Annotated in this window: 111 protein-coding genes and 2 tRNA genes (1 of these 113 running past the window's edge); 41 read left to right on the top strand and 72 right to left on the bottom strand. The window is 54.8% G+C overall.

From position 1 onward, the window contains the following. The 4 genes from purB to AK59_RS0102840 all read left to right on the top strand — a co-directional run. Positions 1-1,263, top strand: partial view of an adenylosuccinate lyase gene (gene purB / locus AK59_RS0102855; RefSeq protein WP_029881974.1) — the 3' portion only. The gene continues 108 nt to the left of window position 1, outside the view; only the last 1,263 of its 1,371 coding nucleotides appear in the window; its start codon lies beyond the left edge, outside the window; it ends in the stop codon at positions 1,261-1,263. Positions 1,264-1,386: 123 nt separating this feature from the next. Next, positions 1,387-2,058, top strand: a complete 672-nt coding sequence (gene phoP, locus AK59_RS0102850; RefSeq protein ID WP_013097083.1) for a two-component system response regulator PhoP — start codon at positions 1,387-1,389, stop codon at positions 2,056-2,058. Then, the gene (gene phoQ / locus AK59_RS0102845) at positions 2,059-3,522 is read left to right on the top strand and encodes a two-component system sensor histidine kinase PhoQ (RefSeq protein ID WP_029881973.1); all 1,464 of its coding nucleotides are present in this window, start codon (positions 2,059-2,061) and stop codon (positions 3,520-3,522) included. It begins immediately after the preceding gene. 91 nt (positions 3,523-3,613) lie between these two features. Then, positions 3,614-4,735 (top strand): ribosomal protein uL16 3-hydroxylase, encoded by a 1,122-nt coding sequence (locus AK59_RS0102840; protein ID WP_029881972.1) that lies wholly within the window; start codon positions 3,614-3,616, stop codon positions 4,733-4,735. A gap of 43 nt (positions 4,736-4,778) precedes the next feature. Here the strand turns inward: AK59_RS0102840 and AK59_RS0102835 are convergent, their stop codons facing one another. Together AK59_RS0102835 and pepT are read right to left on the bottom strand one after the other, a co-directional pair. Further along, complete coding sequence (locus AK59_RS0102835; RefSeq protein WP_029881971.1) at positions 4,779-5,270, bottom strand: REP-associated tyrosine transposase; 492 nt, start codon at positions 5,268-5,270, stop codon at positions 4,779-4,781. Between the two features lie 99 nt (positions 5,271-5,369). Continuing rightward, positions 5,370-6,593, bottom strand: coding sequence for a peptidase T (gene pepT, locus AK59_RS0102830; RefSeq protein WP_013097087.1), 1,224 nt, complete (start codon positions 6,591-6,593; stop codon positions 5,370-5,372). Between the two features lie 266 nt (positions 6,594-6,859). Between pepT and potA the strand changes: the two genes are divergently transcribed. The 4 genes from potA to potD are packed head-to-tail and all read left to right on the top strand — an operon-like array spanning position 6,860 to position 10,638. Then, positions 6,860-7,978 (top strand): spermidine/putrescine ABC transporter ATP-binding protein PotA, encoded by a 1,119-nt coding sequence (gene potA, locus AK59_RS0102825; RefSeq protein ID WP_029881970.1) that lies wholly within the window; start codon positions 6,860-6,862, stop codon positions 7,976-7,978. Continuing rightward, complete coding sequence (potB, locus tag AK59_RS0102820; RefSeq protein ID WP_013097090.1) at positions 7,962-8,819, top strand: spermidine/putrescine ABC transporter permease PotB; 858 nt, start codon at positions 7,962-7,964, stop codon at positions 8,817-8,819. The genes potA and potB overlap by 17 nt, the downstream gene beginning before the upstream one ends. Further along, on the top strand, positions 8,816-9,607 hold the full coding sequence (gene potC / locus AK59_RS0102815) for a spermidine/putrescine ABC transporter permease PotC (RefSeq protein WP_029881969.1): 792 nt from the start codon (positions 8,816-8,818) through the stop codon (positions 9,605-9,607). Before potB ends, potC begins: the two co-directional genes overlap by 4 nt. Then, positions 9,604-10,638 (top strand): spermidine/putrescine ABC transporter substrate-binding protein PotD, encoded by a 1,035-nt coding sequence (potD, locus tag AK59_RS0102810; protein ID WP_013097092.1) that lies wholly within the window; start codon positions 9,604-9,606, stop codon positions 10,636-10,638. The genes potC and potD overlap by 4 nt, the downstream gene beginning before the upstream one ends. Before the next feature lie 43 nt (positions 10,639-10,681). On the opposite strand, the gene AK59_RS0102805 is transcribed toward potD, so the two are convergent. From AK59_RS0102805 to lolC, 6 genes are all read right to left on the bottom strand, one after another. Then, positions 10,682-11,911, bottom strand: a complete 1,230-nt coding sequence (locus AK59_RS0102805) for an EAL and HDOD domain-containing protein (RefSeq protein ID WP_029881968.1) — start codon at positions 11,909-11,911, stop codon at positions 10,682-10,684. Between the two features lie 224 nt (positions 11,912-12,135). Then, a complete protein-coding gene (gene cobB, locus AK59_RS0102800) occupies positions 12,136-12,957 on the bottom strand; it encodes a Sir2 family NAD+-dependent deacetylase (protein WP_029881967.1) in 822 nt (273 codons plus the stop codon). Positions 12,958-12,971: 14 nt separating this feature from the next. Continuing rightward, a complete protein-coding gene (gene nagK / locus AK59_RS0102795) occupies positions 12,972-13,883 on the bottom strand; it encodes an N-acetylglucosamine kinase (RefSeq protein ID WP_013097095.1) in 912 nt (303 codons plus the stop codon). Between the two features lie 53 nt (positions 13,884-13,936). Then, a complete protein-coding gene (lolE, locus tag AK59_RS0102790; protein ID WP_013097096.1) occupies positions 13,937-15,181 on the bottom strand; it encodes a lipoprotein-releasing ABC transporter permease subunit LolE in 1,245 nt (414 codons plus the stop codon). Then, positions 15,181-15,882, bottom strand: a complete 702-nt coding sequence (lolD, locus tag AK59_RS0102785; protein ID WP_013097097.1) for a lipoprotein-releasing ABC transporter ATP-binding protein LolD — start codon at positions 15,880-15,882, stop codon at positions 15,181-15,183. Before lolD ends, lolE begins: the two co-directional genes overlap by 1 nt. Further along, positions 15,875-17,074 carry a lipoprotein-releasing ABC transporter permease subunit LolC gene (lolC, locus tag AK59_RS0102780; protein WP_013097098.1) on the bottom strand — a complete coding sequence of 400 codons (1,200 nt, stop codon included), beginning with the start codon at positions 17,072-17,074 and terminating at the stop codon, positions 15,875-15,877. Before lolC ends, lolD begins: the two co-directional genes overlap by 8 nt. Before the next feature lie 256 nt (positions 17,075-17,330). Here lolC and AK59_RS0102775 point away from each other — a divergent pair, with 256 nt between their 5' ends. The 3 genes from AK59_RS0102775 to ldtC all read left to right on the top strand — a co-directional run bounded on the left by AK59_RS0102775 (position 17,331) and on the right by ldtC (position 23,114). Continuing rightward, a complete protein-coding gene (locus AK59_RS0102775) occupies positions 17,331-18,404 on the top strand; it encodes an acyltransferase family protein (protein WP_020689585.1) in 1,074 nt (357 codons plus the stop codon). Between the two features lie 148 nt (positions 18,405-18,552). Next, positions 18,553-21,999, top strand: a complete 3,447-nt coding sequence (gene mfd, locus AK59_RS0102770) for a transcription-repair coupling factor (RefSeq protein WP_020689586.1) — start codon at positions 18,553-18,555, stop codon at positions 21,997-21,999. Between the two features lie 149 nt (positions 22,000-22,148). Continuing rightward, on the top strand, positions 22,149-23,114 hold the full coding sequence (ldtC, locus tag AK59_RS0102765) for a L,D-transpeptidase LdtC (protein WP_020689587.1): 966 nt from the start codon (positions 22,149-22,151) through the stop codon (positions 23,112-23,114). 73 nt (positions 23,115-23,187) lie between these two features. Here the strand turns inward: ldtC and bhsA are convergent, their stop codons facing one another. Further along, positions 23,188-23,445: a multiple stress resistance protein BhsA gene (gene bhsA / locus AK59_RS0102760; RefSeq protein ID WP_013097102.1), complete on the bottom strand. Its 258-nt coding sequence runs from the start codon at positions 23,443-23,445 to the stop codon at positions 23,188-23,190. Positions 23,446-23,689: 244 nt separating this feature from the next. Here bhsA and AK59_RS0102755 point away from each other — a divergent pair, with 244 nt between their 5' ends. Then, on the top strand, positions 23,690-24,331 hold the full coding sequence (locus AK59_RS0102755) for a TetR/AcrR family transcriptional regulator (protein ID WP_013097103.1): 642 nt from the start codon (positions 23,690-23,692) through the stop codon (positions 24,329-24,331). A gap of 54 nt (positions 24,332-24,385) precedes the next feature. Here AK59_RS0102755 and AK59_RS0102750 read toward each other — a convergent pair whose 3' ends face one another. From AK59_RS0102750 to hinT, 8 genes are all read right to left on the bottom strand, one after another. Continuing rightward, positions 24,386-24,925, bottom strand: a complete 540-nt coding sequence (locus AK59_RS0102750; RefSeq protein ID WP_013097104.1) for a glycine zipper 2TM domain-containing protein — start codon at positions 24,923-24,925, stop codon at positions 24,386-24,388. A gap of 193 nt (positions 24,926-25,118) precedes the next feature. Further along, positions 25,119-26,423 (bottom strand): NAD(P)/FAD-dependent oxidoreductase, encoded by a 1,305-nt coding sequence (locus AK59_RS0102745; RefSeq protein WP_013097105.1) that lies wholly within the window; start codon positions 26,421-26,423, stop codon positions 25,119-25,121. A gap of 239 nt (positions 26,424-26,662) precedes the next feature. Next, positions 26,663-27,205 (bottom strand): alpha/beta hydrolase YcfP, encoded by a 543-nt coding sequence (gene ycfP / locus AK59_RS0102740; protein WP_013097106.1) that lies wholly within the window; start codon positions 27,203-27,205, stop codon positions 26,663-26,665. A 34-nt stretch (positions 27,206-27,239) separates the two neighbouring features. After that, complete coding sequence (gene nagZ, locus AK59_RS0102735) at positions 27,240-28,265, bottom strand: beta-N-acetylhexosaminidase (RefSeq protein ID WP_029881966.1); 1,026 nt, start codon at positions 28,263-28,265, stop codon at positions 27,240-27,242. 11 nt (positions 28,266-28,276) lie between these two features. Beyond that, the gene (thiK, locus tag AK59_RS0102730) at positions 28,277-29,101 is read right to left on the bottom strand and encodes a thiamine kinase (protein WP_029881965.1); all 825 of its coding nucleotides are present in this window, start codon (positions 29,099-29,101) and stop codon (positions 28,277-28,279) included. Beyond that, on the bottom strand, positions 29,082-29,726 hold the full coding sequence (gene lpoB, locus AK59_RS0102725) for a penicillin-binding protein activator LpoB (protein WP_104668931.1): 645 nt from the start codon (positions 29,724-29,726) through the stop codon (positions 29,082-29,084). Before lpoB ends, thiK begins: the two co-directional genes overlap by 20 nt. Positions 29,727-29,739: 13 nt before the next feature. Continuing rightward, a complete protein-coding gene (locus AK59_RS0102720; protein WP_029881964.1) occupies positions 29,740-30,114 on the bottom strand; it encodes a YcfL family protein in 375 nt (124 codons plus the stop codon). 1 nt (position 30,115) lies between these two features. Further along, the gene (gene hinT, locus AK59_RS0102715) at positions 30,116-30,475 is read right to left on the bottom strand and encodes a purine nucleoside phosphoramidase (RefSeq protein ID WP_013097111.1); all 360 of its coding nucleotides are present in this window, start codon (positions 30,473-30,475) and stop codon (positions 30,116-30,118) included. Between the two features lie 351 nt (positions 30,476-30,826). On the opposite strand from hinT, the gene fhuE reads away from it, so the two are divergent. Continuing rightward, positions 30,827-33,016 (top strand): ferric-rhodotorulic acid/ferric-coprogen receptor FhuE, encoded by a 2,190-nt coding sequence (gene fhuE, locus AK59_RS0102710; RefSeq protein ID WP_029881963.1) that lies wholly within the window; start codon positions 30,827-30,829, stop codon positions 33,014-33,016. Between the two features lie 84 nt (positions 33,017-33,100). Here fhuE and ptsG read toward each other — a convergent pair whose 3' ends face one another. From ptsG to yceD, 14 genes are all read right to left on the bottom strand, one after another. After that, positions 33,101-34,534: a PTS glucose transporter subunit IIBC gene (gene ptsG, locus AK59_RS0102705; protein WP_029881962.1), complete on the bottom strand. Its 1,434-nt coding sequence runs from the start codon at positions 34,532-34,534 to the stop codon at positions 33,101-33,103. Positions 34,535-34,831: 297 nt separating this feature from the next. After that, entirely contained in the window at positions 34,832-35,626 is a 795-nt protein-coding gene (locus AK59_RS0102700; RefSeq protein ID WP_029881961.1) for a metal-dependent hydrolase, read from the bottom strand. A gap of 10 nt (positions 35,627-35,636) precedes the next feature. Next, entirely contained in the window at positions 35,637-36,641 is a 1,005-nt protein-coding gene (gene holB / locus AK59_RS0102695; protein ID WP_023621897.1) for a DNA polymerase III subunit delta', read from the bottom strand. After that, on the bottom strand, positions 36,638-37,279 hold the full coding sequence (tmk, locus tag AK59_RS0102690) for a dTMP kinase (RefSeq protein ID WP_013097116.1): 642 nt from the start codon (positions 37,277-37,279) through the stop codon (positions 36,638-36,640). Before tmk ends, holB begins: the two co-directional genes overlap by 4 nt. Further along, positions 37,269-38,291, bottom strand: coding sequence for a cell division protein YceG (yceG, locus tag AK59_RS0102685; RefSeq protein ID WP_023621898.1), 1,023 nt, complete (start codon positions 38,289-38,291; stop codon positions 37,269-37,271). Before yceG ends, tmk begins: the two co-directional genes overlap by 11 nt. Positions 38,292-38,293: 2 nt before the next feature. Further along, the gene (gene pabC, locus AK59_RS0102680) at positions 38,294-39,103 is read right to left on the bottom strand and encodes an aminodeoxychorismate lyase (RefSeq protein ID WP_029881960.1); all 810 of its coding nucleotides are present in this window, start codon (positions 39,101-39,103) and stop codon (positions 38,294-38,296) included. A 121-nt stretch (positions 39,104-39,224) separates the two neighbouring features. Then, positions 39,225-40,466: a beta-ketoacyl-ACP synthase II gene (fabF, locus tag AK59_RS0102675; protein WP_028028098.1), complete on the bottom strand. Its 1,242-nt coding sequence runs from the start codon at positions 40,464-40,466 to the stop codon at positions 39,225-39,227. Between the two features lie 91 nt (positions 40,467-40,557). Next, positions 40,558-40,794 carry an acyl carrier protein gene (gene acpP / locus AK59_RS0102665; RefSeq protein ID WP_003857954.1) on the bottom strand — a complete coding sequence of 79 codons (237 nt, stop codon included), beginning with the start codon at positions 40,792-40,794 and terminating at the stop codon, positions 40,558-40,560. A gap of 154 nt (positions 40,795-40,948) precedes the next feature. Then, positions 40,949-41,683, bottom strand: a complete 735-nt coding sequence (gene fabG, locus AK59_RS0102660; RefSeq protein ID WP_013097120.1) for a 3-oxoacyl-ACP reductase FabG — start codon at positions 41,681-41,683, stop codon at positions 40,949-40,951. A gap of 12 nt (positions 41,684-41,695) precedes the next feature. Further along, positions 41,696-42,625, bottom strand: coding sequence for an ACP S-malonyltransferase (gene fabD / locus AK59_RS0102655; protein ID WP_014831447.1), 930 nt, complete (start codon positions 42,623-42,625; stop codon positions 41,696-41,698). A 15-nt stretch (positions 42,626-42,640) separates the two neighbouring features. Then, positions 42,641-43,594, bottom strand: coding sequence for a beta-ketoacyl-ACP synthase III (locus AK59_RS0102650; RefSeq protein WP_013097122.1), 954 nt, complete (start codon positions 43,592-43,594; stop codon positions 42,641-42,643). A 6-nt stretch (positions 43,595-43,600) separates the two neighbouring features. Continuing rightward, positions 43,601-44,635, bottom strand: coding sequence for a phosphate acyltransferase PlsX (gene plsX / locus AK59_RS0102645; RefSeq protein ID WP_072007019.1), 1,035 nt, complete (start codon positions 44,633-44,635; stop codon positions 43,601-43,603). 80 nt (positions 44,636-44,715) lie between these two features. Then, complete coding sequence (rpmF, locus tag AK59_RS0102640; RefSeq protein WP_003857964.1) at positions 44,716-44,889, bottom strand: 50S ribosomal protein L32; 174 nt, start codon at positions 44,887-44,889, stop codon at positions 44,716-44,718. A gap of 16 nt (positions 44,890-44,905) precedes the next feature. Beyond that, complete coding sequence (gene yceD / locus AK59_RS0102635; protein ID WP_013097124.1) at positions 44,906-45,427, bottom strand: 23S rRNA accumulation protein YceD; 522 nt, start codon at positions 45,425-45,427, stop codon at positions 44,906-44,908. 140 nt (positions 45,428-45,567) lie between these two features. Here yceD and AK59_RS0102630 point away from each other — a divergent pair, with 140 nt between their 5' ends. Continuing rightward, positions 45,568-46,152, top strand: a complete 585-nt coding sequence (locus AK59_RS0102630) for a Maf family protein (protein ID WP_028028074.1) — start codon at positions 45,568-45,570, stop codon at positions 46,150-46,152. 94 nt (positions 46,153-46,246) lie between these two features. On the opposite strand, the gene rluC is transcribed toward AK59_RS0102630, so the two are convergent. After that, positions 46,247-47,194: a 23S rRNA pseudouridine(955/2504/2580) synthase RluC gene (rluC, locus tag AK59_RS0102625; protein ID WP_028028073.1), complete on the bottom strand. Its 948-nt coding sequence runs from the start codon at positions 47,192-47,194 to the stop codon at positions 46,247-46,249. A 571-nt stretch (positions 47,195-47,765) separates the two neighbouring features. On the opposite strand from rluC, the gene rne reads away from it, so the two are divergent. Then, on the top strand, positions 47,766-50,870 hold the full coding sequence (gene rne, locus AK59_RS0102620; protein ID WP_029881958.1) for a ribonuclease E: 3,105 nt from the start codon (positions 47,766-47,768) through the stop codon (positions 50,868-50,870). A gap of 40 nt (positions 50,871-50,910) precedes the next feature. Here the strand turns inward: rne and AK59_RS0102615 are convergent, their stop codons facing one another. Then, positions 50,911-51,813, bottom strand: a complete 903-nt coding sequence (locus AK59_RS0102615; protein ID WP_050491965.1) for a LysR family transcriptional regulator — start codon at positions 51,811-51,813, stop codon at positions 50,911-50,913. Between the two features lie 145 nt (positions 51,814-51,958). On the opposite strand from AK59_RS0102615, the gene AK59_RS0102610 reads away from it, so the two are divergent. After that, positions 51,959-53,173 (top strand): MFS transporter, encoded by a 1,215-nt coding sequence (locus tag AK59_RS0102610; protein ID WP_029881956.1) that lies wholly within the window; start codon positions 51,959-51,961, stop codon positions 53,171-53,173. 75 nt (positions 53,174-53,248) lie between these two features. Here the strand turns inward: AK59_RS0102610 and flgL are convergent, their stop codons facing one another. The 11 genes from flgL to flgB all read right to left on the bottom strand — a co-directional run bounded on the left by flgL (position 53,249) and on the right by flgB (position 63,100). Then, complete coding sequence (flgL, locus tag AK59_RS0102605; RefSeq protein WP_013097131.1) at positions 53,249-54,202, bottom strand: flagellar hook-associated protein FlgL; 954 nt, start codon at positions 54,200-54,202, stop codon at positions 53,249-53,251. A 14-nt stretch (positions 54,203-54,216) separates the two neighbouring features. Beyond that, a complete protein-coding gene (gene flgK, locus AK59_RS0102600) occupies positions 54,217-55,854 on the bottom strand; it encodes a flagellar hook-associated protein FlgK (RefSeq protein WP_013097132.1) in 1,638 nt (545 codons plus the stop codon). Between the two features lie 75 nt (positions 55,855-55,929). Further along, the gene (flgJ, locus tag AK59_RS0102595; protein ID WP_020689612.1) at positions 55,930-56,883 is read right to left on the bottom strand and encodes a flagellar assembly peptidoglycan hydrolase FlgJ; all 954 of its coding nucleotides are present in this window, start codon (positions 56,881-56,883) and stop codon (positions 55,930-55,932) included. Then, entirely contained in the window at positions 56,883-57,980 is a 1,098-nt protein-coding gene (locus tag AK59_RS0102590; protein WP_013097134.1) for a flagellar basal body P-ring protein FlgI, read from the bottom strand. The genes flgJ and AK59_RS0102590 overlap by 1 nt, the downstream gene beginning before the upstream one ends. Positions 57,981-57,992: 12 nt before the next feature. Next, on the bottom strand, positions 57,993-58,691 hold the full coding sequence (flgH, locus tag AK59_RS0102585) for a flagellar basal body L-ring protein FlgH (RefSeq protein WP_003857987.1): 699 nt from the start codon (positions 58,689-58,691) through the stop codon (positions 57,993-57,995). 57 nt (positions 58,692-58,748) lie between these two features. Beyond that, a complete protein-coding gene (gene flgG, locus AK59_RS0102580) occupies positions 58,749-59,531 on the bottom strand; it encodes a flagellar basal-body rod protein FlgG (protein ID WP_008500810.1) in 783 nt (260 codons plus the stop codon). 11 nt (positions 59,532-59,542) lie between these two features. Further along, complete coding sequence (locus AK59_RS0102575) at positions 59,543-60,298, bottom strand: flagellar basal body rod protein FlgF (RefSeq protein WP_029881955.1); 756 nt, start codon at positions 60,296-60,298, stop codon at positions 59,543-59,545. A gap of 20 nt (positions 60,299-60,318) precedes the next feature. After that, entirely contained in the window at positions 60,319-61,527 is a 1,209-nt protein-coding gene (gene flgE, locus AK59_RS0102570; protein ID WP_013097136.1) for a flagellar hook protein FlgE, read from the bottom strand. Between the two features lie 26 nt (positions 61,528-61,553). Then, positions 61,554-62,264 (bottom strand): flagellar hook assembly protein FlgD, encoded by a 711-nt coding sequence (gene flgD, locus AK59_RS0102565; RefSeq protein WP_013097137.1) that lies wholly within the window; start codon positions 62,262-62,264, stop codon positions 61,554-61,556. Between the two features lie 11 nt (positions 62,265-62,275). Then, complete coding sequence (gene flgC, locus AK59_RS0102560; protein WP_013097138.1) at positions 62,276-62,680, bottom strand: flagellar basal body rod protein FlgC; 405 nt, start codon at positions 62,678-62,680, stop codon at positions 62,276-62,278. Next, complete coding sequence (gene flgB, locus AK59_RS0102555; RefSeq protein ID WP_013097139.1) at positions 62,681-63,100, bottom strand: flagellar basal body rod protein FlgB; 420 nt, start codon at positions 63,098-63,100, stop codon at positions 62,681-62,683. It abuts the gene before it with no gap. 157 nt (positions 63,101-63,257) lie between these two features. Here flgB and flgA point away from each other — a divergent pair, with 157 nt between their 5' ends. The 3 genes from flgA (at position 63,258) to flgN (ending at position 64,731) form a co-directional block, all read left to right on the top strand. After that, positions 63,258-63,914: a flagellar basal body P-ring formation chaperone FlgA gene (gene flgA, locus AK59_RS0102550; protein ID WP_013097140.1), complete on the top strand. Its 657-nt coding sequence runs from the start codon at positions 63,258-63,260 to the stop codon at positions 63,912-63,914. A gap of 93 nt (positions 63,915-64,007) precedes the next feature. Further along, positions 64,008-64,301, top strand: a complete 294-nt coding sequence (flgM, locus tag AK59_RS0102545) for a flagellar biosynthesis anti-sigma factor FlgM (protein WP_013097141.1) — start codon at positions 64,008-64,010, stop codon at positions 64,299-64,301. 4 nt (positions 64,302-64,305) lie between these two features. Next, entirely contained in the window at positions 64,306-64,731 is a 426-nt protein-coding gene (flgN, locus tag AK59_RS0102540) for a flagella biosynthesis chaperone FlgN (RefSeq protein ID WP_028027944.1), read from the top strand. Positions 64,732-64,790: 59 nt separating this feature from the next. Here the strand turns inward: flgN and murJ are convergent, their stop codons facing one another. The 4 genes from murJ to rimJ all read right to left on the bottom strand — a co-directional run bounded on the left by murJ (position 64,791) and on the right by rimJ (position 68,626). After that, the gene (murJ, locus tag AK59_RS0102535; protein WP_029881954.1) at positions 64,791-66,326 is read right to left on the bottom strand and encodes a murein biosynthesis integral membrane protein MurJ; all 1,536 of its coding nucleotides are present in this window, start codon (positions 66,324-66,326) and stop codon (positions 64,791-64,793) included. Positions 66,327-66,455: 129 nt separating this feature from the next. Next, positions 66,456-67,379, bottom strand: coding sequence for a Gfo/Idh/MocA family protein (locus AK59_RS0102530; protein ID WP_029881953.1), 924 nt, complete (start codon positions 67,377-67,379; stop codon positions 66,456-66,458). 2 nt (positions 67,380-67,381) lie between these two features. After that, positions 67,382-68,032 carry a YceH family protein gene (locus AK59_RS0102525; protein WP_013097145.1) on the bottom strand — a complete coding sequence of 217 codons (651 nt, stop codon included), beginning with the start codon at positions 68,030-68,032 and terminating at the stop codon, positions 67,382-67,384. 9 nt (positions 68,033-68,041) lie between these two features. Further along, the gene (gene rimJ, locus AK59_RS0102520; RefSeq protein ID WP_013097146.1) at positions 68,042-68,626 is read right to left on the bottom strand and encodes a ribosomal protein S5-alanine N-acetyltransferase; all 585 of its coding nucleotides are present in this window, start codon (positions 68,624-68,626) and stop codon (positions 68,042-68,044) included. A 236-nt stretch (positions 68,627-68,862) separates the two neighbouring features. On the opposite strand from rimJ, the gene mdtH reads away from it, so the two are divergent. The 9 genes from mdtH to AK59_RS0102475 all read left to right on the top strand — a co-directional run bounded on the left by mdtH (position 68,863) and on the right by AK59_RS0102475 (position 75,544). Beyond that, a complete protein-coding gene (mdtH, locus tag AK59_RS0102515) occupies positions 68,863-70,071 on the top strand; it encodes a multidrug efflux MFS transporter MdtH (RefSeq protein WP_029881952.1) in 1,209 nt (402 codons plus the stop codon). Between the two features lie 121 nt (positions 70,072-70,192). After that, entirely contained in the window at positions 70,193-70,753 is a 561-nt protein-coding gene (locus AK59_RS0102510; protein ID WP_013097149.1) for a lipoprotein, read from the top strand. Between the two features lie 127 nt (positions 70,754-70,880). Then, the gene (pyrC, locus tag AK59_RS0102505) at positions 70,881-71,927 is read left to right on the top strand and encodes a dihydroorotase (RefSeq protein WP_020689622.1); all 1,047 of its coding nucleotides are present in this window, start codon (positions 70,881-70,883) and stop codon (positions 71,925-71,927) included. 74 nt (positions 71,928-72,001) lie between these two features. Next, entirely contained in the window at positions 72,002-72,247 is a 246-nt protein-coding gene (dinI, locus tag AK59_RS0102500; RefSeq protein WP_013097151.1) for a DNA damage-inducible protein I, read from the top strand. Positions 72,248-72,519: 272 nt separating this feature from the next. Next, a complete protein-coding gene (bssS, locus tag AK59_RS0102495; RefSeq protein ID WP_008500827.1) occupies positions 72,520-72,774 on the top strand; it encodes a biofilm formation regulator BssS in 255 nt (84 codons plus the stop codon). A 116-nt stretch (positions 72,775-72,890) separates the two neighbouring features. Next, complete coding sequence (solA, locus tag AK59_RS0102490) at positions 72,891-74,009, top strand: N-methyl-L-tryptophan oxidase (RefSeq protein ID WP_029881951.1); 1,119 nt, start codon at positions 72,891-72,893, stop codon at positions 74,007-74,009. A 56-nt stretch (positions 74,010-74,065) separates the two neighbouring features. After that, a complete protein-coding gene (locus AK59_RS01000000123535; RefSeq protein ID WP_020689623.1) occupies positions 74,066-74,179 on the top strand; it encodes a YceO family protein in 114 nt (37 codons plus the stop codon). A 218-nt stretch (positions 74,180-74,397) separates the two neighbouring features. Continuing rightward, a complete protein-coding gene (locus tag AK59_RS0102480) occupies positions 74,398-74,964 on the top strand; it encodes a cytochrome b (protein ID WP_028027945.1) in 567 nt (188 codons plus the stop codon). Between the two features lies 1 nt (position 74,965). After that, entirely contained in the window at positions 74,966-75,544 is a 579-nt protein-coding gene (locus AK59_RS0102475; RefSeq protein WP_029881950.1) for a YceI family protein, read from the top strand. A 41-nt stretch (positions 75,545-75,585) separates the two neighbouring features. Here AK59_RS0102475 and trhO read toward each other — a convergent pair whose 3' ends face one another. Further along, positions 75,586-76,635, bottom strand: a complete 1,050-nt coding sequence (gene trhO, locus AK59_RS0102470; RefSeq protein ID WP_013097157.1) for an oxygen-dependent tRNA uridine(34) hydroxylase TrhO — start codon at positions 76,633-76,635, stop codon at positions 75,586-75,588. A 223-nt stretch (positions 76,636-76,858) separates the two neighbouring features. Between trhO and AK59_RS0102465 the strand changes: the two genes are divergently transcribed. The 3 genes from AK59_RS0102465 (at position 76,859) to AK59_RS0102455 (ending at position 79,617) form a co-directional block, all read left to right on the top strand. Further along, positions 76,859-77,785, top strand: a complete 927-nt coding sequence (locus tag AK59_RS0102465; RefSeq protein ID WP_029881949.1) for a Kdo(2)-lipid IV(A) acyltransferase — start codon at positions 76,859-76,861, stop codon at positions 77,783-77,785. A gap of 142 nt (positions 77,786-77,927) precedes the next feature. Then, on the top strand, positions 77,928-79,145 hold the full coding sequence (gene mdtG / locus AK59_RS0102460) for a multidrug efflux MFS transporter MdtG (protein WP_028027946.1): 1,218 nt from the start codon (positions 77,928-77,930) through the stop codon (positions 79,143-79,145). Between the two features lie 97 nt (positions 79,146-79,242). Further along, the gene (locus AK59_RS0102455; RefSeq protein ID WP_014831418.1) at positions 79,243-79,617 is read left to right on the top strand and encodes a MysB family protein; all 375 of its coding nucleotides are present in this window, start codon (positions 79,243-79,245) and stop codon (positions 79,615-79,617) included. 6 nt (positions 79,618-79,623) lie between these two features. On the opposite strand, the gene AK59_RS0102450 is transcribed toward AK59_RS0102455, so the two are convergent. The 3 genes from AK59_RS0102450 to mdoG all read right to left on the bottom strand — a co-directional run bounded on the left by AK59_RS0102450 (position 79,624) and on the right by mdoG (position 84,010). Next, the gene (locus tag AK59_RS0102450; RefSeq protein ID WP_013097162.1) at positions 79,624-79,851 is read right to left on the bottom strand and encodes a YceK/YidQ family lipoprotein; all 228 of its coding nucleotides are present in this window, start codon (positions 79,849-79,851) and stop codon (positions 79,624-79,626) included. An 84-nt stretch (positions 79,852-79,935) separates the two neighbouring features. Next, on the bottom strand, positions 79,936-82,464 hold the full coding sequence (gene mdoH, locus AK59_RS0102445; RefSeq protein WP_013097163.1) for a glucans biosynthesis glucosyltransferase MdoH: 2,529 nt from the start codon (positions 82,462-82,464) through the stop codon (positions 79,936-79,938). Continuing rightward, the gene (gene mdoG / locus AK59_RS0102440) at positions 82,457-84,010 is read right to left on the bottom strand and encodes a glucans biosynthesis protein MdoG (RefSeq protein WP_020689627.1); all 1,554 of its coding nucleotides are present in this window, start codon (positions 84,008-84,010) and stop codon (positions 82,457-82,459) included. Before mdoG ends, mdoH begins: the two co-directional genes overlap by 8 nt. Before the next feature lie 255 nt (positions 84,011-84,265). Between mdoG and mdoC the strand changes: the two genes are divergently transcribed. Further along, positions 84,266-85,405, top strand: coding sequence for a glucans biosynthesis protein MdoC (mdoC, locus tag AK59_RS0102435; RefSeq protein WP_029881948.1), 1,140 nt, complete (start codon positions 84,266-84,268; stop codon positions 85,403-85,405). 34 nt (positions 85,406-85,439) lie between these two features. On the opposite strand, the gene ymdB is transcribed toward mdoC, so the two are convergent. From ymdB to csgB, 5 genes are all read right to left on the bottom strand, one after another. Next, positions 85,440-85,982, bottom strand: a complete 543-nt coding sequence (gene ymdB, locus AK59_RS0102430; RefSeq protein WP_023620191.1) for an O-acetyl-ADP-ribose deacetylase — start codon at positions 85,980-85,982, stop codon at positions 85,440-85,442. Positions 85,983-86,087: 105 nt separating this feature from the next. Then, positions 86,088-86,408, bottom strand: a complete 321-nt coding sequence (locus AK59_RS0102425; RefSeq protein ID WP_029881947.1) for a type 1 fimbrial protein — start codon at positions 86,406-86,408, stop codon at positions 86,088-86,090. Between the two features lie 161 nt (positions 86,409-86,569). Further along, positions 86,570-86,902: a curli assembly chaperone CsgC gene (csgC, locus tag AK59_RS0102420; protein ID WP_023620193.1), complete on the bottom strand. Its 333-nt coding sequence runs from the start codon at positions 86,900-86,902 to the stop codon at positions 86,570-86,572. A 61-nt stretch (positions 86,903-86,963) separates the two neighbouring features. Beyond that, positions 86,964-87,425: a curli major subunit CsgA gene (csgA, locus tag AK59_RS0102415; protein ID WP_023620194.1), complete on the bottom strand. Its 462-nt coding sequence runs from the start codon at positions 87,423-87,425 to the stop codon at positions 86,964-86,966. 41 nt (positions 87,426-87,466) lie between these two features. Then, on the bottom strand, positions 87,467-87,922 hold the full coding sequence (csgB, locus tag AK59_RS0102410) for a curli minor subunit CsgB (RefSeq protein WP_013097170.1): 456 nt from the start codon (positions 87,920-87,922) through the stop codon (positions 87,467-87,469). Positions 87,923-88,665: 743 nt separating this feature from the next. Here csgB and csgD point away from each other — a divergent pair. From csgD to csgG, 4 genes are read left to right on the top strand one after another with little or no spacing between them, the layout of a single operon-like run. Next, on the top strand, positions 88,666-89,316 hold the full coding sequence (gene csgD / locus AK59_RS0102405) for a biofilm master transcriptional regulator CsgD (protein ID WP_023620195.1): 651 nt from the start codon (positions 88,666-88,668) through the stop codon (positions 89,314-89,316). Between the two features lie 4 nt (positions 89,317-89,320). Next, positions 89,321-89,710, top strand: coding sequence for a curli production assembly/transport protein CsgE (csgE, locus tag AK59_RS0102400; RefSeq protein WP_029881946.1), 390 nt, complete (start codon positions 89,321-89,323; stop codon positions 89,708-89,710). A 23-nt stretch (positions 89,711-89,733) separates the two neighbouring features. Next, positions 89,734-90,147 (top strand): curli production assembly/transport protein CsgF, encoded by a 414-nt coding sequence (gene csgF, locus AK59_RS0102395; protein WP_029881945.1) that lies wholly within the window; start codon positions 89,734-89,736, stop codon positions 90,145-90,147. 26 nt (positions 90,148-90,173) lie between these two features. Next, entirely contained in the window at positions 90,174-91,007 is an 834-nt protein-coding gene (csgG, locus tag AK59_RS0102390) for a curli production assembly/transport protein CsgG (protein WP_028027948.1), read from the top strand. A gap of 43 nt (positions 91,008-91,050) precedes the next feature. On the opposite strand, the gene AK59_RS0102385 is transcribed toward csgG, so the two are convergent. The 4 genes from AK59_RS0102385 to ghrA all read right to left on the bottom strand — a co-directional run bounded on the left by AK59_RS0102385 (position 91,051) and on the right by ghrA (position 93,965). Then, the gene (locus AK59_RS0102385; RefSeq protein ID WP_072200468.1) at positions 91,051-91,533 is read right to left on the bottom strand and encodes a DUF1097 domain-containing protein; all 483 of its coding nucleotides are present in this window, start codon (positions 91,531-91,533) and stop codon (positions 91,051-91,053) included. A 96-nt stretch (positions 91,534-91,629) separates the two neighbouring features. Next, positions 91,630-92,184, bottom strand: coding sequence for a TorD/DmsD family molecular chaperone (locus tag AK59_RS0102380; RefSeq protein ID WP_013097176.1), 555 nt, complete (start codon positions 92,182-92,184; stop codon positions 91,630-91,632). Between the two features lie 20 nt (positions 92,185-92,204). Further along, positions 92,205-92,942 (bottom strand): phosphatase, encoded by a 738-nt coding sequence (locus AK59_RS0102375; protein ID WP_023622347.1) that lies wholly within the window; start codon positions 92,940-92,942, stop codon positions 92,205-92,207. An 84-nt stretch (positions 92,943-93,026) separates the two neighbouring features. Beyond that, a complete protein-coding gene (gene ghrA / locus AK59_RS0102370) occupies positions 93,027-93,965 on the bottom strand; it encodes a glyoxylate/hydroxypyruvate reductase GhrA (RefSeq protein ID WP_029881943.1) in 939 nt (312 codons plus the stop codon). 231 nt (positions 93,966-94,196) lie between these two features. Here ghrA and AK59_RS0102365 point away from each other — a divergent pair. Continuing rightward, positions 94,197-94,284: transfer RNA gene (locus AK59_RS0102365), tRNA-Ser, on the top strand. Positions 94,285-94,416: 132 nt separating this feature from the next. On the opposite strand, the gene AK59_RS0102360 is transcribed toward AK59_RS0102365, so the two are convergent. Continuing rightward, the gene (locus AK59_RS0102360) at positions 94,417-95,322 is read right to left on the bottom strand and encodes a LysR family transcriptional regulator (RefSeq protein ID WP_029881942.1); all 906 of its coding nucleotides are present in this window, start codon (positions 95,320-95,322) and stop codon (positions 94,417-94,419) included. A 109-nt stretch (positions 95,323-95,431) separates the two neighbouring features. Between AK59_RS0102360 and AK59_RS0102355 the strand changes: the two genes are divergently transcribed. From AK59_RS0102355 to AK59_RS1000000124740, 4 genes are all read left to right on the top strand, one after another. Then, a complete protein-coding gene (locus AK59_RS0102355) occupies positions 95,432-96,292 on the top strand; it encodes a pirin family protein (protein ID WP_029881941.1) in 861 nt (286 codons plus the stop codon). Between the two features lie 20 nt (positions 96,293-96,312). Further along, entirely contained in the window at positions 96,313-96,990 is a 678-nt protein-coding gene (locus tag AK59_RS0102350; RefSeq protein ID WP_020689641.1) for an isochorismatase family protein, read from the top strand. Between the two features lie 137 nt (positions 96,991-97,127). Continuing rightward, positions 97,128-97,215 (top strand) — tRNA-Ser (locus AK59_RS0102345). A 196-nt stretch (positions 97,216-97,411) separates the two neighbouring features. Then, on the top strand, positions 97,412-98,125 hold the full coding sequence (locus tag AK59_RS1000000124740; protein ID WP_081852435.1) for a 4'-phosphopantetheinyl transferase family protein: 714 nt from the start codon (positions 97,412-97,414) through the stop codon (positions 98,123-98,125). A gap of 46 nt (positions 98,126-98,171) precedes the next feature. Here the strand turns inward: AK59_RS1000000124740 and AK59_RS0102335 are convergent, their stop codons facing one another. From AK59_RS0102335 to AK59_RS0102290, 10 genes are all read right to left on the bottom strand, one after another. Continuing rightward, entirely contained in the window at positions 98,172-100,457 is a 2,286-nt protein-coding gene (locus AK59_RS0102335) for a penicillin acylase family protein (protein ID WP_029881939.1), read from the bottom strand. 21 nt (positions 100,458-100,478) lie between these two features. Then, positions 100,479-101,102 carry a LysE family translocator gene (locus AK59_RS0102330; RefSeq protein WP_029881938.1) on the bottom strand — a complete coding sequence of 208 codons (624 nt, stop codon included), beginning with the start codon at positions 101,100-101,102 and terminating at the stop codon, positions 100,479-100,481. After that, the gene (locus AK59_RS01000000123525; protein WP_050491964.1) at positions 101,102-101,797 is read right to left on the bottom strand and encodes a thioesterase II family protein; all 696 of its coding nucleotides are present in this window, start codon (positions 101,795-101,797) and stop codon (positions 101,102-101,104) included. Before AK59_RS01000000123525 ends, AK59_RS0102330 begins: the two co-directional genes overlap by 1 nt. Then, positions 101,797-103,398 carry an AMP-binding protein gene (locus AK59_RS0102320; protein WP_029881936.1) on the bottom strand — a complete coding sequence of 534 codons (1,602 nt, stop codon included), beginning with the start codon at positions 103,396-103,398 and terminating at the stop codon, positions 101,797-101,799. The genes AK59_RS01000000123525 and AK59_RS0102320 overlap by 1 nt, the downstream gene beginning before the upstream one ends. Beyond that, positions 103,395-103,934, bottom strand: a complete 540-nt coding sequence (locus AK59_RS0102315) for a hypothetical protein (RefSeq protein ID WP_029881935.1) — start codon at positions 103,932-103,934, stop codon at positions 103,395-103,397. Before AK59_RS0102315 ends, AK59_RS0102320 begins: the two co-directional genes overlap by 4 nt. Continuing rightward, a complete protein-coding gene (locus tag AK59_RS0102310) occupies positions 103,931-105,157 on the bottom strand; it encodes an MFS transporter (protein ID WP_081852434.1) in 1,227 nt (408 codons plus the stop codon). The genes AK59_RS0102315 and AK59_RS0102310 overlap by 4 nt, the downstream gene beginning before the upstream one ends. Beyond that, positions 105,154-105,999, bottom strand: coding sequence for a hypothetical protein (locus AK59_RS0102305; protein ID WP_029881933.1), 846 nt, complete (start codon positions 105,997-105,999; stop codon positions 105,154-105,156). The genes AK59_RS0102310 and AK59_RS0102305 overlap by 4 nt, the downstream gene beginning before the upstream one ends. Then, on the bottom strand, positions 105,992-106,396 hold the full coding sequence (locus AK59_RS0102300) for a carboxymuconolactone decarboxylase family protein (protein ID WP_029881932.1): 405 nt from the start codon (positions 106,394-106,396) through the stop codon (positions 105,992-105,994). The genes AK59_RS0102305 and AK59_RS0102300 overlap by 8 nt, the downstream gene beginning before the upstream one ends. After that, positions 106,393-112,686: a non-ribosomal peptide synthetase gene (locus tag AK59_RS0102295; protein ID WP_029881931.1), complete on the bottom strand. Its 6,294-nt coding sequence runs from the start codon at positions 112,684-112,686 to the stop codon at positions 106,393-106,395. Before AK59_RS0102295 ends, AK59_RS0102300 begins: the two co-directional genes overlap by 4 nt. Continuing rightward, positions 112,683-114,323, bottom strand: a 1,641-nt coding sequence (locus tag AK59_RS0102290) for an amino acid adenylation domain-containing protein (protein ID WP_029881930.1), incomplete at its 5' end; no start/stop codon positions are given. The genes AK59_RS0102290 and AK59_RS0102295, both read right to left, overlap by 4 nt.

Here is a 114,323-nt window from a genome sequence, read left to right as displayed (position 1 = left end):
GTTCAGGTTGAAGTACGCTGGCTGCAAAAGCTGGCCGCCCAGGCAGCAATCAAGGAAGTTCCTGCTTTTGACGCCCAGGCAAACGATTACCTTGATAAAATCGTTGCTGACTTCAATGAAGAAGATGCTGCACGCATCAAGACCATTGAACGTACCACCAACCACGACGTAAAAGCGGTTGAGTACTTCCTGAAAGAGAAAGTGGCAAGCGTTCCGGCGCTGCACGCGGTGTCTGAATTCATTCACTTCGCCTGTACTTCTGAAGACATCAATAACCTGTCTCACGCATTGATGCTCTCTACCGCGCGCAAAGAGGTGGTTCTGCCTTACTGGCGTAAAATCATTGACGCGGTGAAAGCGTTGTCTGTGGAATACCGCGACATTCCCCTGCTCTCCCGTACCCACGGTCAGCCCGCTACGCCATCCACGATGGGTAAAGAGATGGCTAACGTGGCATACCGTATGGAGCGTCAGTATCGTCAACTGGAACAGGTTGAGATCCTCGGTAAAATCAATGGTGCGGTAGGTAACTACAACGCCCATATCGCCGCTTACCCGGAAGTGGACTGGCATCAGTTCAGTGAAGAGTTCGTGACCTCCCTGGGAATTCAGTGGAACCCGTACACCACTCAGATTGAGCCGCACGACTATATCGCCGAGCTGTTCGACTGTATCGCCCGCTTCAACACCATTCTGATCGACTTCGACCGCGACGTGTGGGGTTATATCGCGCTGAACCACTTCAAGCAGAAGACCATCGCCGGTGAAATCGGCTCTTCAACCATGCCGCACAAAGTGAACCCGATTGACTTCGAAAACTCCGAAGGCAACCTGGGTCTGGCCAACGCCGTGTTGCAGCATATGGCGAGCAAACTGCCGGTTTCCCGCTGGCAGCGCGACCTGACCGACTCCACCGTGCTGCGTAACCTGGGCGTGGGGATTGGCTATGCGCTGATCGCCTATCAGTCCACCCTGAAAGGGGTGAGCAAGCTGGAAGTGAACCGCGATCGTCTGCTGGACGAGCTGGACCACAACTGGGAAGTGCTGGCCGAACCGATCCAGACCGTAATGCGTCGTTACGGCATCGAAAAACCGTATGAAAAACTGAAAGAGCTGACCCGTGGTAAACGTGTCGATGCGGAAGGTATGAAACAGTTTATCGATAGCCTCGCATTGCCGGAAGCGGAAAAAAACCGCCTGAAAGAGATGACACCAGCGAATTACATTGGCCGCGCCATCACCATGGTCGACGAGCTGAAGTAATCTCCCCCGCCCTCTTTTCGCCCGAAAAGGGGGCTGCTTTTTCCCCGGTTTACTCAATGTTTATCCCCACAACAACATAATCAGCGTTAAACTATTCATACTATTAATTCTGGGAGAAAGATGATGCGCGTACTGGTTGTTGAGGATAACGCATTGCTACGTCATCACCTGAAGGTTCAGCTTCAGGAGATGGGACATCAGGTGGATGATGCGGAAGATGCAAAAGAAGCCGATTATTATCTCAATGAACACCTGCCGGATATCGCCATCGTTGACCTCGGGTTACCTGACGAAGACGGGCTGTCATTGATTCGCCGCTGGCGCAGCCATGATGTCTCCCTTCCTGTCCTGGTGCTGACCGCGCGTGAAGGCTGGCAGGACAAAGTGGAAGTGCTCAGTGCCGGTGCCGATGATTACGTCACCAAACCGTTTCATATTGAAGAAGTGGCGGCACGCATGCAGGCCCTGTTACGCCGCAACAGCGGGCTCGCCTCACAGGTGATTTCCCTTCCACCTTTCCAGGTGGATCTCTCCCGTCGGGAATTCTCAATCAACAATGAAGTCATCAAACTGACGGCCTTCGAATACACCATCATGGAAACGCTGATCCGTAACAACGGTAAAGTAGTGAGCAAAGACTCCTTAATGCTCCAGCTTTATCCGGATGCCGAACTGCGTGAGAGTCACACCATTGATGTGCTGATGGGCCGTTTGCGTAAGAAGATTCAGGCGCAGTATCCGCATGATGTGATCACAACCGTGCGCGGTCAGGGCTACCTGTTCGAATTACGCTAAATGAAACGACTTATGCGGCACATTATGCCCCTTTCACTGCGGGTTCGCTTTTTGCTGGCCACAGCCGCCGTTGTGCTGGTGCTGTCGCTTTCTTACGGCATGGTGGCGCTGGTTGGTTACAGCGTCAGTTTTGATAAAACGACCTTTCGTCTGCTGCGCGGTGAGAGCAACCTGTTTTATACCCTCGCAAAGTGGGAAAACAACCAGATCAGCGTCGAGATGCCGGAGAATCTTAACCAGCAGAGTCCCACGCTGGCGCTGATTTACAATGAAAAAGGGAAACTGCTGTGGGCACAGCGTGATGTTCCCTGGCTGGTGAAAAGCATCCGCCCGGAATGGCTGAAAACCAACGGATTCCATGAAATTGAAGCCGATCTGAATACCACCAGCAGCCTGCTGCGCGAAGATCGCTCTCTGCAAAAAAAGCTGAATGAGATCCGCGCCGATGACGCCGAAACAGAAATGACCCACTCCGTCGCCATCAATCTCTATCCCGCCACGCCTGACATGCCGCAGCTGACCATCGTAGTGGTGGATACCATCCCCGTCGAGCTTAAACGCTCTTATCGGGTCTGGGGCTGGTTCGTCTACGTGCTGGCTGCCAATCTGCTGCTGGTCATACCGCTGCTGTGGATTGCCGCCTGGTGGAGTTTGCGCCCGATTGAATCGCTGGCGAAAGAGGTTCGCGAGCTGGAGGAGCATCATCGCGAGAAGCTTAATCCTGAGACAACGCGTGAGCTAACAAGTCTGGTGCGTAACCTTAACCGCCTGCTGAAAAGTGAACGCGAGCGCTACGATAAATACCGCACCACGTTGACTGACCTCACTCACAGCCTGAAGACCCCGCTGGCCGTCATGCAAAGCACCCTGCGATCCATGCGCAGCTCCAGAATGAGCGTCGATGATGCCGAGCCGGTGATGCTGGAGCAGATCAGCCGTATTTCGCAGCAAATTGGCTACTATCTTCATCGCGCCAGCATGCGTTCCGGCAGCGCCCTGCTGAGCCGGGAGCTGCACCCCGTGGCACCACTGCTGGATAACCTGACCTCTGCGCTGAATAAGGTGTATCAGCGTAAAGGGGTGAACATCAGTCTCGATATCTCTCCTGAAATCAGTTTCGTCGGCGAAAAAAATGATTTCATGGAGGTGATGGGTAACCTGCTCGATAACGCCTGTAAATATTGTCTGGAGTTCGTGGAGGTTTCCGCCCGTCAGACGGACAACGAGCTGCACATCATTGTTGAGGACGATGGCCCGGGGATCCCGCGCAACAAACGTGACGTGGTATTTGATCGCGGTCAGCGTGCGGATACATTGCGTCCCGGCCAGGGGGTGGGGTTGTCCGTCGCACGCGAGATTGTCGACCAGTACGACGGCAAAATCGAAACCGGTGAAAGTTTACTTGGCGGTGCCAGAATGGAAGTGATTTTTGGCCGTCAGCAGCCCACATCGAACGATAGTTAGCCCGTTATGTGAAAAATGCGCGGATCTCGCACCCAGGCTTCTGCGCTTCCGTTATAATCCGACTCAGTAAGAGCCTGCGGAATAAAAAAATATGGATTATCACTTAGCACTGAACTGGCCCGAGTTTATTGAACGCTACTGGCAGAAACGCCCGGTAGTTCTTAAGCGCGGGTTCAGCAATTTTGTCGACCCTATCTCGCCTGACGAACTGGCTGGCCTGGCCATGGAAAACGAAGTCGACAGCCGCCTGGTGAGCCACCAGGATGGAAAATGGCAGGTCAGCCATGGTCCTTTCGAAAGCTACGATCACCTCGGTGAAAATAACTGGTCATTACTGGTGCAGGCGGTCAACCACTGGCACGAGCCGACGGCATCCTTAATGCGCCCGTTCCGCGCCCTGCCCGACTGGCGAATGGACGATCTGATGATCTCCTTCTCCGTGCCAGGGGGCGGCGTTGGCCCACATCTGGATCAGTACGATGTGTTTATCATTCAGGGGACCGGCCGCCGTCGCTGGCGCGTGGGTGAAAAAGTGCCGATGAAACAGCACTGCCCGCATCCTGACCTGCTTCAGGTAGATCCGTTTGACGGGATCATCGACGAAGAGCTGGAGCCGGGAGATATTCTTTATATTCCGCCGGGATTCCCACATGAAGGCTACTCGCTGGAAAACTCCCTCAATTATTCTGTCGGATTCCGCGCGCCAAGTGGTCGTGAGATGATCAGCGGTTTTGCCGATTACGTACTGCAACGCGAGCTTGGCAGCCATCGCTACAGCGATCCGGATGTGCCCTCCCGCGAGCATCCGGCAGACATTCTGCCAGCAGAACTGGATAAGCTGCGCGGCATGATGCTGGATCTGATCAACGAGCCGGAACATTTCAGACAGTGGTTTGGTGAATTTATCAGCCAGTCACGTCACGAGCTGGATGTGGCACCTCCGGAGCCGCCGTACCAAGCCCACGAGATTTATGATGCGCTGCAGCAGGGTGACAAGCTGGTTCGCCTGGGTGGGTTACGCGTGTTGCGCATCGGTGAAGATGTCTTCGTCAACGGCGAGAAGCTGGATTCTCCGCATCGCCCGGCGCTGGAAGCCATCGCCAGCCATCTGGTATTGACTGCCGATACCTTTGGCGACGCCCTGGAAGATCCCTCTTTCCTCGCCATGCTTGCCGCGCTGGTCAACAGCGGGTATTGGTTCTTTGAGGACTGAGTTGTAATGTATTGCCGGGTGGCGCTGCGCTTACCCGGCGTTTTTACTTCCACTCCCCCGCCGCAAAATCCACAATCTCCGCGGCCCAATCCGCCGGATACAACCCTTCCCGTACATCCCGATGAAACGTTGAAAACGGCCAGTCTACGACCTTACCAACGTACCCATGTTTCACCGGGTTGAGGTAGATGTAATCCATATGTCGGCGGTAATCATTGTCGTTGCGGATGGTATGTTCCCAGAAACGTGCCTGCCAGATATGGCGCATTTCAATATTTCGTGAGAACGTTTTTTTGATCTCACGCCAGCGCCCGGAAAAATCGCTGTCACCTTCCGGCAAGGTCCAGATACAGTGCATATGTTCAGGAAGGATCACCCAGCCATTAATCGTAAAGGGCTGTGATCGTTTCACCGATGAGGTGGCCTGGCGGAGGATATCAATATGGCGGGTAAGTAAATCGCTCTGTCGGTTTTGCAGGTTAACGGTAAAAAACCAGGTGCCGCCGGGGACGTAATGGCGACGGTAGTTTGACATGGGCACTCCTTGCCTTTATGCCCGGTGGCGCTGCGCTTACCGGGCCTACGATCCAAATGTAGGCCGGGTAAGGCGAAGCCGCCACCCGGCTTAATGTGGCTAACGCTTCGCGGTTAACTCCGCAATCCGCACAATCACCTTCACCGCTTTTTCCATTCCTTCCAGCGTCACAAACTCATGCTTACCGTGGTAGTTGTATCCCCCGGTAAAGAGATTCGGGCACGGCAATCCCATGAAGGACAGTTGCGAACCGTCGGTGCCGCCGCGAATCGGCTTCAGCACCGGTTCAATATCGCAGTCGCGCATGGCCTGCTGGGCGATATCCAGGATATGCGGATGCTCCATAACCTTCTCGCGCATATTGTAGTAGCTGTCTTCAATAATCAGCTCAATATAGCAGTCCGGGTGTAGCCCCTTACCCACCTTCTTCGCGATTTCCATCATCTTACGCTTGCGTGCTTCGAACGCTTTACGGTCAAAGTCACGCACGATGTAGTGCATCTGCGCGCTGTCCACCGTACCTTTGATGCTGGTCAGGTGATAAAAACCTTCATAACCTTCGGTCTGCTCCGGGCTCTCATTCGCCGGAACTTCCGCATGAATACGGGACGCCAGCGACAGCGCATTCACCATCACACCTTTGGCGGAGCCAGGATGCACATTATTACCCACAATTTTGATGGTCACGGACGCGGCATTGAAGTTTTCAAATTCCAGTTCGCCCACGCCACCGCCGTCCACGGTATAGGCCCACTGCGCGTTAAAGGCCTCGACATCAAAATGTTTCGCCCCCTTGCCCACCTCTTCATCCGGCGTAAAGGCCACACGGATATCACCGTGCGGAATATTTTTTCCTTTCAGCACCGCCAGTGCCGTCATGATCTCCGCGATACCCGCTTTGTCATCCGCCCCCAGCAGCGTTTTGCCATCCGTGGTGATCAGCGTCTGCCCGAGGAGCTGGTGCAGCACCGGGAACATTACCGGCGAAAGCACTTCGTCACCTATTCCCAGCGCAATGTCACCGCCACGGTAGTTTTCCACAATCTGCGGATTAACATGTTTACCGCTAAAATCCGGAGAGGTGTCGACATGGGAGATAAAGCCAATCGCCGGAATATCACCGGGGACGTTGGCAGGCAGCGTTCCCATCACAGTGCCTTTTTCGCTCAGGGTGACATTGACCAGCCCCATGGCCTCAAGCTGCTCTTTGAGCAGGTTTAATAACTTCCACTGGCCTTCGGTGCTTGGCACCTGGCGGACACCCGGTTTAGATTGGGTATCCAGCGAAACGTACTGTAAAAAACGCTCAAGTAATTTATCCATGCAGTCACCCTCACTTTTTGTGACAACATTATCAATAAGCATCAAAACGCAAATATTGCGTCAGGTCACTTTTATCCCGCAAACGAGAATATTTTCCGTTTATATCGTGTACGTCAGTAAATGTAGCTTATGAATCAGTGACAAGGATTGGCGATTACAGTGGTTTGCCGTAGAATGTCCGCCCTCATTACGAGTCACCAAGGTGGTTACACACAAACCCCGCTTCGGTCTGCTGCCCGGAGCGTCTATATGGGACAGCGCAAAAATTGAATACTCAATCCCGTTCACGTTCACCGCTGGTGCAACTGGAACGAATTCGTAAAAGTTTTGATGGTAAAGATGTCATTTCCGACCTCAATCTGACCATCAATGATGGTGAATTCCTCACGCTGCTTGGCCCTTCTGGCTGCGGCAAGACAACCGTACTGCGCCTTATCGCCGGGCTGGAAAGCGTCGATAGCGGCCATATCCACCTTGAAAAGCAGGACATTACCCAGGTCCCCGCTGAAGATCGTCACGTTAACACCGTCTTTCAAAGCTATGCTTTGTTCCCGCATATGACCGTGTTTGAAAACGTTGCGTTTGGTCTGCGGATGCAAAAAACACCGGCCAGCGAGATCCCGCCGCGCGTGACCGAGGCGCTACGGATGGTACAGCTGGAGGAGTTTGCTCAACGCAAACCGCATCAGCTGTCTGGTGGTCAACAGCAACGTGTGGCCATCGCCCGTGCGGTGGTCAACAAACCGCGTCTGCTTCTGCTGGATGAGTCCCTCTCCGCGCTGGACTACAAACTGCGCAAGCAGATGCAGAACGAGCTTAAGGCCCTGCAGCGTAAGCTCGGCATCACCTTCGTCTTTGTGACGCATGACCAGGAAGAAGCGCTCACCATGTCTGACCGTATCGTGGTGATGCGTGATGGTAAAATCGAGCAGGACGGCACGCCGCGTGAAATTTACGAAGAGCCGAAAAACCTGTTTGTGGCCAGCTTCATTGGCGAGATCAATATCTTCAACGCCACGGTTGTCGAGCGTCTGGATGAGCAGCGCGTTCGGGCGAATGTCGAAGGCCGCGAGTGCAATATCACCGTTAATTTTGCCGTTGAGAAGGGACAAAAGCTCAACGTGCTGTTACGCCCGGAAGATCTGCGCGTCGAGGAGATCCACGGCAATGCGCAAGCCGAAGGATTGATCGGCTATATCCGCGAGCGTAATTACAAGGGGATGACGCTGGAATCCGTTGTCGAACTGGAAAACGGTAAGATGGTGATGGTCAGCGAGTTCTTTAACGAGGACGACCCGGACTTTGATCACTCGCTCGATCAAAAAATGGTTATTAACTGGGTAGAAAGCTGGGAGGTTGTGCTGGCTGATGAAGAACACAAGTAAATTCCAGAATGTGGTGATTGCCACGATCGTCGGTTGGCTTGTGTTGTTTGTCTTTTTACCCAACCTGATGATCATCGCCACCAGCTTCCTGACCCGCGACGATGCCCACTTTGTGGCGCTGGTCTTTACGCTGGATAACTACTCACGTCTGCTCGATCCGCTCTACTTTGATGTGCTGCTGCACTCATTGAACATGGCGCTGATCGCCACCGTTGCCTGCCTGGTGCTGGGGTATCCCTTCGCGTGGTTCCTGGCGCGTCTGCCACAAAAAATCCGCCCGCTGCTGCTCTTTTTACTGATTGTGCCGTTCTGGACCAACTCCTTAATTCGCATCTACGGGCTGAAAATTTTCCTCAGCACCAAAGGCTATCTGAACGAGTTTCTGCTGTGGCTGGGAGTGATTGATACGCCAATACGCATTATGTTTACCCCGGGTGCGGTGATTATTGGTCTGGTCTATATCCTGCTGCCGTTTATGGTGATGCCGCTCTACTCCAGCATTGAGAAGCTGGATAAACCGCTGCTGGAAGCAGCCAAAGATCTGGGGGCGAATAAGCTGCAGACCTTTATCCGTATTATCATTCCGCTGACGATGCCCGGCATTATCGCGGGCTGTCTGCTGGTGATGCTTCCGGCGATGGGCTTGTTCTACGTCTCTGACCTGATGGGCGGTGCGAAAAACCTGCTGATCGGAAACGTGATTAAGAGCCAGTTCCTTAACATTCGCGACTGGCCGTTCGGCTCCGCCACCAGCATTACGCTGACGGTGGTGATGGGTCTGATGCTGCTGGTTTACTGGCGCGCGTCGCGGCTGCTGAATAAGAAGGTGGAACTCGAATGATCGGTCGACTGCTTCGCGGCGGTTTTATGACCGCCATTTACGCTTACCTGTATATTCCGATTATCATATTGATCGTGAACTCGTTTAACAGTTCACGCTTCGGGATCAACTGGCAGGGCTTTACCACCCACTGGTACAGCCTGCTGATGAACAACGACAGCCTGCTACAGGCCGCGCAGCACTCATTAACGATGGCGATTTTTTCAGCAACGTTCGCCACGCTGATTGGTTCGCTCACCGCCGTGGCACTTTATCGTTACCGCTTTCGCGGTAAACCGTTCGTCAGCGGCATGCTGTTTGTGGTGATGATGTCACCGGATATCGTCATGGCGATTTCTCTGCTGGTACTGTTTATGCTGCTGGGTGTCCAGCTCGGCTTCTGGTCGCTGCTATTTTCCCACATCACCTTCTGCCTGCCATTTGTGGTGGTGACGGTCTATGCACGCCTGAAAGGCTTTGATGTGCGTATGCTGGAGGCCGCAAAAGATCTCGGCGCCAGCGAGATGACCATTTTGCGCAAAATTATCCTGCCGCTGGCGATGCCCGCCGTCGCGGCCGGGTGGCTGCTCAGCTTCACCCTGTCGATGGATGACGTTGTGGTCTCCTCTTTTGTGACCGGGCCGAGCTATGAAATTCTGCCGTTGAAAATCTATTCGATGGTGAAAGTCGGCGTCTCGCCTGAGGTGAACGCGCTGGCGACCATACTGTTAGTGTTCTCTCTGGTACTGGTGATTGCCAGCCAGATTATTGCTCGTGATAAAACAAAATCTCAGGGGACAATGAAATGAAAAAAATGCTTGCCGCTGCGGCACTGGTGCTCGGAATGGGCGTCGCGCACGCTGATGACAGCAAAACGCTCTACTTCTATAACTGGACTGAGTATGTGCCGCCGGGTCTGCTGGAGCAGTTCACCAAAGAGACGGGCATTAAGGTCATCTACTCTACCTACGAGTCCAATGAAACCATGTACGCCAAGCTTAAAACGTACAAGGACGGCGCGTACGATCTGGTGGTGCCATCGACCTACTTCGTCGACAAGATGCGTAAAGAGGGCATGATCCAGAAGATCGACAAGTCGAAGCTGACCAACTTCAACAACCTCGATCCGCAGATGCTCAACAAACCGTTCGATCCGAACAACGACTACTCCATTCCGTACATCTGGGGTGCGACCGCCATCGGGGTTAACAGCGAAGCAATCGATCCTAAAACCGTCACCCAGTGGGCCGACCTGTGGAAGCCTGAATACAAAGGCAGCCTGCTGTTAACCGACGATGCCCGTGAAGTGTTCCAGGTGGCGCTGCGCAAGCTGGGTTACTCGGGCAACACAACGGACCCGAAAGAGATTGAAGCGGCCTATAACGAGCTGAAAAAACTGATGCCTAACGTGGCTGCGTTCAACTCCGATAACCCGGCGAATCCGTATATGGAAGGGGAAGTAAATCTCGGCATGGTGTGGAACGGCTCTGCATGGGTTGCGCGTCAGGCCGGTACGCCGCTGGAGGTCGTCTGGCCGAAAGAAGGCGGCATCTTCTGGATGGACAGCCTGGCTATTCCTGCGAATGCGAAAAACGTTGACGGTGCCCTGAAGCTCATTAACTTCCTGCTGCGCCCGGACGTGGCGAAGCAGGTTGCCGAGACTATTGGCTACCCAACGCCAAACCTGGCCGCCCGCAAGCTACTGAAGCCTGAAGTGGCGAATGATAAATCCCTCTACCCGGATGCCGACACCATCAGCAAAGGTGAATGGCAAAACGATGTCGGCGACGCGAGCCGTCTGTATGAAGAGTATTACCAGAAATTAAAAGCCGGCCGATAAGGGCCGCAGTCTGGCTCCTCACGTCGCCACGCCGTGAGGGGCCTTAACCCGCCGCATTTTCCCCCGCCCAGATCGTCGCCATTCTCATGGCATCGACAACGTCGTCATCCGACAGCCCAAGACCGTTCGCTATCCTGGCCGCCTCCTCCCACTCCTGCTGTTCATAGTGGCGGCACAGCGTCACCATATCGGCTAACACGCCTTCCTGATGACACAGGGCCTGGCTGACAGCCTGCGGCACCGCAATTTGCTTCATCAACTCCGCCATTGGCAATTCAAGCAAGGTATCAAGCAGAGAGAACAGGCCACACATAAACGCGTTTTCCGCGAGCCCCGGCGCAGGCATCTTCTCTGCAATCAGCTCACAGAATTTGCCCCGCATCATGCTCAGAGGATACAGCTCGTCGACGGTGTCGTTGCCGGCACTGGCCAGCACCACCACCGCAACAAAGCGTCGCAGCTGATTTTCCCCCAGATACCTGAGGACTTCGCTGAGCGTTAACTTGCTAAAATTGCAGGCACCGACGTGTTTAAACGCCGTGTGTTTCATATAACGCATGATTTTATAGGACAAGGTGAGATCGGTTTTTATTAACGACTCGATGATCCGAAAATCAGGTTTATTCCGCCCCACTTCCATCTGCAGGCGGAAAATCGCCAGTTGATTTTGTGATAAGCGTTTATATTTAATCACTTCAGGGCGACAGAAAAAGTAACCCTGAAAAAGCGAAAAACCGGCATCACGATAGCGTTTGAATTCCTCTTTAGTTTCAACTTTTTCAGCGAGATACTTTATATGGCGGGTCAGGTTTTTGCGTGTATGCAGGTAATCCTGAATTTGCGCTAAGGTATAATTTCTGACATCAAATTTAAGTACAGAAATATAGGGTAAAAAGCGATCCCATTCCGGCGCGAGGGTAAAATCATCAAGCGCAAAGCGATATCCGTGCGCATTCATCTCTTTCACGGCCTGCAATAACGCCTCGCCGGGAACCGCATCTTCAAGGATCTCAATGACCACGCTCTCCTTGTCCAGCGCTTCACCGCTACGGTCGATGACCATTCTGGATGGAAAGTTGATAAACAAGGTCTGTGTCCCGGCAATACGCTGAGACGGTACAGATAAAAAATGGTCGGATATCATTCTGGATGTTGCATATTCTGCCGATACATCCGGAAAACGGTTTGCCATCCCATCCCTGAAAAGCAGTTCATAAGCTACCGTATTCATATCCGGGTTAAAAATGGGTTGTCTCGCAATAAATCCGTACATATCCCATCCTCCTTATCGACGTTATATTTATTAGCATCCTCTTTCTACACCACGATAACGAGCATTATTAAGCACTATTTTGATTGAATGCACAAAATAATAGCATCCACACTAATTAACAGGGCTTATATTCTGGTTTAGTAAACATCATTAATGGTAATTTCAGCGGACGAGTTTATAAAAAAAAGCACCCACTGAATGGGTGCCTTTTCATACTGTCGCTATTACAGACCTTTGAGCAGCTTATCGACGAACTCGGGTACGACCTCGCTTGCCAGCCCATAGTGCTTCTCTTCAAATTCGCTTCCCACCTGGCTGGGTTCAAGGTTCAGCTCTACGGTATGCGCACCGTGCAGACGCGCTTCGTGAACAAACCCCGCCGCCGGATAGACATGCCCAGAGGTACCGATGGCGATAAACACATCCGCCATGGCCAGCGCGCTGTAAATCTCATCCATCCCCAGCGGCATTTCACCAAACCAGACCACATGCGGACGCAGACGCGAAGGGAACTGGCAGCAGTGGCATTTATCCTCAGGCAGCACGTCCTCTTTCCAGTCCAGCACCTGGCCGCTCCAGGCACAGCGCACCTTCAGTAGCTCGCCGTGCATGTGGATGATGTTTTTGTTGCCGGCTCGCTCGTGCAGGTTATCAATGTTCTGCGTAACCAGCAGAAAACGGTCACCCAGCGCCTCCTCCAGCTTCGCCAGCGCCAGGTGCGCCGGATTAGGCGCTATTTCTGGCTGCTGAAGCTGACGACGGCGGGCATTGTAAAATGCCTGCACAAGATCCGGGTCACGGGCGAAGCCTTCTGGTGTCGCCACATCCTCAACACGGTGCTCTTCCCACAACCCGTCCGCAGCACGGAAGGTTCGAATACCGGACTCGGCAGAGATCCCCGCCCCGGTCAGCACCACCACTCTGGGTTTATCCATCGCTTCTGGCATCATTCTGTCTCTGAAAAAGATCCGCTGGCGCAAGCGCTCACGTAAGCGGCGTTTATTTTTGCGAAAACGGCTGAGTCGACCCTGGCGACGCGACAGCATAGTAACCTCGTAAACTAGTCGGTGAGATGAAGGAATGCGGCTCCGCGCATGCCTCCTGCGTCCCCGTGTCGCGCACGTTCAATACGCGGCACGCGGGCGACTGGCAATAAATGTCGGGGCAGACGCCCGGACAGGTGCTCCGTTATCGCGGTAAAGTTTGATAACCCGCCCCCAATCACCAGCAGATCCGGATCGACGATGGTGAGGATATTCCCCAGACACACCGCCAGCAGATCGAGATAACGTTCAACGTGCTCTCGCGCCTGCGCATCGCCTTGCTCCCACAGGGTAATGATTTGAGGGGCTTCGAGTTTCTGATGATAGAAGTGTTCATAAAGCCATGCAAACCCACGACCTGACAGGTAGTTCTCAATACAGCCATGCTGACCACAGCCGCAGCGGGTAAGCGGGAAATCGCGTCCCACGACCTCAAGCGCATCTACCGGTAAACGGATATGACCAAACTCTCCCGTGATATAGCTGCGCCCGGTGATCGGTTTGCCATTAATAACAATTCCCCCGCCAACGCCGGTGCCAAGGATCAACCCCATCACCAGCGGATAGTGACGGAATTCATCATCCCAGGCTTCAGAGAGCGCAAAGCAGTTGGCATCGTTATCTAAACGCACGTCGCGTTCAAGGAGAGCAGTGAGATCGGCGCGCAGCGGTTTGCCGCTGGCAGCAGGGACGTTGGCGGCATACAGCGTGCCGTCGTCGGTTTCAGGCATGCCTGGAATACCGATGCCGACGCTGCCTTTTACGCCAAAGCGTTCATCCGCTTGCGCCACCAGCGCGGCAATGGCGGTTAAAAACTCATCGTAGCTTTCGCGCGGCGTGGGAACGCGGGTTTCCCACTGCAGTTTGAGATCGTTATCAAACGCGCCGAGCGCAATTTTGGTGCCGCCAATATCAAATCCGTAATACATAACGCATTCCTCTTTTAACCTGGCGGCCCGTAAGCCGCTAGATCATGACGTAATTACTGGCCACTTAATACCCTCGCCGGATCAATTCGGCTTGCGCGACGCGCCGGATACCAGCTTGCCAGCAGACTCAGTAAAAGTGCTGTAACCAGCACATAAATAACGTCCAGCCAGTGCAATTCAGACGGCAGGAAGTCAATAAAATAGATATCACCCGACAGGAACTGATGGCCGATCAGCTTCTCAATCCCGTTGATGATTGGCGTAAGCTGTAACGACACCACGACGCCAATCACCACCCCGCACAGGCTACCGAACAGCCCCGCCAGCAGACCATACCAGACAAAGATGGCGCGAATAAGACCGTCCTTTGCCCCAAGGGTACGCAGAACCGCGATGTCGCCACTCTTGTCTTTGACCGCCATAACCAGCGTCGAGACGATATTAAAGCACGCCACACCAATCACCAGCACCATCGCCAGATACATGATGGCGCGGATCATCTGGATATCACGATACATATACCCGTAAGTGCCGATCCAGCTTTTGATGTAGACATAGTTATTGGTCACGCTGCCCGCATCACGCACCAGTTTATTGGCATTGAAGACGTCGTTGACCTTAATGGCGATGCCCGTCACGCTGTCGCCCATGTCCAGATACTGACGTGCGTCTTCCAGCGGTACCATTGCAAAGCTGTGATCGAGTTGACCGCTCAGTTGCAGGATCCCGGTGACGTGCAGACGCACGCGCTTAGGCTGCTGCAATTTATGGTCAGCGCTGGCGTTTGGGATCATGATCGACACCCAGTCGCCCTGCTTCACTTTCAGCGCGTCGGCCACACCTTTGCCCATGATGATCTGTTGCTCACCGGCCTTAAAGTTTGCCCACGCGCCGTTCTGCACATACTTCGGCAGCGCGCTCAGACGCGCCTCCTGCGCCGGGTTCACCCCTTTCACCTGGATGGCGCGCAGGTTAACACCGCTTTCCACCAGCCCTGTAAAGTTGATGTAAGGTGCAGCGGCGGCAATGCCCGGCACGTTTTCCACTTTGCTGAGGGCGTCACGCCAGTTGTTCCACGGCTGATTAACCGGTTCAATTTCGCCGTGCGGCACAACGGCCAGAATACGGTTATTCAGCTCACGCTCAAAACCGTTCATGGCGCTTAATCCCACAATCAATACCGCCACGCCGAGCGCAATACCGATGGTGGAGATCACCGAGATAAGGGAGACCATCCCGCCGCGACGACGGCCGCGACTGAAGCGTAGCCCGATGAGTAACGATAACGGTGAGGCCATTACTCCGCTCCCATCAGAGTCAGTTCAGCGTTCAGATGACCGTCACGCATCTCAAGCTGGCGCCCCATCCGTTTTGCCAGCTGCAAATCGTGGGTCACCACCAGAAACGCCGTCCCCTGTGAGGCATTCAGCTCACCCAGAAGCTGGAAAATACTGTCAGCATTGCGCGCATCCAGGTTGCCGGTTGGTTCATCCGCCAGCACCAGACGCGGGTTGTTCACCAGCGCACGGGCAATAGCCACACGCTGACGCTCGCCACCGGACAGCTCAGACGGGCGGTGGTCACCGCGATGCCCCAGGCCTACGGCTTTCAGCATGTCGCTGGCACGGGCATTAATTTCTGCCGGTTTCTTTTTACCAATCAGCAAAGGCATCGCCACGTTTTCCAGCGCCGTGAAATCTGGCAACAGGTGGTGGAACTGGTAGATAAAGCCCAGCTCACGGTTACGCAGCTCCGCTTTTGCCGCAGAAGACATTTTGCTCATCGGCTGGCCTGAGAAAATTACGTCGCCACTGGTCGGCGTATCCAGCCCGCCCAGCAGGTGTAATAAGGTACTTTTGCCGGAACCGGAGCTGCCGACAATCGCCATCATCTCGCCTTCGCCCACGCTGAAGCTCACATTGTGCAGCACATCGGTCTGTACAGAGCCTTCCTGATAGCGTTTGGACAGGTTGTCGCATTGCAACAGGATCTTATTCATAACGTAAAGCCTCAGCGGGTTGAGTGGCGGCAGCGCGCCAGGAAGGATAGAGCGTAGAAAGCAGCGCAATGGCCATCGCGGCCAGCGCAATACCGACCACCTGCAACGGTTCGATAGCAACCGGCAGCGCCGCGCCATCAAGCAGCGCGCCGATGATCGGCATTAAGTTATTCAACTGACTGGCCAGCAGCGCCCCGAGAACGGCCCCGAGTAACGCGCCAATGATCCCGGCGCTGGCCCCCTGCACCATAAAGACGGCCATAATCTGGCGCGGCGTCAGCCCCTGGGTTTGCAGGATGGCAACTTCGCCCTGCTTTTCCATTACCATCAGACCAAGCGAGGTGATGATGTTAAACGCCGCGACCGCGACGATCAGGCTCAGCAGCAGGCCCATCATATTTTTTTCCATACGCACGGCCTGGAACAGTTCGCCTTTACGCTCGCGCCAGTCCTGCCATTTTGTGCCTTCCGGCAAGGTTTGCTGGCTGAGGGTATCGACCTTCAGCGGTGCGTCGAGCCACAGACGCCAGCCGGTAATGTTGCCCACCGGATAACGCATCAGACGCGAAGCATCCTGGATATTCATGAGCATCTGGTAGCCGTCAACTTCGCTGTTGGCGGCAAACGTGCCAATAACCGTGAAAAGACGCTGGCTGGGCAAACGTCCCATCGGCGTAAACTGGCTGGCAGACGGCACCATCACGCGCAGCTGGTCGCCACGGTTCACGCCAAGCTGCCCGGCAAGCTGCTCGCCGAGGATCACGTTGTATTTGCCCGCTTCCAGATCGCTTTGCTTCACGTTGACCAGATACGGCGTGAGCGGATCTTTTTGCGCCGGGTCAATCCCCAGCATGACGCCCACCGCCACGCTGCGGGCGCTTTGCAGGACGACATCGCCCGTTGTCACCGGCGCAACGCGCGTGACACCCTGTAACTTCGCCGCGCTTTCCGGCAGTTGTTGCGGGTTAACGGAACCGTTGGTAGAAGAGAGAATGGCCTGCGGCATCAGCCCCAGGATGTTGTTTTGCAGCTCGCGCTCAAAGCCGTTCATGACGGAAAGCACCGTCACCAGAGCCATCACGCCAAGCGTAATGCCAATAGTCGAAAGCCAGGAGACAAAGCGACCGAAACGGTCCGCGGCGCGCCCACGCATGTAGCGTAAGCCTATGAAGAGTGCGACAGGTTGATACATGAAGTCCGTCTGTTTGCTGATAGCAGACCCACGAGTATATAAGCGAATCCGTTAAGCGTAAATGACTGAAACCGTAAGCTTTGGTAATCATTTTTCTGAAAAATTCAGATAAATCAGAATGCTACTCTTCGAATTATGGCGCTACACCCTCCACCTTTTCCGAAAAACTTCCTGATACAGACTGTTTCCCGTTACATCCCGGCTGCGTTTACCAACAATTGTTCGTTCGTTTATGGCAATAAGGTAGTTGCGAACAATGAAGCAAAAAGCATTATGGATTAACCAGATAAAGGGGCTGTGTATCTGCCTGGTGGTGATCTATCATTCGGTTATCACATTTTATCCCCATCTGACGGGGCTACAACATCCGTTGTCCGGTCTTCTCGCCAAATGCTGGGTCTATTTTAACCTTTATCTCGCGCCCTTCCGTATGCCGGTATTTTTCTTCATATCCGGTTATCTCATCCGTCGCTATATTGACGAGGTGAACTGGCGCACCAGTTTTGACAAACGGATCTGGAGCATTGTCTGGGTCCTTGCGCTGTGGGGCGTATTGCAATGGCAGGCGCTGAGCCACCTCAATGCCTGGCTGGCACCTGAACGTGAGCTGGCCACCTCCTCGAACGCCGCGTATGCCGATTCACTTTCCGGGTTTGCGTGGGGGATGCTCACTGCCAGCACCAGCCTGTGGTATCTGTACGCCCTGGTGGTCTATTTCACGCTATGTAAACTGCTTAGCCGCTGGAAGCTGCCCGTACTGGGGCTGCTGGCACTGGCCAGCATCGCGATCAATTTCCTGCCGCTGCCGTGGTGGGGAATGAACAGCGTGGTACGCAATATGATCTACTACAGCCTTGGCGCGTGGTATGGCGCAGAGCTGATGGCCTGGATGAAGGGGCTGAACCTGCGTCGCACCTGGCTGGCGCTGGCCGCTTTTGCTGCGGTCTCCGTGGTACTGTGGTTTGCTAACGTTCCGCTGCTGCTTTCCCTGCTGTCGATCGTGCTGATCATGAAGCTTTTCTATAGCCTCGAGCAGCGTTATGCCGTTCACCCCAGCAACCTGCTTAACGTTATCGGCTCAAACACCATCGCTATCTACACCACGCACCGCATCCTGATAGAGGCCTTCAGCCTGTTCCTGATTGGTGAGATGAATGCTGCCTACTGGCCGGTCTGGGCCGAGCTTGCCTTAATCCTGGTCTACCCATTTGCCAGCCTGCTGATCTGCACCCTCGCCGGGCTTGGCGTACGCAAAATATCGACGGCACTGTTTGGCGATCTGTTCTTCTCTCCCCCTTCCGCGAGCGCACTGTCTCCGGCAACCCGATAATACCGCCCTCGCCCCCGTCCGGGGGCGAATCTTCCCGCGTTGCAGTTCAGATTTGCTTATGCAAAACGATCGAGGATAATAAAGACATTGCGTATCAGTGATATGCCCCAATACTGTTGGTATATCCACAAGAGACTCTGACATAGCCATGCCTGAACACTATCGTTATTCCCTGCCTGTCAAAGCGGGCGACCAGCGCCAGCTGGGCGAACTCACTGGCGCTGCGTGCGCCACGCTGGTGGCAGAAATCGCTGAGCGACATCCTGGTCCGGTGGTGCTGGTCGCCCCGGATATGCAAAATGCGCTGCGACTGCATGATGAAATTCGCCAGTTCACCGATAACCTGGTCTTCAGTCTGGCCGACTGGGAAACGCTGCCGTATGACAGCTTCTCCCCGCATCAGGAGATCATCTCCTCGCGCCTGTCGACCCTCTATCAGTTACCGACCATGCAGCGCGGCGTGCTGATCGTTCCGGTCAACACCCTGATGCAGCGCGTCTGTCCTCACAGCTATTTGCACGGCCATGCGCTGGTGATGAAAAAAGGTCAGCGCCTGTCCCGGGACGATCTGCGCGCGCAGCTGGACAGCGCCGGATACCGTCATGTCGATCAGGTTATGGAGCACGGGGAATACGCCACGCGCGGTGCGTTGCTCGACCTGTACCCGATGGGCAGCGACCAGCCGTATCGACTGGATTTCTTCGACGATGAGATCGACAGTCTGCGCGTATTCGACGCCGACACGCAGCGTACGCTGGAAGAAGTGGAAGCCATCAATTTATTACCCGCCCATGAATTCCCGACGGACAAAACCGCTATCGAGCTGTTCCGCAGCCAGTGGCGCGACAAGTTCGACGTTAAGCGCGACGCTGAGCATATCTATCAGCAGGTCAGCAAAGGTACGCTTCCTGCCGGGATCGAATACTGGCAGCCGCTGTTCTTTAACGAGCCATTGCCCGCCCTGTTCAGCTACTTCCCGGCGAACACGTTGATTGTGAACACTGGTGATATCGACGCCAGCGCCAGCCGCTTTGAGAGCGAAACCCGCGCACGCTTTGAAAACCGGGGCGTAGACCCAATGCGTCCGCTGCTGCCACCTGAAGCGCTGTGGCTGCGCACCGACGAGCTCAACGCCGAACTCAAGCGCTGGCCTCGCGTACAATTGAAAACCGATACGCTTGCCGATAAAGCTGCCAACACCAATCTTGCATTCCAGAAGCTGCCAGATTTAGCCGTTCAGGCACAGCAGAAATCCCCGCTGGAGAGTCTGCGCAAGTTCCTCGATGCCTTTACCGGCCCGGTTGTCTTCTCCGTTGAGAGTGAAGGCCGCCGTGAAGCGCTGGGCGAACTGCTGGGGCGGATTAAAGTTGCCCCGAAACGCATATTGCGCCTGAGCGAAGCCACGGGGACGGGGCGTTACCTGATGATCGGTGCCGCCGAGCACGGGTTTATCGATACCCTCAACAACGTGGCATTAATCTGTGAAAGCGACCTGCTGGGTGAACGTGTTGCGCGCCGCCGTCAGGACAGCCGTCGCACCATTAACCCGGATACGCTGATCCGCAACCTGGCGGAACTCCATCCGGGCCAGCCGATTGTGCACCTTGAACATGGCGTGGGTCGTTATCAGGGGATGACGACGCTGGAAGCCGGTGGCATCAAAGGCGAATACCTGATGCTGACCTACGCTAACGACGCCAAACTCTACGTGCCGGTCTCATCCCTGCATCTGATCAGCCGCTACGCCGGGGGTGCAGAAGAGAATGCACCATTGCATAAACTGGGCGGTGACGCCTGGGCACGCGCCCGGCAGAAAGCGGCGGAAAAAGTGCGTGATGTGGCGGCCGAGCTGCTGGATATCTATGCCCAGCGTGCGGCCAAAGAGGGCTTTGCCTTTAAGCATGATAAAGAGCAGTACCAGCTGTTCTGCGACAGCTTCCCGTTTGAAACCACGCCGGACCAGGCTCAGGCCATCAATGCCGTGTTAAGCGACATGTGTCAGCCGCTGGCAATGGACAGGCTGGTCTGTGGCGATGTCGGCTTCGGGAAAACCGAAGTAGCCATGCGCGCGGCGTTCCTCGCCGTTGAGAATAACAAGCAGGTGGCGGTGCTGGTACCCACCACCCTGCTCGCTCAGCAGCACTTCGATAACTTCCGCGACCGCTTTGCCAACTGGCCGGTACGCATCGAGATGCTGTCACGTTTTCGCAGTACCAAAGAGCAAACGCAAATCCTGGAGCAGGCCAGCGAGGGTAAGATCGATATTCTGATCGGCACCCACAAACTGCTGCAGAGCGACGTGAAGTGGAAAGATCTGGGGCTGTTGATTGTTGATGAAGAGCACCGTTTCGGGGTACGCCATAAAGAGCGTATTAAAGCGATGCGTGCCGACGTCGATATCCTGACCCTGACCGCAACGCCGATCCCGCGAACCCTGAACATGGCGATGAGCGGCATGCGCGATCTGTCAATTATCGCCACGCCGCCGGCGCGTCGTCTGGCCGTGAAAACCTTTGTGCGCGAATACGACAATCTGGTGGTGCGCGAGGCCATTCTGCGTGAGGTGCTGCGCGGTGGTCAGGTCTATTACCTCTACAACGACGTGGAAAATATCCAGAAAGCGGCAGACCGCCTGGCAGAGCTGGTGCCGGAAGCGCGTATTGCCATCGGTCACGGGCAAATGCGCGAACGCGAACTGGAACGGGTGATGAACGACTTCCACCACCAGCGCTTTAACGTGCTGGTGTGTACCACCATCATTGAGACCGGGATCGATATCCCGACGGCCAACACCATCATCATTGAACGCGCGGATCATTTCGGTCTGGCACAGCTTCATCAGCTGCGTGGCCGCGTCGGGCGTTCGCACCATCAGGCCTATGCCTGGCTGCTGACGCCGCATCCAAAAGCAATGACCACCGATGCGCAAAAACGTCTGGAAGCGATCGCCTCGCTGGAGGATCTGGGCGCTGGCTTTGCACTGGCGACGCACGACCTGGAGATCCGCGGTGCGGGTGAGCTGTTGGGTGAAGATCAAAGTGGCTCGATGGAAACCATCGGTTTCTCGCTCTACATGGAGTTGCTGGAAAACGCGGTCGATGCCCTCAAGGCCGGACGCGAACCGTCGCTGGAAGATCTCACCAGCCAGCAAACCGAAGTTGAGCTACGCATGCCGTCTCTGCTGCCGGACGATTTCATTCCGGATGTGAATACCCGCCTGTCGTTCTACAAACGTATCGCCAGTGCGAAAAATGAGAACGAGCTGGAAGAGATCAAAGTCGAGCTTATTGACCGCTTTGGCCTGCTCCCGGATGCCGCACGCAACTTGCTGGATATCGCGCGGCTGCGTCAGCAGGCGCAGAAGCTGGGCATCCGTAAGCTTGAGGGCAACGAGAAAGGCGGCGTGATTGAGTTTGCCGAGAAAAACCACGTTAACCCTACGTGGCTCATCGGTTTACTGCAAAAGCAGCCGCAGCATTTCCGCCTGGATGGGCCAACGCGTCTGAAATTTACGCAGGAGCTGACGGAGCGTAAAACCCGTATGGACTGGGTACGCAACTTTATGCGCCAGCTGGAAGAGAACGCGATCGCATAATCTGCTCTGCCCCCGGTTGCGCCATGCTACCGGGGGTAACAATTTACAAACTCTTTTCACTTCACCCGATCTTCCCGACAGACCCCTTCGCCATAATTATCACTAACCGTTATAAAACAATCACCCTGTCATTTATATGGATTATAGTGATGATGACCTCTTCGCGTTTCACTCGCTGGATAACCGTGTTAGCGCTGGCCGCAACGGTCGCGGTTGCACTTCCCGCTCGCGCAAACACCTGGCCACTCCCGCCTGCAGGCAGTAAGGTGGTTGGGGAAAACCGTTTTCATGTGGTTGAAAACAATGGTGGATCGCTTGAGGCGATTGCCAAAAAATATAACGTCGGCTTTCTGGCCTTACTGCAGGCCAACCCCGGCGTTGACCCTTATGTCCCGCGCGCTGGCAGCGTGTTAACCATCCCGCTGCAGACGATTTTGCCGGATGCGCCGCGCGAGGGGATCGTGATAAACCTTGCCGAACTGCGTCTTTACTATTACCCGCCCGGTAAAAATGAGGTGACCGTATACCCTATTGGTATTGGCCAGTTGGGCGGTGACACGCTGACCCCGACGATGGTCACCACCGTATCAGACAAGCGTGCAAACCCAACCTGGACGCCAACGGCCAATATTCGTGCCCGCTATAAAGCGCAGGGGATCGATCTACCCGCCGTTGTACCGGCCGGCCCGGATAACCCAATGGGCCACCATGCCATCCGCCTCGCGGCCTATGGCGGCGTGTACCTGTTACATGGAACGAACGCGGACTTTGGTATTGGCATGCGCGTCAGCTCCGGCTGTATTCGTCTGCGCGATGACGATATCAAAACGCTCTTCAACCTGGTTACGCCGGGCACCAAAGTGAACATCATTAATACCCCGATCAAGGTCTCTGAGGAGCCAGGCGGCGTGCGACTGGTTGAAATTCACCAGCCGTTATCGAAAAACATTGATGACGATCCGCAGACGCTGCCAATCAACCTGAATGCGGCGATGGTGAGTTTTAAAACCGATGCAAGGACGGATGGCATTGTGATGGAGCGGGCAATGGAAGCACGTTCGGGCATGCCGACTGACGTCACACGCCATCATGGTGTCGCCCAGCAGTCGATGTAAACCCAAACGCAAAAACGCCCTGCACATGCAGGGCGTTTTTTTAGCAGTGGCATAAATGAGGGTTTAGCCAGGCTTATTTGTAAATAACAGCGGTACCGTGCAGGGTGTTAGGACCGGTTACAGAGGTAATGCGGAACGATTTCGCACCCATCTCATCCGCTTTTTGCGCCAGCTGGTCTTCCAGTGAACCCAGGTTAGTCCCGGCGCTGGCAGAGATGGTCCCTACTTTATGCTGGTCAGCAGGCGTTGACTGGACTTCCACAGCAGCAAAGCTTGCGAAAGAGAGTGAGCTAAGAACAGCAGCGGCGATGAGGGTTTTTACGTTTTTCATAATTTTTACCTTTGGCAGATGAATTTTGAGGTCGTTAGCTATTTAGTTAACGATCGATAGGTAAATGATAGATGTGATCCAGCTCACACGTCAATATGTTTTTATAACGACCATTAAATTAATTTTAATTCCGTTATTTTTCATACCCATATGATTAATTTATTTTTCAGAAAACAGCACTGGTGGTGAAATGCGTTTATTTTTATAATGGTTATTCAACAAACCAACAGAGGACCAACGGCAAATGACAACCGATGTCACGAGTTGTGCGAAGAAAAGCCGTGGCCGACCAAAAGTGTTCGACAGGGATGCAGCGCTTGATAAGGCCATGACTCTCTTCTGGCAACATGGGTATGAAGCGACTTCGCTTTCCGATCTGGTAGAAGCCACCGGAGCCAAAGCGCCGACGCTGTATGCGGAATTCACGAATAAAGAGGGGTTGTTCAGGGCGGTACTGGACCGATACATCTCTCGCTTCGCATCGCGATACGAAGCACAGCTATTTTGTGAAGAGAAAACGGTTGAGCAGGCACTGCATGACTATTTCACCGCCATCGCCACCTGCTTCACCAGCAAAGAGACGCCCGCGGGCTGTTTTATGATTAACACCTCCGCGACGCTTGCGGCCTCCTCGAAAGAGATCGCCAACACGGTGAAATCGCGTCATGCCATGCAGGAGGAGACGCTCAGCACCTTCCTGGCCCAGCGCCAGCAGCGTGGTGAAATTCCGGCGCATTGCCGTCCTCAGGAATTAGCACAATACCTGAGCTGTATTTTACAGGGGATGTCGATTAGCGCCCGAGAAGGGGCGACGCTGGAAAAACTGCAGCATATCACCGAGACCACCCTGCGACTGTGGCCCGAACTGCTTAAAATCCAGGGCTAAAAAAAAGCTCCTCAGCCTGAGCGCTTGAGGAGCTAAGTTCAGAGAACATCTTTTTTACGCTTTGTTATTCAGTACCAGCTGGCCATTTCCATCCAGCGGAATTTGTGTGCCAGGGTCTCTGTCCATACGGATTTTGCCCTGCTGGTCACCAATTTTGTACGTCACGTCATAACCCAGCATTTTTTCCGACTTGTCATAGACGGTTTTACAGCGCTGCTGTGTCGTGGTGTACGTATCGTTATCCTGCATTGCGCCCTGCACCTGGTTACCGGCATAGCCGCCACCCAGCGCACCGACCACGGTCGCCACATCTTTACCACGGCCGCCACCAAACTGGTGACCAATCACCCCGCCTGCCACCGCGCCCAGCACCGAGCCGGCAATACGGTTTTCATCCTGAACCGGACGACGATGTGTGACAGAGACGTTACGGCACTCCTGACGAGGCGTTTTAACTGTTTCTTTAATCGGGGTTGCAGAAACCACCTGCGCATACTGTGGGCCGCGATTCAGTACGTTGAGACTGGCAACGGCAGCCACACCTAACGCAGCAGCGACGCCAATCCCTATACCCGCCAACATTGATTTATTCACGGGACTTCCTCCTTTGTTGCTATTGGTAACAATTTTGCAATGCAGGCTACGCTTCGCCAATAAGACAAAGGCTCAAAAAAGTGGCTTTCAGGAGAGTGACAGGGCGTTTAGGAGAACTCTTAAGCACTCAATCTGTGATGAGCAGCATGATATGCTAAAAAATCCCTCCGGAGGGCCCGGAGGGAGAGAAAAATTAGTGCAGCTTCAGACGTGGACGGATCACGCGGTTGATTCGCCCTACCAGCATCATCAGGCCGGTTTTGAAGTAGCCGTGCAGCGCAATCTGGTGCATACGGTACAGGGAGATATAGACAAAGCGTGCGATGCGCCCTTCTACCATCATCGAGCCGCGCATCAGGTTCCCCATCAGGCTGCCTACGGTTGAGAAGTTCGACAGCGAAACCAGAGAGCCGTGGTCTTTGTAGACGTAGGCCTTCATTGGCTTGCCTTTGCGCTGTGCCAGAATATTGTGCAGCACCAGGCTTGCCATCTGATGCGCTGCCTGGGCGCGAGGAGGCACGAAACCGCCTTCAGGACGCGCGCATGACGCACAGTCACCAATCGCGAAAATCTCCGGATCGCGCGTGGTTTGCAGCGTCGGCTCGGTCACCAGCTGATTGATACGGTTGGTTTCCAGCCCGCCAATGTCTTTCATGAAATCAGGTGCTTTGATACCCGCCGCCCAGACCATCAGATCCGCTTTGATGTATTCGCCATCTTTGGTGTGCAGGCCACCTTCGTCTGCGCTGGTCACCATCGTCTGGGTGAGAACACGTACGCCCAGTTTGGTCAGTTCGTTATGCGCCGCGCCAGAAATACGTGGAGGCAGCGCAGGCAGAATACGCTCACCTGCCTCAACCAGCGTTACGTTCAGCGCTTCATTGGTTAACCCTTTGTACCCGTAGCTGTGCAGCTGTTTTACCGCATTGTGCAGCTCAGCGGAGAGTTCAACGCCCGTTGCGCCACCGCCTACAATGGCGATATTCACCTTGCCATTCGCACCCATGTTATTGGTGTACTTCAGGAACAGGTTCAACATTTCCTGATGGAAACGACGCGCCTGGTGCGGGTTATCCAGGAAAATGCAGTGCTCTTTCACACCCGGGGTGTTGAAATCGTTGGAGGTACTGCCCAGCGCCATGACCAGTGTGTCATAGGCAAGCTTGCGCTCCGGGACCAGCAACTCCCCTTTTTCGTCACGCAGCTCGGCCAGGGTAATGGTTTTGCTCTCACGGTTGATATCCACCACGGAACCCAGCTGGAACTGGAAATGGTGGTTACGTGCGTGCGCCAGATAGCTCAGCGCGTCCACGCCCTCATCCAGTGAACCGGTCGCCACTTCGTGCAGCAACGGTTTCCACAGGTGGCTGTGGTTACGATCCACCAGCGTGATTTTGGCTTTTTTGCCACGACCCAGCTTCTTACCCAACTGTGTCGCCAGCTCCAGCCCGCCAGCACCACCGCCTACAATCACTATCTTTTTCAATGGCGTAGTCAACGTGACCCCCTCAAATTATTAACCAATTGTTAATTAAAAGTTATAAAAATAACCCTTAATTAACAACAGGTTACCGCACTGAAACCATTCAGGTGCATTGAGAATACCACGCCAGGCGCATTGGTCATACCAAAATTGATGTGCATCAAGTTTTGGTGGCTTAAAAGTAGACAATTCTGTGAAAAAAGAAAGCCCGGCACGCTTTCGCGTGCCGGGCCCGGGAGATCTTATGCAGTATCTTAGCCCAGTGTTTTGAAGGCTTTGATGCGCTGCAGATGCGGGGAGATGTTCTTGAACTTGTGGGTCTGTTCTTCGTCCCAGACAATTTCATAGTAGTGATGCAACAGCTCAGCCGCACGGTGGCTGTTAAGCGCCTCATCATTACGCGAAAGGATCACCAGACAGCGGTCGCGGTTCTTTTCACGGAAATTGCTGACGCACTTGGTGGCAATATCGACATACTCTTCTGGACGGTCAATCTTGCCTTCCATGTTCTCGTTCGGGAACAGGTTAGGATTGAATACCACCTGGCGAATATCGCACAGGAACCCAATCCGCTCCGCCCAGTAGCCACCCAGCCCCACGCCGCAAATCAGCGGGCGATCGTCGATGTTGAGCTGCAGCATCTTGTCCACTTCTTTGAGCAGATGCTGCATGTCATGTTTCGGATGGCGCGTGCTGTAGCTGATCAGCCGTACATCCGGATCGATAAACTGCAGTTGCAGTACCTTCTCATGATTACCAGGACTGTTTGAGTCAAAACCGTGTAAATAGATGATCATCGTCTTCTCACCACGCTACGCCTTCCGGGAGGATTTACAGGCTGGCTTTATGTGCCTGCCAGCGCTCATTCAGTGCTTCAAGCCGGGCGTTAACCGCTTTCCAGCGTGCCGAATCCATCAGCTCCTGACGGCTAAATGAACCTTTATGATACAAATGTGTAACACGCTCTGCATTGATCGGCGACAGGTTATCCAGCACGCTGACTGCGCCTTTACGATTATTGCAGACGAGGATCATATCGCAACCTGCGTCGAGCGACGCCTGCCCACGCTCCGCGTAGCTGCCCATGATCGCCGCCCCTTCCATCGACAAATCGTCGGAGAAGATCACGCCGTTGAAACCGAGTTCCTGACGCAGCACGGTTTTTAACCAGTGCGGAGAACCGCTCGCCGGGCGCGGGTCGACGTCACTGTAAATCACATGCGCAGGCATAATGGCATCCAGCTTGTTATCGCTAATCAGCGAGCGGAACACCGACATATCTTTGGCACGAATTTCCGCCTCCGGGCGCGGATCACGCGGAGTCTCTTTATGCGAATCCGCCGTCACGGCGCCGTGCCCCGGGAAGTGTTTACCGGTGGTTTTCATTCCTGCATCGTGCATGCCGTCGATAAAGCGGGTGGCCATCTCCAGCGCAATACGGGGATCGCTATGGTAAGAGCGCTCGCCAATTGCCGCACTGATATGCCCTACGTCCAGCACCGGGGCAAAACTGATGTCGATATCCATGGCAATCATCTCGCTGGCCATCAGCCAGCCGGCCTCCTGGGCCAGATTTCCGCCCTCTTCGGTGCCGAGCAGCGCCGCGAAAGACTGGGCCGCGGGCAGACGGGTGAAGCCATCACGGAAACGCTGCACGCGCCCGCCTTCCTGATCGACGGCCACGACCAGATGATTACGCGACGCCGCGCGGATCTGGCGAACCAGCTCACGCAACTGCGCCGGATCGTGATAGTTGCGGGTAAACAGGATGAGCCCCCCCACCAGCGGGTGCGCCAGAATTTCACGCTCCTCCGCATCCAGTTCAAACCCTTCTACATCCAACATGACTGGACCCACAGCAACCTCTCTTATCCTTTAATGTGTAACTGGCGCCAGGCATCATCTGCCAGCGCAATAAATTGTTTCTCGCCGGACTGCTGAAAACGCATTTCAAACCAGCCCGCCATCAGCATGACGACCCAGGGTCGCCAGCGTCTGACCTGACGCGCCAGCTGTCCCGCGTCCAGATGCGCAATGCGGGCGTAATCGCCGATCAGTCTTTGGCGCGCTGTATCATCTTCCACCCAGACGGCCGCCAGCTCCAGTGCCACATCCCCATCACCGGCATACTCCCAGTCGATAAGCCTGATGCCGGTGGACGTATGCACAATATTTCCGGCATGAACATCCATGTGCAATGGCGACAGCCGAAGCGGCTGAGGCTCTCCCGCAGTGCGTAACCGTTTAAGCTGCGCAAGCCACCGTGGGGTACGTCTGTCCGGTGAGGCTCGCTGCCAGTATTGTTCCAGCAAAGGGAGCAGCGTGACTCGCCACCCCAGACACGGCTGATGGTGCAACTGACAGAGCGTCGTCGCAAGCGTTGCGCTGTCGGGCAGCGTATGCCGGATCTTCCCTGCCAGATACTCTACCGCCATCCAGCCCTGTCTGAAAAAGCGCGGGGCTGGCACGAGATCCGCCGGTAGACGCTTAAGGACACGAAACTGACGGCGAAAATGGGAAACGGGGGCTAAGGGATCGTGGTGATGACGCAACACCAGACGCTGCTCGCCCTGTTCCAGAATGCAACTCGCGCCGCCAAGCCCGGAGTGGGCCTGCGGCGCGATAAGACGATACTGCGGAAAATAACGCGTGAGGATCGCTTCACGCGTGCAGTCAGAGTTGCGTAACCGCACCTTTACCTGACCAGATAATCTCGCCTGTCTGAACCAACATCAGCTGCATCTGCAGGGCTGGCGTATTCACGTTACCGGTGGCATTAGAGTACAGCACATACTGCGCACCAACGTTACGGGCAATCCCCATCGCCTTACTGCGCGTACCGAGGCTGTCCTGTGGCGACAGACCAAGCTGCTGTTTGGCTACTGCCAGCTGCTGTGCGGAAACCAGCGTAAATTTACCGTTATTGGCCAGTGCATTGCGCAGGGTTTCTGTCGCTTCCCCGGCATTGAGTGAACCGTTAGTCCGGTTATTTACGCTATCCACCAGCAGTACGCTGCCTGCCGTCACGCCCTGCGCCTGCAGCATTTTGCCCACCATCGGTTGCATCGCACCGTTCCAGTCATAATGACGCACGCGCGGCGTTGGCTGGGAGGTCTGGTCCGGATGTTCAATCGGGCCAGGCTGCGACGGGATCGTCGGTACAGACGGCACGGTTGGCTGCGGTTGCGTTGGCTGTGTCGGCTGCTCCGTACCCGGTTTTGCCTCGTCCACCGGCGCAGGCTGTTCGGTTCGCGTCACACATCCTGCAAGGAACAGTGCAAAAGCTGTCACGAGCGCATAACGGCTCATATTTTTAATCAAGGTTCACCTCTTACAGATAAAGATAAAGTCTCACCTTATGCGCACCCAGATAGTTGGCGCTACCATAGAGCGTTACCGACGATCCTGCCGGAATGGTCACGCTGCGCGGCGCTTCCAGCGGGTGCATTTCAAGACCCCGTACGTCATACCAGAAGAAACGGTAGTGCACCGTCACCGGTTCGTGTCTTTCGTTAAAGAGCGTAGAGGACGCAGAAGATTTAATTTCACTGATGGTCAACGTAGGTTGTTCTGCGGTGATGCCCGCGGCAAGTACCGAGGACTCCATCACCAGCGTCTGTTCATCGCTGACGGGAATGGCCGGGCGCGTGCTGCATCCCACCATTATCAATGTCATTGCCAGCGCTGCAATACGCCCTTTTAACATGTCAAAGACCTTTATGTGACAGCATCGGTCCCAGAGGACGCCCACCCAGAAGATGCATATGAATATGATAAACTTCCTGACCACCATGGCGATTACAGTTCATGATCAAACGGTAACCGTCTTCAGCAATCCCCTCCTGCTCGGCGATTTTCGCGGCTACCGTCAGCATACGGCCTAACGCCACTTCATGCTCGGCTTTTACGTCATTGACGGTGGGAATCAGAATATTTGGAATGATAAGGATATGAGTCGGAGCCTGAGGAGAAATATCTCTGAAAGCCGTCACCAGCTCATCCTGATAAACGATATCCGAAGGGATTTCGCGGCGGATAATTTTACTGAAAATGGTTTCTTCAGCCATGACCTGTTCCTTTGTAGTTTAATCTGGCGTGGTGCGTCCGCTATTAACACAATCTCTGCATGAGTGTGTGGCACAATGGAAGAGTATGAGCGACTTTCTCCTGTCCTTTCAACCTTCTCCCCGGATTTCTTTCCTGAAAGCGTTTCAGCTGACTGAAGAGTAACCGCTCTCGACGCTTCACCACCTGAAACATAATTTCATTTCCTTTTGACACATCTGTTTACAGTGCTAATCACAATGCGTATATTTCGCATTTGCATTTTCATGCGCATTTTTAACATAGAAAACGACGTCAGCCCGTTCTCACGGGACTGTCGCACTCACCTTTCACCATTCAGTAAGGGTTTGATGATGTCTTTCATTTATCACACCAGGGATGGGCAACCGCAGCCAGCCGCCACGCCTTCGTTGCTGGCTGCCTGTATTGCTATGGCATTGATGCCAGCCGTCAGTTTCGCCGCCTCAGCGACCGAAGATACCGTGGTTGTCGAGGGCGGTTTTGATAACGCACAGGACCCGTCCAGCAGTCAGGATACGGACTACAGCGTTAAGACCACCACCACGGGGACGAAACTGTTACTGGTTCCCCGCGATATTCCGCAGTCCGTCAGCGTCATTAGCCAGCAGCGTATGGCAGATCAGAATCTGCAATCCCTCGGCCAGGTGTTAACTAACACCACCGGCGTCACCGCGCAGGTACAGGACAGCGACCGGACGGTATTTTACTCGCGCGGCTTCTTTGTCAGTAACTATGCGTATGATGATCTGCCAACCTCCATCAGCGAAGTATGGAACTTTGGCGACACCGCCGCCGATACCGCCATTTACGATCGTATTGAAGTGGTACGCGGCGCAACCGGCCTGATGTCCGGCACGGGAAATCCCGCCGCCTACGTCAACATGGTACGTAAGCATGCAGACTGCAATGAATTTAAAGGCAATGTCTCCGCCAGTTACGGTAGCTGGGACAAACAACGCTACGTGCTGGATCTGCAGGCTCCGCTGGTAGAGTCGGGTAACGTGCGCGGTCGTCTTATTACGGGTTATCAGGACAACGACAGTTTTGTTGATAACTACCACTACCGCAAAAAGTTCCTCTATGGCGTGGTCGATGCGGACGTGACTGACAGCACCACCCTGTCTGTGGGCTATGAATATCAGGAAAGCGATACCGATAACCCAACCTGGGGCGGCCTGCCAACCTGGTACAGCGATGGCAGCAAAACCCATTACAATCGCAGCCAGACCGTTGCACCAGACTGGGCTTATTCAGATAAAGACAACACCCGTATTTTCGCCAACCTCACCCAACGCTTCGACAACGGCTGGGAAGCCCACATCAACGGCATGCATGCCGACACCAACTTCGACAGCAAACTGATGTATATGTCCGGCTACCCGGATAAAGAGACCGGTGCGGGTATGGTCGGATATGGCGGCTGGAACCGCGGTGAACGTAAGCAGGATGCGGTGGATGCCTTCCTGCGTGGCGGTTTCGATCTTTTCGGTCGCCAGCATGAGATGATGTTTGGCGGTAGCTTCAGCCGCCAGCGTAACCACTATGACAACACCATGCCGGACGCGCTGTACGGCATGGTTGACGTGGGTAACTTCAAAAACTGGAACGGGAATATCGCCGATCCGCAGTGGCCCCCCTGGAAGCTTTACAGTCAGGATGATATCCGCCAGTCTTCGGCCTATACCTCAGCCCGCTTCTCGCTTGCCGATCCGCTATCTCTGATCCTCGGCGCGCGTTATACCCATTACAACATTCGCTATAACCCGGCGGGCTCCCCGGACACCCGCCTGGAAAGCAGTAAGGACGATGTAACGCCATATGCGGGCCTTGTTTATGATATCAATGAAGACTGGTCAACCTACGTCAGCTATACCTCCATCTTCCAGCCTCAGGACAAACGTGACGCCAGCGGCCGCTACCTGGACCCGACAACGGGGAAAAGCTATGAAGCCGGGGTGAAAGCAGACTGGTTTAGTACGCGCCTGACCACCTCGCTCGCCCTCTTCCGCATTGAGCAGGATAATGTGGCGAATAATACCTACACCTACATGCCCAGCGGCGAGTCAATTTATGAATCTCTGGATGGGGTCGTCAGTAAAGGGATCGAGTTCGAGCTAAACGGCGCCCTGACCGATAACTGGCAGCTGACCTTCGGCGCAACCCGCTACATTGCTGAAGACAAGCGCGGCAAAGCGGTAAGTTCCGATCAGCCTCGTACCACAATGAAGCTCTTTACCCGTTATCAACTGCCCATGCTACCTGCACTGGCAGTGGGCGGCGGGGTGAACTGGCAGAATAAAGTATGGAACGATGTAGATGGCGGCCCGGCAGGTCGATCACGGGCAGAACAAGGCAGCTACGCGCTGGTTAACCTGTTTAGCCGGTATCAGGTGACTAAAGATTTTGCTGTCCAGGCTAACGTCAACAACCTGTTCGACAAAGAGTATTACGACTACGTCGGCTCTTATGTGGTATATGGCGCGCCGCTGAACGTCTCTGTAAGCGCGAGCTACGACTTCTGAGTGTTCAGCCGCTACCCGGCATAACAAAACTGCAGGCATAAAAAAGGCAGCCATTCGGCTGCCTTAGTCTCCCCAGGTCACAGCTTAGCTGTTGCGGATGTATTCATCCATTTCGGTTTTCAGGTTATCGGATTTGGTACCGAAGATTGCCTGAACACCAGAACCTGCAACAACCACACCTGCTGCGCCCAGTTTTTTCAGACCCGGCTGGTCTACTTTCGCAACATCGGCAACGCTCACACGCAGACGAGTGATACACGCGTCCAGGTTAGTGATGTTCTCTTTACCGCCGAATGCTGCAACCAGTGCCGGAGCCATTTCACTGGTCGCGCCTGCTTTGTTGTCTTCTGATGCATCTTCACGACCTGGTGTTTTCAGGTCCAGTGCTTTGATCAGCACGCGGAAGATGGTGTAGTAAACAACGGCGTAGCACGCACCCACGATTGGGAACAGCCACAGTTTGCTGCTGTTACCGGACAGAACGATGAAGTCGATCAGGCCGTGTGAGAAGGACGTACCGTCACGCATACCCAGCAGGATACAGATTGGGAACGCCAGACCCGCCAGAATCGCGTGGATAACGTACAGGATCGGCGCAACGAACATGAAGGAGAACTCGATCGGCTCGGTGATACCGGTCAGGAACGAGGTCAGCGCTGCGGAGATCATGATACCGCCCACTTTTGCACGGTTCTCTGGTTTAGCAGAGTGCCAGATTGCAATTGCCGCGGCTGGCAGACCATACATTTTGAACAGGAAGCCACCAGACAGTTTACCTGCAGTTGGGTCACCCGCCATATAACGTGGGATATCACCGTGGAACACCTGACCTGCTGCGTTGGTGAATTCACCAATCTGCATCTGGAATGGAACGTTCCAGATGTGGTGCAGACCAAATGGCACCAGGCAACGCTCGATAAAGCCGTAGATACCAAACGCCACAACCGGGTTCTGATAAGCAGCCCACTGAGAGAAGGTCTGGATTGCCGTACCGATTGGTGGCCAGATGAAGGACAGGATCACACCCGTGAAAATCGCTGCCAGACCAGAGATGATCGGAACGAAACGCTTGCCCGCGAAGAAGCCCAGATACTCAGGCAGCTTGATGCGATAGAAGCGGTTAAACATATACGCTGCAATCGCACCGGAGATGATACCGCCCAGAACACCGGTATCCGCCAGGTGTTTCGCTGCGATCTCTTCAGCAGGTAAATGCAGAACCAGCGGTGCAACCACAGCCATGGTTTTCACCATGATGCCGTAGGCAACCACAGAAGCCAGCGCAGAAACGCCGTCGTTATTGGTGAAGCCCAGAGCAACACCGATAGCGAAGATCAGCGGCATGTTAGCAAAGACAGAACCGCCTGCTTCGGCCATTACGTGGGACACTACGGCTGGCAGCCAGCTGAAGTTTGCAGAACCGACACCCAGCAGGATACCTGCGATAGGCAGTACGGATACTGGCAGCATCAGCGATTTACCGACCTTTTGCAGGTTAGCAAATGCATTCTTAAACATAATTGAGAGTGCTCCTGAGTATTTGTGCTTTTTTTACGCTTTCACGCATTGGCCCGGGGGGAGTACCGTGCCGTGGACAGGACATCTAAGCGCCCTTTATTTATTACACAGAGTAAAATAATTCCCTCTGAGTTTGTTTGACGGCTATCACGTTTCAGCTTAAGACGGTCGAAAAACTTTCAGTTATTTACAAAAAGCATTTCTGGATGTGTCTAAAAACACCATCACCGCCCCAAATGAGGCGGTGAACTTTACTCGTTTTAACTATTAATTACGAGCCTAAAAAAAACAGGTGTATCAAACAGATTGCAGGCGGGCGGGGGCAATATGGAACAGTGTAGAGAAGTTTTCCGTCGTAACGCGGGCCAGCTCTTCGATACTGACGCCCTTCAGAACGGCCATGTATTCAGCCACGTCTCTCGTCATTGCTGGCTGGTTTTCTTTACCGCGATGCGGTACCGGAGCCAGATAAGGAGAGTCTGTTTCCACCAGAATACGATCGAGCGGAACATAACGCGCAGCATCGCGAAGCTGCTCAGCGTTACGGAACGTCACGATCCCGGAAAACGAGATATAAAACCCTAAATCAAGCAGTTTTCCCGCCGTTTCTCTGTCTTCTGTGAAACAGTGTAGTACGCCACCGCAATCCGTCACGTTTTCTTCCCTGAGGATCGCCAGGGTATCGGCGCGGGCATCGCGGGTATGAACGATAACCGGTTTGTTAAGCTCACGGCCAATGCGAATGTGATGGCGGAAGGACTCCTGCTGACGCGCCATGGTCTCCGGCGTGTAGTAATAATCCAGCCCGGTTTCCCCCATCGCTACCACGCCCTCTTCGGCCGCCAGGCGACGTAGCTCCTCGACGTCGTATGCTTCATCCTGATTGAGCGGATGCACGCCACAGGAAAAGACCACATTAGGGCGAACGCCCACCAGCTCACGCATGGTGCGATAGCCCGGCAGCGTGGTAGCCACCGCAAGGCAAAATTTCACATCGCGGGCGGCGGCTTTTGCCAGCACGTCGTCCACGTCTTTATGCAGGGATTGATAATCCAGGCCATCGAGATGGCAGTGTGAGTCGACTAAAAACATAATGTCTCTCTCAGAGATGGGAAACAGGCGGAGTGACGCCTGGTTGCAGGTAATGTTCGATACGCAATAACTGGTCGGTCAGTACAAGCTCGCGATTAAGACCGGTTACCGTTAAAAGTTGTTCGCGGCTCTGGCAAGTATCGTGCAGGATCGCACGCAACGTGGCGCCTGGCAGACGATTCGCCAGCGTGTTTACCAGTGGCCAGACATCGGGATTGGTCAGCAGCGTGGCCCCCTGCTGGATCTTGAGGGCATCCAGAAGTAAGGCAGCCAGCCAGTGCAGACGCTCGGCAGCCTGATCGCTGTTAAGTGCAGGCAGTACGCTCAACCAGTCACCGCTCTCCAGCGCAGAGGCAACGGCGCGGCAAAGCGCTTCTCGTTGCGACCAGACGTCCGCCTGCAGCAGAGCCAGCGCCGCGGCAGGTGCGCCGCTGCTGAGGCGCAATGCGGACAACGCGCTATCCTGTGACGTTGTCACCTCACGCTCCAGCCAGCTCAGCGCCCACGATTCCTGGGGAGTCGCAAGGTGATGAAGCCGACACCGACTGCGTAACGTCGCCAGTAATCGACCCGGATCGCGGCATGACAGGAAGAACCACGTTTTTTCCGGTGGCTCCTCCAGCGTTTTAAGCAGCGCGTTTGCCGCCGCCTCGGTAAGCAACGCCGCGTCTTTCAGCCAGACGACTTTTGCGCCACCCAGTCGTGCGTGCTCGTATAATTTTTCACTGACTTCACGCACGGCATCGATACCGAGCGCACTTTTGCCCTTCTCAGGCTCCAGCGTGTAATAGTCAGGATGTGTGCCCGCCTGCATCAGCTGGCAGCCGCGGCATTTACCGCAGCTTTTGTGACCTTCTGGCTGCTGGCACATCAGAAAACGGGTGATGGCGTAGATCAATGCATCTTCACCCATGCCCGGCAATGCCTGAATCAGTAACGCATGATGCCCCCGTCCGGCCTGATAGCTGGCGATCAGCTGTTCAAAGTGCGGGCGCAACCATGGGTACCATTTCATGCCTGTTGCTCCTGTAGCCAGTGTTTGACAGTTTCCTCAATGGAACGGGTCACCTCTTCCAGGGACTGCGTCGCATCAATGGTGCGAATGGAACTGTCCTGACTGGCGAGTTCAAGATAACGCGCGCGGGTGCGATTAAAGAAGTCGAGCGACTCTTGCTCAATGCGATCCAGCTCGCCGCGCGCGCGCGCGCGCTTCAGGCCCACTTCCGGCGTTACATCCAGATACAGCGTCAGATCGGGGCGGAAATCCCCTAATACTGCATCACGCAACGTTGCCAGCATTGTCTGGTCAATTCCGCGTCCCCCACCCTGATACGCCTGAGTCGACAGATCGTGACGGTCGCCAATGACCCACTTGCCAGCGGCCAGAGCCGGTTTGATGACCGTCTCTACCAACTGCACGCGAGCGGCATAGAACATCAGCACTTCGGCTTTGTCAGTGATAACTTCATCGCCCACGGATTTGATATCCAGCACCAGGCTGCGCAGCTTTTCAGCCAGCTGCGTACCGCCGGGTTCACGGGTAAACACCATGTCCGCAACGCCGAGCGTTTTCAGCGTTTCGATTACCACGTTGCGGGCTGTGGTTTTACCGGCTCCTTCGAGTCCCTCAATGACAATGTATTTACTGCGCATTTTTTTCCTTAAGTGCCTTCAGATAATCCTGAACGGAGCGATTATGGCTGGCAAGGTTGGTGTTAAAGGTATGCCCCCCTTTTCCATCAGCCACAAAGTAGAGATACGGTGTTTTTGCCGGATGCGCGGCCGCCTTAAGCGAGGCTTCGCTCGGCGTGGCAATCGGGCCTGGCGGCAGGCCGCTAATAACGTAGGTATTATACGCCGTCGGCGTCTCCAGATCTTTTCGTGAAATCTTGCCGCTGTAGCTCTCACCCATTCCGTAGATCACGGTAGGGTCAGTTTGCAGGCGCATGCCAATGCGCAGTCGGTTGATAAAGACCGACGCCACCTGGTCGCGCTCTGAAGCCACCGCGGTCTCTTTCTCAATAATTGAGGCCATGGTGACAAACTGGTTTTGATCTTTATACGGCAGGCCATCGGCGCGCCCTTCCCACGCAGACTCCACCGCCGCGACCATTTTTTTGTGCGCACGCTTCAGGATCGCCACATCGGTTGTTCCGGCTGTATACATCCAGGTGTCCGGCCAGAACCAGCCTTCAACCCACTCGGGATGTTCAAATTCAAGTACCGCGGCAACCGTCTGGTAACTGTCATCTTTTAGCGTGTGTTTAATATACGGCGCATCACGCAGCTGTTTGAGGTAATCGCTAAGGCGCATCCCTTCAACAAACCGCAGCGGGAACTGTGCTTCTTTGCCGCTTTCCAGCAGCTGTAGCATCTCTCTGACGGTCATCCCGGGCGTGAAACGATAGGTGCCAGCTTTAAAATGAGACAGCTCAGGTTCCACACGCAATAACCACTGGAACACGCGTGGACGATTAATGATTTTATCGCCATAAAGCTGTTCACCGAGCGCCAGTCGCCCGGTTCCCGCTTTCAGGGTAAAGATCGTTTCGTCCTTAATCAGGATCTTACTGTCCGCCAGCTGGCGAACTTTCCACATTCCCGCGCCGCCAGCGATACCCAGCGCAACGATTAGAAGGAGGACAAAGCGCAACATTTTCTTCATGACTATCTGGTTTGCTCACATATCGGGGCTAAAAAAGAGAACAGCTCGCGCGATGGCAAGCAAATTTGACCATAAGCGCGGACAGGTATAACCGGCATCAGCGCGTTGCAAATAACGATTTCATCTGCTGCCTGCAACGCCTCTTCGCGTGCGTTAACTTCGACAACGTGAAAGTCAGAGCGTGCCAGCTGCTGCAAACAAAACTGACGCATAATACCGTTGACTCCCGCCTGTTCCAGCGAAGGCGTGAAAACAGTGTTGCCCTGCCGCCAGAATAAATTAGCCGCACAGCATTCCGTAATGAACCCTTCGCTGTCAAGAACCAGCGCTTCATCGGCTGCCGTCTGCTCAAGATGAGTACGGATTAGCACCTGCTCAAGACGATTGAGATGTTTTATCCCGGCAAGCATGGGGTTTCTTCCCAGACGTACCGGGCTGAGCGTCAGGGTAACGCCCTCTTCACGCCAGCGCGGATACTGGGCAGGATACGCAGAAACCGACAGGATCCGGGTGGGATGTTGGCAACTGACACCGCTATAACCCCGTCCACCGCTGCCGCGGCTGATAATGACCTTGAGTACCCCACTGGGCTTTCCGGACGCAAGCTGGCGCATTTCCTGGCGCAACGTGTCCCATTGCGTAAAGGGGATCAGTAACGTTTTGCAGGCCGTTTGCAGACGACGTATATGCGCATCCAGCAGACACACGTCGCCATCCGCAATGCGCGCCGTGGTAAAGCAGCCATCACCAAACTGAGTCGCCCTGTCGCTTGCAGGCAGAGATTCTTGCTCAAGGCCATTGATTAAAAACATGGTGGCTCCTTATGCGTGGGCGTTTAGTCTGGCAGGATGTCGTGCAGCCGACAAGAAGATTAGCCTGAATAAAAAAGGCCCGACAAGCGGACCTTTTTTCACAGCCATAGGGTACGTAGACTCAGATCTTTTTGAAGATCAGAGAACCGTTAGTACCGCCAAAGCCGAAGGAGTTACACAGGGTGTACTCCATTCCACTCACCTGGCGCGCTTCGTGAGGAACGAAGTCCAGATCGCAACCTTCATCCGGGTTATCCAGGTTGATGGTTGGCGGAACAGCCTGGTCGCGCAGCGCAAGAATAGAGTAAATAGACTCTACTGCCCCCGCCGCACCCAACAGGTGACCGGTCATGGATTTTGTGGAGCTGACCAGTACGCGGCTGGCAGATTCACCGAAGATAGACTTAACAGCCTGAGCTTCTGCTTTATCGCCCGCAGGGGTAGAGGTACCGTGTGCGTTAACGTAGCCGATTTGCGCTGGGGTAATACCCGCATCGCGAATCGCGTTTTCCATGGCCAGCGCGGCGCCCGCACCATTTTCTGGCGGTGACGTCATGTGATAGGCATCGCTGCTCATACCAAAGCCAACGACTTCAGCATAAATTTTCGCGCCACGTTTTTTCGCATGTTCGTACTCTTCCAGAACGAGCATACCTGCACCATCGCCCAGCACGAAACCGTCACGGTCTTTGTCCCAAGGACGGCTTGCCGCCTGAGGATTATCGTTGCGGGTAGACAGCGCGCGCGCAGCACCAAAGCCACCCACGCCAAGCGGGGTACTGGCTTTTTCAGCACCGCCCGCCACCATAGCATCTGCATCGCCGTACGCAATCATACGCGCGGCCTGGCCGATGTTATGCACGCCAGAGGTACATGCGGTCGCGATAGAAATGCTTGGCCCACGCAGACCGAACATGATGGTCAGGTGACCCGCCACCATATTAACAATCGTGGACGGAACGAAGAACGGGCTGATTTTACGCGGTCCGCCATTCATGAGAGATGAATGGTTTTCCTCGATCAGACCAAGACCGCCAATCCCGGAGCCAATAGCGGCACCGATACGGGTTGCGTTCTCTTCCGTAATTTCAAGGCCAGAATCCTGCATGGCCTGAACGCCAGCGACAATTCCATATTGAATGAAGGCATCCATCTTGCGCTGTTCTTTGCGCGAGATGATCTCTTCACAGTTAAAATCCTTTACTAAGCCAGCAAATTTCGTTGCATAGGCGCTAGTATCGAAATGGTCGATTAGGCTGATGCCGCTCTGACCGGCAAGGAGAGCTTTCCAGGTGGACTCTACGGTATTGCCGACAGGAGACAACATGCCAAGTCCGGTCACAACTACACGACGCTTAGACACGTTTGTCCTCCAGGGAGGGATAAAAAAAGAGATTCGTGGGACTAAAAAAGATAAAACTCAGGCGGTCGAATGACCGCCTGGAGATGTTCACTTACGCCTGGTGGCCGTTGATGTAATCAATGGCAGCCTGAACGGTGGTGATCTTCTCAGCTTCTTCGTCCGGAATCTCAGTATCAAACTCTTCTTCCAGAGCCATTACCAGCTCAACGGTGTCAAGAGAATCTGCGCCCAGGTCTTCAACGAAGGAAGCGGAGTTCACAACTTCTTCCTGCTTAACGCCCAGCTGTTCGCCGATAATTTTCTTAACGCGTTCTTCGATAGTGCTCATACTCTTAAATTTCCTATCAAAACTCGCTTTCGCGATGGTTTTCGTAGTGTATAAAATGTTGAAAAATTTGCAACTAAATCCCGGCAGGTCTTACCACGATTTTACGTTATTTTGAGGCCAATCCCCCCAATAACGCAAATATTTTCGATCGTGATTAAACCATATACATCCCGCCGTTGACGTGGAGGGTTTCACCAGTGATGTAACCCGCTTCGTCAGAGGCTAAAAATGCAACCGCGCTGGCAATTTCTTTAGGGTCGCCTAAGCGGCCCGCAGGAACAGCTGCCAGCGTACCCGCACGCTGCTCATCAGTCAGCGCACGCGTCATGTCCGTTTCAATAAAGCCCGGAGCAACAACGTTTACAGTAATCCCGCGGGACGCGACTTCACGCGCCAGCGACTTACTGAAACCAATCAGACCTGCTTTCGCCGCAGCGTAGTTAGCCTGACCAGCATTTCCCATGGTACCAACCACAGAACCGACAGTGATAATACGACCATGACGCTTTTTCATCATAGCGCGCATTACCGCTTTTGACAGACGGAATACAGATGACAGGTTGGTTTCGATAATATCGTTCCACTCGTCGTCTTTCATTCGCATCAACAGGTTATCGCGAGTGATCCCGGCATTATTGACCAGAATATCCACTTCGCCAAACTCTGCGCGAATATTTTCCAGAACAGATTCGATAGATGCAGGTTCGGTCACATTCAGTACCAGACCTTTACCGTTCGCACCCAGATAGTCGCTGATGGCCTTCGCGCCATTCTCGCTGGTTGCTGTACCAATCACTTTCGCGCCACGCGCGGCCAGTGTTTCAGCAATTGCACGCCCGATACCGCGGCTTGCGCCAGTGACCAGGGCAATTTTTCCTTCAAAACTCATGGTATTCCTCTTTTATTGCGAGAGTGCCGCTTCAATGGCTTCCGGCTCGTTAATCGCCGAGGCAGTCAGGGTATCAACAATACGTTTTGTCAGACCGGTCAGGACTTTCCCTGGGCCGACTTCGTACAGGTGCTCAACGCCCTGAGAGGCCATAAACTCAACGGTTTTGGTCCACTGTACCGGGCTGTAGAGCTGGCGAACCAGCGCATCACGGATAGCCTCCGGCGTGGTTTCACATTTCACATCAACGTTGTTCACAACGGAAATCGTCGGTGCGTTAAAGGTAATTTTTTCCAGTTCAACCGCCAGCTTGTCAGCAGCAGGTTTCATCAGCGCACAGTGGGACGGAACACTCACTGGCAGCGGCAGCGCACGTTTCGCGCCCGCGGCTTTACAGGCTGCACCTGCACGTTCAACCGCTTCTTTATGACCGGCGATAACCACCTGGCCTGGCGAGTTGAAGTTAACCGGTGAAACCACCTGACCTTCTGCTGATTCTTCACACGCTTTTGCGATGGAAGCATCGTCGAGACCGATGATAGCAGACATGCCGCCCGTGCCTTCTGGCACCGCTTCCTGCATGAATTTACCACGCAGTTCTACCAGGCGTACCGCGTCAGCAAAAGCGATCACACCGGCACAGACCAGCGCAGAGTATTCACCCAGGCTATGGCCCGCGAGCAGGGCTGGCGCTTTGCCGCCCTTCTGCTGCCAGACGCGCCACAGCGCAACGGAAGCGGTCAGCAGTGCTGGCTGAGTCTGCCAGGTTTTGTTCAGCTCTTCGGCCGGACCCTGTTGGGTCAGCGCCCATAAATCATAACCCAGCGCATCGGAAGCTTCACGGAAAGTCTCTTCGATTACCGGATAGTTTGCTGCCATTTCAGACAACATCCCAACGGTTTGAGAGCCCTGACCCGGAAACACAAAAGCAAATTGCGTCATCTTTTAATCCTTATCCTAGAAACGAACCAGCGCGGAACCCCAGGTGAACCCGCCACCGAAGGCTTCAAGCAAGACCAACTGGCCCCGTTTGATTCGTCCGTCACGTACCGCTTCATCAAAGGCGCACGGTACTGACGCCGCAGAGGTATTGCCGTGGCGATCGAGCGTCACCACAACGTTATCCATCGACATGCCCAGCTTTTTCGCGGTTGCACTGATAATACGCAGGTTCGCCTGATGCGGCACCAGCCAGTCGAGTGCGGTGCGCTCAAGGCCATTCGCCTCCAGCGTTTCATCAACAATGTGGGCCAGTTCCGTCACCGCGACCTTAAACACTTCGTTACCTGCCATGGTCAGGTAGATAGAGCTGTCCGGATTCACACGGTCGGCATTAGGCAGCGTTAACAGTTCGCCATAGCTACCGTCAGCATGCAGATGCGTGGAGATGATGCCCGGCTCTTCAGACTGACCCAGCAGTACGGCACCCGCACCATCGCCAAAAATAATGATCGTTCCGCGATCGGTTGGATCGCAGGTACGCGCCAGCACGTCAGCACCGATCACCAGCGCATACTTCACCGCGCCGGATTTTACATACTGATCGGCAACGCTCAATGCATAGGTGAAACCTGCGCAGGCTGCGGCAACGTCAAACGCAGGGCAGCCTTTAATACCGAGCATATTCTGCACCTGGCACGCTGCGCTTGGGAAAGCATGCGTGGCCGATGTTGTGGCAACCACGATCAAACCAATCTGATCTTTATCAATGCCCGCCATCTCGATAGCACGCTGTGCGGCTTCGTAACCCATGGTGGACACGGTTTCGTCTGGCGCGGCGATACGACGTTCACGGATACCTGTGCGCGTGACAATCCACTCGTCAGACGTATCTACCATTTTTTCCAGATCGGCGTTGGTTCGCACTTGTGTTGGCAGATAGCTGCCGGTACCAATAATCTTCGTATACATGTACGCTCAGTCACTTTTAGCTAATACAGATTCCAGGCGAGCGGCAATCCGCTGAGGGACTTGTCGCTGCACCGCCTGCACTGCCTGTTCAATGGCGACAGTAAATGCTCGCTGATTGGCGGCACCGTGACTCTTGATCACAATGCCGCGCAATCCTAACAGACAGGCGCCATTATACTGGTCGGGGTTGAGGTGACTGAATCGCCGCGTCAGGCTTTTTTGTAACCAACGCTTTAATAAAATCAGCCACCAGGCGCTTTTTTTACTTTCTCCCTGCGATTTGAGGAGAGAAAGGAACATTCGCACAACCCCTTCCATGGTCTTCAACGTCACGTTTCCAGTGAAGCCATCACACACCAGAACATCCGTTTTCCCCGTCAGCAACTCATTGGCTTCGAGATAACCAATATAGTTGATGGAGGGAACCTGTTTAAGCAATTCGGCAGCCTCACGAATGCTGTCCAGGCCTTTGGTCTCTTCTTCACCTATGTTCAGTAACGCAACACGGGGATTGGTGATCCCGACCACTTCTTCTGCCAGCACCGACCCCATCACGGCAAACTGAGCCAGCATTGTACTATCACAATCGACGTTAGCGCCCAGATCTAGCACCACCGTTTTGCCCTTTTGCTGATGCGGGAGTACCGTTACCAGCGCCGGACGCTCAATGCCCTCAATAGGCTTGAGCAGTAATTTCGACAGCCCCATCAGCGCGCCGGTATTTCCCGCGCTGACGCAGGCCTGCGCACGTCCTTCTTTTACCAGCTCCAGCGCCATTCGCATAGAGCTGCCACGGCTATTGCGAATCGCCTGCGATGGCCGGGCATCACTGGCAATAACTGACTGCGCAGGAATAATCTGCAGACGTGAACGTTGTTCGAAGTCAGCTTTTGCAAGTAATGGCGTGATTGTGTCGGGATTGCCGACTAAAAGAAGTGTGAGTTGCGAATTAGAATTCAGTGCCTGCAATGCTGCAGGCACTGTCACGGAAGGCCCAAAATCTCCTCCCATGACATCTAACGCCAGGGTTAGACGTGTCAAGGTATCGTCGCAGCCTGGTTCGGTAAATTCCCCGTTTGCACGGGGAGTTCCTCACTAAGCCTAATCACGCAAACGCGTGATTACTTAGTGATAACCTTGCGGCCGCGGTAGAAACCGTCAGCAGTGATGTGGTGACGCAGGTGTTTCTCACCAGAAGTCTTGTCTACAGACAGGCTGGTAACTGCAGTCAGCGCGTCATGGGAACGACGCATGCCACGTTTGGAACGGGTTGGTTTATTCTGTTGTACGGCCATGGACCTTACTCCTCAATTACTTACGCTTTAAGCTGGCTAATACGGCAAATGGGTTTGGTTTTTGCGCTTCATCAGGCAGTTCCCCAAAGACCATGTCCGCCTCGGACACTTCACAGTGTTCAGAATCATGCACCGGAACCACTGGCAAGGTGAGGATGATTTCATCTTCAACCAGAGCCAGAAGATCGATTTCACCGAATTCGTTAACCTCAATCGGCTCGTACGCTTCCGGGAGTGCCTCAGCCTGTTCGTCAGAACGAACCGGACTGAAACAATACGTTGTGTGAACGTGCTGTGTGAACGGTTTCCCGCAACGCTGACATTCGAGCGTTACCGTCACCTTTGCATCACCGGTTAAAACGGCAAGGCGCTGGTTATCGATAGCGAACGACATGGAGCATTCCACATCACTGTCCACACTGACTACGGATTCGGCAATACGCTCAGCCTGATCGGAAGTATAGATACCTTCGTAATCGAGGCGTTTTTGAGCCGTACGAACCGGATCAAGAGTCAGGGGTAATTTTACCTTTTGCATAGGGCGCGCATATTAACTTTGTAACGTCATATAGTCAAAGAAAAAGGCAACCAGGGCTGCCTTTTGCCAATTATTCGCACACATTGCGGCCTGTAGTTTAAAATGGCTGGCATCGATACGCTATATCTGGTGATAAAAATATGCCAAATCTCGTTCTCGCTTCCACTTCTCCCTACCGCCGAATGTTGCTGGAAAAGCTCGGGATCCCGTTTGTGTGTGCCGCGCCGGACGTTGACGAGACGCCACAACCTGGCGAGTCGCCGCGTCATCTAGTGACGCGTCTGGCGAAAGAGAAAGCACAATCGCTTGCCGCACAATACCCTTCGCATTTGATTATAGGCTCCGATCAGGTTTGCGTGCTGGATGGTGTCATCACCGGTAAGCCACACACCGAAGAGAATGCCTGTAAACAGCTTATGCAGGCGCGCGGCAATATTGTTACCTTTTATACCGGCCTCGCGCTCTACAACTCCGCCGTGGGCCACCTGCAGACCGAATGCGAACCGTTTGATGTTCACTTCCGACACCTGAGCGAGCAAGAAATCACAGATTATGTGCGTCGTGAACGGCCGCTGAACTGCGCCGGCAGTTTTAAAAGTGAAGGTCTTGGGATTGCGCTCTTCGAAAAGCTGGAGGGGCGTGATCCGAACACGCTGGTGGGCTTACCGCTGATTGCGCTGTGCCAGATGTTAAGACGCGAAGCGTGTAATCCGCTGACGGCGTGACTTTTTGCGGCCTGATGCCCTCACCCGGCCCTCTCCCACCGGAAGAGGGTGCAAACATTAAAAACGGCAACTCCGTTGCCGTTTAACTTTTACCTTAGCCGCGCAGAACTTTCAGGCAGCGTTTCAACTGCTCATCCAGCGGCGCTTCAATACGTATAGTCTCGCCGGTATTCGGATGGGTAAACTTCAGCGCTGCCGCATGCAGGAACAGACGCGACAGCCCCGTCCCCGCCAGTTGCTTATCAAATTCCCTGTCGCCATAGCGATCGTCAAACGCAATCGGATGGCCCGCAAACTGGGTATGCACGCGAATCTGGTGGGTTCGGCCCGTCACCGGGCTACAGCGCACCAGGGTGGCAAACTCATAGCGCTCTTCTACTTTGAAGCGCGTCTCAGACGGTTTACCTTCCTGGCTGACGCGAACAATTCGCTCACCGCTTTGCAAAATATTTTTCAACAGCGGGGCCTGCACCACTTTCACGTGGGACTGCCACTGACCGCGCACCAGCGCCAGATAATCTTTCTGCATCCCTTTTTCGCGCAGCTGCTCGTGCAACGAGCGCAGGGCTGAACGTTTTTTGGCGACCAGCAGCACGCCAGAAGTGTCACGATCGAGACGGTGAACCAGTTCGAGGAAACGGGCTTCCGGGCGCAGCGCGCGCAGCCCTTCAATCACGCCGAAGCTGAGACCGCTGCCGCCGTGTACCGCCGTACCCGACGGTTTATTCAGCACCAGGATGTGGTCATCTTCATACAGGATCACATCACTCAGGGCGGCCACCTTCTGCAGCTTAGGCGACACGACCTCTTCTTCACGTTCGGCAACACGCACCGGCGGGATACGCACTTCGTCACCGGCTTCGAGCTTATACTCAGGCTTCACGCGTTTTTTGTTAACCCGCACCTCGCCCTTACGCAGGATGCGGTAAATCATGCTTTTTGGTACCCCTTTCAGCTGGGTGCGCAAAAAGTTATCGATACGTTGCCCCGCTTCATCATCGGCGATAGCAACCATTTTTACGGCTGGAGTCTCTGTTTTCATGGTTGGCGATTCTAAATATCGTCAGGCATTAGCGCCACTCATTTTTCTATGCTTATATTTACTTTTATCCGGCCTGCCCCGGTTTCGCGCAATCGATTTGGTGGTTATTAAACCAATCACCATCCTGAAGTGAAGAAACTGTGAGTAACCGGGTGATAATTGGTAAAAGTCATCTTGCTATAACCCGGCGAGCAGTGGAATAATGAAGCCGTTTTCCGCGTTAAATCCGGGTTTTGTAAGGATGTCGACGGAATGACCAATTTTGTCTGACCGATCATCCACGCAGCAATGGCGTAAGACGTATTGATCTTTCAGGCAGTTAGCGGGCTGCGGGTTGCAGTACTTCCCGGTATAAGGATTGTTCTCTGGAGAGTTCTACCCAGGCAATTCCCCTGATAATTGCGCTGTGTTTCCGTATGAAACACAGGCAACCGACACTCTGCGCCTCTTAAGCGAGCGACAACCGTGAGGTTGGCGACGTGAATAGACACGAGGCCATCGGTTCATACCCCGGAAAGCGTCACCTTGCCCGCAGCTTTGTCGTCAATGTAAGAATAACGAGTAAGTTACGATGAAAAGAATGTTAATCAACGCAACTCAGCAAGAAGAGTTGCGTGTCGCCCTTGTGGATGGGCAGCGCCTGTACGATCTGGATATCGAAAGTCCTGGACACGAACAGAAAAAAGCGAACATTTACAAAGGTAAAATCACCCGCATTGAACCAAGCCTTGAGGCTGCATTTGTCGATTACGGTGCTGAGCGTCATGGTTTCCTCCCTCTGAAAGAAATCGCCCGCGAATATTTCCCTGCTAACTACAACGCTCATGGCCGTCCGAATATCAAAGATGTTCTGCGTGAAGGTCAGGAAGTGATTGTTCAGATTGATAAAGAAGAGCGCGGCAACAAAGGTGCCGCACTGACAACCTTTATCAGCCTGGCAGGAAGTTATCTGGTACTGATGCCAAACAACCCGCGTGCGGGTGGTATCTCTCGCCGTATCGAAGGCGATGACCGTACCGAACTGAAAGAAGCGCTGGCCAGTCTTGAACTGCCGGATGGCATGGGTCTTATCGTGCGTACCGCCGGTGTGGGCAAATCTGCCGAAGCGCTGCAGTGGGACTTAAGCTTCCGTCTGAAGCACTGGGAAGCTATCCAGAAAGCAGCAGAAAGCCGCCCTGCTCCGTTCCTGATCCACCAGGAAAGTAACGTTATTGTACGTGCCTTCCGCGACTATCTGCGTCAGGATATCGGTGAAATTCTCATCGACAACCCGAAAGTGCTTGAGCTGGCTCGCCAGCACATCGCCGCACTGGGTCGTCCGGACTTCACCAGCAAAATCAAACTGTACACCGGCGAAATCCCGCTGTTCAGCCACTATCAGATTGAATCCCAGATTGAGTCCGCCTTCCAGCGTGAAGTCCGTCTGCCATCCGGCGGTTCTATCGTTATCGATACCACAGAAGCGCTGACCGCTATCGACATCAACTCCGCACGTGCGACGCGCGGCGGCGATATCGAAGAGACCGCCTTCAACACCAACCTTGAAGCCGCTGATGAAATCGCCCGCCAGCTCCGCCTGCGCGACCTGGGTGGTCTGATTGTTATCGACTTTATCGACATGACCCCTGTTCGTCACCAGCGTGCGGTTGAAAACCGTCTGCGCGAAGCGGTGCGCCAGGATCGTGCGCGTATCCAGATTAGCCATATTTCACGCTTTGGCCTGCTGGAGATGTCCCGCCAGCGCCTGAGCCCGTCTCTGGGCGAATCCAGCCATCACGTTTGCCCACGCTGCTCCGGTACCGGGACCGTTCGTGATAACGAATCTCTGTCTCTCTCTATTCTGCGTCTGATTGAAGAAGAAGCGCTGAAAGAGAACACCAAAGAGGTTCACGCCATTGTTCCGGTGCCAATTGCCTCCTACCTGCTGAACGAAAAACGTGCCGCGGTGAGTGCCATTGAAGCGCGCCAGGGCGGCGTTCGCTGCATCATCGTGCCAAACGACCAGATGGAAACGCCGCACTATCACGTGCTGCGTGTCCGTAAAGGCGAAGAGACCAGCACGCTCAGCTACCTGCTGCCGAAGCTGCATGAAGAAGAGATGGCGCTGCCATCTGATGAAGAGCCAGCCGAGCGTAAACTGCCAGAACAGCCTGCGTTAGCGACCTTCATCATGCCGGAAGCTCCGCCAGAAAGTGCCCTGGAAAAACCAGCGGCTAAACCTGCGGCACAAAAACCGGCAGTGGCGGCAAAAGCCGAGCCAGTACAACCGGGTCTGCTGAGCCGTTTCTTTGGCGCGCTGAAGAAAATGTTCGCAGGTGAAGAAGTTCAGCCTGAGCAGCCGAAAGAAGAACCTAAAGCGGCTAAACCTGAGCGTCAGCAGGACCGTCGTAAGCGTCAGAACAACCGCCGCGATCGTAATGACCGCAGCGACCGTAACGAGCGTCGTGACAACCGTTCGGACAACAATGAAGGCCGTGAGCAACGCGAAGACAACCGTCGCAACCGTCGCGAGAAACAACAGCAGAACGTTGAAGATCGTGAAATTCGCCAGCAGGCGGGCGATGAGTCCGAGAAGAGCAAACAGCGCGACGAGCAGCAGCCTCGCCGTGAGCGTAACCGTCGCCGTAACGACGAAAAACGCCAGGCGCAGCAGGACGTTAAAAACCTGAATCGCGAAGAGCCTGCTGAGCAGCAGGAGACCGAGCAGGAAGAACGTACTCAGGTTATGCCACGTCGTAAGCAGCGCCAGCTGTCTCAGAAAGTGCGCGTCGGTGCTGTTCAGGCAGAAGAAACCGCAGCTGTCGCAGCCGAAGTGACAGAAACCACAACGGGCACGCAGGTTGCGAAAGTTGACCTCCCGGCCGTCGTGGAAAATCAGGTAGAGCAGGATGAAAACGGTGAAAACCGTGACAACGCGGGTATGCCACGTCGCTCGCGCCGTTCTCCGCGTCATCTGCGCGTGAGCGGTCAGCGTCGTCGTCGCTACCGTGACGAGCGTTACCCAACGCAGTCCCCAATGCCAATGACCGTGGCGTGCGCGTCACCTGAAATGGCATCCGGTAAAGTCTGGATCCGCTACCCTGTTGCTCGCCCGGAACAGGCTGTTGAAGAACAGGCAGTGACCGAAGAGGTGATTGCACCAGCACCAGCAGCAGCGGTAGAAGAGGTTGTAACGGAAGCGGCAACAGTGGTTGAACCACAGGTTGTTGAAACTGAAGCACCTCACGCTGTGGACGTCGAAACCACCCATCCAGAAGTGATTGCTGCGCCGGTTGATGCCGCGCCGCAGCTTATTGCCGAAGAAGATGCCGTGGTAGCTGAAGAAGTCGCTGAAGAGGCTGAACCTGTAGCCGCAGTGGAAGAAACCGCTGAAACCATCGTTGAAACCACGACCGAAGAGGTTGTGCAGGACGTTGAGATTCAGGTTGAACCTGTTGTTGAAGAAGCGAAAGCGCCGGAAGTGAAACCCGAGCCGGTGAAGGTTGCCGTAGCGCCTGCGCACGTTGCCACAGCACCGATGACTCGCGCCCCTGCGCCTGAGTATGTGCCTGAAGCACCGCGTCACAGCGACTGGGTTCGCCCGGAGTTCAACTTCGAAGGTAAAGGTGCTGCCGGTGGTCACAGTGCTACGCACAAGGCTACTGCACCAGCAACCCGTCCGCAGTCGGTTGAATAACGCAACCTAAGTGTGAAAGCCGACCTTCGGGTCGGCTTTTTTATGGCTGCTGTAGCGGCTTTCTCATTCCAGTGACCTCCGGCATGATCTGCCGCATCAACTCCAGAAAACGCCGCAAGCGCGCCGGATAGTAACGGGACCAGGGGTAAACCAGATGCACCGGTAACGCCGCCGGCTGCCACTCGGGCAGTAAATGCACCAGCCGCCCTTCCCGAATATCCTCCTGAACCGTCCAGCTTGATACCACCGCCACGCCAAGCCCGGTGAGAGCCGTATTGCGTGCGACATACAGACTGTCGGTACTGAGGCGGGGAGTAATCGCCACGCGCGCGGTGGCTGGCGAGGCATGGTGAAAAAGCTCCACATGGCGCTGGTAGAAAGAGCTGATAGCTATCCAGGGAAGCTGCTGCAAATCTTCCGGGGTGTTAACCGCCGGAAAACGGGCCAGCAATGCCGGAGAAGCCACCACCGAGCGCGGCACCTCAGCCAGCAGCACGGACACGGTCGCCGGGTCAACCTCGACGCCCACCCGAATCGCACAGTCAAGGTTGTCGCCGAGAAAGTCAGCCGACCGGTCGTTGAGCATCCACTCAATAGAAAGCTGCGGATAACGCTGCAGAAATTCGGTTAACGGTTTCAGGAGCTGATCCTGACCAAACGCGTGCGGGGCGCGTACCCGCAGGACGCCCACCGGTTCGTCTTCTGTCTGCCCTACCTCATCTTCCAGTGCCAGCCAGCTGTCAATCACCCGACGGGCGTGCTGATAGCAGCGCTCGCCGTCATCCGTCAGACGCGTCGTGTGAGTAGTGCGCAATATCAGGCGCACACCGAGCATCGTCTCAAGCGACTGCAACCGTCGGCTCACCGTGGCCTGGGTGGTTGCCAGCTGCCGTGCCGCCGCAGAGAGGGACCCGGCCTCAACAATACGAACAAACGTGCGCATTAGCTCCACCCTGTCTATACGCTCAACTCTTTTAATCATCTTTTTGCCTATACGCTAAACGTATAAGCGTTTTACCACCGGGCCCGCTACCGCTGCAAGGCGTGCTGATAAAAAATAGCCACACACGATGAATGAGGAACATCTTATGAACACAACATCCGCCGCCCATGCCGTAAGCCGCTGGGTCATCTTAATGCTGGCGCTCGGTGCGGGCTTCAGTGTGGCATCCATCTATTATGCTCAGCCTCTGCTGCCGCTGATGGGCGCTGACCTGCATCTGAGTATCGAAGGAATGGGCATGGTCCCGACGCTTACCCAGGCAGGATATGCTCTGGGGATCCTGTTCCTGCTGCCGCTCGGCGACCGCCACGACCGCAGAACACTGATCCTGATAAAAAGTGCAGCCCTGGCGCTATTTCTGCTTGGCTGTAGCCTGACCGGACAAATCCACTCCCTGCTGCTGGCAAGTCTGCTTATTGGCATGGCCGCCACCATGGCGCAGGATATCGTCCCTGCCGCTGCAATCCTTGCGCCGGAAGGCAAACAGGGGAAAACCGTCGGCACGGTGATGACCGGTCTGTTGCTGGGTATTCTGCTCTCCCGAACCGTCAGCGGCGTGGTAGGTGAGGCTTTTGGCTGGCGCGTCATGTACCAGCTGGCTGCCGCAAGCATTGCGTTTATCGGCGTTGTGATGTGGGCCGTACTCCCGCGGTTTGCCATCCACTCCACCCTGAGCTATCCGGCGCTGCTGCGTTCTATGGAACACCTGTGGCGTCGTTATCCGGCTCTGCGCCGCGCGGCGCTGGCTCAGGGTTTTCTGTCGATTGCCTTTAGCGCCTTCTGGTCCACGCTGGCGGTGATGCTGCTGGAACGTTATCACTTAGGAAGTGCGGTCGCGGGGGGATTTGGTATTGCAGGTGCTGCAGGTGCGTTAGCCGCCCCGCTGGCGGGAGGGCTGGCCGATAAGCTGGGCGCCGGAAAAGTCACGCAGCTCGGTGCGCTTCTCGTGACCGTTTCATTTGCCCTGATGTTCCTGATGCCCGCGCTGGGCCTTCATGGACAGCTCATCCTGATTGCCCTCTCCGCCGTCGGGTTCGATCTGGGTCTGCAGTCAAGCCTGGTGGCGCATCAGAATCTGGTGTATAGCCTTGAGCCGCAGGCCCGTGGACGCCTGAACGCCCTGCTCTTTACGGTAATCTTCATCGGCATGGCACTGGGCTCTGCGCTGGGCAGTAATATCTATACGCTGGCAGGATGGGCTGGGGTGGTCGCGCTTGCGACGGTATGCGGCGTCATTGCGCTGGTCATTCGCCTGATTGAGAGCGCTCGCGTCAGCGCCGTGCAGGCAGACATCGCCTAAAAAAATGCCCAATCCAGACGGATTGGGCAGTCAAAACATGCCCAGTTTCAAGACATGTTCTAAGAGGTAAAGATGTTATTTGTTCAACTGGAACAGCGACATACCCTGCATATCGCTAAACGCTTTATAGGACGCCTGCAAGGCAGCCTGCTGCATAATGTAAGAAGAAATGGCACTGTTCCAGTCAACATCGACCAAATCGCTCATCTGCTGAGTCTGCCCCAGCGCACGGTCATCGCCCAGGTTATCGAGTTTTTCCAGTTCGTTCATCTTGGTACCCACATCCGCCACGACGGTAAGGACATTGTTCTGGGTATTGGTGATGCCGATCTGTGCGTCAGAAATCGCTTTGTTCTGCACTTCCGCCGCCGCAGAGTCGTTATCAACAGGAACCTTCAGCGCGGAAATGGCCGAGTCGAGGATCTTGAACATATTCGTCTCGCCATAACCGCCGCCAGGCAGTTCTTTGGCGTTACTGGTAATACTTTCGAAGATCTGCTGACCAGTGTGGCTAATCACCATATTACGGGCGGTATCAACCTGCTGAGAGATGGCCTGTGTTCCGCCGTTGTAATCACCGGTAACGGAATCAAACGGTGGCGCTTCGGTCTTATAGCCAGCAAAAATATACCGACCATTACCATCCGCTGAGTTTGCCAGGTTCATCAGCTGATCGCGGATACCCTGCAAGTCACTCGCCAGTGACAGACGATCGTCATCACTTAACGTGCCATTTCCTGCGTTGACGAGTTTCTCTTTCGCACTGGTAATTGCCGCGTTAACCTGGCTCAGCACGTTATCTTCCAGAGAGACTTTTTGCGTGGCGAACGTTCTCGCCAGGGCAAACTGGCTATTCTGGGATTGAGATTGTGACAGCACAACCGCCTGCGACGCCGCAATAGGATCGTCCGACGGACGGTTAACACGCTTACCGGTGGACATTTGCTCACCGTAGCTCAGCCACTTGCTCTGGGAATCGGTGATTCCCCGCATGTTCTGGTCGTACATCATCTGGGTGCTAATACGCATTTTTCACCTCAGCCTTAGCGAATATTGATAATTGCATCAAAAAGCGTGCTGGCAGTTTGTAACACCTGCGCATTGGCAAGGTAATACTGCTGATAGCGCTGCAGGTTGCCATACTCTTCGTCGAGGTTTACCCCAGAGATGGACTGCTGCTGCTTAGTCAGTTGCGTCGCCACATTCGCTTTCGTTTCGCTGCTGGTTTTCAGCGCGGCGGTTGAGCTGCCGACCGTACTGACAAGGGAAGCATAGGCATCGTTGAAAGTCTTATTGCCGCCAACAACCTTACTGTTTTGCAGATCGAGCAGTTTTTGGCCATTGCGGTTGTCGCTCTCGCCGCCGTTGCTTGCGGATGCCATAGCCAGTTTGGACTCATCTTTGAACTTGAGCTCCATATTGACGATGACATCAGAAACAGGCTTGACGATGAAACTGTCTTTGGCGTTCGCACTACCGGTCACGTTGACGCTCAGGCCATCAAAGGAGAGATTGCCACTTGCGTCCGGGGCCATGGTGAAGCTGGTTTTATCCGAACGGGTGATAGTCCAGTCGGTGCCGTTAAACTGCAGCTTATAATCGGTGGCCTGCACTTTGGTGCTGTCTGCCACAGTGGCCGTCATTGCGGCCGTACCGGTATTGCGGCTGTTGGTTACCACGGCTGGCGAACCAAAGTCGAACAGCTTGCCACCGGCATCGCCATTGGCATCAAACCCGGCTTCATGCTGCTTATTCATCGCGTCCGCAAAGGCCAGTGCCAGCTGGTTGAGGTTGTTACGCGCTTTATCCAGATCTTCTGAGCGGAACGTAAACAAGCCCCCCAGCGAACCGGTGGTGACCATTTTCTCGGGAATTTCGACGTTGCCGGACACCTCATCACTGTAGGCGATAGTCGTCCGGGTCGGATCGGCGCTGGATTTCACCGCAGCTAACTGGTTTGCTTTGCTCCCCTGCACCAGGCTGTAACCGTTGCCAAAGGAGACGTTATAGGTGCCACCGTCCTGAACAGCCACTTCAACACCCACAATTTGGTTCAGCTCACTCACCAGCTGATCGCGCTGATCCAGCAGGTCATTTGGCGATGAACCTGCCCCTACGCCGGTAAGACGGGAAATCTGATCGTTCAGATTCGCAATCTGTTTTGCGTAGTTGTTGATCTGCTCAACGCTTGAAGCGATGGCGGTATTAACCTGAGAATCCTGATCGCGAAGATACTGGTCGTTCGTTTTAAACTGATTGACCAGACCATCCGCTTTTCCCAGCACCGTCTGTCTTGCGGCCGGGTCTTCCGCGTTACTCACCAGCGTTTGCAGGCTTTTGAAGAAATCCTGAAGCGTCGTCGAAAGTGAGTTGGTGGAATCAGAGAGCACATCGTCAATTTTTGACATCTGCTGATAGCGCGTCGTCAGACCGCTACTCTGCGTTTGCGCGGCGCGCAGTTGGTTGGTGATGAAAGCATCATATTCACGCTGTACACCAGACACATACACCCCGTTGCCCACCCAGCCACCGCCGGTCAGCGTGCTGTTAGACGCACCCAGCACGGTCGTCTGGCGGGTGTAACCTGCCACGTTATAGCTTGAAATGTTATTACTGACGGTATTGAGTGCCGCCTGAGCAGCACTGAGGCCACTCATGGCGCTGTTAATCAAACTGGACATGGAGGTTCCTTTTATTCGTTCAGACACGAGTCCTGATGAAAGTTATCGGCAGCCTCCACCGGGACTTGAGAAGTTTCAGAACAGATTTTCGATATCTGTGCTATAGGCTTTGCTGACTTTCTCGCCCATCGATTTAAGCTGCTGAATCATGCTGGTGAGCTTACGCGCATAGTTCGGATCGGTGGCATAGCCCGCATTTTGCAGGGCCTGCGCGCCCTGTTCAGGCGTAGCCGCCTGCGTAACGGCGGCATAACGCGGGTTGCGGCTCAACAGGCCTACATAATCGGACAACGCTTCCAGATAAGAGCTGTAAACGCGGAATTTTGCTTTGATCTTCACCGCCGCACCGTTTTCATATTCGGTGGTGGTGATCTCGGTTGTCGGCCCCTTCCAGCTGGCATTCGCCTTCACGCCAAAGATGTTGAAGCTCGGCTCGCCGTTTTCTTTACGGATCTGGCGCTGACCCCAGCCCGATTCCAGCGCGGCCTGGGCCAGAATCAGGTGATGTGGCACCCCACTCTGTTCACTGGCAAGACGGGCCGGCAGCGAAAGCTGTGCCAGGAAGTCTTTGCTGTCGCCGGAGAGCGGCTCATCGCTGCTCACCGTCGCCTTCGGTATCGCTTTACGCACCATTTGCGTCAGCGCCTGGTTCTGATAACTGGTCACCGTTTGCAGGTCGAACTTCATCGGCACCTGCTGCGGCTCATCCTTCGGCTGGATCCCCTGCGCGGCTTCGGTCTGTTTGACTATCATGTCAGCCAGACCGAGCCCTTTACCGGCGGTCATCTGCTGCGCAATCTGTTGGTCATACATGCTGGTATACAGGCGCGTTGAATCACTGCTGAACATGCCGTCTTTAGGCAGAGTTTCACGCATGCTCTTCAGCATCATCTGTACAAACATCCCCTCCACCTGGCGGGCGACCGGGCGGATATTCGCCGCCGGGTCTTTGCCTGCCTGGGTTTTCAGTTCGTTAAGCGACTGGGCATCCCAGGCCGCGCTGGTCAACAGTTTGCTATCGGTCAGCATCAGATGATTTCCAGTTTGGCGCGCAGACAGCCCGCACTTTGCATGGATTGCAGAATAGACATCAGATCCATCGGCGTTGCCCCCAGGGCATTCAGGGCACGCACCACGCTGTTGAGGTTGGCACTGGAGCGTACGCTCTGCAGCGAGCCCCCGCTCTGACGCAAATCGATCTGGGTTTGCGGCGTTACCACCGTCTGCCCACCACCAAACGGGGTATCCGGCTGGCTGACGTTGGCGGAGCGGTTGACCGTTACCGAGAGGTTACCCTGCGCCACAGCGCAACTGTCCAGCGACACTTCACGGTTCATCACCACCGAACCGGTACGGGAGTTGATGATCACTTTGGCATCCTGAACAGGGACGTTCACTTCCATGTTCTGGATATCGGCCAGCATGCGCACCTGGTTGCTGCCGCCCGTTGAGGTGCGGATCTGCACGGTACGGGCGTCCAGCGCCGTCGCACTGCCATAGCCGCGGCTGCGGTTGATGGTGTCGGCGATCTGCTGCGCCATGGTGAAATCTTCGTTGTTCAGCTGCAGGTTGATGGTATTCCCCGCGCCGAACTGGGTCGGCAGTTCACGCTCAATGATTGCACCGTTAGTGATACGCCCGCCGTTCAGCTGGTTGACCTGCACGCTGCTGCCGCCTGCAGAGGCCCCCGCGCCGCCCACCAGAATGTTACCCTGCGCCAGGGCATAAACCTGGCTATCCACCCCTTTCAGCGGAGTCATCAGCAGCGTACCGCCGCGCAGGCTTTTGGCGTTACCCATGGAGGAAACCACCACATCGATGGTCTGCCCCTGACGCGCAAACGCCGGGTAGGAAGCGGTTACCATTACCGCCGCCACGTTTTTCAACTGCATGTTGGTGCCCGCCGGTACGGTGATACCGAGCTGGGACAGCATGTTGTTCAAGCTCTGGGTGGTGAATGGCGTCTGGGTGGTCTGGTCACCCGTGCCATCCAGGCCAACCACCAGACCATAGCCAATGAGGGAGTTTTCACGCACGCCCTGAACGCTGGTGAGATCGCGAATGCGGTCAGCCTGGGCAAATGTTGCCACCAGCATCAGCGCCACGGCGAAGATCGATTTAAACATGGGTCACCTCGCTTACATCGGCGATAAATTAAGGAAGAAGCGCTGCAGCCAGCCCATATTTTGCGCTTCGTTGATATAGCCGTTACCGACGTACTCAATGCGCGCATCCGCCACCTGGGTGGACGGAACGGTGTTGGTGCCGCTGATGGTGCGAGGGTTAACCACACCGGAGAAGCGAATGAATTCAGTGCCCTGGTTAATGGCGATCTGTTTTTCACCCACCACATGTAAATTGCCGTTAACCAGCACCTGGTCAACCGTTACCGTCAGCGTGCCGCTGAAGGTATTGCTGGCGTTCGCGCCACCTTTACCGTTAAAGGTATTGCCGCCAGACGCCTCAACATCCGCACGTGCATTGCCGAAGAGTCCCTGCAGATAGCGCGGTACGGTATCGAAGCCAAAATTGGTTTTGCCATCGCGGCTGGCATTCGCCGACGAGCTCTTGCTCGCGCTGACGTTCTCCTGCAGCACAATGGTCAGGGTATCGCCGACGTTACGCGGGCGACGGTCTTCAAACAGCGGCTGATAACCATAGTTGATCGGCTGCGCGGTCTGGAAAATGGAGCCGTTCACCACTGGCGCAGGGCCAGGAACGGGTTGGGCGGTCGTCGCACCCTGGACCAATGGTTTAGACGGGATCCAGGCACATCCGCTAAGGGTGACGGCCAGAACAGTCAGAATCGGATAACGAAACGCCGCGTTTTTTTGCATTGCCTTCATCTTCGAAAACAGGGAGCCGGTGCGGCATTCACCGCACCGGGCTGCACCTTAGAGTTGCGTCAGTTTCTGCAGCATCTGGTCGGTCGTCGACACTGCTTTACTGTTAATTTCATACGCGCGCTGGACCTGGATCATATTCACCAGCTCTTCCGCCACGTTCACGTTCGAGGTTTCCACATAACCCTGATACAGCAGCCCTGCCCCGTTCAGGCCCGGGGTGCTCTCATTCGGCGTACCGGAGGATTGCGTTTCGGTGTAGAGGTTCTCGCCAATGCTTTCCAGACCGGTATCGTTCATGAAGGTGGTCAGGTTGAGCTGCCCCACCTGAACAGGCGCGGCCTGTCCCTGCTGGGTGACGCTCACCACGCCGTCACGCCCGATGGTGATGCTCAGGGCATTCGCCGGGATCGTGATAGCAGGCTGAACCTGGAAACCACCAGCCGTGACCAGCTGGCCGTTCTGATCGACCTGGAACGAGCCGTCACGGGTATAGGCAGAGGTCCCGTCAGGCAACTGCACCTGGAAGAAACCCTGGCCTTTAATGGCGACGTCTTTGCTGTTGTTGGTCTGAGACAGGTTGCCCTGGCTGTGCAGACGCTCGGTGGCGACCGGACGAACACCGGTACCGATCTGCAAACCTGACGGCAGCGTGGTTTGCTCAGAGGACTGCGCACCCGGCTGACGAATGGTTTGGTAAAGCAAATCTTCGAAAACGGCACGCTGACGCTTGAAACCATTGGTGCTGACGTTTGCCAGGTTGTTGGCAATCACATCCATATTGGTTTGCTGCGCGTCCAGGCCAGTTTTCGCGATCCATAAAGAACTGATCATAGGGAGTCCTGTTAACTCATAGCCAGAAGTTGGTTAGCTTTGCCCGCGTTTTCATCAACGCTGCTGATAATCTTCATCTGCATTTCAAAACGACGGGCGCTGGCGATCATGTCGGTCATGGCTTCGACCGGCTTGACGTTGCTGCCTTCCAGAACACCGGACATCACGCGAATGGTCGGGTCGGCCTGAAGCGTGGCGCCACGGGTGGCCTGAGCCACCTGGGTCAGACGGAACATACCGTCATCACCACGCTGCACCTCTTTGCCATCCGCTTTGACCAGCTTCAGACGCCCGACGGGCGCAACGGTATTGGCCGGGTCGCCGGGGTTCAAGGCGGAGATGGTACCGTCTGCGGCGATGGTCAGCTCTGAGCCTTCCGGCACCGTCAACGGACCCGCTTCACCCATTACCGGGTGCCCCTGAATCGTCAACTGGCCCGTGGCACTGACCTGGATATTACCGTTGCGGGTATAGCCTTCGCCGCCGTCTGCCGTTTGCACGGCCAGCCAGCCGTCCTGCTGCAGAGCAACGTCCAGCGGGCGGGCGGTGTAATCCATCTGCCCTGGCGTCATGTCTGCACCCGGCGTGGAGGCGGTCACCAGCGTACGCGTCGGCAGGGACAACCCTTCTACCGGCACCGCACGCAGCGCATTGAGCTGTGCGCGGAACCCCGGCGTAGAGGCGTTCGCCAGGTTGCTGGCGGTAACGGCCTGCTGATTGAGCGTCTGACTTGCCGCGCCCATCGCGGTATATATTGCGTGATCCATTGCGCTTTCCTGTTAGCCGCTTAACGCAGGTTAACCAGCGTGTTAAGGATCTGATCCTGGGTCTTGATGGTCTGCGCGTTCGACTGATAGTTACGTTGCGCGACAATCATGTTCACCAGCTCTTTACTCAGGTCGACGTTAGACGCTTCCAGCGCACCGTTGGTCAGCGTACCGAAGTTACCGGAACCCGCGGTACCCAGCAGCGCGACGCCGGAGGACTGCGTGGCAGACCAGACGTTGTCACCTTCAGACTTCAGACCTTCGTTGTTGGCGAAGTTTGCCAGCACGATCTGGCCCAGAACCTGGGTCTGTTCGTTGGAGTAGTTACCGACCACGGTGCCGTCGTCGTTGATCTGGTAGCTCACCAGGTCGCCCGGTTTAAAACCATTCTGGCTGGTTCCAACGATGTTGTTCGCACCGGTGTTCTGCTGCATGGAGTTCGCAAAACTCATGGCGAAGGTCGCAGGCGTGGCACCAGGAATGGTCGCAGTAGTCAGGTTGATGTTGCCACCGCCGATCAGCGTACCGTTGTTGTTGAAGGTCAGCGTCGTGGCGAGAGAGGCCGTGCTGCCTGCCACGCTACCGTCCTGGGCATACACTTTCCAGGAGTTAGCCGGGGTCGCATCTTTGACGTAAAACAGGTTCATGTTGTGCGCATTACCCTGGCTGTCAAAGACGGTGACCGTACCTTTTTTGTTGTAAGTATCCGGGTTGGCCGGATCAAAGGCGGTGGTCGGTGCGGTATCGGTGGAGTTGAGGTTAATCTGCTGGGAAGCCGTGGTGGTGGCCTTCGCGGCCATCAGCGTGGTCGGGATATTAATAGGCTGTGGGTTCGCACCGGTCTGAACCGTTGATGGCGTCCCGGCAACCGGATAACCGGTTAATTGCATCCCCTGCATGTTCACCAGGTTACGGTTTTCGTCCAGCTTGAACTGGCCGTTACGGCTGTAGAACACCGAGCCGTTAGCATCGACCATACGGAAGAAACCGTTCTGGCTGATGGCAACGTCCAGGCCACGACCGGTATTGGTGGTGGTGCCGTCGGTAAAGTCCTGGGTAATGCCTGCAACTTTTACGCCCAGACCCACTTTGGAACCGGCAAACATATCTGCAAATGAAGCAGAACCGGATTTAAAACCATAGGTCGCGGAGTTGGCGATGTTGTTGCCAATGACGTCCAGGTTGGTGGCCGCAGCATTCAGGCCGCTGACCGCTTGAGAAAAGGCCATGACTTACTCCTGATAAGTGTTAAGGCTTAGATAATCTGCCGAACTTCGTCGAGTGTGGTGGTACCAGAAGTACCCAAATCCAGTTTGTTGCCATCGCTACCTTTAATGACGCCCTGGACCAGCGCAAACTGCAGCGGCTGAGCCACCAGCTGGGTAGAGCCATTGCTGGCACTGATTGCCACTTTGTAAGAACCGTTTGGCGCTTTGGTGCCGTCGGCCAGGCTGCCATCCCAGGTAAAGGTATGAACGCCCGCCTTCAGTTCGCCGATATCAATCGTGCGAACCACGGCGCCGGTAGCGTCGGTGATCGTCGCGGTGACTTTGTCGGCCGCCTGCTGCAGCTCAACGCCAAACGGCGTGGTGGTGGTGGTCGTGTTGCCTTCGGTGGTGCTGGTGCCCGCCAGGATCGTGGTGCCCGGGATCATCACCCCGTGACCAATCAGGCTCGCAGCCTGCAGGGACTGGCTGTTATCAATTTGCCCGGAAACAGAGCCGAGGGTGGTATTGAGTTTCTCAATGCCGCTGACGGTACTGATCTGCGCAAGCTGCGTGGTCAGTTCGTTGTTCTGCATGGGGTTGGTGGGATCCTGGTTCTTCAGCTGTGCCACCAGCAGCGTCAGAAAGCTGCTTTGCAGATCGGAGGCGTTACTTCCCGTCAGGGAGCTGGAACCCGTCGAACTTTTGGCGCCACTGACGCCCGAGTTCGTTGGATCATTCACATTAACGGCGATGGACATGCATGTCTCCTTTACTGGCCGAGAGTGAGGGTTTTGAGCATCATGCTCTTCACGGTATTAAGCACTTCGACGTTTGCCTGGTAGCTACGTGAGGCGGACATGGAGTTCACCATCTCCCCCACCACATCCACGTTTGGCATTTTCACGTAGCCGTTCGCATCCGCCAGCGGGTTGCCGGGCTCATACACCAGCTTGTCCGGTGCCTGGCTTTCCACCACGTCAGAGACTTTCACCCCGCCCGTCGCCGCGCCTGGTGCAGCATCCACCTGGAACACCACCTGCTTTGCACGATAAGGCTGTCCGTCAGGTCCGGTCACGCTGTCGGCGTTCGCCAGGTTACTGGCAGCCACGTTCAGGCGCTTGGACTGCGCGGTTAACGCCGAGCCGGCGATATCGAAAATATTCAGCAAGGCCATTTATCCGTTGCCCCCCTGCAGGACGTTCATCATGCCTTTGATCTGTCCGCCGAGTACGGTCAGGCCCATCTGGTATTTCAGGCTGTTATCGGCAAACTGCGTACGCTCCCGGTCCATATCCACGGTGTTACCGTCGAGTGAAGGCTGGTCGGGAATGCGATAAAGTAAATCGGTCGTGGGCGCCGTCATCGCCTGAGCAGGAATATGGCGTGAGGAGGTCAGAGCGAGCGCGACACCGCTCCCTTCTGCACGTCCACGCTCCATCACTTTTTTAAGCTCACTGGAAAAATCAATATCGCGCGCCTGATACCCTGGCGTATCGGCGTTGGCAATATTGGCGGCTAAAATCTCCTGCCGCTGGGCGCGTAAATTGAGCGCTTCCTGCTGAAAACGTAACGCGGCGTCGAGTTTATCGAGCATGTCTCCTCCGCTGATGGCAAAATTTCAGTTCACAGCTTAAATCTCACCCCGTCACCCCTATCGACGGAATAAGCGCAAAATGCGTCGCTATTTATTCCGTTGATGCAAAACCACTGCAGGTAGAATCCTCTCAATTCGGGTAACGGTGGAATGTGCGATGCAAACGTTAAAACGCGGCCTGGTGGCTACGGCCCTGCTTTTCAGCCCCCTGGTACAGGCTGAAGTACAGGATCAACTGACGGCTTTCTTTGCTCAGCAACTGGCGGGCTTTAGCGATGAAGTCAACGTCACCGTGCGCACGCCACCTAATCTCTATCCCTCCTGTGAGCAGCCGTCGTTCAGCGTAACGGGCACCACAAAACTGTGGGGGAACGTGAACGTGCTGGCGCGCTGTCCGGGTGAAAAACGCTATTTACAGGTTGCGGTACAGGCGACGGGCAATTATGTTGTGGCCGCCGTTCCCATTGCTCGCGGCAGCATGTTGCACGCCAGCAGCGTGACTCTGAAACGCGGTCGTCTGGATCAGCTTCCGCCGCGCACCATGCTTGACATTAACCAGGCACAGGATGCCGTCAGCCTGCGTGATGTCGCGCCAGGCCAGCCGATACAGCTCTCCATGCTGCGTCAGGCATGGCGGGTTAAAGCGGGTCAGCAGGTGATGGTGGTGGCCAACGGCGATGGTTTTCAGATAAACAGTGAAGGGAAGGCATTAAACAATGCCGCGGTGGCGCAAAATGCCCGCGTCAGGATGTCCTCAGGCCAGGTGGTTAGCGGAACCGTCGATTCTGATGGGAATATTCTGATTAACCTATAATCTTTTTAAAGAAATCGCTGCGACTGCCGATAAATAATCAACTAATGATGATGTCAGGCGCCAACGCCGCGAACCCTCGATGAGGACAACACTATGAGCATTGATCGTACATCAGCCCTGAAGCCGGTAAGCGCTGTACAGCCTCGCGAAACGAATGACGCCACGCCGCAGAAAACGCGTGTGGAAAAACCGTCAACGTCCAACAGCACCAGCGTCACCCTGAGCGATGCTCAGGCAAAACTGATGCAGCCAGGCAGCAGCGATATCAATATGGAACGCGTGGAAGCGCTGAAAACGGCTATTCGTAATGGTGAGCTGAAGATGGATACCAGCAAAATTGCTGACGCCCTGATTCAGGAAGCACAGAGTTTCTTACAGAGTAACTAACCGTATGAGTCGACTGTCAGAAATACTGGATCAAATGACGGTTGTCCTGAACGACCTGAAAACGGTCATGGACGCGGAGCAACAGCACCTCTCTTCCGGTCAGATCAACGGCAGCGCGTTGCAGCGTATTACGGAAGATAAAAGTTCGCTTCTGGCGACGCTGGATTATCTGGAACAACAGCGTCGCGCTGAGCAAGATCCTAAGCGCAGTGCGAATGACGATATTGTAGAACGCTGGCAGACCATTACAGAAAAAACCCAGCATCTGCGCCATCTTAATCAGCACAACGGCTGGCTGCTGGAAGGCCAGATTGAGCGTAATCAGCAAGCGCTTGAGGTGTTAAAGCCGCATAAAGAGCCCGGGCTGTACGGTGCGGATGGTCAAACATCAACGGCACGTGTCACGGGCGGGAAAAAGATTTCGATTTGAAGCCCTGGCGACAAATCAGGCAGCGGGGAGCACCCTAAGGTGAACTCCCCTTTTGGCGTTTATGCAGTACGGCGGGCAAACTCTTTCACTTTGAAGCCCAGCAGCGCGAGCGTCGCAAAGTAGGCCACAACCCCAACACCCACAACGGCCATCAGCCGCATCAGACGGTAAAGCATGGTGCCCTGCGACCATTCCGGCATGACATGCAGCATGCCAAGCAACGCCGCTGCCATAACCAGCACCGCAACGATCAGACGCACAAAGAAGCTTTTCCAGCCCGGCTGCGGCGTGAAGATATCCTGCTTACGCAACTGCCAGTACAACAGCCCGGCGTTGAGACAGGCCGCAAGACCAATGGACAAGGCCAGACCGGCGTGCTTCAGCGGACCAATAAAGGCCAGGTTCATCAGCTGAGTCATAATCAGCGTCACAATGGCAATTTTCACCGGCGTTTTGATGTCCTGGCGCGAGTAGAACCCTGGTGCCAGCACTTTAACAACGATCAGCCCCATCAGCCCCACCGAGTAGGCAATCAGCGCCTGCTGCGTCATTGACGCGTCAAAAGCGGTGAATTTGCCGTACTGGAACAGGGAAACGGTCAGCGGCTGCGCGAGGATCCCCAGCGCCACCGCACTCGGCAGCGCCAGCAGGAAGCAGAGACGCAGCCCCCAGTCCATCAGACGGCAATATTCGTCATGGTTTCCGCTGGCAAAACTTTTCGACAGCGACGGCAGGAGAATAGTCCCCAGCGCCACCCCCAACACCCCGGAGGGAAACTCCATCAAACGGTCCGCGTAGTACATCCACGAAACGGAACCAGATTTGAGGAAAGAGGCGAAGATAGTGTTGATGATAAGCGAGATCTGGCTAACCGAAACCCCGAGAATGGCAGGCCCCATTTGCTTAATCACGCGCATCGCACCGGCGTCACGGAAATTAATTCGCGGCAGAACCAGCATGCCGATTTTCTTCAGATGCGGCAACTGATACGCCAGTTGCAACACGCCGCCCGCCGTCACCGCCCAGGCCAGCGCCAGCACCGGCGGGTTGAAATGGGGCGCGGCGAACAGCGCAAAGCCAATCATGCTGATGTTAAGGAAGGTTGGCGCAAAGGCCGGAACGGAAAAACGGTTCCAGGTATTGAGGATTGCCCCCACCAGCGAGGCCAGGGAGATCAGCAGGATATAAGGAAAGGTAATACGCAGCAGTTGAGTGGTCAGGGCAAATTTATCTGCCGAGTCCGCAAAGCCGGGTGCCGTCACCATAATCACCCAGGGCGCAGCCAGCATCCCGAGCACCGTTACGATCGCCAGGGCCAGCGTCAGGAGGCCTGAAACGTAAGCGACAAACACGCGCGTGGCGTCTTCACCCTGCTTGCTTTTATATTCCGCCAGGATAGGAACGAATGCCTGGGAAAATGCCCCCTCGGCAAAAATGCGACGCAATAAATTCGGCAATTTGAACGCGACGAAAAAGGCGTCCGTTGCCATCCCTGCACCAAATACTCTTGCCACAATCGCATCGCGCGCAAAACCCAGCACGCGGGAAAACATGGTCATCGAGCTGACTGCCGCCAGCGATTTTAATAAGTTCATTAATGAGAATTCCCACAACCCTACGGATTTCCAGGACGGGTAAGCGAAAGCGCCACCCATTGAAACCAACAAACGGCGCTTAGTCTACCCGGATTTAAGGGAATTACTATCGGCAGATGTTACAGAGAATTATTCGCTCATGGCCTCTCGCCAGAGCCGCTCAACAATGCGTTGTGCCATGATGGCCTGCTCACCGGATGTTTCCGGAACCGTCTGATTTTGCACACAGGCGATAAAGTGGCGGGCGCATCCGTCAAAGCCGCGCTGCTCAAGGGTGCTTTGCCAGCCAGGCGCCGGTAGCGTGACCACGCCGCTGCCTTTCTCTTCGCGCCATTCGCGCATGTCGGTAATGTCATACAGAGCCCCCTCAGTGACCGCCTGCACAGACTCCCGCTGACTGCCGGCCCGGCGATGCATGCTGGTGGTGACCTGCAGATGCTCAAGAGCAAAATGGTGCTCAGCGTAAACCATCTGGCCCTGATCGTTGGTCAACAGGGTGCCGCTTTTAAGCTGGGCTTGCCCGTTGGTTAGCCAGAGCGCCGTATCTACTACGTGCAGGTAATCATCCAGAAGGGTAAAGCGCAGATCGTTCGGTCCGACGCTGTCGGTACGATGCTTGTCCATTCGCAGGGACGCGAGCCCACCAGACCGGGCCTTCAGCTGCTGGTAAAGCGGCGCAAAACGGCGATTGAAGCCCACCATCAGCGTCAGTTTTTTGCGTGCAGCGAGTTCAATCAGCCGTTCGGCATCCTGAATGTTTTCCGCCAGGGGTTTATCCACACAAACGTGGACCCCGGCATTCAGTAATTCGCTGACCACCTGATAATGGGTGGCGGTAGAGGTGTGCACAAAGACCGCATCGCAGTCGCGCGCCAGATCCTGAAGCGATGCCGCATACGGCATGCGCCAGGTTTCGCAGATCCGCTCGGCCTTCTCGCGGGTAGGTGACCACGCCCCTTGCAGCGTCCAGTCCGTCGCAGCCCCCAGAACAGGCAGCCAGGCCTTTTGCGCAATACCGCCCAGCCCTACCACGCCAACGCGTAATTTTTTCACCGTCAGTCTCCTAAATGTGCCAGCAATGCATCCAGGCGTTGTTTCAGCCCGGCCACCTCTTCCTCCAGCGCCTCTACGCGTGCCGCGAGGCTGTCATGCGCGGCGGGGGCAGCCGAATCTGCCAACACCGTTGACGTATCAACCTCACCGCTAAACAGGTGCATATAACGGCTTTCACGTTTCCCCGGCTCACGCGCCAGACGTACCACGTAAGGGCCATCCTCGCGGGTGGCAAGCCCGTCCAGGGTCTGCTCAACCTCCTGCATATCGGCGAACTCATGCATGCGGGAGGCCCGGGTGCGCAGTTCACCGGGTGTTTGCGCGCCGCGCAGTAACAGCGTGGTGATCACCGCCACCTCGGCGGCACTCAGCTTCAGATCGCCGAACTCAGAATTGCAAAACCGCTGCTCGTACTTGGTCACGCGGTTACCGAAACCGCTGACCGTGCGCAGGTAATGGCGTTTAACCAGCTCATCGAGAATATCCTGCACCTCATGTTCGCCGAGATTCATCACCGGCTCACGGTTGGTTTTCTGGTTACACGCCATCGTCACGGCATTGACGGAGAGCGGATACTGTTCCGGCGTGGTGACCTGTTTTTCCAGCAGGCAGCCAATCACACGCGCTTCTGTTGCGCTTAACTGATATTTCATCTCTTCTCCTTAGCGGCCTGCCGTCCAGTCCCGGGTGGTTAATGCTGTCAGTACGTGGTCGCGCCACTCTCCGTCTATCAGCAGATAATCTTTGGCGTACCCCTCTTTCTCAAACCCCAACCGCGCGAGCAAATTACCGCTGCGCTGATTGTGTGGCATGTAGTTCGCCATAATGCGATGGATATGTTGAGTGCGCTGCATATAACGGATCGCCACCGTTAGCGCCTCATACATCAGCCCCTGCCCTTGCCATTTCTGGCCGATGGAGTAGCCGAGGTAGCAGGCGTGAAACGATCCGCGCACCACGTTGGAAAAGTTGGCAATGCCGATGATCTCTTTTTCCTCCGGATCCAGCAGCGCGAAATAGAACGCGCTTCCCTGCTTGTGGAATTCTGCAATCATGCTGAGGCGCGCCTGCCAGCCGGAAGGGTAGCAGTGGCTCTCATCCCGAACGGGTTCCCAGGGTTTTAAAAACTGGCGATTCTCGGCGTAATAATCCGCCAGACGCCAGGCATCACGCTCGTGCACCAGACGAACAACCAGCCTGTCCGTTGTCAGACGCACTTTTGGCACATTACTGCGATAGCCAAACATCGATACCACTCCTTCCCGTCACTTCTGCTTACCCATTAGCTTTACTATACCTGCGCCTGTGCCGTCTGTGAAAACAGTGACATACCATTTTGACCTCTTTTCACATTTTTCGATGAGAACTCTCTATCAAAGCGCTCTTTTGATAAAAAAATATTGTCACGCTCGGGGGTGGGAAAAAACGTGGCGACACCGCAGAATGTTAGCGTGCTCACCATCCTGTTTTCCCTGGAGGGAAAATGTCCCGCGTATCACAGGCCAGGAGCCTGGGTAAATATTTCCTGCTAGTCGATAACATGCTGGTCGTGCTCGGCTTTTTTGTTGTGTTTCCCCTCATCTCGATCCGCTTTGTCGATCAAATGGGCTGGGCGGCACTGATGGTCGGTATCGCGCTCGGGTTACGCCAGTTTGTCCAGCAGGGTCTGGGCGTGTTTGGTGGTGCCATCGCCGACCGCTTTGGTGCCAAACCGATGATCGTGACGGGCATGCTGCTTCGCGCGGCAGGCTTCGCCACCATGGCAATTGCCCAGGAGCCGTGGCTGCTGTGGTTTTCCTGCTTCCTCTCCGGTATCGGTGGCACCCTGTTTGACCCGCCGCGCACCGCGCTGGTGGTTAAACTCATTCGTCCGCAGCACCGGGGACGCTTCTTCTCAATTTTGATGATGCAGGACAGTGCCGGGGCGGTAATTGGCGCCCTGCTGGGAAGCTGGCTGTTGCAGTACGACTTTCGTCTGGTCTGCGCGGCGGGTGCGCTGCTCTTTATTCTGTGCGCGCTCTTTAATGCCCTGTTTCTGCCGGCATGGAAACTGTCGACGGTCAAAGCCCCGGTACGCGAAGGTCTTGGCCGCGTGCTGCGAGACAAACGCTTTGTTACGTACGTGCTGACCCTGACGGGGTATTACATGCTGGCCGTTCAGGTCATGCTGATGCTGCCGATCATGGTAAACGACATTGCGGGCACCCCGGCCGCCGTAAAATGGATGTACGCCATAGAAGCCTGCCTCTCTCTGACCCTGCTCTACCCGATCGCCCGCTGGAGCGAACGGCGTTTTCGCCTGGAGCATCGCCTGATGGCCGGGCTGTTATTGATGACGCTCAGCATGATGCCCATCGGGCTGGTGAACTCGCTCCAGCAACTGTTTACGCTGATTTGCACCTTCTATATCGGCTCCATTATTGCCGAACCGGCTCGTGAAACGCTGAGCGCCACGCTTGCCGACGCGCGCGCTCGCGGCAGCTATATGGGGTTCAGCCGCCTGGGGCTGGCCTTTGGCGGTGCATTGGGTTACGCCGGCGGCGGCTGGCTGTTCGATGCCGGAAAAGCCCTAAGCCAGCCGGAACTGCCCTGGGTCATGCTCGGCGTGGTCGGCTTTATGACGCTCCTTGCACTGTGGTGGCAATTCAGCCAGAAGCGCAGCGCGAGCGGCATGCTCGAACCTGGGGCATAATATTCCCTGCGGCGGGGCCTCTCCCGCCGCCATTATCAGTTTTTTCTGCTGGTTTCCGCTATTTCACCCTGACATACTGGCGTAACAGGACAGTAGCGCCGATTTTTCGTTGAGGAACACTATGAAAAAAATTGTCATTGCCGCCGCATTCATTGTCAGCGGCCTGCTGGTAGGTTGTAACCAGCTTACGCAATACACCGTCAGTGAGCAGGAAATTAATCAGGCGCTGGAAAAACATAATAACTTTTCAAAAGACATTGGTGTGCCGGGGCTTGCCGATGCGCATATCGTCCTCAGCAACCTCACCAGCCAGATTGGGCGCGAAGAGCCGAATAAAGTCACTCTCGCCGGGGATGCCAATCTCGATATGACCTCTCTCTTCGGTAACCAGAAAGCCAACATTAAGCTGAAGCTCAAGGCGCTGCCGGTCTTTAACAAAGAGAAAGGGGCCATCTTCCTGCAGGAGATGGAAGTGGTAGACGCGGACGTCACGCCGGACAAAATGAAACCGGTGATGCAGACCCTGATGCCCTACCTGAACCAGTCCCTGCGCAACTACTTTAACCAGCAGCCGGCCTATGTCTTAAGTGAAGACAAGAGCAAGGGTGAGGCGCTGGCGAAAAAATATGCCAAAGGCATCGAGGTGAAACCGGGAGAGATCGTTATTCCATTCACCGATTAACCTGAAGGGGCGCAAAAGCGCCCTTTTTTTTACGGAAAAGTGTGCAAACGAAAACGTTTCCGCTTATGATTTGTGTCCGGCAAAAACAGCCATCCTAATGACTGATTCCTGACAAGCCGGAGCTTCCATGACTGCACAACCCCAGGTTCTTAAAATCCGCCGCCCTGACGACTGGCATATCCATCTGCGTGATGGCGATATGTTGAAAACGGTCGTGCCGTATACCAGCGAAATTTATGGCCGCGCGATTGTCATGCCTAACCTGGTTCCACCAGTCACCACCGTTGATGCCGCTATGGCTTATCGCCAGCGAATTCTTGATGCCGTGCCGGCAGGACATGATTTCACTCCGCTGATGACCTGCTATCTGACCGACACCCTCGATCCGAATGAAGTGGAACGCGGCTTTAACGAAGGCGTGTTCACCGCGGCGAAACTCTACCCGGCTAACGCTACCACCAACTCCAGCCACGGTGTCACCAGTATTGACGCCATCATGCCGGTTCTGGAACGCATGCAAAAACTGGGCATGCCGCTGCTGGTACATGGTGAAGTGACCCACGCCGACATTGATATCTTCGACCGTGAAGCCCGCTTTATCGAAACCGTAATGGAGCCGCTGCGCCAGCGTCTTCCTGCGCTTAAAGTGGTGTTTGAACACATCACCACCAAAGATGCCGCAGAGTATGTCCGCGATGGCAATGAACTGATTGCCGCCACCATCACGCCGCAGCATCTGATGTTTAACCGCAACCACATGCTGGTTGGCGGCGTTCGTCCGCATCTCTATTGCCTGCCGATTCTGAAGCGTAACGTTCATCAGCAGGCGCTGCGTGAACTCGTTGCCAGCGGTTTCTCCCGCGCCTTCCTCGGCACGGACTCCGCGCCTCATGCACGCCACCGCAAAGAGGCCAGCTGCGGCTGCGCAGGCTGCTTTAACGCCCCTACCGCGCTCGCCAGCTACGCCACCGTGTTTGAAGAGATGAATGCCCTGCAGCATTTCGAAGCGTTCTGCTCGCTCAATGGACCACGCTTCTACGGGCTGCCGGTCAACGAAACGTTCATTGAACTGGAGCGTAAAGAGAGCCGCGTGGACGAGGCCATTCCGCTGACGGATGACACGCTCATCCCATTCCTTGCCGGTGAAACCGTCAACTGGACGGTAAAACGCTAAAAAAACAGTGCCCCTTGTTGTCAAACCCATAATATACCTGTATAAATAAACAGTATATTACACAGGGGGCATTTATGCGTATTGAAGTCACCATAGCCAAAACAACCGTTCTGCCTGCTGGCGCGCTTGATGCGCTGGCCGGTGAATTATCCCGCCGTATTAACAGTACTTTCCCTGACAACGCTGGTGCCGTAACGGTTCGTTATGCGGCGGCAAACAACCTCTCCGTCATTGGCGGCGCGAAAGAAGATAAAGACCGTATCAGCGAAATCCTGCAGGAAACCTGGGAAAGCGCCGACGACTGGTTCATCACAGATTAATCTTGCTCCCTCATTGTTCTTTTTTGCCGGGTCGCCCCGGCTTTTTTTCGTCTGAAATCCGGTTCGTTCAAATTAATTCGGCAACAAATTTAAAAATCGTGAACAAGGTGGTGTTTTATTGTTCGAACAATCCTAAAAAGCAGAAAAATGTGTTGCCAACTGTTTATTTTTCCCTTGCGAACCCTTATTACTTGTATACTGAAGATGCTTTCAGAAAAACATGCATTGAACCTCGGAGCCGTTGTCTTCTAACACGCATTAAGGGGGTTATAATGGAAAAGAATAGCGAAGTCATCCAGACCCATCCGCTTGTTGGCTGGGATATCAGTACCGTAGATAGCTACGATGCGCTGATGCTGCGTTTGCACTACCAGACCCCGAATCAACTCAACCGTGAAGAAGCGGAAGTTGGACAGACGCTGTGGCTTACAACAGACGTCGCCCGTCAGTTTATTTCTATTTTAGAGGCAGGTATTGCCAAAATAGAATCTGGCGACTATCAGGAAAATGAGTATAAACGGCACTAGGTTTATACCTATTCTTCGCTCAACAGGCACCCTCCGGGTGCCTTATTTATTTCTCCCTTGTGTCAGCCCGCATAGTTAATTACTCTGCTAACAAAGCGTGAGTTCGAGAGATGGATATGAGATACGACTTAATCATTATTGGTAGCGGATCCGTGGGGTCTGCCGCCGGTTATTACGCAACGCAAGCGGGTCTGAAGGTCCTGATGATCGATGCCCACCGTCCTCCCCATGCAGAGGGCAGCCATCATGGCGACACCCGGCTTATTCGCCACGCCTATGGTGAAGGCGAGCGCTATGTTCCGCTGGTGCTCCGGGCCCAGACGCTATGGGATGAACTGGCGAAGCTGACGGAAGAACGCATTTTCGAACGCACGGGCATCATCAACCTGGGCCCTGCTAGCTCTGATTTTCTGGCCAACGTTGAACGGAGTGCGAAAGCGTTTAATCTTGATGTGGAGAAGCTGGACGCGGCAGGCATCATGGCCCGTTGGCCAGAGATTGCCGTCCCGGACGATTATATCGGCCTGTTTGAAGCCAACTCCGGGGTCTTACACAGTGAAACGGCCATCAAAACCTGGATCGATCTTGCGGAAAAAGCGGGCTGCGCTCAGCTCTTCAACTGTCCGGTGGAATCCCTCACTCATCACGCTGACGGCGTTACGGTCACCACTGCGGACGGAGAATATTCAGCGTCCCGTCTGCTGATTAGCGCAGGCACCTGGGTCACCCGTCTGCTGCCCGATCTGCCTGTTCAGCCGGTGCGCAAGGTCTTCTCCTGGTTCCAGTCGGATGGCCGTTACAGTGCACAGAATAAATTCCCGGCATTTACCGGGGAGTTACCGAACGGCGATCAGTTTTACGGCTTCCCGTCTGAGAAAGACGCGCTCAAAATCGGAAAACACAATGGCGGGCAGGCGATCTCCTCCCCTGAAGAGCGTAAACCGTTCGGTGCATACCCACAGGATGGATCCGAAGCGTTTACCTTCCTGCGCAATATCCTGCCGGGCGTAGGCGGTTTACTGTATGGTGCTGCCTGCACCTACGACAACACGCCGGACGAAGACTTCATCATTGACACCCTGCCGGGGCATGACAACACGCTACTCATCACCGGCCTCAGTGGTCATGGCTTTAAGTTCGCCTCCGTGCTGGGCGAGATTGCTGCGCAGTTTGCCCAGGGGATCGCACCGCAGTTTGATCTCACCCCCTTCTCACTTTCGCGTTTTAGCAGATAATCCGCCGCGGGTTTCGGACGTCCGGAACCCGTTTTCCAGACAGAAAACGGGACATTATGCGCAGGATCGTTGGCTTTCTTATCAATAACATTCGTGAGCATTTTATGCTCTATATTTTATTATGGGTGCTGCTGGCACTCATCGATATTATTTATATTGTATTTTACTGAAAAGTGAAGCTGACAATTACTGACATTACTTTAGGTTAGCTTAATCTTTTGCTTGCTGCTTATTCCGCCTTGGACGAAGCGATTGAATTACATTTGCGGATCATTTTCAAAACCGCTGAAATAAATAAAATAAAAATCTATATTCAATTATTTCAGTTGCAATATCATTTATTCCCGTTCATTTTTACTATTCTGTTTTTCTTCGAATGGTCATTCTGATGCAATTGCGTAACTCCTCTCAGCGCTACGGAATAATATCCATGTGTTTACACTGGATAGTTGCTCTTACCGTTTATGCAATGTTCGGACTGGGTCTGTGGATGGTGACGCTCAGTTATTACGATGGCTGGTATCACCAGGCACCAGAACTGCATAAAAGCATCGGCATCCTGCTGATGATGACGTTGGTTATTCGCGTGATCTGGCGTCACATTTCCCCGCCGCCCGCCGCGCCCAAAACCCACAGTAAATTAACGCGTGTCAGCGCGGTTGCCGCGCACGTTACGCTCTATATCCTGCTGTTCGCCATTCTGATTAGCGGCTATCTCATTTCCACTGCAGACGGCAAGCCGATTAACGTCTTTGGCTTGTTTGAGGTTCCGGCCACGCTCTCTGACGCAGGGGTTCAGGCCGATACCGCAGGCGTGGTGCATCTCTGGCTCGCGTGGAGCGTGGTGATCCTGTCTGTCCTGCACGGGCTTGCCGCCCTTAAACACCACTTCATCGATAAAGACGATACGTTAAAGCGCATGCTTGGCCGTTCGTCAGTTGACTCTGGAGCATAAAATGAAAAAACACCTGCTGGGTATCGCATTAGGTTCTCTGTTATTCACCACCGGTTCTGCCGTGGCGGCTGATTATAAAATTGATAAAGAAGGCCAGCATGCTTTCGTCAATTTCCGTATTCAGCACCTCGGTTATAGCTGGCTGTACGGTACCTTTAAAGATTTTGACGGCACATTCACCTTTGACGATAAAAATCCTGCCGCCGATAAGGTCAATGTGACCATTAATACGAATAGCGTCGACACCAACCATGCAGAGCGCGATAAACATTTGCGTAGTGCGGAATTCCTGAATGTATCAAAATTCCCACAGGCGACCTTTGCGTCGACCGAGGTGAAGAAAGAAGGTGATAAGCTGAATATTACCGGTAATCTCACGCTCAATGGCGTCACGAAACCGGTGACCCTGGAAGCCAAATTACTCGGCCAGGGTGACGATCCGTGGGGTGGCAAACGCGCAGGTTTTGAAGCCGCAGGGAAAATTCATCTGAAAGATTTTAATATCACCACGGATTTGGGTCCGGCGTCTCAGGACGTAGAGCTGATTATTTCCGTTGAAGGTGTTCAGCAGAAGGCATAATAAACACGCCCGGCAGGGTTTGACGTTGCCGGGCGTCATTATCATTCCGGGTCAGGAATACCCAGTTTGGTATTCAGGCGGCCACGGGATTTATTAAAAATCTTATTGCCGTTTTCACGTCCCGCACGACGGCGGCGCTGCTCCTCTTCCGGCAGCATGCTCTCTTCACTGCACAGTTCGCTACAGCAGCCGTTAAATTTCTCTGCGCACGCCGGGCACTGAATAAACAGCAGATGACAACCGTCATTTTTGCAGTTGGTGTGGGTATCGCACGGTGCGCCGCACTGGTGGCAATGGGCAATCACGTCTTCTGAAATACGCTCACCCATTCGCTCGTCAAAGACAAAGTTTTTACCGATAAAACGCACCGGTAACCCCTGCTCACGGGCACGGCGGGCATACTCGATGATACCGCCTTCGATATGCCAGACCTTATTAAATCCGTTATGTTTCATCCACGCGCTGGCTTTTTCGCAGCGAATACCGCCGGTGCAGTACATAACGATTTTCTTATCTTTATGTTCCTGCATCATCTCAACCGCTTTCGGCAGTTGCTCGCGGAAGGTGTCGGCCGGGATTTCCATTGCGTTCTCGAAATGGCCCACTTCATATTCGTAGTGGTTACGCATATCGATGAATACCGCGTCCGGGTCATCAAGCATCGCATTGACTTCCGCCGCCTTCAGGTATTCCCCCACGTCGGCCGGGTTGAAGGCCGGGTCGTCAATGCCGTCTGCCACGATGCGCTCACGCACTTTCATACGCAGCACCCAGAATGATTTACCGTCATCGTCCAGGGCAATGTTCAGGCGTAAGCCGTTCAGCGCCGGATCGAAGCCGTAAAGAAAATCGCGGAAGGCGCTCACGTTGCTTTCCGGGATGCTGATCTGGGCGTTGATACCTTCACGCGCCAGATAGACGCGCCCAAAGACGTTCAACGCGGTGAAGGCTTTATAGAGCTCATCGCGGGTCGCTTGCGGATCGTTGATCGTGAAGTATTTATAGAATGAGATGGTCGTGCGCGGTTCGGTTTCAGCCAACATACGCGCTTTCAACATCTCATTCGATACGCGGTTGTGTAACACTGGCATGGTGTACAAGTCCTGCAATCGTTATTGAGAAAGGAAAATCGGTCGGCATCATATAGCAAACAATAACAATTTACATCCACACAATTTACGCTACATTTCTGTCAGCCTGAACTATGCGTCATAACATTTGCTGCATTAGCGCGCGTTTCGACATCAGACATTTTGGCTATGTAGTAAAAAATGAGACACTAAGACCTTCAGGACGTTAGAAAACAGGACCGACATGACCCAATTACCGAAATTTACCGTCACCCTTTTGCATCCTCGCTATTGGTTGACCTGGCTTGGCATTGGCTTTTTATGGCTTCTGGTCCAACTCCCCTACCCGGTTATTTTCCGTCTGGGCAAAAACCTGGGTCGTCTTGCGCAAATGTTTATGAAGCGTCGCGCCAGAATTGCCTACCGCAACCTTGAACTGTGCTTTCCGGACATGAGCGAGGCTGAACGTCATGACATGGTGACCAGGAATTTTGAGTCTGTCGGCATGGGGCTGATGGAAACAGGAATGGCGTGGTTCTGGCCGGACAAACGCATGGCACGCTGGAGCGTCGTTGCCGGTACGGGGATGGAGCCGGTACATTCGCTGCAGGCGAATCAGACGGGCGTGCTGCTGATTGGCGTACACTTTCTGACCCTGGAAATCGGCGCCCGTATGTTCGGTATGCAGGCGCCCGGCATTGGGGTTTATCGTCCAAACGACAACCCGGTTATTGATCTGATCCAGACCAATGGCCGTATGCGGTCCAACAAAAGCATGATCGACCGTAAGGATCTGAAGGGTATGATCCGCGCCCTCAAATCAGGTGAAGTGGTCTGGTATGCCCCCGATCACGACTACGGCCCGCAATCCAGCGTATTTGTTCCGTTCTTTGCCGTTGAAGAGGCGGCCACCACCACGGGCACCTGGATGCTGGCACGCATGTCCAAAGCCGCCATCGTCCCTTTTGTTCCGCGCCGCAAACCGGATGGTTCGGGTTACGAATTGATTATGCTGGAGCCCGAACTGGCACCTCCACTGGATGATGCTGAAACCACCGCACGCTGGATGAACGGCATTGTCGAGAAATGCATTATGCTCGCACCGGAGCAGTACATGTGGCTGCACCGCCGCTTTAAAACGCGGCCAGAAGGCACGCCGTCCCGCTATTAATTTCCCCTGCGGCCCTTTGGGCCGCTCCCTGTTTTAGCTTTAAAAGCTCTCCCTCATTGCGGCAATCATAACCCAGGCGCATAATTAGCAGGCTTATTACTTCATGCCTTACGGTGCGCTGCACCTCATTATGCGGATTGTTATGTCACCCTCAGATGCCCCCATAAACTGGAAACGTAACCTTACGGTTGCCTGGCTTGGCTGTTTTCTTACCGGCGCGGCGTTTAGCCTCGTGATGCCCTTTCTGCCCCTGTACGTTGAACAACTGGGCGTGACGGGCCACAGTGCGCTCAATATGTGGTCTGGTCTGGTGTTCAGCATCACTTTCCTCTTCTCCGCCATTGCTTCGCCGTTCTGGGGCGGCCTTGCCGACCGTAAAGGGCGTAAAATCATGCTGCTGCGCTCGGCGCTGGGAATGGCCATCATCATGGCGTTAATGGGTGTGGCGCAGAACGTCTGGCAGTTTCTGATTTTGCGCGCGCTACTTGGCCTGCTGGGAGGATTTATTCCCAACGCGAATGCGCTGATCGCCACCCAGATCCCGCGTCATAAAAGCGGCTGGGCGCTCGGGACGCTCTCAACCGGAGGCGTCAGCGGCGCCTTGCTGGGGCCTCTGGCGGGCGGCTTGCTGGCGGACAGCTATGGCCTGCGCCCGGTATTTTTCATTACTGCCAGCGTGTTGTTCCTCTGCTTTATCGTTACGCTGATCTGCATTCGTGAAAACTTCACCCCCGTCGCCAAAAAAGAGATGCTCCACGCGCGGGATGTGCTGGCTTCACTCAAAAACCCCAGACTGGTACTGAGCCTGTTCGTGACGACCCTGATTATTCAGGTCGCGACCGGTTCGATTGCCCCTATTCTGACGCTGTACGTTCGCGATCTGGCAGGTAACGTGAGCAACATTGCGTTTATCAGCGGGCTGATTGCCTCCGTACCCGGCGTGGCGGCGCTGCTTAGCGCCCCGAGGTTAGGGAAACTGGGAGACCGCGTCGGCCCGGAAAAGATCCTGATTTGTGCGCTGGTGATCTCCGTGCTGCTGCTCATTCCCATGTCGATGGTGCAATCACCCTGGCAGCTGGGCGTTCTGCGCTTTTTGCTGGGTGCCGCCGACGGGGCGTTACTGCCCGCCGTTCAGACCCTGCTGGTTTACAACTCTACGAACCAGATCGCCGGGCGTATCTTCAGCTACAACCAGTCATTTCGCGACATCGGCAACGTTACCGGCCCGCTGGTGGGGGCCGGGATCTCCGCCAGCTTCGGTTTTCGCGCCGTGTTTATCGTCACGGCGGGCGTAGTACTGTTTAATGCGGTTTACTCGTGGTTCAGTTTATCCCGGACATTACGGCCGGTGGCGGAATAAGACAAATACGTGACGGCTTATTTTCGCATTCATACTTGCAGAATCAGATATTCAGCTATTCTTTCCCTGAAACCTTCTGGAAAACAGGGAGACACCAATGACCATGTACGCCACGCTGGAAGAAGCTATTGATGCCGCTCGTGAAGAGTTCCTCGCCGATAACCCCGGTGTTGATGAAGAAGATGCGGACGTGCAACAACTCAACATCCAAAAGTATGTCCTTCAGGACGGAGATATTATGTGGCAGGCCGAATTCTTTGCTGACGAAGGTGAAGAAGGCGAATGTTTGCCGATCCTGAGCGGTGAAGGAGCTCAGGCCGTCTTTGATGGTGACTATGACGAAATTGAGTTGCGTCAGGAGTGGCTGGAAGAGAACACCCTGCACGAGTGGGATGAGGGTGAATTTCAGCTCGAGCCACCGCTGGATACGGAAGAAGGTCAAACCGCAGCTGACGAATGGGACGAGCGTTAATTCCCGTTACTCATAGGGGCCGTGGCTGGCATCGATGGGCAACAACAGCGTATCGAAAATCAGCGAGAACGGCAGATCGAGCACCGTCAGGTAGCGCCATGCGGAATCCCGGACATCCCATTTCACGCCCGGATAGTACTGATTCCCGTGGCCCTGCCCCGGAATGGTGCGACTGATGATGCTGCCGCAGCCGCTCAGCAGACATGCCATCATGACGACGATGATTATTTTCATCCGTTACCTCTAAAAAAATACCGGCGTTTAAGCCGGTATTTTATCTGGCGGGTGGCACATTGCTTACCCGCCCTACGTTGCCACTTACTTCGCCTTCAGCGCCAGCGGGTTAAGCTTCAGATCGTTGTAGTAGTTCACCCACGAGGAGTAGCGCTCCGGGGAAGACCACACACGGTAGTGCAGACGCGACATAGTCACCGGATCGCTTAACAGCACCAGACGGCGGTCGCGGTTAAGTTTCTCTGGCGTCTCGTTCAGCGCCTGTTCAACGTGACGATCGCGGGCAATCTCCAGCACCTTACTGGCACGGTGACGCGCGGTAGCCATTGCCGTTGCCAGGGCGTTAAACGACGGGTTAAACACCGCGTGCATAAAGCCATCATCCAGCGTACGACGGCGGTTCTGCTCCAGATAGGTGTCAGTATCCACCAGCACCTGCGGCGGCGAATACTCTTCCGGGATCAGGAACAGCTTCCAGCGTTTGGTACGCAGGCCAACCGTTGAGCGGCTTGAAATGACCGACACAAACGGCGACAGGATCAGCGAGAAGACAATCGGCGCCAGCCAGAACAGGAAGCGCAGATCCAGCCATGCCATCCCAGCAGCCCACACCAGACCCAGCAGCAACTGCGAGCCGTGACGCATAAAGGCTTCACCCCACGGCGTGGAGTCATCATCACGCTGCGGTGAGTTCCAGACCACTTCCCAGCCCAGGAACGCGCTGACCACAAACACGGTATGGAACAGCATACGCACCGGTGCCAGCAGCACGGAGAACAGCACTTCCAGCAGCAGTGAAACCGTTACCCGCCAGAAACCGCCATACTCCTTCGAGCCTTTGCACCAGATCAGAATGATACTGAGCAGCTTCGGCAGGAACAGCAGCACCATGGTGGAGGCAAAGAGCGCTATCGCCAGCTCCGGGCGCCACTGTGGCCACACCGGGAACAGCTGACGCGGTTGCAGGAAGTACTGCGGCTCAGTCAGCGCATGCACCACCTGCAGAGCCGTGGAGAGCGCCAGGAACATAAACCACAGCGGCGCGGAGAGATAAGACATCACGCCGGTCAGGAACACCGCACGGTGAACCGGGTGCATCCCTTTCACGAGGAACAGACGGAAGTTCATCAGGTTCCCGTGACACCAGCGGCGGTCACGCTTAAGTTCGTCCAGCAGGTTCGGCGGCAGTTCTTCATAGGATCCAGGCAGATCGTAGGCAATCCAGACGCCCCACCCTGCACGACGCATCAGCGCCGCTTCCACGAAGTCGTGCGACAGAATCGAGCCGGCAAACGAACCTTCGCCCGGCAGCGGTGCCAGCGCACAGTGCTCAATAAACGGCTTCACGCGGATAATGGCGTTGTGACCCCAGTAGTGGGACTCACCCAACTGCCAGAAGTGCAGACCGGCAGTAAACAGCGGCCCGTAAACACGGGTGGCAAACTGCTGGCAACGCGCGTAAAGCGTGTCCATGCCGGACGCTTTTGGCGAAGACTGGATGATACCCGCGTTCGGGTTAGCTTCCATCAGACGCACCAGACCGCTCAGACAGTCACCGCTCATCACCGAGTCGGCGTCCAGCACCACCATGTAGCTGTACTGGTTACCCCAGCGACGGCAGAAATCATCGATGTTACCGCTTTTACGCTTCACACGACGACGGCGGCGACGGTAGAAGATCTGACCTTCGCCCTGTACTTCTGCAATTAGCTCCATCCAGGCTTTTTGCTCGGCAACGCAGATGTCCGGATTGTAGCTGTCGCTCAGGATATAGACGTCGAAATGGGCGGCGTTACCGGTCGCCTTAACGGACTCCCAGGTTGCGCGCAGCCCCGCGAATACGCGGTCAACGTCTTCGTTACAGATAGGCATAATCAGTGCCGTACGGTGCTCAGGATTCAGGGGTTCATCCCCGACCGTAGACGCCGAAATGCTGTATTTGTCTCGTCCCATCAGCAGCTGCAGGAAGCCCATCAGCGCGGTCCAGAAACCGGCCGAGACCCAGCAGAAGAGAACGGCGAACAGCAGAAGAATGCCACTTTGCAGGATATACGGCAGCAGTTGCATGAAGGAGACCCAGATATCCTGGCCCATCATGTCTGCCGGGTTGATCAGCGCCCAGCCCTGGTAAGGCAGAATCGTCTTCATGTACCAGGTTGCGACAACCGTCTGCGCCAGCGTCAGCAGCAGAAGAATGTAGCGACGGATCGTCCCCACGGTACGCCATTTCTGTTCGGAGGCCTGCTCTTCTTTTGTCAGACGCGACAGATAGCGTGGCGTCACGTCACGCCCGCGCAGGCGATCCCAGAAGCGGCCAACCGGGTTGGTACGCCAGGGGTCGGGGAACATGGAAGAACGCGTTGCTTTCGGCATCGCCTGAAGCTGATCGCGTCCTTCGTCGTCTTTAATCAACTGCCCTTCTGCCAGCGAGTCCGGCCATGCCTGCTCCAGACGTGCCTTCACTGACCCCAGCGGAGAATCGTCATCACGTGAAAACTGACGATGTTCCCCATCCAGCGCGGCATGTACCGCGCGGATGTCGCTCTCAGGCAGTGCCGCTTTTTCGATATCCGTCAGCGGCATGGCATCAATATATTCAGATGTATTATTCATTGGCAGGTAGCTGATAGCTCCAGGTTTCACTCAGCGGCTGATCGTTACTGACCAGCGCAGCGCGCATTTCAGTGGTCTGTTTCGGATCTTTCACTTTCACGCGCAGGGTCAGACGCCACCCTTTCGTTACCGGGTTGTAACGTACGGTGTTCTCAACGATCTCACCGTTATCACCGATGCTGGCCTGGGCGGTCACGGCAGTATCTGGCGCCAGTTTTTTCATGTCCTGGCCGGTGAAGTCCACCACGAAAGCGACGGTACCGTCAGGCTGACGGATAAGGTTAGACTGTTTCACGTCACCCGTTGAACGGCGAGTCTGCATGACATACGCGTTATCCGGCGCATGCAGTTTGTCTTCGTCGCGGCTAAAGGTGATCGTGTATTTGAAGTTCATCTCTTTCCCGGCTTCCGGCAGCTGATCCGGCGTCCAGTAAGCGACGATGTTATCGTTGGTTTCATCATTGGTTGGGATTTCAACCAGTTCAACCTTCCCTTTGCCCCAGTCACCTTTCGGGGTCACCCACGCGCTTGGACGCAGGTCGTAGCGGTCATCCAGATCTTCAAAGCGAGAGAACTGACGGCCACGCTGCAGAAGGCCGAAACCTTGCGGGTTTTCCATCGCAAAGCTGCTGACAGCCAGATGTTTCGGGTTGTTCAGCGGACGCCAGATCCACTCACCGTTACCAGCATGAATAGACAGGCCGTTGGAATCGTGCAGTTCAGGACGGAAGTTGGTCGCCGGTGACGGCTGGTTCGGCCCAAACAGGAACATACTGGTCAGCGGCGCAACGCCCAGTTTACCCACTTTGTCGCGCAGGTAGACTTTAGACTGCACGTCAACCACCGTGTCACGCCCTGGCATGATCACAAAGCGGTACGCGCCCGTTGCACGCGGGGAATCCAGCAGTGCGTAGATAGTCAGACGTTTATCCGTTGGTTTTGGACGTTCGATCCAGAACTCGCGGAAACGTGGGAATTCTTCACCTGATGGCAGCGCGGTATCAATAGCCAGGCCGCGCGCAGAAAGCCCGTACACCTGTCCCGCGCCAATAACGCGGAAGTAGCTGGCGCCGAGCATGCTGACGATTTCGTCGTTTTTATCTTTGCTGTTGATCGGGTAAAGCACCTTGAAGCCTGCAAAGCCCAGATCTTTAACCGTATCTTTGTCGTGCTGCACATCGCCAAAATTGAAGTAATCCGGGCTGTATTTGATTTTACGTACCGCCGTTGCCGTCACTTCATTGATGGCAACAGGGGTGTCGAAGTACATACCCTGATGATAAAACTCAAGCTTGAACGGGGTCTTAATATTGTTCCAGTACGCTTTATCGTGATTGAACTGGATCTGCTGATAGTCCGCATATTTCATGTCGCGGAAAACGGAGGGCAAGTTACTTTTCGGCGCTTCGTAGCTCTTGCCTGCCATCGATTTTGCCTGTTTTGCGACATCGTCGATGTTAAAGGCCAGTGCCGATGAGGTATACAGGGATAACACCACTGCAGCACCCAACCAACGCATTTTCATCATCTGTGGTTTATGTTTCATAATAAGTAAGCACTTCCCCCTTTGTGTGCTTATATCGATCCGATCCATTTTAATGGAAACTCAGGCAATCCGACAACATTATCACCGCTTTGTTCAGCTCGCTGGCTCAGGGATTAAGCAAATGAAAGAACCCGCTTTTCACTTTGCGTGCTTATCCTGGAGACAGGGTGTCGGTCTTGGTGTAGGGTTGGCTTCGAATGTAACCATTATGAGTCTTAGGGATAAGGCGAAAAGTCTGAGAATGCACAAAGTTATATGAGCACAACACCTGTAGAACGTGAATACTTCCTCGACTCGATCCGGGCATGGCTGATGCTATTGGGGATCCCCTTCCACATTTCACTGATTTACTCCAGCCACACCTGGCATGTTAATAGTCAAATGCCCTCCTGGTGGCTGACGCTGTTTAATGACTTTATTCACGCCTTCCGCATGCAGGTGTTTTTTGTCATTTCAGGTTATTTCTCTTATATGCTGTTTCTGCGCTACCCCATCAAGCGCTGGTGGAAAGTGCGCGTGGAGCGCGTCGGCATTCCGATGCTCACCGCCATTCCTCTGCTGACGCTGCCGCAGTTCATCATGTTGCAGTACGTAAAGGGTAAGGCGGAGAACTGGCCTAATCTGTCGCTATACGAAAAATACAACACCCTGGTTTGGGAGCTGGTGTCCCACCTCTGGTTCCTGCTGGTGCTGGTGGTCCTAACCACGGTCAGCGTGTTGATTTTTAGCCGCTTTCGCCGCCATTTAAGCGACAAAGCTAACGCCTTTTTCGCCAGTATCACCCTGGGAAAACTGTCGCTGCTCTTTTTGCTGCTGGGCATTGCCTATGCGGCAGTGCGACGGACGCTGTTTATTGTCTATCCGCCGATTCTGAGCGACGGATTATTCAATTTTGTGGTGATGCAGTCGCTGTTCTACATCCCCTTCTTTTTAATCGGGGCGCTGGCCTTTATTTATCCGAAGCTTAAGTCGCTGTTTACGACGCCCTCACCGTGGTGTGCTTTTGGTGCCGCCATCGCGTTTGCGGCCTATCTTTTAAATCAGCGCTACGGCAGCGGCGATGCGTGGATGTATGAAAACGAGAGCGTCATTACCATGCTGCTGGGCCTGTGGATGGTGAATGTGGTCTTTGCGCTGGGCCACCGGCTGCTTAATTTTAAGTCCAGCCGCGTCACCTATTTCGTCAATGCTTCGCTGTTTATCTATCTGGTGCACCACCCCCTGACGTTGTTCTTCGGGGCCTATATCACACCGCATATCGCCTCCAACACGCTGGGCTTCTTTACCGGGCTGGTCTTTGTGATTGGAATCGCCATCGTGCTTTACGAAATCCACCTGCGGATACCGCTTCTGCGTTTCCTTTTCTCCGGGAAACCGCAGGTAAGAGCATCATAAAAAAACGCGGCGCACTCAGTGCGCCGCGTGTGTTTCAGGTCTCTAATTCCTGTCCGCGCTGGGTCAACAGCCGCTGATAAAGATGCAGTGTCTCCTCATCGAAACAGACAAATGTCACTTTTTCGGGCATCGGTTTAAGCGACAGGTAACGATACACGGTGTCTACCGCAATCGTCGCTGCGGCAGCTTTCGGATAGCCATACACTCCGGTGCTGATGGCCGGAAACGCCATGGTTTTATAGCCATTATCAGCGGCCAGACGCAGGCAGTTTCGGTAGGCCTCTTCGAGGATACTCGCCTCATGCCGATCGCCGCCATGCCATACTGGCCCCACGGCATGAATCACCGCTTTCGCGGGAAGATCGCCCGCAAGCGTAATAACGGCATGACCCGGTGGGCACTCCCCCTGTTGCTGACGCACAGTCTTGCAGGCTTCCAGCAGTTGCGGTCCGGCAGCCCGGTGGATAGCGCCATCCACGCCACCGCCGCCCATCAGTGACGGATTGGCTGCATTGACGATCACATCAACGTGCATCGTCGTGATATCGCCATGAATAACGTCAATTTGCGGTTTCATAAATACCCTCTGCTTCCCGCCATTTTCTTAAGTGTATCGCAGAGGTACCCGAGAGAAAAAACTATCGGGAAAAACCTCTTCCGCCGTAAAGCGGAAGAGCACACATCAGCGGTACTGAATTTGTACCACCGCGAGCGTTTTTTCAGGATTGAGGTACTTCATGCTGAGGGTGGCAAGGCTGGTATCGGTCACATGGCCATTAAGTGCATCTTCATAACTGACTATGCGCGTATGAATCCGGTTATTTTCCGGGCATGACAACGCAAACTGCCGCGTTTGTGCAGTCACTTCACAGGGGTCGGCGACAATCGCGCCGCGAAAATGAATGACCCCACCCTCAACAACCGTCGCCGCAAAAACCGGGGTTACAAAAAGAGAAACGAGCAGACTAAAACCAGAAGCGAGTTGAGCGATATATTTGGTCACGTGTATGTACTCCTCAATGAAAATCGTCCTTGAGGGGTAAAAGCGCTCCATTAAAGCAAACGTAGTTTCACGTTCCGGAACTTAGTTGCTCAGTTCCTGTTATCAGCATAGCTCAACGGTGAAGGCATGCCACATTGGCAAATCATTGATTTTATGAATGATTAAAGCCTCTTCTCCGGCGGTGACCACTGCTGTGATAAATGAAGCGATTTACCATCAGAGACGGTGACAATAATGTTCACCGTATCCCCCGTACCAATATTTAAACTCAGCCGCATTAAATCGATCGTCTGATTAGCGGGGATAAAAAGCCTGTTTTGCTGGCGTGATGTACTTTGACCACTCTGCCCTTCCCGTTCAGCCACGATTTGTACCAGACAATCACACGGCGTTGTCAGCGTAACCTGGGGAATAATGGTGGTCATATCGCCCTGCTGCGATGTGTTAAACGTTATTTGACTGGAAAGCGCGGCAAGGAGAATTAAGGTATTCATGATGCACTCCCGAAAAAAAACAGGGCTGAGGCCCTGTTTTTTTGTAGCACAGATTTCAGTATTAATACTGATAAGCTGCAGCGTGGTTACCAAAACCAATCTGGGTAACATTGACCGTAGAATTAGACGCAGTCTGATCAACCATTGCGCCGTTAAATCCACCGTACTGGCTCACATTCATTGTGGAGTCGTGACTGTTCCATTGATCAAGCGTTGCGCTGTTGGCAAAACCATTCTGAGTCAGAGAGATGGTGCTGTCGTCAGAACCTTGTCCAACATCTGCGCCATTACCGCCACCGCTCTGGCTAATAGACAGCGTTGAATCTCTGGCATTGGTCTGCAAGGCGACAGCTGAGTTACCGCCACCGTTCTGGTAAATATTCAGGGTTGAATTTGGGCCATTACCGCCTTGACCATGGCCATGACCGTGTCCATGGCCCCAGCCACCTTGATCAATGAGACCGGCCATAGCACTACCAGAAACGACGATTGCTGCAAGAGCTGCCACTTTGATAAATTTCATGGTAAAACCCCCATCGGATTGATTAAAGTCGCCGCGAATAACTAACGTTGAATAACGCGAATTGCCATTTGCGACTGTTTTTGCACTACAACTGCGTTTTTCTGTGTACCGTACTGCGTGATGCTTGCCCTATTACCCGACCCTTTCTGGATAATTTTCGCACTATTACCAAATCCGTCCTGCGTAATATCTGCATCATTCGCAAAGCCGCTCTGAGCAATATACGCAATATTATAAGTCCCTGATTGATCAACCCGCGCCCTGTTACCTGACCCATCCTGGGAAACGATGGACAATAATTTTGAACCGTCCTGGCGCACCTGAGCGTCATTAAGTACACCCTGTTGACCAATAATGGCTGCCTGATTTAATGATGTACGGCTTAATTCATTTACCGCAAAGTTATATTCAGAGGTAGCCAAATCTGAATTCGCCGCGGTGACAACCCCAGGCGCTCCCAGTAATGTAAACATCATAAATAACGATGTGTTTTTCATGTTGCCACCCTGGATCTGGCTGTTTTAAAAGACTTCAGGTTAGAACAACGCATATTTTGTTAACGCGTCGTTACGGTGAAGAGTATGTCTGCCGAAACACGTTAAATATCTCACCCGCGCGGCTTATTTTTATTTTACAGGTCACCTCAAAGTAGTAATTCCTGAACAAAAATAGTGATAAGCGAAGCCATTTAATTTTTATAAAGCCTTATCCATCGCAAATGGGTGAAACATCGAAGCGGCTGTTCCGACGCGAGAGAGGAAGGGTTAAACGTAACGACAGGATGACATTAACGTTAACGTGTGACACAAGACGCGATTTCTTAAGGCGAAGCGGCATTCATTCCGTAGGTTAGATTTTTTTGAAACTCATACTTTAAAATTTCTGAAAAAGAATAGCATAAAAACATTAAAATCAGTCACATATAAATATTTGTATGATTTTTAAAATCTGTGCATCATTATTTAGCTGTACAACTTTTTCATCAATTAAAGGCTTTCAAGAAGGTACGCATTCATAAATTAATATTTATTTTTACATCTTGTTACAAGTTTAACACTTGCTTTAAACTTCGTAAAAGCTAGATTGAAATTAGATGTACGAAATTCGTTTTATATTTTCCTCCCTTGTGGAGGTTATGGTTTGATTCTACACACAGCAGCGCAACATCTGTCAGTACTTCTGGTGTCCTCTTTTCGCAGGAGGACAACTGCCAGGTGTCATAAAAAAGTGGGGTTTCATCATGTATAATGAAGTCCATAGTTTACATGGTCATACATTACTGTTGATCACAAAACCTTCTTTGCAGGCGACCGCTTTATTACAACATTTAAAGCAATCTTTATCACTGAACGGGAAATTGCATAATATTCAACGTTCTTTCGATGATATTGCACCTGGCTGCATTATTCTTTTCGATATGATGGAAGCGGATAAAAAGCTCATCCATTACTGGCAAGATACTTTGAGCAGGAAAAACAATAACATCCGCGTGTTATTATTGAATACGCCTGACGAGTATCCTTTCCGGGACATTGAAAGTTGGCCGCATATCAATGGCGTGTTCTACGTCACTGAAGAAGAGAATCGGGTGGTAGAAGGCCTGCAAGGTATCTTGCGAGGAGAGTGTTATTTTTCGCAAAAGCTGGCCAGCTACCTTATCACGCACTCCGGAAATTACCGCTACAACAGTTCAGAGTCAGCACTGCTAACGCACCGCGAGAAAGAGATCCTGAACAAATTGCGCATTGGTGCTTCAAATATTGAAATCGCCCGTTCGTTATTTATCAGCGAAAATACGGTAAAGACGCACCTTTATAATCTTTTCAAGAAGATAGCTGTTAAAAACCGAACTCAGGCGGTTTCATGGGCAAACGATAACCTCAGGCGTTAATCACATGAAACGCACCATGAGTTGGATTGCCGCAGCGGGCTTTCTGCTCGCTGCCGGGAACCTGAAGGCCGTCGAGGTCGAAGTTCCCGGATTGTTAACGGACCATACCGTCTCTTCTGTCGGACACAATTTTTATCGTGCCTTCAGTGATAAATGGGACAGTACGTATCCTGGAAATATAACAATCAACGAGCGGCCCAGTGCACGATGGGGAAGTTGGATAACAATAACGGTTAATCAGTTCGTTATTTATCAAACATTTTTATTTCCCACCAAAATAGACTTCGATAAAAACGTAGCCTTGGCGCTGGCGCAATCAGAAGACGCTATTAATCGCATGCAAATAGACAAAGCGCTATTAAGCACAAGAGATTTAGCAAAAGACGAGTTCTAGCGAACCTATATCCGGAGGCTGTCATGCGTATTGCATATGCAGTTGTTTCGATAATGCTTATCACCCCATTAAGCTGGGCCGGGAATATGACATTCCAGTTCCGTAATCCCAACTTTGGTGGTAATCCGAATAATGGGGCGTTCATGTTAAATGAAGCCCAGGCGCAAAATTCTTATAAAGATCCCAGCTTCGAGGATTTTAGCGTGGATACGCCATCCGCACTGGACAACTTCACCCAGGCGATCCAGTCGCAAATTTTGGGCGGTTTGCTGACCAATATCAACACCGGCAAACCCGGTCGCATGGTGACCAATGACTTCATTGTCGATATTGCCAACAGGGACGGGCAGCTCCAGTTGAACGTTACCGATCGTAAAACCGGAAAAACCTCAACCATTCAGGTTTCCGGTTTACAAAATAACTCGACTGACTTTTGAACAACCCCAAAATAAGGACAACGATCATGCAGCGCTTCCTGATACTTGTTGCAGTGTGCTTATTGAGCGGTTGTTTAACTGCTCCACCTAAAGAAGCTGCAAAACCGACATTAATGCCTCGGGCTCAAAGTTATCGTGATTTAACCCATTTGCCTGCCCCGACAGGTAAAATATTTGTCTCCGTCTACAACATTCAGGATGAAACCGGGCAATTTAAACCTTACCCGGCAAGTAACTTCTCCACGGCCGTACCGCAAAGCGCCACCGCCATGCTGGTGACCGCGCTGAAAGATTCGCGCTGGTTTATTCCACTGGAACGTCAGGGGCTGCAAAACCTGTTAAATGAACGAAAAATTATTCGTGCGGCGCAGGAGAATGGTACCGTTGCAGATAATAACCGCATGCCGCTGCAATCTCTGGCTGCGGCGAACGTTATGATTGAAGGGTCGATTATCGGTTACGAAAGTAACGTGAAATCTGGCGGTGCTGGCGCACGTTATTTTGGTATCGGTGCAGATACCCAGTATCAGCTCGACCAAATTGCCGTTAACCTGCGTGTCGTTAACGTCAGTACCGGGGAAGTGCTCTCTTCGGTAACCACCAGCAAAACCATACTCTCTTATGAAGTGCAGGCCGGGGTGTTCCGCTTCATTGACTATCAGCGTCTGCTGGAGGGTGAAATCGGTTATACCTCTAACGAGCCGGTGATGATGTGCCTGATGTCAGCCATTGAAACCGGGGTTATCTTCCTGATAAATGATGGTATCGACCGCGGGCTGTGGGATCTGCAAAACAAAGCGGACGTGCAAAACCCGGTACTGGTGAAATACCGTGATATGTCGGTTCCTCCGGAATCCTGACAGGACGCGCATATAAAAGGCGAGATAGTTATCTCGCCTTTTTTTATTCACTTACCGCTGGCACGTTTTGCGCTTTTTCTCGTCGTGCCGCCAGCCACAAACCACTGTTCTTCATGGCATAGCCAAACAGCAACCCCAGCGCCAGCGAGGGGACCACCAGCTTCCAGTCACCCTGCCCCGCAAAGGTGGCACACGCCCCCATAAACGTGCCGGGTACAAACGACAGCAACAGATGCTTTGCCTGAACGCACATCAAAAACGCGACCACGCCCGTCATGATATAGCCGAGGATCTCCAGATGCGGAGCGAGCGCACTGCCCTTCATGATAACCAGCGCCCAGATAACGCCGCTCATCAGCGTGCAGCCTGAGATAAAAAGCCCTTTGATCCCGCCCTGCGGGCAGGCGAAGTAGGCCGTGCAGCCGAGAAATCCAGCCCAGCTGAGCAGTCCGAGAGAGACGGCCACCCATCCCCAAAGCCCGGAGAGGATACCTGTTGTGAGTGCGATACAAAGTAATATGTTCATGGCGCGCATCTTAGCAGAAGCGCGCCATGGAAATGAGATCAGAAGCACATTATATGCAAGATGATGCGTTGCGTTGCAGAACTAATGTGATCATGATCACTCTTCATTCTCTTCTTCCAGCTCATCCCACATTGCAGCGATGGCGTCACGCGTCAGGGGAGCCAGCGTTCTCCAGAATGGCGAGGTGGCATGCGCTTCAACTTTCCCAAGGAATGTCCCGACCCACGGCAGCAGATACATTTCGAACAAGGTTTCGATGGCTTCGTTCTCATCGTCACCGGCGTGGTCCTCAATCCAGGATGCGGCCAGCAGCAGCGTACCGATATGATCGGCAGGCGTGTCGGTCAGCGGCATGCCGCGCTCTGAAAGAAAAGCGCGCACTTCCGCTTCCGTTGCCCCTTCCTGCCAGGCAGAGCGGTAAGGTGAAACACGGCACTCTTCCCCCACAAACAGCGCGTTGTAATCTGTGGAGATTTGCTGCATGTCGCAGCTTTTCTGCAGGCGCTCCAGTAAATCATCCTGTTCCAGCGGCCAGTTCTGCGCCAGTTTCCCTTCACGAATTAATGTAAAGAGCGGGACCAGCAGCGGGTCTTGAGGCTGGCGGTAGTACAGCGTACCCAGCACGCGGCAAAGGATGGAAAACTCATTCATTTTTTTATTCCATTACACAATTAAAGATCGGCAAATTCGGCAATCGGTTCCATTCCGCGCGACTCAAGGAAATCGAGCATGCGACGAGGGGTCACGTTCAGGATTTGCGCTTCCGGGAAGTTAACATCATTCAGCACTTTCAGGCACTCGCTGAAATCACCCAGTGTGAACGCAGTATGGGAATCTGAACCCAGCGCCACCATGCCTCCGGCGTCACGCACTGCGGCCGCCACTTCGCGGCAGTTCGCTTCACTGCCCTTACGCGAGTGCACGAAGGAGGAGTTGTTAATCTCCAGCGCCACGCGATGCTTCGCTGCCGCCTGCGCGACAGCCTGAATATCAATTGGGTACTTCGGGTTGCCAGGGTGGCTAATAATATGCACGTTGCCGCTGGCAATGGTGGCAATCATCGCCGCGGTGTTGGTTTCTTTATCCTGAGGCGCAAAGACAGGTTCATGGAAACCGGCGAGAATAAGGTCAAGAGATGTCAGCATCGGGCCGGTGCAGTCGATCTCACCGTCGGTATTTTTAATGTTCGCCTCAATGCCACGCAGTATCCCAATACCGTCCACCAGGCGTGGCCAGATCCGCATATTCACAAAATGCCAGTAGTGCGGCGCATCCGCCATATCCGGGCCATGATCGGTGATCGCAAAAAGCCTGATGCCCTTGAGCTTCGCTTGTGCAATGTAATCATGGAGGTTGCTATACGCGTGGGTGCTGGCGACGGTGTGCATATGCAGGTCAACGGGATACATCTCTCTCTCCTCTGCGGTTTTTCCAAAGGATAGCAGTTATCTGCTGCGATTATTAGCAAAAACCCGGCTAACGCCGGGTTTCACTCAGTAGCCGCGCGTTCTGTCGACCTGCCCGGTCACCGCGTTGCCCTGCTCTATCTCACTGATGGTGTGCGTAATATAGGCCACCGCCTCTGCCGGACGCGTCACGGCGGCGACGTGTGGGGTCATCGCCACGCGCGGATGTGCCCACAGCGGGCTCTCTGCCGGCAATGGCTCGCGGCTGTACACATCCAGCATCGCGCCTTTCACCTTGCCACCATCAAGAGCTTTGAGGAGATCGGCTTCCACCAGATGAACCCCGCGCGCCAGATTCATCACGTAACTCTGATCCGCCAGCTGATTCATAAGCGCGCTATTAATAATGCCGACCGTTTCCGCCGTATTCGGCAGCAGATTGATCAGTACGCGCGTCCCCTTCAGAAACGCCGGGAGTTCATCTGTTCCGGCAAAACTCTCAACGCCAGGATAGTTCTTGCGGCTGCGGCTCCAGCAGCGCAGCGGGAAGCCCCACGGTGCCAGCGCTTCGGCCACTTTTGAGCCGAGCACGCCCGCCCCGAGAATACCGATGGTAAACTCTTCACGTTGATATTCCGGCAGCGGCTCCCAACGCGATTGCAGTTTTAAGGCCTGATAATCGTCAAAACGTCGGAACCAGTGCAGCACCTGACTCACGGCATATTCCTGCATTTGCTGGCTCATGCCGGTATCTTCCAGGCGGAACAGGGGGATTTCCTCCGGCAGCATTTCAGGGTGCGCTTTCAGTTTGCTCAGAATGGAATCCACACCGGCGCCGAGGGCAAAAACGGCCTTCAGCTTGCGCCCCTGGAGCATCTCGACCGGGGGATGCCAGACCAGCGCGTAGTCTGCATGTTCGTTATCACCGCGCTTCCATTCACGCACGCGCGCCCCCGGTAACGCTGCCGAAAGTGCCTTAATCCAGTAAGCCGTATCAAAAGTGGGGTGATAGAAGATAATATCCATACTCATTCCTGCCTTTTTTGCGCTGTTTTATTTTCATTTTCAACTGGATTGCCAGCATAACAAATTTATCGCCGGACCGCGTTGCCGATAAAAAAGGCGCTTTCAGCACATTTAAGAATCATGTTGTTTGAAGTTTGTCTAAATGCGCTAATTTACTGAAAAAGTGTGTTGACGGCTGTTCGGCTTTTCCTTACATTAGCGCCCGTCCCGACAACAACGGGATGACAATATGGTGAGGTGTCCGAGTGGCTGAAGGAGCACGCCTGGAAAGTGTGTATACGGCAACGTATCGGGGGTTCGAATCCCCCCCTCACCGCCATATTCAAGGCAAGAGCTCGTACGAAAGTACGGGCTTTTTTCTTTTATAATCTCCGAAAGGGGGGATGAGAACCTTGAGACTCCCTGCGCTCTTTATGTCGGATGGCGCTGCGCTTACCCGACCTACAAAAAACTACTCTTCAACCATCCGTGCATACTCTTCTGTAAGAAAATCCACCAGCGCCCTGACGGACGGCAGTAATCCGCGTCTTGATGGATAAACCGCATGAATCACTTCTCTTTTTGGCTCCCACGCCTCCAGCACCCGAATCAGCTCTCCTGATGCCAGCTGATCTTTCACCATCAATATCGGCAGTTGCACCACACCGATGCCCGCCATGGCCGCTTCACGCAGCGCCAGCATGTCGGTGGTAATCAGGCGCGGGGAAAAATGGATTTCTGCTTTCGCGCCTTCCGGGCCGCATAATTGCCATTTATGGATATGCTTACCCTCGCCCATACTCAACCCGGGCCAAGCGCTGAGTTCTGACGGCATCGACGGTTTTCCCAGGCGTTCAATCAAGGCCGGGCCCGCGACCAGGCAATGTCCCCGGTCGGCAAGCACCCGTAATACCAGATCGCTGTCATCAAACGGACGGGGACGCACGCGGATCGCCACATCCACACCTTCCCCCACCAGATCAACCCGCCGGTTCGTTGCTTCCAGCTGAAGGTTGATCCCGGGATAGCGCACCATAAACCGCGCCAGCATCGGGCCGACATGCACATGCAACAACGTGACAGGACAGGTGAGCCTGACGATACCGCGCGGTTCCGCCTGCAGCGCGGCCACGGCTTCTTCCGCCGCTTCCGCTTCAACCATCATGGCTTTGCAGTGTTGATAGAACGTCTGCCCGACCTCCGTTACCGTAAATTGTCGCGTTGTACGTTGAATTAACCGCACGCCGAGCCGCTCTTCAAGCTGCGCAATACGGCGGCTCAGCCTGGACTTAGGCAGATCGAGTGCCCGCCCTGCTGCAGCAAAACCACCGTAGTCGACCACTTTCACAAACCACACAAAGTCATTGAGATCCTGCATAAATCCTCATCGTTCTATTTTCAGAACAGTGAATGCCATTTTCACTCTCTACCGGAACATTAACTCTGAATATAAGCTAATTACATCAACAGAACATCAGGAGTTCATCATGAAAAACGTAACAGGCGTCTATACCGCCCCCCGTCAACACTGGGTTGGCAATGGTTTCCCGGTGCGTTCGATGTTTTCTTATCAGACACACGGCGAGTCGCTGAGCCCGTTCTTACTGCTGGACTACGCAGGCCCGCATACCTTCCCGGCGGACGGCACAAAACGCGGGGTGGGCGAGCATCCGCATCGTGGTTTTGAAACGGTCACCATTGTCTATTCCGGCGAAGTGGAGCATCGCGACTCCACCGGCAGAGGCGGCGTCATTGGTCCGGGCGACGTGCAGTGGATGACAGCCGGTGCAGGCATTCTGCATGAAGAGTTCCACTCCAGCGCGTTCGCGCACAAAGGCGGAGAACTCAAGATGATGCAGCTTTGGGTCAACCTGCCGGCGAAAGACAAAATGGCCACGCCGGGCTATCAGAGCATTACCAAAGCCGATATCCCGGTGGTGACGCTGCCCGACAACAGCGGCTCGCTGCGGGTTATCGCCGGTCACTACGACGATGTTAGCGGCCCGGCGCATACCTTCTCACCGCTGAACGTGTGGGACATTGCCCTCAACCAGGGCAGCCACGTCACGCTGAGTCAGCCACAGGGCTGGAGCACGGCGCTGGTGGTGCTGGAAGGCCATGTCACGGTGAACGGTACGGCTCACGCGGGAGAAGCACAGCTGGTGGTCATGAGTCAGGAAGGTGACAGGTTACACCTGGAAGCCAGCAGCGATGCCAAAGTACTGCTGATGGCCGGTGCGCCGCTGAATGAACCGATTGTGGGCTACGGCCCGTTCGTGATGAACAGTAAAACCGAAATCAATGAAGCCATTCGTGATTTCAACTCCGGCCGCTTCGGCCAGATCTAACCGTAATAAAGGAGAAGAACATGTCTACACCTGCCAACTTTAATGGAGCACGTCCGGTCATTGATGTGAACGATGCGGTGATGTTGCTTATCGACCACCAGAGTGGCCTGTTCCAGACCGTCGGCGATATGCCGATGCCTGAGCTGCGTGCCCGTGCGGCGGCTCTGGCGAAAATCGCGACGCTTGCGAACATCCCGGTGATCACCACCGCTTCCGTCCCGCAGGGCCCGAACGGTCCGCTCATCCCGGAAATTCATGCCAACGCGCCGCATGCACAGTATGTGGCACGTAAAGGGGAGATCAACGCCTGGGATAACCCGGAATTTGTGGCCGCGGTTAAAGCCACCGGACGTAAGACGTTGATTATCGCCGGTACCATCACCAGCGTCTGCATGGCTTTTCCGTCGATTAGCGCAGTGGCGGATGGCTATAAAGTCTTTGCGGTGATTGATGCGTCCGGTACTTACAGCAAAATGGCGCAGGAGATCACCCTGGCCCGTGTGGTGCAGGCGGGCGTGGTGCCAATGGATACGGCGGCTGTTGCCTCTGAGATCCAGCGGACATGGAACCGTGAAGATGCGGCCGAGTGGGCAGAAGTCTACACGCACATTTTCCCGGCGTACCAGCTGCTGATCGAGAGCTACGGTAAGGCGCAGGAAGTGGTGAAAAACAGCGAAGCGCTCGATTCACAGCGTTAAGCGCGCGTGCTGTGACCAAAGCTGATTAAGGCTTAACCGAACACGCACTAAAGCTGAAAATCTGCTTGACCGTTTTAGCGCAACTCCCTATAGTAGCGCCCCGTTGCCCCCCAAGCGGTCAGGCAGCAAAACAATATGGTGAGGTGTCCGAGTGGCTGAAGGAGCACGCCTGGAAAGTGTGTATACGGCAACGTATCGGGGGTTCGAATCCCCCCCTCACCGCCATATTCAAGACAAGAGCTCGTACGAAAGTACGGGCTTTTTTCTTTTATAGTCTCCGAAAGGGGGGGATGAGAACCCCCGACCGGGGCAAGATCCGAAAACGGATAAACATGGCCATAGCTGGCAGGTCAATGTTTATCTTTCATGATTTTATTGCTATACATATTTAAATAATATAATTGAGCTTGTTCTATTATACATGACTGATGAAATTCAACCATTCACTGGTAGTCACATTATATGTGACAATGCTGTTCTGGAAAATGAGGGCATTATTTTTGAAGGCTGTATTTTTTATGCAGACAGGATCACCCCAGATATTTCTGCTCTATATTGGGTAGATGACGGGCCCACGCTATCATCCTCAGTGCCAAAACGCGTTGCGGAATTTACCGCAGGGCAAATTTGCGCCAGCCGGGCGCTGGCTCGTCAAGGCTATTCTGCTAAAGTACCGGGTCGGTCACGACGTATCCCAGTATGGCCCGCCGGTATCTGTGGCAGTATAAGCCATACTGACACCCTTGCCTGTGCCATCGTGACCGCATCAGACCGCTGGCGTGCACTGGGTGTGGATGTAGAGTCCGTAATGACCCCAGCTCTTGCCCACGAGCTTCGCCATGCGATTGTTGCTGAAGGTGAAGACGACGAGCCCCCCCCAACGCTGTCACAGGAACAGTTCATTACCCTACTCTTTTCCGGTAAAGAAGCTGCATTCAAGGCGATTAATATTCTCTTTCCTGGTTTTATAGACTTCAGAGAAGTTAAAATTATTTTCGACTGGGCCCAATCCTTGTTTCGCATAATCTATTGTGGTGAACGAAAAGAGGTCATGCATGATGTTCATCTATTACAGGGATTATTTTTCTGGTATCAGGATTCCATTATCACAATCGTTCGTCTGCCACATCTTTAACAGAGGCAGGCTCACACTTTAGTTCGTGTGAACCTGTCTCTGAATATTACGGAACTCCTTCAATAATTAGCGTCGACTGTGTACTACCAGGCAGTAACGGCAACATCGTCCCCTTTATCCAGTCGGAAAAATGGTTATCCCAGTTGTAGCTTATCGGATTCCCACTTTGCCCGGAGGGCAACGCCAGAGTTGAGCTCCGCTCATTGCCTGGAATAACGACCAGGCGCTCAGAAGCACCAAACGCAGGACGATTGACATGAATAACATTATTGTCACCCGAAAGCGGTTCCGAGGACGTTTGAAGCCATTTTTCTGCACCCGGCACCGCGCTGGCCAGTGGATGACGATAGCGGCTACGGTTGATATCCCCCCATCTGGAATGCCCTTTTCCGTTGCTCATCCAGACGTTCAGTAAGATCTGGTGAGAGAAACTGGCCCAGTTGTCCGCCGTCGGCGGTATCCAGCGCTCGCTCTGTATGAGCGTCAGCAGCGTCTCATCCCAGCGCGTATTCACCCGCCGGTAGAGCGCACCGGGGTATTCAGCGCTCATTTTTGCGTCCAGCGCACCAAACAGCGTGGTATAAACCTTATCCCGCCAGCCCACAATCAATGCGTAAGCAGCTGAATCAGCATCGGCCTCGCCGTTCCAGTTGGTCAGTTGCTTGCGAATCTGCACCGAATCAAGATCCTGATACGATGCCAGCATCTGAACCAACCAGTCGCGCCAGGATTGGGCCAGCAATGCCTCATTGTTAAGCTGTAATTTGTGCATCGCCTGTACGTTCACCGTGGACTGCATCGCAAGCGCCCGCTGGATGGCAAACGCCCGAACGCCCATATCTGCCCCTCCGTCGCCCAGCGTGCTGCCCGCGTGATCGAACAGCAATCGGTTATTCGCCGTGACGATGGTTCCGGAGGACGGGTTGATAATGCGGGGATAATCCGCAGCTTGACGAGCCGTCCACGGCAACGTCGCGCTAGCAGGCACCGGGAATCGTTCCGGCACGCGCCCACTAACCTCCGCTGGGAGCCTCCCTGCCAACGTCCATCCGATATTGCCTGTGCTGTCCGCTACCAACAGATTTTGCGCCGGTATCCCCGCCCGGTTACCAGCCGCAAGCGCGCCATTGACCTCATGGCTTTCCGATATGTCCAGCAACCCCAGATTTATCGCACCTGGCAGATCGAGGGCCCAGCGCATCGCCATCTTCCCTTCAGGCGTATCAACTACCGGGCCCCAGGTGCTCTGTCCTACCGAAAGGGAGACCGGCTGGCCATGATTAACCTTTAGCCTTAGCGTATGCAATGGAACAGACGTCTCTGACGGGATCTGGATCCAGTCGAATGTATCGACATAGCTGTTCGTAAATCCCCAGGCGATTTTACCGTTACTGCCACTGACCATTACCGGCAGCCCCGGGAGCGTAATCCCGCTCAGGCTGAACGTTTGCCCACCGGAGATATAATTGATTCGAGCCTGATACCAGAGCCCCGGCAGCGACAATTGCAGATGCATATCGTTCGCGAGCAGGCTTTTCCCCTCCCGACGCAACAACCAGCCGTTGCTGCCTTTTTTTCCCTCTTCCGGCGCCGCACTCCCCTCTCCCCTTCCCCACCATTCTGGCATTTTCGTCGGGGCTGCCAGGGTCGCCGGAATATCGCCATGCAAGGGAACATCCCAGCGGCTGGCGGTTGGCAAGAGGAAATTGACCTGTTCGGGATTGTGTCTTTGCAGCCACCCGGCGGCATATTCTCTGCCCGGCTGCGTACCCTGCAAATCAAAATACATAGCCGCAACCACCAGAAGCGTGTCCTCGTCCCGCCACGCCTGCGGCGAGGTGCGAAGAAGCCAGTATTCAAACGGTCTGGCTGCAAGCGTTTGCAGCCCGGTGTTTACCCCTGCCGTATAGGCCGAAAGCAGCTGTCGCTGTGCCGCAGGGAGGGACATCACCTGACGACGCATTTTATCGCGCAGTTCAAAAATTGCGTGCTGCTTATCCAGCGTTAATCCGCTTTTACCAACCAGTGCCGCCAACTCACCTGCAGCATTGCGTCGCAGAAGATCCATCTGAAAGAAGCGCTCCTGGCCATGGACAAATCCCAGCGCAAAGCCGGCGCTTTCCCGTCGGGACGCGGTAATATCCACGACGCCTCGGGCATCGCGGGTAATCTTAACCTCGCCCTGGAATGCCGTTGTTTTTACCGTTCCTTCCATCGTGGGCAGGCTTAAACGCAGTAAAGCCCAGACCATCGCCACGACCAGCAAAACGAGAATTAATAGCCCAACCGCCAGGCCTGACACGATTTTTATTCTGCGAGAACCCAGTGACATTTCTCTTCCTTTCCTTTTTCTTTACGCCATCAACACCAGAGAGGCGGAAAACAACAGTAATAGTGCGCATATTGCATCGATACCCTGCCGCCAACGCCCCTTTATCCCCGAGAAACGTCCGGCAGCGCTGGCGCAAATCAGGCTGTAAATCAATAACACGGGATACTCAAGTCCAATCGCCAGCATCCCCAGCAGCAGTATGTAGCCACTTCCTGACGCCACAATATGGCTGGCAAAAACTGGCAGTAGCGAACAAAAAAAAAGCAACGATTTGGGGTTGGAGAGTTGCAGAAGCAGGCTTTCCTTAAACAGTGAGCGACGTGAAGGCGTTACGGTCAGCACGTCGTCAGCATAGCGCGCTCGTAGCCGCCATAGTCGCTGACAGGCCAGCCAGACAAGATAAAGTGCACCGGGATAGCGCAACAGGCCAAACCATTGCGGAGAGGCGAGTAAAATAGCCCCCAACCCTGCGGCGGAAAGAAAGCAGTAAAGGGCGTTGCCAGTGAGGATCCCCAGAATAGACACCTGCGCGGAGCGCCAGCCCTGCCGCATGGCATGGCCGCTGACCAGCATCACGGCGGGGCCCGGCGTCACGTTGAGGGCCAGGTTGGTCAGAATGAACGTCAGCAGTATTTGTGTGGACATTATACCATCGCCCCTTTAACGCTCCGGGAGAGAGACAACTCAATGGCCGAGACGAAAGACGGCATCTGCTGAAGAAAAAAATGCCCCCCCGGCAGCGCGACGTAACGCGTTCCTCCCATCGTCAACGATTGCCAGTTCTGCAGGCCACTGACGTCCGTAAGCCGATCTTCACGTCCGTATATCACCGTAATCGGGCAGTTCAACACGCACTGCGGTTGTGCAACATAGCTATCCAGAATGCGATAATCGGCGCGGATTGCCGGTGCAAACAGCATCATCAGTTCCTGCGAATCAAGAACAACTTCCGGCGTACCTCCAAGCTTCCGCAGCCAGTCGGTCAGTTCTGTCAGACTCATGTTGTGTACCTGGCGCGTCCCACGCATACAGCCCGGCGCATTCATCGCGCACACGACCAAACCGGCCACAGGCCGCTGGAGCGCGGTGAGACGCACGGCCACTTCATAGGCTACAAGCGCACCCAGGCTGTAACCCAACAGCAGCACAGGCTGACCGTCATTCTCTGTTTCGTCAACGGCGAGTTGGGCCAGCGCCGGAATTGACGAAGCAAACGCCTCTTCTGCACGACTCCCGCGACCAGGATAGACAAACTGCTTCACGGATTCGACGCCCGTCAGTCGCATTTCCCTGAAGACGTTATCACCGCTTCCGGCATAGCCAAACGCGTAGCATTTCATCAGGACATTTCCTTTTCACGATACGCAGCCAGCCGTCGGCGCAGTACCTTACGCTGGATTTTGCCAATAGACGTTCTCGGTACGGTGCTCTCATCACAGGCGAAAACCCGGCAATCGGTATGGCCGACCAGCTCGGCGAAACGTGCACGTACGCCTGCGGCAACCTGCCCGGCGCTATGCCCCGCCTCTGGCACGAAGAAGATACCCGTTTCACCATTGGCCTGGCAGACGGCAGTATAACCCGCCCGCACGCCCTCAAGCCGTTCCAGCTCCCCCTCCAGTTGATAGCCCGCCATGGGCACCCCTTCGATGCCATCCCCTTCACGGTCGGTGATAAACAGATGCCCATGCTGAATAAAGGCACGATCGCCGGTCGCAAACCACCCCTGGGGTAAAAAGCACTCCTCGGCATCCCCATTAAAATAGCCACGGGTAATCGGGCCACCGCACACCTGAAGATCCCCGGTTTCACCTTCACACAGCACCTTGCCGGTGGCGTCAACAATCCGCAAACGAACCCCGGGAATTGGCTCACCGAGATCAACGTAGCCACGAACTCGGGTATGCCTACCATCCGCCCAGGTTATACCGGAACACGTTTCCGACATGCCAAACGCCGGGCGCAACGCGTCAGGGCGCAGCCCCTGCGCCGCGTATCGTTGCGCGCAGTCGTACATTTGATCACCGATGCTCTCTCCTGCATTGACGAGAAACCGTAAACTGCTGACATCCCATTGCGGTAGCGGCTGCATTTTTGAAAGCTGGCTAAACACATGATTAGGCACCCAACTGACCGTCGCCCGGTAGCGAGAAACTGCCTGCGGGAAGCGAGAAAGATCCTGTTCTACCCACTGATGTTCAAGATGAACCTGCTGCGCCCGACAGCAGACCGGCAGGATCCCGAGGAAAGCGACAGCGCCAACATGGTCCATCGGCATCCAGTTAAGAAAGCGATCTTCTTCGCTGAAATCATTCATCTGGACGCTACCGGAAGCCATGCTTAACAATCCGCCCACCGTTTGTGGCACCAGCTTGGGCTGCCCCGTCGACCCTGAGGTCGGGAAGATTATCGCCAGATCGTCAACGCCTGCAACAGCGCCTGGAAGGGTCTTCTTCGGGGGGAGAAAAAGAAAAGTTTGCGCATCAATGATACGTAGCGGAATCGGAGCCTTATTCGCCCGTAACACGTCCAGGTCCTCGCCTGTGGTAATGCACGCGACTGGGCGAATGAGATCTAAAACGGCCAGCGCCTGCGCGAGGGCGTCGCCTTCCTGCGGCAAGGGCTGACGAGCGGAGACGGGAACAGCAACTGCCCCCAGTAATAAACAGCCCCACAGCGAGAGTAGAAACTGGTCAGGGTTTTTCAGCCGCAGTAATACGCGCTCCCCGGGCTTTATCCTCTGCTCTGCCAGCACGTGGCTGACGGCAAGCGCGCTATGATAAAAATCCCGGTAACGGCGAAACGTTTGTTCCCCGTTGTGATTGACGGTCACAATCCCGTTGTCACTCTCCTCAGCTGCCAGCTGCAGCGCTTCCGCCAGCGTCGACAGATTCCACAGAGGGTGACAAGCGTCCAGACCATTTGCATAAGCAAGCTTCATAACAGGTGCTCCAGGAGTAATACTTCTTCAAGTAATGGGGAGTGCAAACGCGCCCGCAGCCAGCGTAGAGCGGTCCGGTCAGGCAGAATAAGATGGCAGTTGTCAGGCGTCAGCGTCAGGGTATTTGCCGGTAATCGCCACTCTCTTTTCCACGTAAAATCAATACCCTGCTCAGGATCAAACGTGACATGCCGGTATCGCTGAGAATCCGGCAGCAGATTAAGTTCGTCAGCAGGTTGATGGATGGTTTGTCTCGCCCCCCGCGCATACATCTGATTGCGGTTGAACTGAATGCCGTAAGGTGCAAAGTTGATCCCCGCTTCCCTGGCATGAAGGAGTAAACGGGCCGCCTGGATCAACGGGGTCTCACTGAATGCAATACAGGCTTGCGAGCCGTGGAGATAGGCTGGATGTTCTGCCTCGATACGTTCATTGCGCAAAATCGTGCACAACCCCTCCAGCGGTCCCTCCTCCTTAGTTGGTTTCATCCACCAGATAAGGGTGTCGCAGAGATCCGCTCGTAACCAGCCAATCATTCCGCTTCCTCCCGCACCGTCACGGTGCCTTTAACCAGCCTGGGCGGAATTTCCACCCACAGCAGGACAGCGAGGAAAAGTGCGCAGAAGATCCACCCGGTAGCCGCAAGCCCCACCCAGTCAGATAACGCCCCTCCTACGGCAATCACCGCCACCATGCCAAGCGTAGAAGCCGAGATCGCAGCGGACGATATTGCCCCAAGGTATTCCTGCGGGCAGAGCACAATCATATTCTTCTGGCAAAAGGTGAAGGCGATTTCGAAGACGAAAAGATAGAGCGCATAACTCACCAGACTGGCGGTCATGGAGGGTATCAGCAGTGAGAATTGCAGCAGGGCGGCACTCAGCAGAGAAATAAACCACGGCTGGCTTCGCCAGTTTCGCGACTCGCCCTGCATCAGCAGTGCAACTGCCATCGCGCCGAAAAAGAAGCTGGCGCTGGCGAGAGCCTGAAGCAGCATTATGCCCTGCTCTCCCATGCCCAGTTGCAGAGGAAGGAGCGTGCGCGCCACGTTGTGGAAACCCTGCAAAAAAGCGGTACTCACCAACACCCAAACGAACTGTCTGCGCAGATCAGGCCAACCACGCAGCGTTTGCCAGGCGGCGCACATCCCTCCTTTTCTCTCCGCCGGACGCAGGTCAGTCACCGGCGTCCGCCGCCACAGACTCAAATACAGCATGCCTGATATCACAAAAGTCAGACTGTCAATCACCGCAATCCAGCCAGGTGCGATACGATCCACCAGCAGCGCTCCCCCCAGCGAACCCAGTGCGATACCGATAAACGTACTGGTACCGAGCAGCGAAGCGGCCCTGCCAAGTAGTGGTGTTGGAACCGCCTCTTTCATCGCGACTACGCGGGCGGATTTGCTCAGACTCTCGGCAAAGCCGCGCAACAATAGCAGGAAAAAAACCATCGGCAGAAACGAGATGCTCAGACCAATAAGCAAAGAGATGATGCCCCCGGCCCATTCGCTGAACGCAGCCGTTCTGGCCGCTGGATAACGCTGTAATATTCGGCTGACTAAGGGGGCGGAGAAGATAATGGCCCCCCACTGGACGGCGAAGATGGCCGAGGCCAGGAAGTTGCTCCCGGTCTGACGCCAGACATAGACCGACAGCGACAGCATCAGTAAAAAATTGCCCAACGTACTGACCAGCACCGCCGACCAGATACGCTGCAGAGCGGCATCGCGTAACGTGGCTTTTAACTCGCCCATCATGCATCCTCCCCGGATGAGGCCAGCTGATAGCGGGCGGGATCAATCTGATGGTGCCGGAGCTGCTGCCGCAGTTCCGCCTCAATCCACGGGCAAAAATGGGACAGCAGTGGCTGCAAAGCCCGGAGATCCGTAGGCGGATGCAGTACCCACTCCACCGCCTGTCGACACCAGACGCCTTGTGCGGGAAAGTGTTCACTCACCGCCTGCAGGCAAAGCGAGAGATCGCGCGTGTAGCGTTTATGCCGCTCCATCGTCAACTCAAATGCGGCACGAACAATTGCCTTCATCAACCATTCACACAGCACTTGCGGCCGATCGACCCATTCCGGTGCCGTCAGCCGGCGCTCATACTCGCGAAGCCGCTCCGGCAGCCACATTGCCTCCCCCATAATGGTGACGCCCGGTCGATACGGAGCAAGCTGGTCGGCAAAGTTCTCTCCGGCCAGTAAGAGTGACTGAGTTTTAATAAAGAAGGGCCAAACACCCAGCGGATTACCTGTCACGTCTCCCGTTCGGCACACGGTAAACTCCAGTTCGGTCACGCCCGACAGTAACGATCTTATCGTCGCAACCTGCTGTTCATCAGCCTGTATCGCACGCAGGGGTTGCGCGTCATCCACAACGGCGAAGGCGTCCAAATCGGATAGCCCCGCCACGAAAGTTCCACGGGCGATTGAGCCGCGCAGGTAGACGGCACGAAGCGCGTTACGCTGCGGATACTGTCGTTGGAAAAGAGAAACTATCGCCTCGCGAATCGCCGGGGAAACATACCTGGCGTCGGTATCATTTAAAATGAATCCTTGCTCATCAAGCGGAAAGAAACGACCGGGAGAATTACTCATATTGCTCTGCCTTTTCTGCTTTCTCATACGTCGTCATTACCGTCTGCATGGCTCCGATCGCGTCAGGCCAGCCCTGAAACAGCGCGGTAAACTGCACCGCATTTTCAATTTCCGCCCTGCTCCAGCCCATTTTCAGCGCTGCAGCGGTAAAAAACTCCAGCAAGGCGGGCGTCTGACCACGGCAGCTACTCAGCGCAACGGCCAGCAGGCAGCGAGTTTTCTCATCTAACGGTTGCGTCTGTGCAAAATGATCGCCCAAATTTTCCAGCACCTGCTGTTTAAAGGCGGGGGCCTGCAGGCGCATACCATGAAGCAGACCATGCTCATTGCCCAGCGGCAGCGAAAGACGTTCTACGGTCGCCAGGCCGATCGCCAGGCGGGTATCTTGTTCGGTCATGAGTTTTTCCTTTGTGTCTGAAGCGAGCGCTGACGTGAACCGGCACCGCTCAACGCGGCCCGGCGCTGAGCGGCGTTTGCGGCTATATCCGCAGTCGGCACAGGACCGGTATTCGGGGTTTGCGCGTCAATATTCAGACTCAGCGCGCGTATCGTCGGGTGAGCAAAGAGATCGACTATCGGCACCGTTTTACCGAGAACGGTACTCAGGCGTTCGCTGGCCTGCACCATCAATAAAGAATTCGCGCCCAGCTCAAAAAAGTTAGTTTCCACATCGGGTGCCTCAGGCAGGCCAAGCAACGTCTGCCATACGTCCGAAACGAGTTTCTCTGTTTGCGTCGAACCGCGTTGAACTCCGGTGCGATTGACGGGCGTTCGCGTGGGAAGTCGCTTTCTATCGACTTTGCCGCTGGCCGTTAACGGCAGTTCCGGCAGAACGACAAATACGGCAGGCACCATCCATGCAGGCAGCTTTGCTTTTAGCTGCTGGCGCAGTTGTTCCTTGTCGACGGAACCGGGAGCGGACTCACTCAACCACGCGCAGAGTACCGGGTTTTGCGCATCGCCGGTGAGGTTCACCGCGCAATGACGGACGCCCGGCATTTGTCCAAGACAGGCATCTATTTCACCCAGTTCAATGCGGTTTCCGCGCAGTTTGATTTGAAAATCGAGCCTACCCAGAAACTCAAGGACCCCGTCATCACGCCAGCGTCCTAGATCGCCGCTGCGGTAAACCCGCCGGGTCTGACCATCCGGGAATATTCGGCTGGTAAATGCCTCCGGCGAACGGCCATGGAGATATCCTGTCGACAGACCCGCACCGGAGATGCAAATCTCTCCCGTCGCCCCGGCAGGCAATAGTTCTCCGTAGTCATCCATCACCCACAACCCAGTGTTCGGGTTCGCCACGCCCAGCGGAACCGTCAGCACATCAAGATCGTCTGCCGTCGCGATATGTGTTGCACTGGTCATAGTGGCCTCGGTCGGGCCATATTGGTTGATAATCTGTAACGTGCTGCCAAAACGGTGCCAGCTCGCGCTGAGGTCATCTCCCCGTAGCCGTTCGCCGTTGAGCATTAATACGCGCAGCGTGCTCACGCTGATGTTCTCAGTCAGCAATGCACGCAGCATCGTAGGTACCATGGAGACAACATGCGTGACCTGATGTCGGTTCATCGCCGCCAGAATCCGCCCCGGATGCGTGGCTGTCTCATCGTCCACCATCACCGCCGTCGCCCCGCTGCCAAGCGTCGCGAAGAGATCGCGTACGGAAGGATCGAAACCAAACGCGGTGAGCTGGAAAACGCGATCCCCTTCTGCGAGCGACAGACGGCGAATGAGATAGTGCAGATCGTGCGCCACACCGCCATGACGAATCGGCACGCCTTTCGGTATGCCCGTCGAGCCAGAGGTGAACATGACGTAGCACTCCTGCTCTGCGAAGACGCGGCGTAGAACAGGGGTTGTCGGCTGCCCGGTCCGCAGTTGCGCAGCCTTGTCCGGGTCAATATGAAACACAGGGTTCGCCTGGGTAATCACCATCTGCTGTCTTTCCTCTGGCCACTGCGGATCCACGGGTACCCATGCCGCACCGGCCAGCAACACGCCGTACATCACCGCTACGCGCTCAACGCCGCGCGGCAGGCAAACAGAAACGCGGTCGCCGCTCTGAATCCCTTTTGCCACCAGGCCATGCGCGACCTGGTTTGCCCGCTGCTCCAGTTCCGCATAGGTCATACTGACGCCATCACCGATCAGCGCTATCGCGGCTGGCGTTTTCCGTACTTGCGCAACGAATATCCCTGCCAGGGTGTCATCACCGGGAAGTGTGGGATCGTCACGGCCCACGCGAGCCACCAGCCGGCACATTCCTTCCGCATCCATCAAAGGAAGCTGACGGATCGGCCTGGAGCCATCCGCCGCCATCGCAGCCAGCAAGCAGTGCCATGCCTGAATGATGCCGTTCAGCGTGTTAATGCCGTAGAAGTCGCGCCGTGCAGCGAGATAGCCACCAAAACCGTTCTCCGTCGGCTGAAAATGAATATTCAGATCGTATTTCACATTCTGTTCCAGAGCCGGGCAGAGATGTGTCTCCAGACCGGGTAATGAGAGCGCCGCTGGAGTGGCAGGATCCTGCACGACTTGAATCTGGAACAGCGGGGATAGTCCGGGCTGACGCAGCGGGTTAGTCACCTCTACAATCTCTTCGAAGGGCAGCGTCGCCCCCCAAACCGCACCGTCAAAAGCCTGAGAAACCTTTTGGACGCTGTCGATAACGCTGTCGTGCTCCTGAAACTGTATGTAGACCGGCACAGTATTGAGTAATGGCCCGATGACATTCTCACTCTGAGGGGTATCGCGAAGCGCGACCGGCACACCCAGCACCAAATCGGACTGCCGGGTATAGCGGTACAATAAAATAAACCAGGAAGCCAGCAGCAGCACAAAAGGCGTCACGCCCAGCGCCCTCGCCTGTTGGTTCACCGCTTCCCAATGCGCTTCATCCATGTCCAGCGCCACAACGGTGGCCTCACGCCGATCTCTGGTCGGCCGATCGGCGGGGAACAGCGAGGTTTGAGGCGCGTCAGCCAGATATTTACGCCAGTGTTCATGCAGGGCTGACATGGCGCCTTGTTGCTCTCCCACAAGGCGGTAAAACGGCACCGCAGGTTCGCTGAATCGCTTCCCCTCCCATGCCTGCTGAAGATCTGCCAGCAGGACAGGCAGCGACAAGCCATCAGCGGCAATATGGTGGATATTAACCAGTAAAAAGTGCTGTTCTTCGGCAATCTTCACCAACGCTGCACGAAGAAATCTATCCCTGGATAGATCGATGGGCTGTGCATGAAATGCGGCGCGAAACGCGGGAAACGCCGCCGCATCAAGCAAATGGTATTCGAGTAACGTCTCATTATCGCCGGGCTGGAACTGATATCCCGGCCCGCGATCGGTTTCCACTAAACGGCTGCCCAGCAGAATATGCCGGGCGACAACTGTCTCCAGTGCCTTCATCAGCCGCTGTGGTTCAAGCGGCCCGTTCAGCGACCAGGCTGCCGACATCGAGTAGTCGCTACTTGCCCCTTCCAGACGCCAGAGGAACCACAGCCTTTTCTGCATCGGCGTCAGCGGATGGATCGCGTCGTCCGCAAGCGCTGGTTGCGTCGTTTCTTCACTGAGGGACATTTTAGCCAGCACACCGGCGAACTCCGCAAGGGTGGAATGGCGTAGCAACATCCCCGTCGATGCCGGAATGCCGGTCATTTTACGGATCTCCCTGATCACCTGCATCGCCAGCAGCGAGTGGCCTCCGGCGGCAAAGAAATCGACATGGCGATGCTCAACGGGCACCCTGAGTAAACTCGCCCATACGGCCGCAACTTGCACCTCAAGCGGCGTTTGCAACGCTTCTCCGGAGGTGGCGTCCACCGCCGCCGGCAGACTCAAAGGCAATGCATTTCGATCAATCTTGCCGCTTCGGGTCAGCGGCAGTGAAGGTAGCTGGACAAAGCGAGCGGGAATGCTATAAAGCGGCAGCATTTGCCGCAAACCTGCGCGCAGCGCCTCCTCAGAGGGTGCCCGCCCTTCGCAACAAAAGAACGCAACCAGAATAGCGTGACCACTGTCGTCGTGACGCACCACCACGGCGCTCTCCTTAACCAGACCACTTTTCAACAGCGCCGATTCGATTTCATCCGTTTCGATCCGGTAACCGTTGAGTTTAATCTGCCGATCGTTACGCCCCAGAAACTGCAACTCCCCCTCCGGCAGGCGTCGCACCCGATCGCCGGAAAGATAACGCAGGCCGTTGGTGCCAGATCCATGAGCCAAAAATTGTCTCGCCGTGAGTTGCGGCCGCTGATAGTACCCAGGCCCCACGCCGTCGCCATCAATCATCAGTTCACCGGCGATACCGTCCGGCACCGGTTGTCCGTGCGCATCGACAATCAGCAACCTCGCCCCTGCAATGGCGCGGCCTAACGGTACCGGTTCAGCCTGTGCGGAGAGGTCGGCCGCCAGCAGGTAGCTGGCCACCACATCCGAACATTCTGTCGGGCCATAGCTGTTCACCACCCGTGCCTGCGTGCCGCTTTCCTGCTGCCACTGCTGCAGCGGCATCAGTAAGATTGTCTCTCCGCCCAGAATCACCCAGCGAAGCGAGGCGAGCGCGCGATAGCCGTCCTCTTTTGCTTCCTGTAAAAGCGTATTAAACGCCGTCGGCGTGCAATTAATAAGCGTGGCGCGATGACGGTGGATCGCCGTCAACACGCTGCGGGCGTCAAAGACGTCCATGGCCGGGAATACCACCTCGCCGCCACACATCAACGGCGCGAAAAGGTTTTTCTGCGTCAAGTCGAAGGAGGGATTACTAACGATAACGTCGCGCAGTGCTTCGGTCCCGGTCAGTTGGCAATACCACTCCAGCAGGCGGGATACGCCTCCGTGGTGCACCATCGCCGCCTTGGGTTTACCTGTCGATCCTGAGGTAAAGATCATCCAGGCGAGATCTTTACTCTCCGGTAGCGTGAATGACCATTCAGCGATCATCGCCTGCGCAGGAACCTGACGATCGTCAATCACTACACAAAGCCCGGCATCTTCGATTATTCCCTGCAACCGTTCAGCAGGCTGCCGGACATCCAGGGGAACGTAGCAAGCCCCCGCTGCCAGCGTGCCTAACGTTGCCGCCAGCGCCTCCGGCCCCGCGGGCAACAACACCCCGACCCGATCGCCGCGCCCCACCCCCTGCTCGCGCAGCCACAACATGACCTCTCCGGCACGCTGCCAGAGCGTCGCGTAGCTCCAGCAGACATCACCTGCGCGAACGGCAACGGCATCCGGTGTTGCGTTGACCTGACGGTGAATACGGATAAGCAGATTCTCAGCAGGCGGCAGCGCCGGAAGTGCTTCCGGCCCGGCGGCCAGCGCCATCTGCTGAATAGCGCCATCCGGCGTGGCCACCAGCTGTCTCAACAGATGTAGATACCCTTGTGCCATTCCCTGGGCCTCTTCCGGCGTGACGGCCCCGACGCGCCAGCTCAACTGGGCATGCGGCAACGTCCCAGACACCACCGTCATCAGCAGGCTGAACTTGGCATTTGCCGCCTGGTAGCGGTCAATCTTCGCCACAACGCCGGGCAGGGTGAAGAGACTCGTGGCATCGTCTTCCAGTGTAAACATAATGTCACTGGCGGCATCGGGGTAACGTGCCTGTAGCACCGCGCAGGATGCGTCCGCATGACGCTGCCCTTCATCAGCCTGTTGCGCAAGCTGAAAAGCCAGTTCACGCAGCGTCAGCTGTCCCGGTAATTCGGCTCGGGTAAACAACGTATTGGCCAAAAAACCTACCCGCGACAGATCGCGCGCCTCGTGACGCCTGGCATAAGGTGTTAACAGGACCAACGCCGACTTACTGAATATTTTTCCCAGCAGCACGTGAAACGCAGCGCTGAGCCAGGGTTGAAGTCCGATCCGACTTTGCGCCGCCAGCGTAGTGAGCTGCTGCCATAACGCGGTATCAAAGGGGATCGCAAGATGTCGGGCCTGCTGCTCTCCTTCGTCGGGCGCTGAAAAACGGACGGGCTCCGGCGCATTTTGCAGCAGTTTCTCCCACCAGGCATTGTCCGCTTCAACGCGAGTCTCTGGCCGATAAACCGCCGGTAGTGGTTGCTCCAGCGGTTCCCCCCGGTAGCGGCGAGAGATGCCGTTAAGCAAAATGCCCAGGCTCCAGCCATCCGCCGCGCTATGATGGATGACCAGCAGCAGCAAATGACGCTGTGCATTCACCGCAATCAACCGCGCACGCACAGGTGCCTCACTAAGAGAGAAAGGGCGTGAAGCCAGCGCATCAAGCAGCGAGAGGGGCTCGGCTGTGGGATCGTTTTCCAGCCGTACCTGCGGCACCTCGGCGTCTGCACGCTGGCATAATCCGCTGTCGGTCTCATACAACCGGGTACGAAGCGCTGGGTGGTAAGCAATTTCCTCATTCACGCCTTGCGCCAGTCGCGCGCCGTCCAGTGGACCATCCAGCGTGACGCATAGCCCAATATGGTAGGCATCGTTATGCATTTGCTGATCGATAATCCACAATCGTTGCTGTCCTTCACTGGCGGGAATATCATCGCCAACGCCGGTGATAAGACTGAGAAGCTGCGCTTTATGCGTGCTGAGGGCCTGACGTGTGGCTTCATCCAGCCGCCCCTTTGCCGCCCGAACCTGCAATCGATCGCCCTCACTGCGCAATTCAACGTCCTGCTCGTACAATCGGCTAAAAAGTGCGATAGCCTCTTTCATATTGAATACTCCTCAACGTCATCCTGGGAGGCCTGACTCTCAAGCCAACCCGCCAGCGCTTGTGCTTGTTCCGAAAGGATCCTGTGGTTTAAGACCAGCGCGGCCGGAACCTCACAGCGCAGCGCCAGGTTCAGTCTCTGCCGCAGTTGAATCGCCATCAGTGAGTTGCCACCCAGGCTAATAAAGTGCGCATCCCGTCTCGTCGGCATCACGCCCAGCACGCTCTGCCAGTGCGTAGCCAACCAGTTTTCATGTTCGCCTTGCAGCGGGTTATCCGTGCTCTGACGTTCGTCAGGAATGGGGAGCGCCCGTCGGTCGGTTTTTCCATTCGGCGTTTGCGGTAGCGCCTCCAGCCTCATCCAGCGGGTAGGCATCATCCAGACCGGCATCATCTGTGCAAGCTGCTGCTGAAAGTGCGCTGTTTCCGGCGCATCGCCTCCGGCCACATACCAGGCGGTCAGCTGTGATTGCCCCAGTGCATCAGCGACCACCCCCACAACAGCCTGCTGAATATGCGGCATGGCCAACAGGCGACGTTCAATCTCGCCCGTTTCGATCCGATAACCGTTCAGCTTGATCTGATGATCCCGACGGCCGAGATACATCAGCCGCCCGTCCGGCAATCTTTTCACCCGATCCCCTGTGCGGTAGGCTCGCGTCTCTATATGCGCCAACACCGCCGGGACACGGAAAAGCACCTCATTCAGCTCTGGTCGGGCAAGATATCCCCTGGACAATTTACCGCCCGCGAGCCAGAGCTCGCCCGGCAACCCTTCGGCAACGGGCATCTCATTTTCGTCAAGGATCCATGCCCGGGTGCCCGGTAGCGGATGGCCGATCGTTTCTTCGCCGCCCACGGTGCGCTGGGCGCAGGTTGAATAGACGGTATCCTCGGTCGGACCATACAAATCGAACAGACGCGGCAGAGCGTGTCGCGCCAGCAGCCGCTCCACCAACGCCTGCCGGAACGGCTCCCCAGCCACAAGCGCGACCCGTGCCCGCGTCGGGAAGGCGTCAGCCTGCAACAGGGCATCAATGGCGGAAGGTACGGTATTGATAAGAGAAACATCGACAGGCGTATCCACCAGAGACAATACCCGCTCAACGATGACGCAGCATGTACCAAGACAAATCGGCACAAACAGCTCAAAAACCGACAGATCGAAACAAATTGAGGTCGACGCCAGTACCCTGGCCCTTTCCTGTGCGCTAAATGTTGCCTGCGCCCACGCCAGCAGTCTGCCCACATTGGCATGCGTCACCTGTACCCCTTTTGGCCGCCCCGTGGAGCCGGAGGTATACAGCACATAGGCCACACTTTCCTGATCCGGTTCCGGCAGGGCCTGCCCCTGGGATAACGTTCCGGCGACCGGGCTGAGAATGGCGTAGTCGCGGAAGTGCCCGGCCTCTGCGGTCATCACCAGCCGGCACTGGCTGTCCTCCAGCATTAGTGCCAGACGGGCGGGCGGATACGCCAGATCCAGAGGAACATAACTTGCTCCGGCGGCATGAATCGCCAGCATTGCCGCAGGCAGATGTCGGTTGCGCGGCATTGACAGACCGATGTTCTCGCCCGGCTGCACCTGCCGCTGGCGCAGTGCGTGCAGGTATTCGCCCGCCAACGCTGCCAGTTGCTG

Source organism: Enterobacter sp. T1-1 (assembly GCF_000710795.1).
In the GTDB taxonomy this organism is placed as follows: Bacteria; Pseudomonadota; Gammaproteobacteria; order Enterobacterales; family Enterobacteriaceae; genus Enterobacter; species Enterobacter cloacae.
The sequence above is the reverse complement of the archived record's forward strand: the minus strand, read 5'-3'. Positions and strand labels throughout refer to the sequence as shown.

What these genes read in the sequence shown, in the direction of transcription:
- AK59_RS0102700 (WP_029881961.1), bottom strand. Translation starts at nt 35,626, where the DNA reads ATGTTTTTAGTCGACTCACACTGCCATCTCGATGGCCTGGATTATCAA.
- mdoC (WP_029881948.1), top strand. Translation starts at nt 84,266, where the DNA reads ATGAGCACAACACCTGTAGAACGTGAATACTTCCTCGACTCGATCCGG.
- AK59_RS0102510 (WP_013097149.1), top strand. Translation starts at nt 70,193, where the DNA reads ATGAAAAAAATTGTCATTGCCGCCGCATTCATTGTCAGCGGCCTGCTG.
- AK59_RS0102330 (WP_029881938.1), bottom strand. Translation starts at nt 101,102, where the DNA reads ATGTCCACACAAATACTGCTGACGTTCATTCTGACCAACCTGGCCCTC.
- flgG (WP_008500810.1), bottom strand. Translation starts at nt 59,531, where the DNA reads ATGATCAGTTCTTTATGGATCGCGAAAACTGGCCTGGACGCGCAGCAA.
- AK59_RS0102295 (WP_029881931.1), bottom strand. Translation starts at nt 112,686, where the DNA reads ATGAAAGAGGCTATCGCACTTTTTAGCCGATTGTACGAGCAGGACGTT.
- lolE (WP_013097096.1), bottom strand. Translation starts at nt 15,181, where the DNA reads ATGGCCTCACCGTTATCGTTACTCATCGGGCTACGCTTCAGTCGCGGC.
- flgK (WP_013097132.1), bottom strand. Translation starts at nt 55,854, where the DNA reads ATGTCCAGTTTGATTAACAGCGCCATGAGTGGCCTCAGTGCTGCTCAG.
- flgJ (WP_020689612.1), bottom strand. Translation starts at nt 56,883, where the DNA reads ATGCTGACCGATAGCAAACTGTTGACCAGCGCGGCCTGGGATGCCCAG.
- cobB (WP_029881967.1), bottom strand. Translation starts at nt 12,957, where the DNA reads ATGCTGTCGCGTCGCCAGGGTCGACTCAGCCGTTTTCGCAAAAATAAA.
- csgC (WP_023620193.1), bottom strand. Translation starts at nt 86,902, where the DNA reads ATGAATACCTTAATTCTCCTTGCCGCGCTTTCCAGTCAAATAACGTTT.
- AK59_RS01000000123525 (WP_050491964.1), bottom strand. Translation starts at nt 101,797, where the DNA reads ATGAAATGCTACGCGTTTGGCTATGCCGGAAGCGGTGATAACGTCTTC.
- AK59_RS0102450 (WP_013097162.1), bottom strand. Translation starts at nt 79,851, where the DNA reads ATGAAAATAATCATCGTCGTCATGATGGCATGTCTGCTGAGCGGCTGC.
- rne (WP_029881958.1), top strand. Translation starts at nt 47,766, where the DNA reads ATGAAAAGAATGTTAATCAACGCAACTCAGCAAGAAGAGTTGCGTGTC.
- potD (WP_013097092.1), top strand. Translation starts at nt 9,604, where the DNA reads ATGAAAAAAATGCTTGCCGCTGCGGCACTGGTGCTCGGAATGGGCGTC.
- AK59_RS0102755 (WP_013097103.1), top strand. Translation starts at nt 23,690, where the DNA reads ATGACAACCGATGTCACGAGTTGTGCGAAGAAAAGCCGTGGCCGACCA.
- AK59_RS0102610 (WP_029881956.1), top strand. Translation starts at nt 51,959, where the DNA reads ATGAACACAACATCCGCCGCCCATGCCGTAAGCCGCTGGGTCATCTTA.
- AK59_RS0102840 (WP_029881972.1), top strand. Translation starts at nt 3,614, where the DNA reads ATGGATTATCACTTAGCACTGAACTGGCCCGAGTTTATTGAACGCTAC.
- AK59_RS0102355 (WP_029881941.1), top strand. Translation starts at nt 95,432, where the DNA reads ATGAAAAACGTAACAGGCGTCTATACCGCCCCCCGTCAACACTGGGTT.
- AK59_RS0102720 (WP_029881964.1), bottom strand. Translation starts at nt 30,114, where the DNA reads ATGTTAAAAGGGCGTATTGCAGCGCTGGCAATGACATTGATAATGGTG.
- acpP (WP_003857954.1), bottom strand. Translation starts at nt 40,794, where the DNA reads ATGAGCACTATCGAAGAACGCGTTAAGAAAATTATCGGCGAACAGCTG.
- trhO (WP_013097157.1), bottom strand. Translation starts at nt 76,635, where the DNA reads ATGCCAGTGTTACACAACCGCGTATCGAATGAGATGTTGAAAGCGCGT.
- AK59_RS0102315 (WP_029881935.1), bottom strand. Translation starts at nt 103,934, where the DNA reads ATGATTGGCTGGTTACGAGCGGATCTCTGCGACACCCTTATCTGGTGG.
- csgE (WP_029881946.1), top strand. Translation starts at nt 89,321, where the DNA reads ATGAAACGCACCATGAGTTGGATTGCCGCAGCGGGCTTTCTGCTCGCT.
- AK59_RS0102575 (WP_029881955.1), bottom strand. Translation starts at nt 60,298, where the DNA reads ATGGATCACGCAATATATACCGCGATGGGCGCGGCAAGTCAGACGCTC.
- bssS (WP_008500827.1), top strand. Translation starts at nt 72,520, where the DNA reads ATGGAAAAGAATAGCGAAGTCATCCAGACCCATCCGCTTGTTGGCTGG.
- yceD (WP_013097124.1), bottom strand. Translation starts at nt 45,427, where the DNA reads ATGCAAAAGGTAAAATTACCCCTGACTCTTGATCCGGTTCGTACGGCT.
- csgA (WP_023620194.1), bottom strand. Translation starts at nt 87,425, where the DNA reads ATGAAATTTATCAAAGTGGCAGCTCTTGCAGCAATCGTCGTTTCTGGT.
- bhsA (WP_013097102.1), bottom strand. Translation starts at nt 23,445, where the DNA reads ATGAAAAACGTAAAAACCCTCATCGCCGCTGCTGTTCTTAGCTCACTC.
- pepT (WP_013097087.1), bottom strand. Translation starts at nt 6,593, where the DNA reads ATGGATAAATTACTTGAGCGTTTTTTACAGTACGTTTCGCTGGATACC.
- solA (WP_029881951.1), top strand. Translation starts at nt 72,891, where the DNA reads ATGAGATACGACTTAATCATTATTGGTAGCGGATCCGTGGGGTCTGCC.
- AK59_RS0102805 (WP_029881968.1), bottom strand. Translation starts at nt 11,911, where the DNA reads ATGTACGGATTTATTGCGAGACAACCCATTTTTAACCCGGATATGAAT.
- mdoH (WP_013097163.1), bottom strand. Translation starts at nt 82,464, where the DNA reads ATGAATAATACATCTGAATATATTGATGCCATGCCGCTGACGGATATC.
- flgA (WP_013097140.1), top strand. Translation starts at nt 63,258, where the DNA reads ATGCAAACGTTAAAACGCGGCCTGGTGGCTACGGCCCTGCTTTTCAGC.
- ptsG (WP_029881962.1), bottom strand. Translation starts at nt 34,534, where the DNA reads ATGTTTAAGAATGCATTTGCTAACCTGCAAAAGGTCGGTAAATCGCTG.
- AK59_RS0102455 (WP_014831418.1), top strand. Translation starts at nt 79,243, where the DNA reads ATGACCATGTACGCCACGCTGGAAGAAGCTATTGATGCCGCTCGTGAA.
- fhuE (WP_029881963.1), top strand. Translation starts at nt 30,827, where the DNA reads ATGTCTTTCATTTATCACACCAGGGATGGGCAACCGCAGCCAGCCGCC.
- ymdB (WP_023620191.1), bottom strand. Translation starts at nt 85,982, where the DNA reads ATGAAACCGCAAATTGACGTTATTCATGGCGATATCACGACGATGCAC.
- mdtH (WP_029881952.1), top strand. Translation starts at nt 68,863, where the DNA reads ATGTCCCGCGTATCACAGGCCAGGAGCCTGGGTAAATATTTCCTGCTA.
- csgD (WP_023620195.1), top strand. Translation starts at nt 88,666, where the DNA reads ATGTATAATGAAGTCCATAGTTTACATGGTCATACATTACTGTTGATC.
- flgB (WP_013097139.1), bottom strand. Translation starts at nt 63,100, where the DNA reads ATGCTCGATAAACTCGACGCCGCGTTACGTTTTCAGCAGGAAGCGCTC.
- rimJ (WP_013097146.1), bottom strand. Translation starts at nt 68,626, where the DNA reads ATGTTTGGCTATCGCAGTAATGTGCCAAAAGTGCGTCTGACAACGGAC.
- AK59_RS0102335 (WP_029881939.1), bottom strand. Translation starts at nt 100,457, where the DNA reads ATGTCACTGGGTTCTCGCAGAATAAAAATCGTGTCAGGCCTGGCGGTT.
- ycfP (WP_013097106.1), bottom strand. Translation starts at nt 27,205, where the DNA reads ATGATCATCTATTTACACGGTTTTGACTCAAACAGTCCTGGTAATCAT.
- AK59_RS0102835 (WP_029881971.1), bottom strand. Translation starts at nt 5,270, where the DNA reads ATGTCAAACTACCGTCGCCATTACGTCCCCGGCGGCACCTGGTTTTTT.
- flgN (WP_028027944.1), top strand. Translation starts at nt 64,306, where the DNA reads ATGAGTCGACTGTCAGAAATACTGGATCAAATGACGGTTGTCCTGAAC.
- pabC (WP_029881960.1), bottom strand. Translation starts at nt 39,103, where the DNA reads ATGTTTTTAATCAATGGCCTTGAGCAAGAATCTCTGCCTGCAAGCGAC.
- murJ (WP_029881954.1), bottom strand. Translation starts at nt 66,326, where the DNA reads ATGAACTTATTAAAATCGCTGGCGGCAGTCAGCTCGATGACCATGTTT.
- AK59_RS0102360 (WP_029881942.1), bottom strand. Translation starts at nt 95,322, where the DNA reads ATGCAGGATCTCAATGACTTTGTGTGGTTTGTGAAAGTGGTCGACTAC.
- flgL (WP_013097131.1), bottom strand. Translation starts at nt 54,202, where the DNA reads ATGCGTATTAGCACCCAGATGATGTACGACCAGAACATGCGGGGAATC.
- AK59_RS0102465 (WP_029881949.1), top strand. Translation starts at nt 76,859, where the DNA reads ATGACCCAATTACCGAAATTTACCGTCACCCTTTTGCATCCTCGCTAT.
- csgG (WP_028027948.1), top strand. Translation starts at nt 90,174, where the DNA reads ATGCAGCGCTTCCTGATACTTGTTGCAGTGTGCTTATTGAGCGGTTGT.
- AK59_RS1000000124740 (WP_081852435.1), top strand. Translation starts at nt 97,412, where the DNA reads ATGACTGATGAAATTCAACCATTCACTGGTAGTCACATTATATGTGAC.
- yceG (WP_023621898.1), bottom strand. Translation starts at nt 38,291, where the DNA reads ATGAAGAAAATGTTGCGCTTTGTCCTCCTTCTAATCGTTGCGCTGGGT.
- AK59_RS0102775 (WP_020689585.1), top strand. Translation starts at nt 17,331, where the DNA reads ATGAAGCAAAAAGCATTATGGATTAACCAGATAAAGGGGCTGTGTATC.
- AK59_RS0102615 (WP_050491965.1), bottom strand. Translation starts at nt 51,813, where the DNA reads ATGCGCACGTTTGTTCGTATTGTTGAGGCCGGGTCCCTCTCTGCGGCG.
- csgF (WP_029881945.1), top strand. Translation starts at nt 89,734, where the DNA reads ATGCGTATTGCATATGCAGTTGTTTCGATAATGCTTATCACCCCATTA.
- tmk (WP_013097116.1), bottom strand. Translation starts at nt 37,279, where the DNA reads ATGCGCAGTAAATACATTGTCATTGAGGGACTCGAAGGAGCCGGTAAA.
- AK59_RS01000000123535 (WP_020689623.1), top strand. Translation starts at nt 74,066, where the DNA reads ATGCGCAGGATCGTTGGCTTTCTTATCAATAACATTCGTGAGCATTTT.
- nagK (WP_013097095.1), bottom strand. Translation starts at nt 13,883, where the DNA reads ATGTATTACGGATTTGATATTGGCGGCACCAAAATTGCGCTCGGCGCG.
- mfd (WP_020689586.1), top strand. Translation starts at nt 18,553, where the DNA reads ATGCCTGAACACTATCGTTATTCCCTGCCTGTCAAAGCGGGCGACCAG.
- flgM (WP_013097141.1), top strand. Translation starts at nt 64,008, where the DNA reads ATGAGCATTGATCGTACATCAGCCCTGAAGCCGGTAAGCGCTGTACAG.
- mdoG (WP_020689627.1), bottom strand. Translation starts at nt 84,010, where the DNA reads ATGAAACATAAACCACAGATGATGAAAATGCGTTGGTTGGGTGCTGCA.
- phoQ (WP_029881973.1), top strand. Translation starts at nt 2,059, where the DNA reads ATGAAACGACTTATGCGGCACATTATGCCCCTTTCACTGCGGGTTCGC.
- flgE (WP_013097136.1), bottom strand. Translation starts at nt 61,527, where the DNA reads ATGGCCTTTTCTCAAGCGGTCAGCGGCCTGAATGCTGCGGCCACCAAC.
- rluC (WP_028028073.1), bottom strand. Translation starts at nt 47,194, where the DNA reads ATGAAAACAGAGACTCCAGCCGTAAAAATGGTTGCTATCGCCGATGAT.
- dinI (WP_013097151.1), top strand. Translation starts at nt 72,002, where the DNA reads ATGCGTATTGAAGTCACCATAGCCAAAACAACCGTTCTGCCTGCTGGC.
- ghrA (WP_029881943.1), bottom strand. Translation starts at nt 93,965, where the DNA reads ATGGATATTATCTTCTATCACCCCACTTTTGATACGGCTTACTGGATT.
- mdtG (WP_028027946.1), top strand. Translation starts at nt 77,928, where the DNA reads ATGTCACCCTCAGATGCCCCCATAAACTGGAAACGTAACCTTACGGTT.
- AK59_RS0102350 (WP_020689641.1), top strand. Translation starts at nt 96,313, where the DNA reads ATGTCTACACCTGCCAACTTTAATGGAGCACGTCCGGTCATTGATGTG.
- AK59_RS0102480 (WP_028027945.1), top strand. Translation starts at nt 74,398, where the DNA reads ATGCAATTGCGTAACTCCTCTCAGCGCTACGGAATAATATCCATGTGT.
- AK59_RS0102630 (WP_028028074.1), top strand. Translation starts at nt 45,568, where the DNA reads ATGCCAAATCTCGTTCTCGCTTCCACTTCTCCCTACCGCCGAATGTTG.
- AK59_RS0102475 (WP_029881950.1), top strand. Translation starts at nt 74,966, where the DNA reads ATGAAAAAACACCTGCTGGGTATCGCATTAGGTTCTCTGTTATTCACC.
- lolC (WP_013097098.1), bottom strand. Translation starts at nt 17,074, where the DNA reads ATGTATCAACCTGTCGCACTCTTCATAGGCTTACGCTACATGCGTGGG.
- phoP (WP_013097083.1), top strand. Translation starts at nt 1,387, where the DNA reads ATGCGCGTACTGGTTGTTGAGGATAACGCATTGCTACGTCATCACCTG.
- pyrC (WP_020689622.1), top strand. Translation starts at nt 70,881, where the DNA reads ATGACTGCACAACCCCAGGTTCTTAAAATCCGCCGCCCTGACGACTGG.
- flgC (WP_013097138.1), bottom strand. Translation starts at nt 62,680, where the DNA reads ATGGCCTTGCTGAATATTTTCGATATCGCCGGCTCGGCGTTAACCGCG.
- holB (WP_023621897.1), bottom strand. Translation starts at nt 36,641, where the DNA reads ATGAAATGGTACCCATGGTTGCGCCCGCACTTTGAACAGCTGATCGCC.
- csgB (WP_013097170.1), bottom strand. Translation starts at nt 87,922, where the DNA reads ATGAAAAACACATCGTTATTTATGATGTTTACATTACTGGGAGCGCCT.
- AK59_RS0102590 (WP_013097134.1), bottom strand. Translation starts at nt 57,980, where the DNA reads ATGTTTAAATCGATCTTCGCCGTGGCGCTGATGCTGGTGGCAACATTT.
- rpmF (WP_003857964.1), bottom strand. Translation starts at nt 44,889, where the DNA reads ATGGCCGTACAACAGAATAAACCAACCCGTTCCAAACGTGGCATGCGT.
- AK59_RS0102320 (WP_029881936.1), bottom strand. Translation starts at nt 103,398, where the DNA reads ATGAAGCTTGCTTATGCAAATGGTCTGGACGCTTGTCACCCTCTGTGG.
- potC (WP_029881969.1), top strand. Translation starts at nt 8,816, where the DNA reads ATGATCGGTCGACTGCTTCGCGGCGGTTTTATGACCGCCATTTACGCT.
- AK59_RS0102650 (WP_013097122.1), bottom strand. Translation starts at nt 43,594, where the DNA reads ATGTATACGAAGATTATTGGTACCGGCAGCTATCTGCCAACACAAGTG.
- flgD (WP_013097137.1), bottom strand. Translation starts at nt 62,264, where the DNA reads ATGTCCATCGCCGTTAATGTGAATGATCCAACGAACTCGGGCGTCAGT.
- AK59_RS0102385 (WP_072200468.1), bottom strand. Translation starts at nt 91,533, where the DNA reads ATGAACATATTACTTTGTATCGCACTCACAACAGGTATCCTCTCCGGG.
- potB (WP_013097090.1), top strand. Translation starts at nt 7,962, where the DNA reads ATGAAGAACACAAGTAAATTCCAGAATGTGGTGATTGCCACGATCGTC.
- AK59_RS0102525 (WP_013097145.1), bottom strand. Translation starts at nt 68,032, where the DNA reads ATGAAATATCAGTTAAGCGCAACAGAAGCGCGTGTGATTGGCTGCCTG.
- AK59_RS0102380 (WP_013097176.1), bottom strand. Translation starts at nt 92,184, where the DNA reads ATGAATGAGTTTTCCATCCTTTGCCGCGTGCTGGGTACGCTGTACTAC.
- flgH (WP_003857987.1), bottom strand. Translation starts at nt 58,691, where the DNA reads ATGCAAAAAAACGCGGCGTTTCGTTATCCGATTCTGACTGTTCTGGCC.
- fabD (WP_014831447.1), bottom strand. Translation starts at nt 42,625, where the DNA reads ATGACGCAATTTGCTTTTGTGTTTCCGGGTCAGGGCTCTCAAACCGTT.
- ldtC (WP_020689587.1), top strand. Translation starts at nt 22,149, where the DNA reads ATGATGACCTCTTCGCGTTTCACTCGCTGGATAACCGTGTTAGCGCTG.
- fabG (WP_013097120.1), bottom strand. Translation starts at nt 41,683, where the DNA reads ATGAGTTTTGAAGGAAAAATTGCCCTGGTCACTGGCGCAAGCCGCGGT.
- AK59_RS0102310 (WP_081852434.1), bottom strand. Translation starts at nt 105,157, where the DNA reads ATGATGGGCGAGTTAAAAGCCACGTTACGCGATGCCGCTCTGCAGCGT.
- AK59_RS0102300 (WP_029881932.1), bottom strand. Translation starts at nt 106,396, where the DNA reads ATGACCGAACAAGATACCCGCCTGGCGATCGGCCTGGCGACCGTAGAA.
- AK59_RS0102375 (WP_023622347.1), bottom strand. Translation starts at nt 92,942, where the DNA reads ATGTATCCCGTTGACCTGCATATGCACACCGTCGCCAGCACCCACGCG.
- lolD (WP_013097097.1), bottom strand. Translation starts at nt 15,882, where the DNA reads ATGAATAAGATCCTGTTGCAATGCGACAACCTGTCCAAACGCTATCAG.
- hinT (WP_013097111.1), bottom strand. Translation starts at nt 30,475, where the DNA reads ATGGCTGAAGAAACCATTTTCAGTAAAATTATCCGCCGCGAAATCCCT.
- AK59_RS0102305 (WP_029881933.1), bottom strand. Translation starts at nt 105,999, where the DNA reads ATGAGTAATTCTCCCGGTCGTTTCTTTCCGCTTGATGAGCAAGGATTC.